The sequence below is a fragment of the Paenibacillus sp. 01T443 genome (assembly GCF_056398325.1).
Map to the genome: position 1 here is coordinate 1 of NZ_JBFTPE010000032.1, position 103,530 is coordinate 103,530.

76 protein-coding genes, 1 tRNA gene and 3 pseudogenes are annotated in these 103,530 nt (G+C 47.4%); 21 read left to right on the forward strand and 59 right to left on the reverse strand.

Annotation, left to right across the window (positions count from 1 at the left end):
• Positions 1 to 183: 183 nt before the first annotated feature.
• The 3 genes from AC1DLI_RS31135 to AC1DLI_RS31145 form a co-directional block, all read right to left on the reverse strand.
• Positions 184 to 381 carry a hypothetical protein gene (locus AC1DLI_RS31135; RefSeq protein WP_477609083.1) on the reverse strand — a complete coding sequence of 66 codons (198 nt, stop codon included), beginning with the start codon at positions 379 to 381 and terminating at the stop codon, positions 184 to 186.
• 54 nt (positions 382 to 435) lie between these two features.
• Positions 436 to 633, reverse strand: coding sequence for a hypothetical protein (locus AC1DLI_RS31140; protein ID WP_477609085.1), 198 nt, complete (start codon positions 631 to 633; stop codon positions 436 to 438).
• A gap of 146 nt (positions 634 to 779) precedes the next feature.
• Positions 780 to 1,406 carry a sterol desaturase family protein gene (locus AC1DLI_RS31145; RefSeq protein WP_477609087.1) on the reverse strand — a complete coding sequence of 209 codons (627 nt, stop codon included), beginning with the start codon at positions 1,404 to 1,406 and terminating at the stop codon, positions 780 to 782.
• A 179-nt stretch (positions 1,407 to 1,585) separates the two neighbouring features.
• Between AC1DLI_RS31145 and AC1DLI_RS31150 the strand changes: the two genes are divergently transcribed.
• Entirely contained in the window at positions 1,586 to 2,191 is a 606-nt protein-coding gene (locus AC1DLI_RS31150; RefSeq protein WP_477609089.1) for a TetR/AcrR family transcriptional regulator, read from the forward strand.
• Positions 2,192 to 2,805: 614 nt separating this feature from the next.
• Here the strand turns inward: AC1DLI_RS31150 and AC1DLI_RS31155 are convergent.
• Together AC1DLI_RS31155 and AC1DLI_RS31160 are read right to left on the reverse strand one after the other, a co-directional pair.
• Positions 2,806 to 3,924: a glycoside hydrolase family 5 protein gene (locus AC1DLI_RS31155; protein WP_477609091.1), complete on the reverse strand. Its 1,119-nt coding sequence runs from the start codon at positions 3,922 to 3,924 to the stop codon at positions 2,806 to 2,808.
• Positions 3,925 to 3,937: 13 nt separating this feature from the next.
• On the reverse strand, positions 3,938 to 5,707 hold the full coding sequence (locus AC1DLI_RS31160) for a DUF5605 domain-containing protein (protein WP_477609093.1): 1,770 nt from the start codon (positions 5,705 to 5,707) through the stop codon (positions 3,938 to 3,940).
• 263 nt (positions 5,708 to 5,970) lie between these two features.
• On the opposite strand from AC1DLI_RS31160, the gene AC1DLI_RS31165 reads away from it, so the two are divergent.
• Positions 5,971 to 8,346: an alpha-L-arabinofuranosidase C-terminal domain-containing protein gene (locus AC1DLI_RS31165; RefSeq protein WP_477609095.1), complete on the forward strand. Its 2,376-nt coding sequence runs from the start codon at positions 5,971 to 5,973 to the stop codon at positions 8,344 to 8,346.
• Positions 8,347 to 8,513: 167 nt separating this feature from the next.
• Here the strand turns inward: AC1DLI_RS31165 and AC1DLI_RS31170 are convergent.
• The 7 genes and pseudogenes from AC1DLI_RS31170 to AC1DLI_RS31200 all read right to left on the reverse strand — a co-directional run.
• Positions 8,514 to 8,707, reverse strand: a pseudogene (locus tag AC1DLI_RS31170) (alpha/beta hydrolase); the annotation flags it as partial.
• Positions 8,708 to 8,803: 96 nt separating this feature from the next.
• Complete coding sequence (locus AC1DLI_RS31175) at positions 8,804 to 10,342, reverse strand: ABC transporter substrate-binding protein (RefSeq protein ID WP_477609097.1); 1,539 nt, start codon at positions 10,340 to 10,342, stop codon at positions 8,804 to 8,806.
• Positions 10,343 to 10,427: 85 nt separating this feature from the next.
• A complete protein-coding gene (locus tag AC1DLI_RS31180) occupies positions 10,428 to 11,306 on the reverse strand; it encodes a carbohydrate ABC transporter permease (protein WP_477609213.1) in 879 nt (292 codons plus the stop codon).
• Between the two features lie 21 nt (positions 11,307 to 11,327).
• Entirely contained in the window at positions 11,328 to 12,260 is a 933-nt protein-coding gene (locus AC1DLI_RS31185; RefSeq protein WP_477609099.1) for an ABC transporter permease, read from the reverse strand.
• Positions 12,261 to 12,421: 161 nt separating this feature from the next.
• Entirely contained in the window at positions 12,422 to 14,029 is a 1,608-nt protein-coding gene (locus tag AC1DLI_RS31190) for a helix-turn-helix domain-containing protein (RefSeq protein ID WP_477609101.1), read from the reverse strand.
• 11 nt (positions 14,030 to 14,040) lie between these two features.
• Positions 14,041 to 15,780, reverse strand: coding sequence for a sensor histidine kinase (locus AC1DLI_RS31195; protein ID WP_477609103.1), 1,740 nt, complete (start codon positions 15,778 to 15,780; stop codon positions 14,041 to 14,043).
• A 98-nt stretch (positions 15,781 to 15,878) separates the two neighbouring features.
• Positions 15,879 to 18,764 carry a family 78 glycoside hydrolase catalytic domain gene (locus tag AC1DLI_RS31200; RefSeq protein WP_477609105.1) on the reverse strand — a complete coding sequence of 962 codons (2,886 nt, stop codon included), beginning with the start codon at positions 18,762 to 18,764 and terminating at the stop codon, positions 15,879 to 15,881.
• A 256-nt stretch (positions 18,765 to 19,020) separates the two neighbouring features.
• Here AC1DLI_RS31200 and AC1DLI_RS31205 point away from each other — a divergent pair, with 256 nt between their 5' ends.
• Positions 19,021 to 19,563 (forward strand): GNAT family N-acetyltransferase, encoded by a 543-nt coding sequence (locus tag AC1DLI_RS31205; RefSeq protein ID WP_477609107.1) that lies wholly within the window; start codon positions 19,021 to 19,023, stop codon positions 19,561 to 19,563.
• 126 nt (positions 19,564 to 19,689) lie between these two features.
• Here AC1DLI_RS31205 and AC1DLI_RS31210 read toward each other — a convergent pair whose 3' ends face one another.
• The 8 genes from AC1DLI_RS31210 to AC1DLI_RS31245 all read right to left on the reverse strand — a co-directional run bounded on the left by AC1DLI_RS31210 (position 19,690) and on the right by AC1DLI_RS31245 (position 26,620).
• Positions 19,690 to 20,259, reverse strand: coding sequence for an SF0329 family protein (locus tag AC1DLI_RS31210; protein ID WP_477609109.1), 570 nt, complete (start codon positions 20,257 to 20,259; stop codon positions 19,690 to 19,692).
• 532 nt (positions 20,260 to 20,791) lie between these two features.
• On the reverse strand, positions 20,792 to 21,532 hold the full coding sequence (locus tag AC1DLI_RS31215; protein WP_477609111.1) for an S-layer homology domain-containing protein: 741 nt from the start codon (positions 21,530 to 21,532) through the stop codon (positions 20,792 to 20,794).
• A gap of 368 nt (positions 21,533 to 21,900) precedes the next feature.
• Positions 21,901 to 22,035: a hypothetical protein gene (locus AC1DLI_RS31220; RefSeq protein WP_477609113.1), complete on the reverse strand. Its 135-nt coding sequence runs from the start codon at positions 22,033 to 22,035 to the stop codon at positions 21,901 to 21,903.
• A 233-nt stretch (positions 22,036 to 22,268) separates the two neighbouring features.
• The gene (locus AC1DLI_RS31225; protein ID WP_477609215.1) at positions 22,269 to 23,243 is read right to left on the reverse strand and encodes a formylglycine-generating enzyme family protein; all 975 of its coding nucleotides are present in this window, start codon (positions 23,241 to 23,243) and stop codon (positions 22,269 to 22,271) included.
• A 64-nt stretch (positions 23,244 to 23,307) separates the two neighbouring features.
• Positions 23,308 to 23,841, reverse strand: coding sequence for a chromate transporter (locus AC1DLI_RS31230; protein WP_477609115.1), 534 nt, complete (start codon positions 23,839 to 23,841; stop codon positions 23,308 to 23,310).
• 18 nt (positions 23,842 to 23,859) lie between these two features.
• The gene (locus tag AC1DLI_RS31235) at positions 23,860 to 24,489 is read right to left on the reverse strand and encodes a chromate transporter (RefSeq protein ID WP_477609117.1); all 630 of its coding nucleotides are present in this window, start codon (positions 24,487 to 24,489) and stop codon (positions 23,860 to 23,862) included.
• 467 nt (positions 24,490 to 24,956) lie between these two features.
• Positions 24,957 to 26,414, reverse strand: a complete 1,458-nt coding sequence (locus AC1DLI_RS31240; RefSeq protein ID WP_477609119.1) for a sulfatase family protein — start codon at positions 26,412 to 26,414, stop codon at positions 24,957 to 24,959.
• 68 nt (positions 26,415 to 26,482) lie between these two features.
• Positions 26,483 to 26,620 (reverse strand): hypothetical protein, encoded by a 138-nt coding sequence (locus AC1DLI_RS31245; RefSeq protein WP_477609121.1) that lies wholly within the window; start codon positions 26,618 to 26,620, stop codon positions 26,483 to 26,485.
• 306 nt (positions 26,621 to 26,926) lie between these two features.
• On the opposite strand from AC1DLI_RS31245, the gene AC1DLI_RS31250 reads away from it, so the two are divergent.
• Complete coding sequence (locus AC1DLI_RS31250) at positions 26,927 to 27,730, forward strand: helix-turn-helix domain-containing protein (protein ID WP_477609123.1); 804 nt, start codon at positions 26,927 to 26,929, stop codon at positions 27,728 to 27,730.
• 310 nt (positions 27,731 to 28,040) lie between these two features.
• On the opposite strand, the gene AC1DLI_RS31255 is transcribed toward AC1DLI_RS31250, so the two are convergent.
• From AC1DLI_RS31255 to AC1DLI_RS31275, 5 genes are all read right to left on the reverse strand, one after another.
• Positions 28,041 to 28,913, reverse strand: coding sequence for an NAD-dependent epimerase/dehydratase family protein (locus tag AC1DLI_RS31255; protein WP_477609125.1), 873 nt, complete (start codon positions 28,911 to 28,913; stop codon positions 28,041 to 28,043).
• 79 nt (positions 28,914 to 28,992) lie between these two features.
• The gene (locus tag AC1DLI_RS31260; RefSeq protein WP_477609127.1) at positions 28,993 to 31,722 is read right to left on the reverse strand and encodes an alpha-mannosidase; all 2,730 of its coding nucleotides are present in this window, start codon (positions 31,720 to 31,722) and stop codon (positions 28,993 to 28,995) included.
• Positions 31,723 to 31,856: 134 nt separating this feature from the next.
• Positions 31,857 to 33,395, reverse strand: coding sequence for an extracellular solute-binding protein (locus tag AC1DLI_RS31265; protein WP_477609129.1), 1,539 nt, complete (start codon positions 33,393 to 33,395; stop codon positions 31,857 to 31,859).
• 51 nt (positions 33,396 to 33,446) lie between these two features.
• On the reverse strand, positions 33,447 to 34,310 hold the full coding sequence (locus AC1DLI_RS31270) for a carbohydrate ABC transporter permease (RefSeq protein WP_477609131.1): 864 nt from the start codon (positions 34,308 to 34,310) through the stop codon (positions 33,447 to 33,449).
• A gap of 21 nt (positions 34,311 to 34,331) precedes the next feature.
• Positions 34,332 to 35,258, reverse strand: a complete 927-nt coding sequence (locus AC1DLI_RS31275; RefSeq protein WP_477609133.1) for an ABC transporter permease — start codon at positions 35,256 to 35,258, stop codon at positions 34,332 to 34,334.
• A gap of 352 nt (positions 35,259 to 35,610) precedes the next feature.
• Between AC1DLI_RS31275 and AC1DLI_RS31280 the strand changes: the two genes are divergently transcribed.
• Positions 35,611 to 37,428, forward strand: coding sequence for a cache domain-containing sensor histidine kinase (locus tag AC1DLI_RS31280; protein ID WP_477609135.1), 1,818 nt, complete (start codon positions 35,611 to 35,613; stop codon positions 37,426 to 37,428).
• A complete protein-coding gene (locus AC1DLI_RS31285) occupies positions 37,406 to 38,611 on the forward strand; it encodes a response regulator transcription factor (RefSeq protein ID WP_477609137.1) in 1,206 nt (401 codons plus the stop codon). Before AC1DLI_RS31280 ends, AC1DLI_RS31285 begins: the two co-directional genes overlap by 23 nt.
• A 199-nt stretch (positions 38,612 to 38,810) precedes the next feature.
• Here the strand turns inward: AC1DLI_RS31285 and AC1DLI_RS31290 are convergent, their stop codons facing one another.
• Positions 38,811 to 39,641: a phytanoyl-CoA dioxygenase family protein gene (locus AC1DLI_RS31290; RefSeq protein WP_477609139.1), complete on the reverse strand. Its 831-nt coding sequence runs from the start codon at positions 39,639 to 39,641 to the stop codon at positions 38,811 to 38,813.
• A 120-nt stretch (positions 39,642 to 39,761) separates the two neighbouring features.
• Here AC1DLI_RS31290 and AC1DLI_RS31295 point away from each other — a divergent pair, with 120 nt between their 5' ends.
• Complete coding sequence (locus tag AC1DLI_RS31295) at positions 39,762 to 40,574, forward strand: helix-turn-helix domain-containing protein (protein ID WP_477609141.1); 813 nt, start codon at positions 39,762 to 39,764, stop codon at positions 40,572 to 40,574.
• Positions 40,575 to 40,976: 402 nt separating this feature from the next.
• Here the strand turns inward: AC1DLI_RS31295 and AC1DLI_RS31300 are convergent.
• The 4 genes and pseudogenes from AC1DLI_RS31300 to AC1DLI_RS31315 all read right to left on the reverse strand — a co-directional run.
• Positions 40,977 to 41,147, reverse strand: a pseudogene (locus AC1DLI_RS31300) (SDR family oxidoreductase); the annotation flags it as partial.
• 37 nt (positions 41,148 to 41,184) lie between these two features.
• On the reverse strand, positions 41,185 to 42,168 hold the full coding sequence (locus AC1DLI_RS31305; protein ID WP_477609143.1) for a DMT family transporter: 984 nt from the start codon (positions 42,166 to 42,168) through the stop codon (positions 41,185 to 41,187).
• 203 nt (positions 42,169 to 42,371) lie between these two features.
• A complete protein-coding gene (locus tag AC1DLI_RS31310; protein ID WP_477609145.1) occupies positions 42,372 to 43,091 on the reverse strand; it encodes a hypothetical protein in 720 nt (239 codons plus the stop codon).
• Between the two features lie 14 nt (positions 43,092 to 43,105).
• A complete protein-coding gene (locus AC1DLI_RS31315) occupies positions 43,106 to 45,769 on the reverse strand; it encodes an Ig-like domain-containing protein (protein ID WP_477609147.1) in 2,664 nt (887 codons plus the stop codon).
• 249 nt (positions 45,770 to 46,018) lie between these two features.
• Here AC1DLI_RS31315 and AC1DLI_RS31320 point away from each other — a divergent pair, with 249 nt between their 5' ends.
• The gene (locus tag AC1DLI_RS31320) at positions 46,019 to 46,609 is read left to right on the forward strand and encodes a response regulator (protein WP_477609149.1); all 591 of its coding nucleotides are present in this window, start codon (positions 46,019 to 46,021) and stop codon (positions 46,607 to 46,609) included.
• Here the strand turns inward: AC1DLI_RS31320 and AC1DLI_RS31325 are convergent.
• The 21 genes and pseudogenes from AC1DLI_RS31325 to AC1DLI_RS31425 all read right to left on the reverse strand — a co-directional run bounded on the left by AC1DLI_RS31325 (position 46,606) and on the right by AC1DLI_RS31425 (position 80,002).
• Positions 46,606 to 48,075, reverse strand: coding sequence for a sensor histidine kinase (locus AC1DLI_RS31325; protein ID WP_477609151.1), 1,470 nt, complete (start codon positions 48,073 to 48,075; stop codon positions 46,606 to 46,608). The two genes, AC1DLI_RS31320 and AC1DLI_RS31325, sit on opposite strands and share 4 nt — an antisense overlap.
• 755 nt (positions 48,076 to 48,830) lie before the next feature.
• Entirely contained in the window at positions 48,831 to 49,355 is a 525-nt protein-coding gene (sigK, locus tag AC1DLI_RS31330) for an RNA polymerase sporulation sigma factor SigK (protein ID WP_477609153.1), read from the reverse strand.
• 250 nt (positions 49,356 to 49,605) lie between these two features.
• Positions 49,606 to 50,562 carry a cytochrome P450 gene (locus AC1DLI_RS31335; protein WP_477609155.1) on the reverse strand — a complete coding sequence of 319 codons (957 nt, stop codon included), beginning with the start codon at positions 50,560 to 50,562 and terminating at the stop codon, positions 49,606 to 49,608.
• Positions 50,563 to 50,807: 245 nt separating this feature from the next.
• Positions 50,808 to 51,386 (reverse strand): TetR/AcrR family transcriptional regulator, encoded by a 579-nt coding sequence (locus AC1DLI_RS31340; RefSeq protein WP_309000095.1) that lies wholly within the window; start codon positions 51,384 to 51,386, stop codon positions 50,808 to 50,810.
• Between the two features lie 102 nt (positions 51,387 to 51,488).
• Positions 51,489 to 52,028: an RNA polymerase sporulation sigma factor SigK gene (gene sigK, locus AC1DLI_RS31345; RefSeq protein WP_477609158.1), complete on the reverse strand. Its 540-nt coding sequence runs from the start codon at positions 52,026 to 52,028 to the stop codon at positions 51,489 to 51,491.
• Positions 52,029 to 52,478: 450 nt separating this feature from the next.
• Positions 52,479 to 60,665, reverse strand: coding sequence for an immunoglobulin-like domain-containing protein (locus tag AC1DLI_RS31350; protein ID WP_477609160.1), 8,187 nt, complete (start codon positions 60,663 to 60,665; stop codon positions 52,479 to 52,481).
• An 872-nt stretch (positions 60,666 to 61,537) separates the two neighbouring features.
• A tRNA-OTHER gene (locus AC1DLI_RS31355) sits at positions 61,538 to 61,641 on the reverse strand.
• Positions 61,642 to 61,967: 326 nt separating this feature from the next.
• On the reverse strand, positions 61,968 to 62,096 hold the full coding sequence (locus AC1DLI_RS31360) for a hypothetical protein (protein ID WP_477609162.1): 129 nt from the start codon (positions 62,094 to 62,096) through the stop codon (positions 61,968 to 61,970).
• 55 nt (positions 62,097 to 62,151) lie between these two features.
• Entirely contained in the window at positions 62,152 to 62,739 is a 588-nt protein-coding gene (gene sigK, locus AC1DLI_RS31365) for an RNA polymerase sporulation sigma factor SigK (protein ID WP_477609164.1), read from the reverse strand.
• Positions 62,657 to 63,826, reverse strand: a pseudogene (locus tag AC1DLI_RS31370) (alpha-L-fucosidase). Before AC1DLI_RS31370 ends, sigK (AC1DLI_RS31365) begins: the two are co-directional and overlap by 83 nt.
• A gap of 895 nt (positions 63,827 to 64,721) precedes the next feature.
• Positions 64,722 to 66,365 (reverse strand): response regulator, encoded by a 1,644-nt coding sequence (locus AC1DLI_RS31375; protein WP_477609165.1) that lies wholly within the window; start codon positions 66,363 to 66,365, stop codon positions 64,722 to 64,724.
• A 4-nt stretch (positions 66,366 to 66,369) separates the two neighbouring features.
• Positions 66,370 to 68,112 carry a sensor histidine kinase gene (locus AC1DLI_RS31380; protein WP_477609167.1) on the reverse strand — a complete coding sequence of 581 codons (1,743 nt, stop codon included), beginning with the start codon at positions 68,110 to 68,112 and terminating at the stop codon, positions 66,370 to 66,372.
• Between the two features lie 60 nt (positions 68,113 to 68,172).
• Positions 68,173 to 69,063, reverse strand: coding sequence for a carbohydrate ABC transporter permease (locus AC1DLI_RS31385; protein ID WP_477609217.1), 891 nt, complete (start codon positions 69,061 to 69,063; stop codon positions 68,173 to 68,175).
• Between the two features lie 47 nt (positions 69,064 to 69,110).
• Positions 69,111 to 70,013, reverse strand: coding sequence for an ABC transporter permease (locus AC1DLI_RS31390; RefSeq protein ID WP_477609169.1), 903 nt, complete (start codon positions 70,011 to 70,013; stop codon positions 69,111 to 69,113).
• 64 nt (positions 70,014 to 70,077) lie between these two features.
• Positions 70,078 to 71,685: an extracellular solute-binding protein gene (locus AC1DLI_RS31395; protein ID WP_477609219.1), complete on the reverse strand. Its 1,608-nt coding sequence runs from the start codon at positions 71,683 to 71,685 to the stop codon at positions 70,078 to 70,080.
• A gap of 409 nt (positions 71,686 to 72,094) precedes the next feature.
• Positions 72,095 to 73,714, reverse strand: a complete 1,620-nt coding sequence (locus AC1DLI_RS31400) for a glycoside hydrolase family 43 protein (protein ID WP_477609171.1) — start codon at positions 73,712 to 73,714, stop codon at positions 72,095 to 72,097.
• Positions 73,715 to 73,744: 30 nt separating this feature from the next.
• Positions 73,745 to 75,733 carry a YjhG/YagF family D-xylonate dehydratase gene (locus tag AC1DLI_RS31405; RefSeq protein WP_477609173.1) on the reverse strand — a complete coding sequence of 663 codons (1,989 nt, stop codon included), beginning with the start codon at positions 75,731 to 75,733 and terminating at the stop codon, positions 73,745 to 73,747.
• A 19-nt stretch (positions 75,734 to 75,752) separates the two neighbouring features.
• On the reverse strand, positions 75,753 to 77,234 hold the full coding sequence (gene gucD, locus AC1DLI_RS31410; protein WP_477609175.1) for an alpha-ketoglutaric semialdehyde dehydrogenase GucD: 1,482 nt from the start codon (positions 77,232 to 77,234) through the stop codon (positions 75,753 to 75,755).
• Between the two features lie 13 nt (positions 77,235 to 77,247).
• Entirely contained in the window at positions 77,248 to 78,153 is a 906-nt protein-coding gene (locus AC1DLI_RS31415; protein ID WP_477609221.1) for a fumarylacetoacetate hydrolase family protein, read from the reverse strand.
• A 97-nt stretch (positions 78,154 to 78,250) separates the two neighbouring features.
• Positions 78,251 to 79,009, reverse strand: coding sequence for an IclR family transcriptional regulator (locus tag AC1DLI_RS31420; protein ID WP_477609177.1), 759 nt, complete (start codon positions 79,007 to 79,009; stop codon positions 78,251 to 78,253).
• A 198-nt stretch (positions 79,010 to 79,207) separates the two neighbouring features.
• Entirely contained in the window at positions 79,208 to 80,002 is a 795-nt protein-coding gene (locus AC1DLI_RS31425) for an alpha/beta hydrolase (protein WP_477609179.1), read from the reverse strand.
• Positions 80,003 to 80,338: 336 nt separating this feature from the next.
• Between AC1DLI_RS31425 and AC1DLI_RS31430 the strand changes: the two genes are divergently transcribed.
• Complete coding sequence (locus AC1DLI_RS31430; RefSeq protein ID WP_477609181.1) at positions 80,339 to 82,045, forward strand: RICIN domain-containing protein; 1,707 nt, start codon at positions 80,339 to 80,341, stop codon at positions 82,043 to 82,045.
• 285 nt (positions 82,046 to 82,330) lie between these two features.
• Here the strand turns inward: AC1DLI_RS31430 and AC1DLI_RS31435 are convergent, their stop codons facing one another.
• Positions 82,331 to 82,465: a hypothetical protein gene (locus AC1DLI_RS31435; protein ID WP_477609183.1), complete on the reverse strand. Its 135-nt coding sequence runs from the start codon at positions 82,463 to 82,465 to the stop codon at positions 82,331 to 82,333.
• Positions 82,466 to 82,694: 229 nt separating this feature from the next.
• Between AC1DLI_RS31435 and AC1DLI_RS31440 the strand changes: the two genes are divergently transcribed.
• From AC1DLI_RS31440 to AC1DLI_RS31465, 6 genes are all read left to right on the forward strand, one after another.
• Positions 82,695 to 83,597, forward strand: a complete 903-nt coding sequence (locus AC1DLI_RS31440; RefSeq protein ID WP_477609185.1) for an AraC family transcriptional regulator — start codon at positions 82,695 to 82,697, stop codon at positions 83,595 to 83,597.
• 43 nt (positions 83,598 to 83,640) lie between these two features.
• On the forward strand, positions 83,641 to 85,206 hold the full coding sequence (locus AC1DLI_RS31445) for a response regulator transcription factor (RefSeq protein WP_477609187.1): 1,566 nt from the start codon (positions 83,641 to 83,643) through the stop codon (positions 85,204 to 85,206).
• A gap of 14 nt (positions 85,207 to 85,220) precedes the next feature.
• Entirely contained in the window at positions 85,221 to 86,966 is a 1,746-nt protein-coding gene (locus AC1DLI_RS31450) for a sensor histidine kinase (RefSeq protein ID WP_477609189.1), read from the forward strand.
• Between the two features lie 123 nt (positions 86,967 to 87,089).
• Positions 87,090 to 88,772, forward strand: coding sequence for an ABC transporter substrate-binding protein (locus AC1DLI_RS31455; protein WP_477609191.1), 1,683 nt, complete (start codon positions 87,090 to 87,092; stop codon positions 88,770 to 88,772).
• A 130-nt stretch (positions 88,773 to 88,902) separates the two neighbouring features.
• A complete protein-coding gene (locus AC1DLI_RS31460) occupies positions 88,903 to 89,841 on the forward strand; it encodes an ABC transporter permease (protein ID WP_054026898.1) in 939 nt (312 codons plus the stop codon).
• A 52-nt stretch (positions 89,842 to 89,893) separates the two neighbouring features.
• Positions 89,894 to 90,781, forward strand: coding sequence for a carbohydrate ABC transporter permease (locus AC1DLI_RS31465; RefSeq protein ID WP_477609223.1), 888 nt, complete (start codon positions 89,894 to 89,896; stop codon positions 90,779 to 90,781).
• Positions 90,782 to 91,027: 246 nt separating this feature from the next.
• Here the strand turns inward: AC1DLI_RS31465 and AC1DLI_RS31470 are convergent, their stop codons facing one another.
• The 5 genes from AC1DLI_RS31470 to AC1DLI_RS31490 form a co-directional block, all read right to left on the reverse strand.
• Positions 91,028 to 91,642 carry a response regulator gene (locus tag AC1DLI_RS31470; protein ID WP_477609193.1) on the reverse strand — a complete coding sequence of 205 codons (615 nt, stop codon included), beginning with the start codon at positions 91,640 to 91,642 and terminating at the stop codon, positions 91,028 to 91,030.
• Positions 91,643 to 92,098: 456 nt separating this feature from the next.
• The gene (locus AC1DLI_RS31475) at positions 92,099 to 92,278 is read right to left on the reverse strand and encodes an aspartyl-phosphate phosphatase Spo0E family protein (protein ID WP_477609225.1); all 180 of its coding nucleotides are present in this window, start codon (positions 92,276 to 92,278) and stop codon (positions 92,099 to 92,101) included.
• Between the two features lie 268 nt (positions 92,279 to 92,546).
• Positions 92,547 to 92,738 (reverse strand): hypothetical protein, encoded by a 192-nt coding sequence (locus AC1DLI_RS31480; protein ID WP_477609194.1) that lies wholly within the window; start codon positions 92,736 to 92,738, stop codon positions 92,547 to 92,549.
• Positions 92,716 to 93,474: a TIM-barrel domain-containing protein gene (locus tag AC1DLI_RS31485; RefSeq protein ID WP_477609195.1), complete on the reverse strand. Its 759-nt coding sequence runs from the start codon at positions 93,472 to 93,474 to the stop codon at positions 92,716 to 92,718. The genes AC1DLI_RS31480 and AC1DLI_RS31485 overlap by 23 nt, the downstream gene beginning before the upstream one ends.
• Positions 93,456 to 93,626 (reverse strand): hypothetical protein, encoded by a 171-nt coding sequence (locus tag AC1DLI_RS31490; RefSeq protein ID WP_477609197.1) that lies wholly within the window; start codon positions 93,624 to 93,626, stop codon positions 93,456 to 93,458. The genes AC1DLI_RS31485 and AC1DLI_RS31490 overlap by 19 nt, the downstream gene beginning before the upstream one ends.
• Before the next feature lie 413 nt (positions 93,627 to 94,039).
• Between AC1DLI_RS31490 and AC1DLI_RS31495 the strand changes: the two genes are divergently transcribed.
• The 4 genes from AC1DLI_RS31495 to AC1DLI_RS31510 are packed head-to-tail and all read left to right on the forward strand — an operon-like array spanning position 94,040 to position 98,029.
• A complete protein-coding gene (locus AC1DLI_RS31495; protein WP_477609199.1) occupies positions 94,040 to 95,473 on the forward strand; it encodes a spore germination protein in 1,434 nt (477 codons plus the stop codon).
• A 51-nt stretch (positions 95,474 to 95,524) separates the two neighbouring features.
• Entirely contained in the window at positions 95,525 to 96,697 is a 1,173-nt protein-coding gene (locus AC1DLI_RS31500; protein ID WP_477609227.1) for a Ger(x)C family spore germination protein, read from the forward strand.
• A gap of 1 nt (position 96,698) precedes the next feature.
• A complete protein-coding gene (locus AC1DLI_RS31505) occupies positions 96,699 to 96,944 on the forward strand; it encodes a hypothetical protein (RefSeq protein ID WP_477609201.1) in 246 nt (81 codons plus the stop codon).
• The gene (locus tag AC1DLI_RS31510) at positions 96,941 to 98,029 is read left to right on the forward strand and encodes a GerAB/ArcD/ProY family transporter (protein WP_477609203.1); all 1,089 of its coding nucleotides are present in this window, start codon (positions 96,941 to 96,943) and stop codon (positions 98,027 to 98,029) included. Before AC1DLI_RS31505 ends, AC1DLI_RS31510 begins: the two co-directional genes overlap by 4 nt.
• Positions 98,030 to 98,411: 382 nt before the next feature.
• Here AC1DLI_RS31510 and AC1DLI_RS31515 read toward each other — a convergent pair whose 3' ends face one another.
• A complete protein-coding gene (locus AC1DLI_RS31515; RefSeq protein ID WP_477609205.1) occupies positions 98,412 to 99,194 on the reverse strand; it encodes an alpha/beta hydrolase in 783 nt (260 codons plus the stop codon).
• A gap of 391 nt (positions 99,195 to 99,585) precedes the next feature.
• Here AC1DLI_RS31515 and AC1DLI_RS31520 point away from each other — a divergent pair, with 391 nt between their 5' ends.
• Positions 99,586 to 100,809, forward strand: a complete 1,224-nt coding sequence (locus AC1DLI_RS31520) for an SGNH/GDSL hydrolase family protein (protein WP_477609207.1) — start codon at positions 99,586 to 99,588, stop codon at positions 100,807 to 100,809.
• Between the two features lie 204 nt (positions 100,810 to 101,013).
• A complete protein-coding gene (locus AC1DLI_RS31525) occupies positions 101,014 to 102,180 on the forward strand; it encodes a glycoside hydrolase family 27 protein (protein ID WP_477609209.1) in 1,167 nt (388 codons plus the stop codon).
• Between the two features lie 157 nt (positions 102,181 to 102,337).
• Here AC1DLI_RS31525 and AC1DLI_RS31530 read toward each other — a convergent pair whose 3' ends face one another.
• A complete protein-coding gene (locus tag AC1DLI_RS31530) occupies positions 102,338 to 103,162 on the reverse strand; it encodes a helix-turn-helix domain-containing protein (protein ID WP_477609211.1) in 825 nt (274 codons plus the stop codon).
• Positions 103,163 to 103,530 lie beyond the last annotated feature (368 nt).

Genomic DNA, 103,530 nt, shown 5'->3' on the forward strand with positions numbered 1-103,530 from the left:
TCCGTCCGAAGATAACGGCAATGCTGCCCATCCATACGGGGGCGTAGAAAAAACCGATAATTGCTAACACGATGCCGATCCAACCCAGCCATTTTCCTGTCATTTCATTCATATTCAACATCTCCATCCATCAAATTAGTTTTGTATWATCAWGCGARTGCTTTYGAAAAATWCCGGKTTTAYTTATMYAAAGKAAGGAATGATAAACGCAATCACTCCAAGAMTGATCGACCACCACGCCAGTCCCTTTTGAGGGGTAGCAAAGCAAATGAGTCCGAGGAGAACGGCAATGCTGCACATCCATACGGGTGCATAGAAAAACCCGATAATAGCTAACACGATGCCGATCCAACCCAGCCATTTTCCTGTCATTTCATTCATATTCAACATCTCCATCCATCAAAATAGTGTTGTATAATCAAGAGAGTGATTTATTTATCCAAAGTAAGGAATGATAAATGCAATCACTCCAAGACCGATCGACCACCATGCCAGCCCCTTTTTAAGGGTAGCCAAGCCAATGAGTCCGAAGATAACGGCAATGCTGCCCATCCATACGGGGGCATAGAAAAGCCCGATAATAGCTAACACGATGCCGATCCAACCCAGCCATTTTCCTGTCATTTCTTTCATGTTCAACATCTCCATCCATCAAATTAGTGTTGTATAATCAAGAGAGTACTTTCGAAAAGAAAGTTAATCATTCTTTCTCTTCGCAAGATTGCTCAATGGGCTAGCCTAATGAGAAGCAAGCTGGAATTCAGATATTCTTATCTGTTTTATGATGAGGGCATCCCTTTATCTTTACGGGAAATTGAAGGCCGCGAATTGGACGCTCTGGGCCGGTTTGTTCTCATGACGATATCCAACACAGGGTTAGTTACGCTGTACAACGCGTTCTCATCCAAATGATGATGCAGCAGATGTCTTTTCTTCAGCCATTTGCCCCAAGGCGTCAAAGGTTTGATTGGGCGATGGGAAACATAGTGCTTCCATTGATAATAGATTTGAAAGCCGGATGCACCGAACACGACGGCAAAAGACAGATGCCAATCATACCCCGTCACAATAAACGCCGCCCCAAAAATGACCAAATACGCACACATATCGAAAGAGACTGGTCCGAACAAATATTTCACGTCATTGGGAGATTGATGATGGGCAACATGCCCCTTATAAGCAAAAGGAGCAATCCTCGGAAATTCATGAAGAATGTATCGGTGTACGATATATTCGATAATGACGACAAATACTGGGCCTACGCACATTGCTGCCGCCGTCCGAATACTGCCGAAAGTCGCAATGACACCGCAACAGCTAAAGAAACAAACAGTGAATAGAAACAAAATAAGACGCTGACCCATAAATTCTTTTACATAGTGCATAAACGGCGTTTCCGATCTCATAAAAGATCTCCTCCTATTTAATCAACTTAATGTAATGTTGAATAAAGGTCACACAGCTAATTATAATAAGATGAAGGTTATATTCAATGATCAAGATACCCGCAAAAGTCGCTTACCCGACACGCTGCATAAAGGTTGTTCATTAGTTCACTAAATAGTTACCGGAGGGGCGGAAGAAAATGCAGGTCAAGACAGATCCTAGAATCATTCGAACGAAGCTGTTGCTTAGGAATGCCTTAATCGACTTAATAGACGAAAAAGGCTTCGAAAGCACCACCATCCGGGATTTGATGCAGAAGGCCGGCTTGAATCGGGGGACATTTTATTTGCACTACCGCGATAAATACGATCTACTGGACCAGAGCAAAGAGGATATGCTCAAAGCAATTCTAGAAATAGTCAAGAACATCGAGCCTATTCAAATAATGAAGTATGCAGCACGTAACGAGCCTCATCCGGTTTTCCTGGAATTGTTCGATTTTTTCACATTGCATGCTGTATTTTTCAAAGTTCTCTTGGGACCTAAAGGTGATCCGGCTTATCCCATCCAAATTAGACAGATTATGCAAAAGCATATTATTAATAAGCTGTCCTTACTTCAGTCCGAGCATATACCGGTGCCGCGCGGGTTCATTATTGCTTATTTGACATCCGCAAATTTGGGTGTCATTCAGCACTGGTTGGAAAGCGGTATGCAGCTTTCTCCTCGAGAGATGGCCTTGCTGATAACCCGTAGTACCACCTTCGGTCCTTTACAGACCTTCGGTCTGAAGGGAGAGACATAAGTTATCAGCCAACCCTATGTAAATTCTAAGACCTCTCATACCTGGATTAATTTTAGGATCATCGGATGCTGTTTGGCCGCCTCCAGCAAGGCATACGGCTTTTTTCTTTGGAGCTGGCAAGCTCCAAAAACCTCGTATTTCTTCATAATAGGAATGCTGCCCGTTAGCTTAATAAAGAAATGGAGCAGCTGCCGCAGCAACTGCCCCTTGTATGTTCAACTATCGTTACCTGTTATTTTAATATTGGAGGGTCACACTGTATTTATTTTCAAGTTTCATTGTCTTTCCTTCATATAACCTTTTTAAACAAATCCAACCTTTGATGAGATATTTAATTTTTATCAACCAAAAGATTTGAACAAATGCTGAAATAAATAAAAGCCATGTCATGAAGACATGGCCATTGAATCTACAAATGAACTTATTCGAACAACATTAATAATGACCCGTCATCTCTTCGCCTTAAAAAACTCATGATAAAGCTTCATGAACGACCTATTCCATTCCATACAAGAAACCCCTCAGCATACTTCTTCCTAACCTATCACTGGTAGTGATAAAGTCATGATTGATTTCTACATCGGCATGCTAAATGGTTACCGGAATTCTACGCATCAATACCGATCAGGCATCCACCCCTGCTCAATGCTCTTGCCCATATCCCAGCTGTCCCAGCCTTCTGACGCTGAATCGCCGACCGTATCCAACAGTAATTTGTAGCTCCAGTAAAACCAACCCTGCCCCTTCTCCCAAGCTTGCAGTTGTGCATTAGCAATTTTCATATAGAGGAGTTTCCGCTCTTCTTCGCTCATTTCTTTCAGGCCCTCGGTATTGTTGAAGAGGCACCACTCTCCAACGATGACTGGGAAATATGCCTGCATCTCGACAACATCTTTAGCGAAGTTGTTATCGATGTATTGGATATAGGCATCCAAATTCTTCTCACAGCCCATTACTTCTGCTATCATCAGATAAAAATGCGTATCGAGAACAACATTTACAAACTCCTCTTGTCTCATGAAGTCCTTCCACTCGTGGAGCCGGAACCCGTCATGGAATACAATAACCTTATCTACCGGTAAATACTGCCTCATTCTTTGGTAGGCCTCAACATAGAAGTTTCGCAGAAACTCGCTTGGTACCGGACCGGAACCCTCCGCCTCTTCCTTATCGACTGCCGGATAGCGATCAGGTATATTGACAAGATTCCACACTTCTTCAGAAATAGGCTCATTGAGGATCTCAATGCCCCATAATCCTTCCCTAGTTCCATAGCGCTGCGCCAGACGCTCCAGCAGTGTCAGCACAAACTCCACTGCCTCCGGATTCTGGCTCCATTTGCACACTCCGCAAATTCCGCCGTTGTCAAAACCATTCTGGCTCCCCGGAACCGTATGCAGGTCGATCAGAATCTGAAGATGGTATTTCTCTGCCCAGTTGAATGCCTTGTCTAGATACTCTATGCAACCTACAAATGGTTCTACATCCCCGAAGATAAAATAGGGAACGGGGATACGTACAGTGTTTAATCCTTTGCTTGCAATATAAGCAAAGTCACGTTCCGTAATGTAGGCAGCTCTGTGTTGGGTATATCTGTCGACTTTTATATCATGGGGCAAGGTTCTGCATAGCCATGTCTCATCTTCGCATTCTGTTCCGGAGAACATAACGGGATTCATCCATTTTTCCAAAACAAGCCAATTCCCTAGGTTAACACCTTTGATTTGTTTCATTTTGGTTCTCCTTTCATTCGTGTTTCGTGTCAACCTTCGTTAGTCTCACTGCCATGTACGCTCTCCCCGGAAGCTCGATTCGGAAAGACCCCTCATAAGTACCCGGAAGCTTCTTTATGGACATCATCCAAGTATCGATCACTTCGACCTGGTACCGGATTCCCGGCTTGCGGTTGAATTTCCGGAAACGAGGCTGGTTGAATCCGAAATAATACAAGTAATATTCGTCCTTGATTCCCGCGCAAGGCACATCCCAGTCAGACGGCAGCGGATTGAGCACGCCTCCGGGGCTTTCTTCTGTAATTCCGCGAAGAAAAGCAATCCGATCCGGACTCGTTCCCGTCAGTTTACCGCCTTTGGACCACCATAGAATTTCTTCCGCATTGAGATAGGTTTCGCCATGGCCTACGTATCCCCCGCGAACCGCGCCTTCCCAGAAACGGCGGGTCATCTCTTCTCCGCTGATATTGCCCCAGCCTTGATCGATATCCCCCTCGTATGCACACTCGTCGATCACGATGGGCTTTTTCCACTTCTCGCGCCATTCGTTCGTTGCCTCCGAGGTTTTGTACACGTCGATGCGCTGGATACTGCAATGCGTAACCCAGGGCTTGCTATAATCGTAAAAGCTTAGGCAATTATGGTTCGAAATGAGATGGTCGGCCGGGTCGTTTTCTTTGATTAATTTTGCAAACCGCTCCCAATCATCCTCCTCCTTGGACCACATAAGATCATACTCATTTGCCAGCGACCACCACACGTTGCGGTATGCGGAAAGCCGGGCCGTGATATAGCGAAGATAACGGTCGTCCGCTGCCGGAGGCATTTCCGAATAGCCCCAGCGGTCGTAAGGATGAAACAGAATAAGGTCCGCCTCGATGCCCAGCCTGTCCAAATCGGCAATCCGTTTCTCGAGGTGCTCGAAGAATGCTGGATTGGGTCGGGTGTAATCCCAGCCTTCCGCCAAGGATCCTTCGAATGGATAATAGACCGGTTCGTTCTCGTTGAACAGGTACGATTTTGGAAACACGCACATCCTCATCTTATTGAACGGGGAAGCTTTTAACGTTTCGAGCGTCTGCTCCTCCAATTCGTCTCCTTGGTGAGTCCAGGCGTAACAGGTTGTCCCCACAGGAATGTAAGATGTTCCGTCTGCGTAGGCAAAATGGAAAGTATCCTTCACACGCAGAGGGCCGTGGTTGCCTGGTGAAGGCTCCACGCTCCGGAACGCTCCTTCAATACCGTCGAGCGACCGCGCATTGCTGGATGTACGGAACTTCCAGTCACCCTGGATATCCGGCATGAAGCGAATGCGGTAGATCCCATCTCCATCGTAGAATCCCCCCATTCGGACGGTCTTGTCGCCTGAGCTGAACTCGGCATGAATGGAAACTTCCGTGAAGGGATTGCCGTGGCTTGGGCCCTTAATTTCGATTTCATAAACGCCCCATTGTTCGGCCTGGGCAGGCGCCTGAACGACAGCGGAAGCGGACGGGACACCGGCAGGCTCGTAATCTGCAGACGGAATCATTTCGGGTTCCGGCTCTCCGTTTAACACTTCATAAGGTATATCAGCCAGCTCGGACAGCGTTTCAGCTATCCAATCCGGCTGCGACAGCTCTTCTTGATTAAATTGGTAGTATTGATCCAGGGACAGGCTCTTGAAGAGGGACGCGATATGCGGCGCAGCTGTGTGCAGCGCCGGTATCCGGCGCATGATAATCCCGCGGGCCGCTTCATTTTTGTAGATCGTGCCAATGCGGGTCTTCTCGGTAAAGGTCATGTTCATTGATCTCCCTACTGTTCTGGTTTTTTGCCTTGCTGTGTATAATCATTTTCTATACTATTGCTTTGATTCTCATTCTAAAGAACTATCCGGCAGAGCACCCACCAATAATACGACTTTCCGCTTTCGATAATCTGACTTCCGCAGCATTTCGGCATGTCATCAAAACACAAACGCAATGTCGCCATATTGAAAGCTTTGAAGAACGTACTGTTCTATAATGGTAGCAGTTTTAGATATCCGAAAAGGAGTGCCTGCTCATGCGCAAATCAGCAAATGTAACTATTCATGCGGATAAAATCCGGTTTCCGGTAAGCCCAACCTTGTACGGACTATTTTTCGAAGAAATCAGCCATGCCGGAGACGGAGGGATCTACGCGGAGCTGATCCGTAACCGATCTTTCGAAGATACGTTGGTTCCGGACAGATGCCATGTCGAAAATTGCAAGCTTCATTCTCCGGCCGGCTGGATCTCGCCTTTTGAACATACCGATCCCATTCCCGGCTGGTATACGCAGATTCCAGAAGGATGCGAAGCTGAAATCAAACTCGACGACGCGCTTCCGCTGAACGAAACGAATCCGATTTCCCTGAAGGTTGAGGCTGCGTCCGTTCCGCACGGCAGAGTGTCCGTCTGCAATACCGGTTTTTGGGGCATTCCCGTTCGGTCCGGGGAGACATACAACCTTTCGTTTTATGGGAAGAAAGCCGACGGATTCCAGGGAGATCTCGAGATCACCCTGGAAGACCGTTCGGGAAACATTTATGCCTCTGGTTCGGTTACCTTAATCTCCGGTGAATGGCTGAAGTATGAATTGACGCTGGAAAGCGACCGGGATGACGCCGAGGCGATACTCGCGTTCTCCACCCGGTCAGCGGGAACGTTCTGGCTGGAGCTCGTTTCCTTGTTCCCAGCGACCACCTTCCTTCATAGAAAGAACGGGCTGCGTCCCGATTTAGTCGGCATGCTTCAGCAGCTTAAACCTTCCTTCCTCCGCTTCCCCGGAGGCTGCTTCGTGGAAGGGTTCTCCGTCGAGACTGCATACAGGTGGAAGAAAACGATAGGAGACATATCCGAAAGGACCTCTCATTGGACGTTGTGGCAGTACCGCACGACAAACGGCCTCGGCTATCACGAGTATCTTCAAATGGCCGAAGATATGGGATTGGACATGATGTTCGTGGTGAATTGCGGGTTGACCTGCCAAGGCAGGCCCGGTGAAATGATCCCGATGGAGGATCTGTCCGAATGGGTGCAGGATATGCTCGACGCCATCGAATACGCGAACGGGCCGGTCGCCGGATATTGGGGTTCCTTGCGTGCCAAGAACGGCCATCCCGAACCTTTTGGACTGAAATACCTGGAGATCGGCAACGAAAATTTCGGACCTGAGTATAACCTCAGATACCGGGTTTTCTATGAAGCCGTAAAAGAGAAATATCCGGAAATCGTGACCATATGGAACACGCATTGGGAAGTGGGGACGGAGACGAAGGGGCTGCCGGTTGAGATCGTGGATGAGCACTTCTACGCGGATAACGATTTCTATCAGCAATACCATGACATGTATGACCATTATGACCGCAGCGGACCTAAGATTTATGTCGGGGAATATGCGATGATCGTCGACAATAAGAGCGGCACCCTGCTCGGGGCGCTCAGCGAAGCGGCTTTTATGACAGGCATGGAAAGAAATCAGGATCTGGTTACCATGTCGTCGTATGCCCCGCTATTCGCCAATATTCATCATACCGTATGGGATCCCAGCTTGATCTATTTTGACGGTACGAGAGTGTACGGCACGCCTTCCTTTCACATTCAGAAGATGTTCGGCGAGCATCGCGGAGAGTATGTGGTAGATAGCTATGTCGCTACAGAAAGCCGTCCGGCCGTCCTGTACGGAGGCTTGGGCGTCGAGGAGAAGGCGCTTGACCGGATTCAGGATCTCGTCGTAAGTAACGTCAGTGAAACATTGCTGCGCCTGAACCGCTTATCCGGCAGTCAGCCGCAGTGCAGGGAGTTCCATGGCACGTTGTTGATCGGCGATCCTTCTTGGAGCCAGTATGACGTTTCCGCCAAAGCGATACTAGGTTCAGAAGGGATTCGGCTTCGCCTGTTGGACCGGCATCTGCCATGGGACAAGCAGAATTATCTATTATGGGAATTAGATCCGGATGGAGAAAGCCGTCTGGTACGCATCGTCGGCTGGTCCCGTGTCAAATTGGCGCCCGACCAAAAGATCGCCGTCCAGGAAGCGGATTGGCAGCATATGCAGGTGACTATCGTCAACGACACGGTAAAGTGTTTCCTAAATGGCGAGCTCCTCCACGAGTACCAGTCGGCACCGATTCCGTATCTGACATCCGTTTCGACTTTGGACCGTACAGCTGGCGAACTGATTATCAAGCTGGTCAATCCGTCTCCTTATCTATTGGAGACGGAAATCCATATTCACGGCGCGGGAAACGTTCCGGTGCAAGGCATACAAACGGTACTGACCTCCGGGAATCCGAAGGACGCGAATACGATCGACCGGCCTGAATCGGTGTCGCCCAAGGAATCGGATTTCAGATGCGATGACGGCGTTTATCCGCTGCCGCCGTATGCAGCCGCGATCCTCCGCATCAAAATATAGACTATGTCCCCGAACAGGTGACGAAGGCCTTGCGTTCGTTATTACTTTTGGGGGACACCGGAGAGAATATTCTTCACAAAAAACACCCCGCGATCCTCTGATCGCGAGGTGTTTACACTTAGCCGTTCAAAAAAACCTCTCATGCCTTGGCAGCAATTCCATACGAATCAATTGCTCTTGAATGTTTCTCGAATACCTGCAGCGATTTCTTTCATGCAGTCCTCAGCCTGCGGATACAGCCCGATTTTATCCATGAAGGCATGATCCATACCTCTGTAGCGGATCATCCGCGCTGGGACGCCCGACCGGACAGCTTGCGGCCGTACGCCTCACCCTCCATGCGGAGATAGTCATATTCGGCTTCACATCACATTCATCCTCCCCGTTATAAAAGGCTCCCTTCCTCGAAACAGAGTTTCGAAGAAGGGAGCCTTCACTTGCTAATCCTTATATCCGGTTATTGCACGTTGTTTTCTACCGCCCACTGATCAAGCTGCTTCTGCTTCTCGGCAATGATCTTGTCGAGGCCGGCAGATTTCAGCTTGCTGATGAATTCATCCAGCTTGGCGGGATCAATCGTGCCCGACTCCAGACCAGCCTTGTATTGGTTGTTTACGTTGGCTACCGCAGCGATCTCGGTCTTCACAGGAGAAGAATCGAACGAGAAGCCGAGCGCTTTGGAGAAGGTCGACGAATTGTTGAACTCCTTCGTCTGCTCCCAAATATCGGGCGCCGTGCCTTCCCATACTTTAGCCAGCGCGTTGTTGCCGACTTGCCATTGGTTGAAGACGTAGTTGCTTCCGCCTTCCGGCGCTTTGATCTGTCCGTTGCCGGCATCTACGTAATGCTTTCCTTCGACGCCGTTGGCGATCAGATTAGCGATGTCTTTGTCGGTATAGAGCAGGTTCAGCAGCTGTGCAGCGCGATCCGGATCCTGTGTATTTTTTGGGATCGACATCATGAATCCCGTACCGGAGTCGGAAGTGGAAATCGGGGGCACGAATCGGGCAGCCACCATTTCATATCCGTTAATCGTTTTCTCCTGGGATTCGAAGCCTGGTTTCATGTTGGACAGGTAGCTGAAGCCTTTGCCCGCTTTCAACAGACTATTATTGCCTTCCTGCGTCGTTGCGGCATCCGGCATGGTGTATCCAGCCTGGTACCACTTGCGGGCAAGCTGCAGAGCGTCCTTATACATTTGCTGTTCGTAGAGGTTTACGACTTTCAGATCCTGATTCTCAACGATTAGGATACCTGGCGTATCACCGAGTGTATCGATGTAACCGCGCACGATTTCAGCCGCAATCCCCCCAAGTTGGGAACGCTGAACCAGCGGATACATCCCCGGCTCGTTCTCTTTGATCTTCTGGAAGATCGGATCAAGATCCGCATACGTTTTTACATTATCGAACGTCAGGCCATATTTGTCCATCAGGTCTTTTCTGGCCACGAAGCCGTGGTCGGCCGCCGTATCACGCACGCTCGGCACGCCATAGCTCTTGCCGCCGACTTTCGTTGCGTTGAAAATAGCCAATTCCATCGTATCTTTAATGGTCGGAGCGTGTTTCTCCACAAGCTCGTCAATCGGCAGCAGCTGTCCTTTGGCTACCTGCGAGCTGAAGTTGAAGAAAGAAGAAGTAACAAGGAGATCCAAAGGCTCATTGCCTGCGAGCAGCAGGTTGACTTGCTGTACCCACGCGCCAATGTCGATCGGCATCAATTTGACCGTTGCGTTAATTTTTTCTTTAGTAATTTTGCTGATTTGTTCCTCAACGAGAGCGACTTCATTCATATTCCCGAGTCCGATGAACGCTATCGTCATCTCCAGTTCTTTCTCGTTAGATGAGGAAGCGGCTGCTGCGCCGTCATTGCCAGCCGGATCGGAAGAACCGGCATTATTGCCCGAATTGTTCGATCCTGAGCAAGCGGAAACGAGCAGTGACAGGATTAGCAGAACGGAGAACAGAAGTGTTACGGCTTTTGACTTTCTTGGCATGTATTTTCCCCCTAGATTATGTTGGCACTGCAGCTGCAATCTATACCAACCGGGCGCAAAGACCCGGGATTGGCTTATCCTGGCATTAACCCTTGACCGCCCCGATGGTGAGGCCTTTGACGAAATATTTCTGGAAGAACGGATAAATTAGGATCAGCGGCAGGATTCCGATAACGGCCATTGCCATCCGCACGGAGTTCATCGGTGGGTTGACTGCCATCTGTTGTCCGCCCAGATTATTCTGCTGGAGGAACTGGATGTTAACCAACATCCGGTTGAGCAGGTTCTGGATACTGAACAGTTCCGGCTCCGTGATATAGATGAGGCCATTGAACCAGTCGTTCCAGTAGTTGATCGTCAGCATGAGGCCGATCGTCGCTAGAATCGGCAGCGACAGCGGCAGCACCATCCGGTAGAAAATCTTGAACTCCGTAGCTCCGTCGATATAAGCCGACTCGATAATCTGGACCGGAATCGAATTGGCGAAAAAAGTCCGAATCAGCAGAATGAAGAAACCGTTGGTGAGCAGACCGGGAATAATCAGGGCCATTAGCGTATTCTTCATGTGGAAAACTTCGGTATAAATCAGGTACGTTGGCACAAGGCCTCCGTTGAACAATAGCGTGAAGAAAACCAGAAAGCTTAGGATGCTGCGCATCGGCAGGTCCCGCCGGGATAACGGATACGCGAGCAAAGCGCTGATCAGCAGGCCTACGAAAGTGCCGATGATCGTGATCAGGATAGTGATCCCGTAGGAGTTGAACATTGCCGCCTTCTGTATCCAGAGGTACGAATAAGCATCCAGGCTGAACTCGCTTGGCCAGAACGAATATCCGTTACTTACGATCGCGCTTTCCTCCGTGAACGAGGACATGATGAGAAGTACGAATGGAAACAGGCACAGCACTACAAGAATGATGAATATCGCATGGACGACGGTCTGGTTCATATCGTTGGTTTTCATAGTCATTTTCCCTCTTTCCGCTTAGAACAAGGCGTTTTCTTTGTTGTGTCGGCTGACGATGTAGTTGGACAGCAGGACCAGGATAAATCCGACCAAGGATTGGTACAGACCGGCTGCGGATGACATTCCGATATCCCCGAGCGTCATTAGTCCGCGGTAAACGTAAGTATCGATAACGTCCGTAACCGGCTGCAGCGGACCGGAGTTGAGCGGCACTTGGTAGAACAAGCCGAAATCAGAGTAGAAAATGCGCCCAATCGCCAGCAGCGTCATGATCGTAATGGTAGGCGCTATGAGCGGTACCGTAATGGTGCGGATCTGCTGCCATTTCGTCGCGCCGTCGATCGTCGCCGCTTCGTAATACTCGTGGTCGATGCCGATGATCGCTGCCAGGAAGATAACGCACAGGTATCCGGTAGACTTCCAGACCTGAACGATGGTTAGGATGTAAGGCCAGTATTTCGGTTCGAAGTACCAGGATATCGGCTCGATTCCGAACATCGGAAGCAGATTCAGGTTCAGGTAACCGCTCTCAGCGCTTAGCATTGAGAGTACTAGATAACCTACGATAACCATAGAAATCAGAAACGGAAGAAGAATAACGCTTTGATAGAAACGGGCTGAGAGCTTGCTTCTTACCTCATTGAGCAGAATCGCAACCGCGATGGCCATTGCCGTATTAAGAATAATGAATGATACGTTATAAAGAATGGTGTTGCGGGTGATGATGAAAGCATCCGCCGTCTTGAACAGATACTCGAAGTTTTTGAACCCCACCCAATCGCTGCCGAGTATGCCCTTGGCATAGTTGATGTCCTTAAAGGCGATGACGACTCCGAACATTGGCAGGTAATTGTTAATAATGAGGTAAGCGATCCCTGGAACCATCATCAAAAACAATGCCCGGTAACGCTTGAGCTTCTTGAAAAACGGAGTCCATCCTGTTTGTACCATCTGCTGTCCCCTTCTTTCTTGCTGTTGTTATATTCTCATTCTAAGGGACAGGACATCGTGCCGCTTACCAAAAAAACGACTTCCCACTTTCAAAATTCCGACCATCYCCGGATCCATAAAAGATAAAAGCCGATTCCGCTACTACGGAATCGGCTCAAAGCTTAATTTTGCTGCGTCCGCTTGCGATAATCCACCGGGTTCACTCCTGTTGCTTTCTTGAAGATCGTCGAGAAGTAGGACAAATTCGAGTACCCGGAAGCGACCGCTATGTCGCTGACCGATTGACCGGTATTGGCGAGCAGTTCCTTCGCATATTCGATCCTGCTTTGCTGAAGGAAGTCCGAAAGCGACATTCCCGTCTCTTTCTTGAAGATTCGCGACAAGTAGTCCGGATTGAGATAAACATGTCTAGCGATGTCTTCCCGAGATAAGTCCTGCTGTCCGATCTGGTCCGCAATAAAACGTTTAGCTTTGTCCACGACGGATAAGTTTTCTTCTATGGCATGAATGTGGTTCATTGCGACTTCGATGACATACCTTACCCACTCCTGCAGGGATACCAGCGAGCGAAGCACGGTTTCCGGCTTGTCCGTCAGCAGATTTTGCGCGAATACCTGATTAGCCTGCAGACCTTTCGACTGAAGGACGAAAAATATCATCTGGAGGAAGTCCTGGTAGAAGGCATGCAGGGCTTGCGCATCGACAGAGCCGTCGAAAGCTTTCCATGACTCCAAATACTTCGATACCTGTTCCGACAGCTTATCCCGGGCACCCTGCTTCATCCATTCCGCCCATCCGGCGAGAGGTGCCGGATCCAGCCTTGACCCTTTTTTCTTAGACTCACTAAGCATGAACGTCCGGTTGATCTGGGTCACGTTATTCTCGTCGAGCTGTTGAAGGGAGCGCAGCATGCCGACCAATTCGTAAAGCGGCACGCGATCGCCGACGTAACAGCTGATATCGCAATACAAATACTGATTGCAATTGCGGATGAACGCATCGCAATGCTCACGTGTTTCCGCCTCGTTCACAGGCAATTCCAAAGGAATCACGGTCAGAAAAGAACCGTTAGCTGCCGGAATGACAGCCGCCCCGGGTGTTGTTTCCATGGCTTCCTGCAGCACGTTGCGAAGGGCATATTCCATGATTCGCTGATCCCGTTCGGACAGCTCTTTATGCCAGCGCTGGACGCGGGTGTAGACGGTCAGAAAACGGATGTTTTCGGAATACGCAAGTCCAGCTTTCCGCAAGTGCCCGCAGAGCGCTTCCGGATTTGAAGGGATTTTCCGCTGAATCAGGTCCTGCCAGAAAAGCTCTGCCACGACCGGCTGATGCGATTCCCAGAGCTGCCTGTAATGATGATGGGTTTCCTCGAAGGAACGCAGCTCCCTTGCTTTGGCCATCTTGTCGAACGCCCTGCCGATCACCGATTCAAGCTCCGAATAATCAACGGGCTTCAGTAAGTAATCGAAGCTGTCGAGTTGAATGGCTTGTTTGGCGAATTGAAAATCCGAATGGCAAGTCAGGAAAATGGTCTCGGTATCGGGATAATGCTCCTTGACCCAAGCGGCCAATTCCAATCCAGACCCTTGAGGCATTTCGATATCACAAACCATCAAATGCACGGACTGGGAACGGAAAACTTCCTGTGCCTGCTTCAAACTATGCGCCGTATACACAGATCCTACATTCAGGCGGTCCCAATGAACGCCTGCCTGCAGTCCTCTCACCGCGTGGACTTCATCGTCAACAAGCAACGTATGATACATGATTCATCACCTCAAGGATCTTTTGTCTTTATGGGAATGGAAATCCGCACAACGGCTCCCGATTCGTTCTCGTTATAAAAACCAATATCCGCCTGGTCTTCATACAGCAAGCGAAGCCTGCGCCTAGCGTTCCAAATCCCGATCTGTTCCCCTGTCTCGTTGACTGGTTCTCCCTCATACGCAAGCCGCTGAAGTACCTCCTTCGGAAACCCGGGACCCGTGTCCTTAATGTGAATGACAAGGCGCGAATCTCCACCGGTCTCTTCTATGCAGACTTCAACCGATATCAGGATCAGTTCCTCCATGTTGACCGCGTATTTGATTGTGTTCTCTACCATGGTCTGAACGATCAAAGGCGGCACCTCCGTATCGAGCAGATGATCGGGCATCTCGACATGGTATTGGAAGATATCCGGGAATCGAAGCTGCTGGATCCTCAGATAGTTTGCCGTGTGGGCAAGCTCGTCCCTAAGCGCCACAAAATAGGAATTGCTGCGGAACATGAACCGGAAGTAGGACACCAGACATTTGGTCATTTCCTGGATCAGGGCAAAATCCTTTACCGTCGCCAGATTATAAATGATATTGAGCGAATTCAAAAAAAAGTGAGGATTAATCTGAAGCTGCAGATGGCGCAGCTCCGCTCGTTGATGGTTTAATTTCTCCTCATACACGTTAATTTTAAGATCGTGAATCTCGGTGATCATTCGGTTGAACGTTTCGTTTACAATTTCGAACTCCGTTGAGGTCGGCACCTGCTCCATCCTGGAATCCCAGTTGCCGTCCCGAAGCTTCCGCATGGCAATGACTATCCGCTTGACCGGATTCAGGAATACTCTTCTCATCATAAAGACGAAGAGAAACAGAAACAGAACGGCAGTCAGCGAGATGAAGGATGAGATCCGCTGCAGATAAGGTAGCTTCTGAAGGATCGTGCTGTCGGGCACAGCAACCACTAAATTAAATTTGCCCTGCATGGAAGGCTCACCCATCACGAGATACTGATCCTTGCCTTCCCCTGTGATGGTATAGGATTCTTCTGGGAATTCCAAGTCGATTTCCTTGTCCTGAATCAGGTCCTTATGGCTGATAGGCTCGTCGTTGTCCGTCGTAATAAGTGCAACCCCGGATTTGCCCAGATCAATCAGATTGAGCGGCACCATCAATTTATCGCTGCTCATCCATGCCCCCATATACACATTGCCGGACTTCAATAGATGGAACAAGTAATAATCGTTCTTGCCTTCCCAGAGATGCCAGCGTGCGTAATCGATTGAATTGGCGTTAAGTTTAATCATTTCCAGYATTTCGTTCCGCGCCGACTCGCGTGCTTCAAAAGTATCTAACGAGTTTTGTATCACAATCAGGTCGCGGTTGATCTCGGAATAGACGAAAAATGAATCCAGAATCGGGTAGTAGCCGAGATCCTCGCGAATCATATTAAATAGTGTAATTTTTGCGATGTTATAGCGATCCTCGTCCATCTCTTTGGGAAATTCGAGATCAAGCACGTTCAAATCGCTCTCCAACGTATTAGCCAGGTACTTGTCCACTTCTTCGAGATTGCGGTCGATCTGGTCCTTATACAGGCTCAACATATTTTTGTTAGATTGCGCCACCTGGTTTCGGACTACGTCGACGGAATAGTAATTATTGACGATAAGAACGGTAACCAGAGGAATGAAAATAACGAGAACGGCKGCAAAAAATTTGAAGCGTAGTGAGTTGACTACCGGTTTGATTCTGCGCAATGCCGCCGTTCCTCCTTTGTTATGGTTGACTTTCTTTGTATTATATCTTTTCTATTTCATTTGCGATACACGCCAAAGGATGGGAGACGTCTTCGCCTTTACTCACGGATTTGGGAGAGCTCACGGCTGATGGCCTCATATTGCTCTTTAGAAATGGCAGTACCCATGGGGCTATTCGCTGCCGCTGCTAGAGGCATGTTGGCAAAATGATTCAAATTTCCGGAAAAACCCTGCGCATGTCGGTCCAGGATTTGTTTGGCCGTCTCCCATTGGACGACTTCGCTTAGCCGCATATTGGGTGTGTAAATCCGGTAAGTAGAATCCCTCCTGGCGTATGTGAACACGTAACGGCCCGACCCGGTTTCTACCCTGACTCCTTCTGCTTCTTGTGTGATGGACAAGATTCCTTCGTCCTTTATGCTGCCTTTCACCTCGTCCGTATGAGCTCCGCGCAGCAGGATCGACGCGGCTGCGTTGGCTGGAACGACGGCCTCGATACGAATATGCCCGTCATGAAACGTCCATCCCGCTTCCACAGTCCCGTACATCGATTCGTACGACGCCCGGGCATGGCTCAGCCTTCCGCCTGTGAAGTCTGGCTCGATCCGGACTTTTTTGTAGCCCGGCTGTTCCGCATCCGGCGAAAGACCAGCAATTTTGCGGTACATCCATTCGCCCACCGCCCCATAGGCGTAGTGGTTGAAGGAATTCATGTCATCGCTCCAGAACGAGCCGTCCGGCTTAATCCCGTCCCAGTGCTCCCAAATCGTGGTCGCTCCCTTGGAAACGGAATAGAGCCAGGAAGGATATGTTTTCTGTAGAAGAAGCTTAACCGCCGTTTCATGGTATCCGTTATCCGAGAGCGCGAAGCAAAGATAAGGCGTACCAACGAAACCGGTGGTCAGGTGATAGTTGTTTTCCACGATCATTTCGTTCAGGTCGCCCGCGATTCTTGCGCGGTCCTTCGACTCAGCAAGATCGAAGACAAGAGCCAGCACATGGGCGGTTTGCGTTCGAGCAGCGACCCTTCCGTTCGGCGTGATGAATTCATCGCGGTACGCCGCAGCGATCCGCTCGGCCAACGCCCCGTAATAAGCGGCGTCCTCCTCGAAGCCAAGCACTTTGGCGGCATCCCGTATAATTCGCGTGGAAAGTGCGAAATATGCCGCCGTTACCATGTGGCTCGGAGTGGCGCCCATATAGCTTCCTTCCTTGGCGTCCAAGGCCAACCAATCTCCGAAATGGAAGCCAGTGTTCCAGATATGCTCGGTTTCACCCTGGGAGCGGATGTAATCCACCCAACCCTTCATACTGTCGTATTGCTCGACGAGAATTTGTTCATCAGCCAGGCTCGTATACATCGCCCATGGAATCACTGTCGCGGCGTCGCCCCAAGCAGCTGACGAATACCCTTGAATAATGTTTGGCACGACGAATGGAACCTGGCCGTCGGCCAGTTGGTCTGCCTTCAGATCACGCAGCCATTTGGTGAAGAACGGTCCGCCGTTGTAGTTGAACAAAGCCGTACCGGCGAATACCTGCGCGTCACCTGTCCAGCCAAGACGTTCGTCGCGCTGCGGGCAGTCTGTAGGAACGTCGAGGAAGTTGCCCCGCTGGCCCCACACGATGTTCCGCTGCAGTTGATTCACCATTTCATCCGAACATTCGAATGCTCCCGTCTGATCCATATCGGAATGAATCACTTCGCCGGTAAATGCATCTGGCGGCAATCCCTTCTCTTGATCCGGGTAGCCTTCCACCTTGACATATCGGAATCCTTGGAATGTAAAATGCGGCGCATAGGTTTCGGTTCCTTCGCCTTTGGCAATGAATGTGACCAACTGTTTGGCGGTTCGAATGTTGCCCATGTAGAAGTTGCCTTCTTTGTCCAAAACTTCGGCATGGGTCAGCTTAATTACCGTACCCTCCGGCGCCGAGACGTTAAAGCGGATTCGACCCACCATGTTCTGGCCCATATCCAGCAGGGTATCGCCGGATGGCGTAAATATTACAGCCAGCGGCTTCAGTGTTTGCGTCACGCGTGTCGAAACATTCTCTTGCGCGACCAAATGCGTGAGCGGCAGCTCCAGACGTTCGGCAGCGCCCCAAGACAAATCGTCGAATCCCGGCTCGCTCCATCCATTTTGCTCCATGCAGGCGTCGTACGTTTCTCCATCATAAATCTCAGAGAAGCGTATCGCTCCCGTCGAGGCTTTCCAAGTTGGATCGGATCCCATCACCTCTTCGGTTCCGTCGTTGTATCTAACATGCAGCTGTACAAGAACAGCACGGCGATCGCCGTAATGATTGGCCTTGTTCTCCCAGCCCAGCCGTCCTTTGTACCAGCCGTTGGCTACCATGATTCCGATCGTGTTGTCGCCCTTCTGAAGCTGCGCCGACACATCGTAGGTCTGATAAGCTTGGCGGGAGCGATAGCTTGTCCATCCTGGCGCAAGCTCGTCGTCTCCGACCTTCTCCCCGTTGAGGTAAAGCTCGTACACGCCGGCAGCGGTTACATAAATGCGCGCCGAAGCGATTTCCGCGCCAATCAGCGAAAACGGCTTACGAAGCAAGAATGCCGGCTCTGCCTGCGGATCGATCGATTCGGAAGAAGGCGTAATCCACTGCGCCACCCATTCCTTCGAGTCGTAGAACGCCGTTTCCCACCACGCCGGCTCGCTCCATTCAGACTCACGCCCGAAATTGTCCCATGCCTTCACCCGGTACAGATACCGGGTACAGGATGAAAGTAAGGGCCCATCATACGGAACCAGAACGTTCTTGTCCGACTCGCAAAGGCCAGAATCCCACAGCGGTTCATCGAAATTCCCGTTCTCCCCGGCCGTCTGGATTCGATAGGCCTTTTGCGAGGTCCCCTGACGGTCGGATTCAATACGCCAGCTCATGCGCGGATGAGTAACATCCGTCCCGAGCAGTTGGCGGCGGTATTCCGCGGTTAGATGAGTTACCTTCAGTTCTGCCATATCAGCATTCTCCCTTTCATTTACCGTAATGAGTCTAATATCCCAATTTTATTTTACAGAATTCCATCCTCTGTCCGCTTTCGGTATAACGACTTTATATTTATGGTTTTCCGACCAAAATGGCCGCCTTCCAATTCGAATGGAGTATAGCAACTCCCCCTACGGCTAGCCTTGTTTGCTAGAAAAGGATTAATTAGGTCCTGACTAGAATTATATTTTGATAAAGATTTGATTAGAAATGAGGGGGCCAGGAATTGTGCCGATCTATAGAAAAGTTGAGTTTCCTTCATTAGAAACAGAAAGACTAAATCTTAGGCTTTTAACAATACAAGATTCCAAAGCAGTATTAAAACATTTCTCAGATGAAGAAATTACAAGATTTATGGATATTGAACCATGTAAGGATATAAAAGAAGCTGAGGAGATTATTAGATTTCATCTAGAGGATTCAGGCTGTCGGTGGGGGCTGTTTGACAAAAACAATAATAGTTTAATCGGTACATGTGGATACCACTATTTAAGAAAAACCAATGATGTCTTTATAGCAGAAGTCGGATTCGATTTATCTAAGCCATACTGGGGCAAAGGATTATTGTCTGAAGTAATGAAAGTAGTAATTGATTTTGGATATACAAAAATGGGACTAACGATTGTTGATGCAACTGTTGAACCAGAGAATGAAAGATCAATTAGTTTATTGAGGAAATTAGGATTCAAAAGGGAGATTGAACTTAGAGATAATTTAATTTATTTTTATTTGAATCGAAACAGTTTCGAAGATAGCAGTGAATTAATCTGATTTTTTGTTAAAAAAACATCATTGTACGATGAAATTTCTAAAACAAAAAGAGGGGTTTTTCACCCCTCTTTACTATTTCCGCCAATACATCTCAGCTACTAAACTTTTCTGGCCAACAATTTATTTTCAAAACGTACTTAGCCGTAGTTCATAAAAATACTGCACAATTGGATGCTTTAACTTCATCTTCTCGGTCATATTTAAAATTCGCTTTTTTCCAACTCGTCTGTCCACCAAAGCTAGAACATTCAATAAGATATCATTGCTCTCTATGCTTTCCTCTATAGAAATGGATAAAAACTTATTGGCTATAACGATAAAATTTGATTTACTTAATGATGACTGTGCCGACAAAAGCTCCTTTGCATATTCTGATTTTTTTCTACTTCTTGCAATTACTTTTAGACGATCCTCCGGTACTATCCCCTTGGTATCCTTTCTGACTGCTTCAATTTCTTCATTGTTGATAGGAATTTGGATATCTGGATCATTTTTAATTTCCAGCTCCGTCTGATACCATCTGATTAAGTTAGTTGTATCACTCATATTAAATACGTTTTTTTTATCTACTGCAATATAACAAAGCCCTGCTTTATCGGGTAAATAACGGTAGCTCGTTGCACGGTATTCGAACCTTCCATATAACGCAGGACAGAGAAAACTCTCCAGATTTTGTTTCAATTTGCTCCAGGCCATGTACTACTCCTTGTTCTATATTAATAACTACCTATGGAGGCAGTTGTTCTATTATCCATAATACTATAACCAACACACAATCTTCTATGTTCGTATGAAAATACCTTCACCGCTGAGGAGAACGCTCAACATAATGCTTGCTACAACGTGGTTACCATTCAACACTTTGCCCTATACTGGTGTTGTGAATAAATTCAACTTCTTTCATTTTATCTATTAACTCTTTAGGATAGTTCATAAAAAAAGGCTGTTTTCTCAGCAGACCTTGTTCAAGCAGTTACCTTTCAATGTCCCCCCGATATATCCTTACTACGCACTCAACATATGTGGAGTGTGTATACAAAAAAAAGACCAAACGGAATTTCAGCCATTTGGTTTCTTCGATATTGAAGGAGAAGCGTTCCATGAAGCGAGCTCCAAAGAGGAACACTCACTTTAAAAATAAGTTAATCCTCATTAAAGTCAAATTTAAGCGATCTCCCATGATTAGGGGGACCGCTTTATCATTTTGAGAAAACCGATTTTGTAGATCCTATTTTGTTCCTGGTATTTGTGGACTTGTTGACGAAGGTGATCTTTTTGAGTTTGTTTCTGATTCTAGATCTGGTTGTGGCGATGGTGCAGGATGTGCCTTAATGTATTCGAGTACATTGTAGATTTGTTCCGCTGCCTCAGCACGAGAGATTTCAGCTTTAGGATGGAAGTTCCCTTGTTCATCTAGTTTCACTACGTTATAAGCAAGCGCGCGCTGGATAGATCCATCATAATCAATGGTTAGATCCGTGCTATCGTTAATCTGGACAGGAACAAGATTAATCTTTGGAAGATTGCTGTGCGTTTCAATCGTGCTAATAAGCTGGTGAGTGAACTCTTCACGCGTCCATTTCTTGTTAAGATCCAGATCGGCTGGCAGTACGACTCCATTAACGCTTGCCGTAATTAAGGCATTCGCATACCAAGCATCGTTGTTTGCGTTTTTGAAATAATCCGTAGCTTTAGGTTCTACAAGGAATCTTACTAGATCTAGATTCAGATTCGCTGCATTAACAATAAGCTGAATACCTTGTGCCGCTGTGATGGTGTCATTCGGGGCAAATAAGTCGTCCGAAATACCATGGACTACGCCTTGTTCTTGTAAAGCAACAATTTTATCCTTTGCCGCGATATTCGTTATATCCGAGAAAGGGTTGGTAGCTGCATAGCTTTGACCTACAAAAGTTAATGATAATGCGGTAACAGTGGAAAGAGTTATCATTTTGAATTTTGTTTTCATTTCTTTCACCTCGTAAAGTTTTTGGTTTAAGATTCAAGCATTTTATTCGTTGTTCGGATTAATCAGACTTTCTCATGATTACCTGATGTCACCCTTACATTAGTAATACAATCGAAGAGCCTATTATTTTTCACACTGAAAAAAATTTTTAGATGATAGATTAAAAAGGGATCATTTCGCTTCCTATCCGTATGTTCGTCTACCAAAACGCAGCTGTCCACGGTTCTGAAGCAAACAACAAGCCCCTTGGTGGCCAAGGGGCTTGGTAGTACACGCTAAAGTTAAAGATGTTTTGATCCCTGTCTCATAATCGGGGGTCAATTTCATGGGATAGTGGGTTTTATGTCACTCGTGTTTTTGCAATTTTTTCATTGTAAACCTTCCTCGCTAACTCGCTTGCGATCCAAAGCAACACTGTATAATGCATAGCCTGCAACAGCTGTACCAATTCCAACCCTAACACCTTCAACGAAGTCGGCTGCGATTGTATCCGTCGATTCCAATGCAAAGTAGCACCTTACCGTCCACTTGCACAGTAAGGTGCTCTTTTCCAATACAAATGTAAATACTCACCTCTAACGCCTCGCCTTAAAAAACGAAAAAAACTTCAGCAAAAGAGTTGACGATAAAAAAACCTCCGGTTAACCGTGATTTTAAACTCCATGATCACATGGCGTAGTATTCACCGTTACCGTGAGGGTATTAAGATACTTCATTTATTCCATTTCGATAGCATTTAAGTTGCTTTAGGGATCAGGTCCGCGGCCACGCGGAAGCCCATGTTGCCCGTTGAGCTGTCCGGTGTATTGCCGCTTCTTGCCGCTACCCTGTAGCGGTTGCAGTAAGAGCGGTGGCACAGATACGAACCGCCTCTCATCGACCTTTTGCCTGTATCCTGTGTATATCGCGGATTAACTGACGACGTTTGGCGGTGATAGGCAGGACTAAACCAATCCGCACACCATTCCCACACATTGCCCGCCATATTATACAGTCCGTAACCGTTCGGCTCATACGACCGAGTAGGAGCCGTGCCTATATAGCCATCGCTTGCATTATTTTTAATCGGGAACTTTCCCTGCCAAATATTGCACATATGCCTGCCGTCCGGCTTGAGCAGGTCTCCCCAAGGATAGGTCCTGCCCTGTAAACCGCCTCGTGCCGCATATTCCCATTCCGCTTCCGTCGGCAATCTTGTCCCAGACCAGGAGCAGAACGCCGCGGCATCATTCCAAGAGACATGAACAACCGGATGATCCATACGACCCTCAATGCTCGAATCCGGCCCTTCCGGGTTATTCCAATTTGCTCCATCAACGACAAGCCACCAGGGGACTTGCCGCGGTACGTTCTTAACCCTGATGTTCGTTTCATCAGATACTAACAAATGGAAGACATATGACCATCCATAGCTCTCTGCTTCAGTTCGATATCCGGTTGCATCCACGAATGCCCGAAACTGTGCGTTCGTCACGGCGCAAGCCGAGATTTTGAAGGATTCGAGTTCTACCCTCCGAACCGGACCTTCCCCATCGCTTGGAAACCCTTCGCTAGTAATTGTTCCCATTTCGAAGGAACCGCCCGGTATGATAACCCAATCCAAGTCGATGTGATCCGGCGCCGGAACGGCAGTTTGTGACGGCCCTGGGACCGCTATAACACTGGGCTCAATGTTCGCTTGCTGCCTGCTTACCGCACAGCAGGATTTCATTTGTTCCACTCCTTCGCCTCCCTCCAAACATTTGATGCCTATTCATGATTCATTAATCATTCGATTAGAATAGAATAATTCCTGCCGCCCCTGCTGCAGCGATAACGGCGATAGGATGAAGTTTATACTTGATCATCAAAAACATACACCCGGAACATATCGCAAGCGTAACGAAAGTCTTCCATGTGAATCCCGCCTCACGCCCATTAAGGAAGCCAAAATAGATGGCCGCATAAATAATGAGCCCGGTAATGATAGGACGAAGACCATAAAAGGTTGATCGGAACCATTTGCTGCGGCTTTGGCGAAAAAATACCGCGGACAGCAAAATAACAGCGGCGAGTGAAGGCAGAATCATGCCTAACGTCGTCGCGATGGCCCCAGCCAATCCAGCCGACTTATACCCGATCAAGGTAGCGCTGTTCGTTGCGATCGGTCCTGGCGCCATACCGGCAAGTGAAACCGCTTCCTGAAATTCGCTGCTCGTCAGCCAGCCGTGGGCTTCAATTTCATATTGAATCAAAGGAATGACAGCATAGCCTCCGCCAAATGAAACGGAGCCAATCTTAAAGAAGGTAATGAATAATTCCCACAGCATGACTCGCGCCTCCGATCGTCAGATAAAGTATTCGGGCTCCCGCAATGACTTCGCATTGATACCCATTCTCTCGGTTCGAACCTCGAGACCGATCCACTCTTTACTCTTTACAATAACCAGCCCCACGACTAAGCCGAGGAGGATCACATAGAGTGGATTAATGCTGAGCAGCAGCAGCGACAAAAGCGCGGCCGTCGTCACGCAAGTAGTGGACACGTCAAACACCGATACTTTGGCCATTCGGTAGGCAGCCATCAAGATCAAAGCAATGACAGCGGCATGAATACCTCTAAGGGCCGCTTGGACTTTTGGTTCGTCACGTAAAAACAGGTAAGCGAAACTAAGCATGATCACAATCAGAAACGTTGGAAGTGTAACGCCCGCAATGGCCGCAACAGCCCCCATGACGCCTGCTTTCCGATAGCCTACGAATGCAGCCGCATTCACAGCGACTCCTCCGGGAGCCATGCCCGCCATAGACAGCATATCGGCCATCTCATCTTCTGTAAACCATTGACGCTTGACGACAACCTCCCGTTCGATAATCGGCATCATGGCAAAACCACCGCCGAAGCTGGATGGACCAATCTTGAAGAACGTCCAAAAAAGCTGGTTAAGGTTACCAAAGTGCGCAAAAAACCACTTCACTGGAACCGCCCCCTTTCATTACATCCATTTTATCATCTTTTTTTCATTTCGGGATAAAGTATTACTGATAAAACAAATAAAAAGAATTTATATCAAAATAAACATGGTATTTTTACTGAATTACCAAATATTCCGATGTTAAAACTTATCTTAATTTCATTTTGGTTTTAAGTGAGAGTGGTAGAAAGATGTGAACATGATCCGATGTAAAAAAATAAGAACGGGCATTATGATCCCGTTCCCTTTGATTTATCCGGCCGTGACACGAAACCCGCAGCTGCTCTCAACCGATCTTAAGTCAGGACTGGCAGTATAACCAAATATTTTTCTTGTCTCCTGCCAAAAAAAAGCCACCAGAAACCCTTTAAATCACTTTTTCACYGAAGAGAACAACCCTCTCCTGAAAATTGATTTAAAAGGACTGATGGCTTTTTCTTCAAACGTTTATTTTTTCAACATTTTCACTGCTAATTCTCTTGTGGATGCCTCTTTCTCAATTCCTCCACGTAACGTCCTCTGCCCGACTCGATAAGTCTTTCGGCATATTCGCTGAGATTGCCCTTGGCATGATAGGGCCCGCCTTCCCGCATGACGGTCCAGAGCGGGTCAGTATCGTGCTCCATCGACATCATCATCTGATCGTGCCAGTCGAGCAGACGGTATGCAGCCTCTCTGCATATGTCAGGGCGGACGGAAGCCAAGTTGTGCAGCTCATGAATGTCATCCTTGATATGAAACAGCATCTCTTTGTCGAACAAATGATAGCCATCGTGGTAGGTGCGGATGTAGAGCCATTCGTCGAACCTTACGCTGCGCTGGCACACATGTGCACATTGCGAAATAATGAGGCTGTCGCGTCCCGTATCTTCGCCCGTCAGGATCGAGCCGGCATAACTGCGGCCGTCCMAGCTCGGCGCCGGCTGAAGTCCCAACAGCTCCGCCATCGTCGGCGGCAAATCCAGATGGTAGTGCAGGCCTTTATCCACATGTCCGGCTATGCAGCCCGGCCAGCGGATGATCATCGGGATCCGGCATGTCGCTTGGTCTGCCGTACCATGTTCGCCGTAGATGCCAAGCTCGCCCATATTCTCTCCGTGATCAGCCGTTATAATAATTACGGTATCGTCCAGAATGCCTTTCTTCTCCATCGCGTTCAGAATCATGCCGATGTTATCGTCCATGTGGCGCACACCGCAATCGTACCCGTCGATCATGCGGCGGAGATCATTCCGGTCCATAAGCTCCCCGGGATAACGGGGATATTGGGGCGAGACACGGTTGTTATACATGTTGATCTCGTGTGCGCTGTGCGGTCCCACCTTTTCCCGGTGCGTTTCAAATATATCATCGGTAATCCATTCCGGGAGCGGATCGTCCTTGAACGGGTTCCCGAATTCCTCCGGCGCACGATATGGCGTATGCGGGTCCCAATAGTTTACGTAAAGCATCCAATCATCCTGCTCGGCATTGCGCTCAAGCCAATCGAGCACGACCGGCGTCACCTCCTCGGCCGACTCCATGCCGCCCTTGCCCGTATTGTAAATTTCATTGAAGCCGGCATAGAACGTCCAGGCGGTGTGCCGTTCTCCGAACGGGCTGACAAGTGAGGTTTTCATCCCCGCGCTGCGGAACAGGGAAGGGAAGCTTTCACTGGCCAGCCTGCTGCGGAACTCGCGGGATTCGCCTTCATGGCGCACATCCGCAGCTGTCCCTCCGTGACCAACAACCCCGTTATGAATGCCGAATCTCCCTGTCATAAGCGCGGTTCTAGAGGGGAAGCATGGCGCATCGGACGTGTAATAATTATCGAAGCGGACGCCTTCGGCGGCGATCCGGTCAATATGCGGTGAGGTATTCCTATGATACCCGTAACAGCCAAGATGGTCAGGTCTAGTGGAATCAAGATCAAGCAGCAATACTCGCATCGTTCAATCTCCTTTACTTCGATTATTAGTCGTTCGTCCCTGCAACTGCTGCAGCTCCCTGCAAGTAATTAGCCCTTGACTGCTCCGAGATTCCCATCGTTTTCGGATGGAAGCTGCGTGTATTTGATTTTTATATTCGGGTATTTCTCTATAAATTTCTCGATAAATTCTTCGCGGACCGTCTTGATGCTGTCGCTCCAGTCCATGATACGCAGTCACCTGCTTTGAGAATTCGCCTGAATCCCCCGCAGCGGTACCGCTTGCCGTGCTCTCGTTCTGCCCGGTGCCTTCCTTGGTTTCGTGTCGTTATCCCTTCCCCCCTAGAATGATAACGCCTTGTTCCTGCGTTATGTTCAGTATAAGAGTTAGGCCTTTTCTTTGTCGATGTACATAATCTCCGGAAGATGTACATTTCAACACTAACTTGAAGATTTCAGCACGTTTTCGTTTACATTGTGATAACCATCAATGCTATAATAAAGGCAACCATTTTCATTAAACAGGTGATGCTCATGCTGAAAATTAAATCTGTACATTTTGACGATTTCATCCCGAATTGGCGTACGCATTCCGAGGTTATCAATTACAATGTGCTTGTTCTTGTCATGGAGGGCAAAGTTTCTTACAGGATTGAAAACGAGGATTATACCGGTGAACGGGGAGACTTTATGTTTATTCCGCATGGCTCGCGTCGCGCCGGAGAAAATCATCTCTCCGGCCCACACCAAAAATTTACGATCATCTTCAACTATGAAGTTGATTCCATGCCATTCATTCCTTTTCTTCACGATAAGAAATTTGTACAATTCAAGCTGTGGAGGCTTCAGTACGTGCAGCGAAGATTTGAACGCTTGTATGAGGAACTGCGGCAGGGGGAGAACTTTAGAACCTTCATTTGCCACGGCATCCTGCAAGAGCTGATCGGCATCATCGCAAGAGAACTGGAGAAGCCCGAGGTTACACCGATCAAAACGAAATATGCCGATATGATAAAACACTATTTGCTTGACCACTACCGCGAACAGATTGAGATCAAGGATCTGGCAAGATTGATTCAGCGGTCGCCGAACTATACGATCGCCGTATTCCGAGAGGCTATCGGACAATCGCCGATCAAATACATCCATCAATTGCGCATGATAGAAGCATGTAACCTGTTGCTGAACTCCGACATGTCCATCTCCAATATCTCAAACTATTTAGGCTACTATGACACCTCTTACTTTTTCCGGATATTCAAGAAATACACCTCGATGTCACCTACAGAATTCATGACCCACGGGAACCAGCAGGACGCGGCCCAGTTGTTCACCTGAGCTCGGTACCATACCAAAACAGCCCGCAGGTATCTGCGGGCCTGGTTATAAAGAAGGAAGCTCAATATTTATTCAATATCTTCAGCCGCAGTCGCAAAGTTCGGCAATGCAAAAAAAAGCTGACTTCAGGTTTTCCCCCAAGATCAGCTTTTTCTTCAACAACTACCGCTTCGCCTTATAAAATTCATGATAAAGCTTCATGAGCGCCCTCAATGCTAATCAGGTCTTCGAGATCTTCCCCTGTATTGTCGAATTTTTTGATGTTGTGGACACAACCCAAAAAATCTAAGCATGTAATTCTGTGTCCTTATCACATCGCCGGGATTTCAGAAGGTACTATTAAGAGTTTTACATCGATTCCTTTTTCATCGCGCGCTTTTAAGTCTTTTAAAAACTCAAGGAAGCCATAACGAGGTTTCCAACCAATTGTCTTTTCAGCCTCAGTAAGGTCATGTTGTTCCACTTGGTCAGGCAATTCGATTTCGTATTTTTTTAACAAATGAATTGCACCCGGAACATGTGTCTCACACCACTCTGGACCATATTTTTTGAAGTTTTGGATTGTTTCTATAGGCATACCGTGATTAGTGTGAACAATTGTACGAAAAAGACCCACTCTCTTCTCCAAAACTGCCTTGACCGAGGCAACTGTAGCATCAGCAACGTCCCTTCTATCCACACCATTACGAAGCAACCGTGCTCCGAACTCTAAGTAGGGGCGAGGTAAAAACTCATGGTAACGCAGCATGGCTATCGATGCACCTGTCATTTCATGATAAGACTTACACAGATCTTCCCCGATAACTTTAGTAACGCCATAGACGGATGACCATCCGTAGGCCATTGAAGAAGCATATACAATAGATTGAATCCCAGCTTGCCTGCATGCTTCAAGAACGTGGAATGTTCCATCTACATTTACAGCAAAAATCGTTTCATCGCTTACCGGTGGATTATGGGCAGAATGCCATGCTGCTAGGTGAACAACCGCATCCATTCCTTTTACAGCTAGTCGTATATCACCAGGGGTTCTCGTGTCGCACCTAACAAAATCGATTTCTCTCAAATCGTCCGTATTTGGAGGCATAACATCAGCCATCCTAACCGATAAGCCCGCTTGAATTAATGCTCTACAGACAGCTTGACCACCATTGCCGGCAGCACCGGTTACAACTACTTTCATGATCTCACACCACCAAACTTATTATTTAAGTTATCTATTCGTCATCCTATTGATACACCCTTTTTCCAAGTGCGCTGAATTAACGATTAATCCCGATCGTCACAATTTCACAAGAACCAATCGCTAGAGATATTTGGCCGTCCGTGTCAGATTCAATATGATGCCTATTATCTTCCAATATTGAACTTTTGTAGAAATAATAGCATGGAAGGTTAGAACGAAGTGTCAATTCAGCATCTTGGAAGTCCATGTTGTACCAACGAAGCAGCAGATCGTCCGTTCCTTCATTTATTTTCATTGAGGAGAAAGCCAGCTTATTGCCTTTCCACTGGAACGGCGCAAACGTTGGAGCAATGCTTCCTTGATGAATATCTGTCTGGCATGAAGTCCACGGAATTTGGAACTGATAGGCCTTCGCATAGGCGCCTGACTGTACACCGTCTCCGTTATGTGGAAAGATGGCCATACGAACGGTATGCTCACCCTGACATTGMGCTTCAGGCGTCGGAAAGAAGCCCCAGTCGCCAAGCTCGCCAACCGCTCGAAGCAGCGTAACTGCAATTGTATTACGACCATCGCGCAGCACTTCGTATTCATTTAAACCTAAGTTGGCTACAACAAGACCTGCCCCTGCCTCGTTCATATCAACGAATGCCTGCTGATGCTGTGTATTGCTTGGGTTTTCCCAATTAGATGCCGGCAAAATGTCCCGCTGAGGGATCTCAAACATGGAATCGACGCGATGAACTTGCGTGCTTAGATCGGTTGGGAACAACATCCGCAAACGATGGTCTTTGGCTTGGTTGTTAAAAGTAGCGGAGATCTCCACCCCTTTGCCGTTGCTGCTCAGGCTTACAACCGTACGAATCTGAATCGGTACCATGCGCTCCGACCGCTGTGCTTTCCGGTGTTGAAAAGGAATCAATGCGCGCTGTTCTTCTTCGAGCACTTCGTCAGCAGACGCAGGAATTTCCCATTCGATCAAAATTTCAATAGAAGCCTGGTATGGATGATCCTCTAACACCCGAATTTGTGCATCCACCCCATAGGTGGTGCGCGGCGTTTCGCCGGCAGGCTGTTTATATATATATTCGTTGCCGATATCCCCTGTATTTTCATAAATGCCTAGATCCCGGTAGATACAGCCGTTTACTTTGTCTGTCAAGCTGAATGAACCGTTATCGGCGATTTCAATCTTTAGCGATTCATTTTCCAGCACACGGTCTCCCGCTAGAACCCTGGAAGCCTGAATCTCCGCTTCACGTTTAACCCAAGCATACGCCTTCAGCCCTAATGCCGGAACATTCTCTGCTTCAAAGGTAAGTTTCACCTTGCGGCACATATACGGTTGGCGGAATTTATCCTCCGGCAGATCGTAACCGAATTGAATTCCGAGATCTTGGGACATGCATGGAATGGCACGCCCATTCTCATCCACGAGCATCATGCCTGAAAGATCCGCCGACTTCACGATATCGCTGGCTTCCTCTTGCGTGTATTCGTCATACAAATATACACGCAAGGCATCTAGCTCCATACTCACGACACCTGTTCGCTCCCAACCGGATGTATTCATAACTATGACCGGCAGGGCGTTGTCTCCCATTCTGGCAAAGCTCGACGTATCTACAATTCCAGCAATGGCTCGTATGCTCTCATCAACGATCGCTTCAGCCACATGTTTGCTTTTATCGAAGCGCGTCACCATTTCTCGATGCACTTCATCTATAGAACAACCGCATATGCTGTCATGCGGATGGTTTTGCATCAGTGTTTTCCAAGCATACGTGAACAGATGATGCGGGTATCTCTCTTGTGCTTCAAGAACATAAGCTAAAGCGGCCAGAGGTTCAGCTACCTTTTCCAGCATTGCTTGTCCTAACTGATTCATTTGCTTCAAATATACGCGGGCGGAAGCGGTGTTCACGAGCGTATTCCAGCCGTCTGTACGCTGACTGCGAAGCTCGCCTTTTACAATAGATAGCTCATGACTCAAGGAGTGCTCAACAGCCTGCAAGTAATCTGTAAAATTGGAATGAATAAAGATTGTATCCGGATAAAGCTCACGCGCGACTTGAACCGCTTCGGGCAAATCCAACTGAATCGGCTGATGGTCGCAGCCATTCATAAAGAGCAGCTCGCCCATTGATGCGTATTTCTCAGCATCCGCCAGCTTCTTCTCCCAGTAAACCTTCGCTTCTTCGCGGTCAACAGGAATTTCAGTTCCATTATTATACCAATTGGCAAAAAGGATACCGAGTATCTGGGAACCATCTGGTCCTTCCCAGATCAGCTCTGAGAACGAAGATTCGTAATCGCCATCAGAAACGGCATTGTTAAAGCCCGTCGGCTTAACGCCTCGACCAAACAAAGCATTCGTAATCCCAGACTGCTCCATCAATTGCGGTATTTGACCTACCAGTCCGAACGTATCGGGAAAATAGCCGATCTTCGCCACAGTGCCGTATTTCTTCGCATCTTGGTGCCCGATCTGCATATTCCTTACGTTGGCCTCGCCGCTGGTCAAAAATGCATCCTGCAGGATATACCAAGGACCGATCAAAATACGGCCGTCTTGAACAAATTTGGCCAATCTATCCTTTTGATCAGGTCTGACTTGAAGATAGTCCTCAAGAATGATCGTTTGTCCGTCTAAAAAGAAGCTGCGATAATTCTGATCTTGATCCAGTTTATCCAGCAGCGTATCCACGAGCTTTACGAGACGAACATGATGCTTTTCATATGGCAAATACCATTCCCGATCCCAGTGTGTATGTGAAATGATATGCGCTGTTCTCTTTGTACTCATCGTTTGACTCCTCTTAATATGAATAAATTTAGAATATTTTTGATGTTGGTGTAAGTAAGGCCAACCGATTCGAATCGATTGGCCTTTGTCGCTTATTTACTTACAGTGGAGTTGAAGCTGGATGGCCCATGCAGTTACTTTTGTTGCGCTATGAAGGCATCTAACTGCTTCTGGTATTCCGCAAGAACCTTATCGATTCCCRCATCATTTAAGCGGCTTAGGAATTTATCTTTCACAGATGAAAAATCGACGACCCCATTCATAAGCGGACCTTGAGCTGAATACTCAGATGCAATTGCTGAGACTTTAGCCAATTCTGCTTTTACTGGCTCAGTGTTAATAGAGAAACCAATAAGTGGTGTTTGTACGGCACCATTATCCCAGGTTTTAATGACATCAAGTTGCTCTGGAGTAATGTATTTACTGAATTTGTTATACCTTAAATCTGTCCAGGCCCAGCTAATCGGGAAATATTGTTTATCGGGTGAGATTCCTTCATAGGTAGCACTATTACCGTCGGCCTTGAAGTTTACATCTTTAACGCCCAAGGAGAATAAATCATAGTTTTCCTGACTGCTGTGTAGCCAATTGACGAACGCTACTGCTTCTTTCGGATGTTTGCTTGTCGCTAATACCGATAACAGATTATCTGCACTAGTGAAGATATATTTAGGCTTATCCGATTCAAATTGTACAAATTCAAGCTCAGCATCCGGAATGTTTGTTTTTAAAGCATCAATAATTTCAGTAGGACGCAGGATATTAGAAGGCATCGCAGCCATTCTTCCTTTGGCAAAATCACCATTTATGTCTTTGAACATATTAGGATCACTCGGCAGATACCCTTTTTTGTACCATTCTCTTGTTTTATTTACATACTGCTCATAAGCTTCTGAAGCATATAAATTTTTAACCTTAAGCGGTGTTTCATTCACATCAATATAGAAGAAGCTTCCAGTAAAATCTCCATTGGCAAAATAACTTGGCGCTATTTCTCTGACAAGTCCTCCCGCTCCCCCTGCTAGTGGAGTGATCGTCGGATCATTGGTCTTAACAGCTTCCAGATACTTCTCGAAATCAGCCGAGCTTTTAATTTCCGGTAACCCGTATTTTTTACGCAAGTCACCACGAATTTGGAAGGTATCATTGCTTTGAGCAACAGGAACGACACGTGGAATTGCATATGTTTTTCCGTCAATCCTAACTGCCTTCCATACAAAGTCCGAAATATCTTTTAGTAACCCGGGACCGTCGCTTTGGAGAAGGTCATCAAGAGGCATTAACACATTCTTGCTTACACCTTGAGATAAATTGGAAATGTGAGTCCAAGTTAAGTCATATTTTTCTCCTGCCGCCACAACTAGACTTTGTTTGTTCGTGTACGTTTCCCATGGTACAAAAGTATAGTTCAACTTCATATTTAAACCGTCTGCCTTAAGTTTCTCTGCAATAGCTGTATTAACGGCGTCCAGATCCTTTGGCGGATCTCCCGGGAATAAGATATTTAGTGTAACTTCTTCACCAGTTGCTGTCGTTTCAGTGCTCGTATCACCCTGCGTTTCCGGCTTATTAGAAGGCGTATTCGCATTATTTGACGTGCCGCAGCCTACTAATAGCGTTGATATTAAAACAGTTGCAATTATGCTTCCCATAAAGAACTTGCTTTTGAACATGTTATTCGCTCCCTTGTTATAATGTTGTATACGTTGCCCGCTCTTCCGGAATCAACCCTTGATTGAACCGACCATAATACCTTTGACAAAATATTTCTGAACATACGGATAAACGAGAATAATCGGTCCAATCGTAATTAAGAACATCGCGAATACGATCGTTTCTGAAGGCATCTGTCCTGATGCAACATTCGTATGCTGACTCATATAGGCAATCATCGAATTAATCCGATACAATAAGAACTGAACGGAGAACAGCTTCCGATCATCAATTAACCACAGGGACATCGTGAAATCATTCCAATAGCTTAAAGAAGAGAATAGACCTATAGTGGCTAATATCGGCATAGACAACGGAGTAATGATCTTATAGAAAATATACCAAGGGCCGGCTCCATCGATTTCTGCTGATTCTGAAAGCGCAGGTGAAATCGATTTGTAATAATTCCTAAGCAGAAAAATATTAAATGGATTTATCGCAATCGGCAGGATAAGGGCCCAAATCGTATTTTTCAAATGGAGGTAATTAGTGACTACAATGTACCAAGGAACCAGTCCTGCGCTGAATACAATGGGTATAAAGATAAGCAGGGCAATGATGTTGCGATATTTCACTTTTTGCACGGACATCATATAGCCGAGCAGCGATGATAAGATTAACGAGATGAATGTACCTACAATGGTTACGATGATAGTGATTTTATAGGCATTAGTCACAATGTTGTCTTGGAAGACGATCTTATACGCATCTAATGAAAATAAATCAGGGATGAACTTGTGCCCATTCAGAACGATAGAGCTTTCATCCGATATGGAGACCATTATCGCTAGGATGAATGGGACCAGTGTAACCAAGGAAAAGATGATGAACACCAAATAAATGAAAATATCCAGCCAGCCAAACTTGTTCTTCAATTCAGTCACCTCTCTAGCTGTTTAAAATAAGGAATAGTCCTTATCATAACGTTTGACAAGCCAATTGCTGCCTACAACTACTAGGAAGCCAAGGACAGATTGGCAAATTCCAATTGCAGTGATCATACCGTATTCCTGTCCGCCATTGATTAAAGCACGGTAGATATAGGTGTCGATCACATCCGTCGTTGAAAACAACAGCCCATTGTTCTCTACAATTGCATAGATGAGTGCAAAATCCCCAAAAAATATTCTCCCTATGGACAGCAGTGTCAAAATAATAATAGTAGGAACTAAGTTTGGCAGCAAAATGTACCGAATCTTTTGTACCCGAGAAGCACCGTCTAGAGAAGCCGCTTCCATCATCTCTTCATCAATGGATGTAATAACAGCGAGATATATAATAACGGAATACCCCACATTTTTCCATATGCTTGCCGAAGCAATGATTTTCACCCAATATTGAGGTGAGGTATACCAATCAATTGGCACACCATGGAACATTTCAATCAATTCGTTCGCAAGACCGTTCTCACTTTTGAAAATTAAAAGGACTAATTTCCCAACAATGACGAAGGAGAAGAAATAAGGCAAAAACAGGATACTCTGAAACCATTTCTTCGTTACATTACTCTTTATTTCATTCAATAGAACTGCGAACACTACGGCGAGAATTGTTCCCCATAAAATTTGATTGAAATTGATCCAGAACGTATTAAATGTTATTCGCAGAAAGTCACCATTGGATAGAAAAAATTTGAAGTTATCAAACCCGCTCCATGGACTTCCAAAAATCCCCTTCACCGGATTAAAGTTTTTAAACGCGATAATGATTCCCGGGTAAGGCAAGTAAGAGAAAGCAAATAAGATCAAGAGGCCCGGAAGAGCCATCAGATAATAAGCTCTGTTCATCCACAACTCCCTTATAATACTGTTGCCAATTTTCATTTCCATATCTCCTTCCTCTCGTTGTAACCGCTTACCACATGTTAAGTGATGTTCAATTATTTGAAAATAGTCAAATGTTTTGAACCTGTTCTAATCTTGGGAAACGCTTACTTCGCTTAAAATCACGATAAAAAACGAATTTTATGTTCTAATATTTTGTTAATGTTCTAATATTGGGATCATTTCTAGATATATTGTTTTTCAATATTTTAAGCACTATACTTGTTTGAAGAAAAAGCTTATTCAGTCAACTTTCGCTACAAACAAATCACCGATCAACGGATACTCTGACATCATCACAAAAGCAGGACAGAGAATTTCTCAAAGGGATCGATTTCGAGAAGGTGAATTCATGAAATTAAAATCATTCAAGTCAAGTATCATCTTCTATTTCGCCCTATTAATATGTGTTTCTCTCAGCGTACTCGGTGTTATCAGCTATCAAACCTTCTCTAATTTTACGAAAAAAGAGATGATTAAGAGCACCACATCGATCACGAGCCAAGTGAATCAGAGTCTAGACCTGTACTTAAATGAAGTCAAGGACTCCCTCCACTTTYTCGCTATCGATCAGAATTTAATATCCATTCTCGAAGACTCTATAACAGAAGGCGAAGTGTATGAATCTCAACAAGACCGCGAGCGAATTTCCATTCTGCTCAATAATATCTTCTCGGAGAAGTCCGATATACGCGGTTACTTTATTTACAATTACGATCATCGCAAGCAATATATCAACAGCGCCCAGTCCATTAATATTGAGTCCCCTTTTTTAAAAAAGGTGTGGCTCGATTTTAAGGACACCAAATATGCCCTGCAGATCAAATTCTACGGGGCTCATAAGCCTGAATATTATGATAACTACAGTAGTACATCCGATCTTAATAACGTAATTACGATTGCTGCCAACATTAAGGATGCCTATGATCCGTCCAATCCGAATCTGTATGGTGTTGCTGTATTCGATTACAACATTAATAAGCTCAAAAATATTTTTGAATCGATCCAAACAGAGCTTGGCATACAATCTTTTGTTGTAGATGACGGAAAACAGGTGATTTACCAATCAGCCCCCTCTCTGATCCTTACCGATTCAGATATGGAAAGCTTATTTCAAGATACTTCGGGGTATTGGACACGTATGGTTAACGGAAAAAATATGCTTATCGCCTATTCAACCTCCTCGGTAACCGGCTGGAAAACCGTAAGTATGCTTCCCTTCACCCAGTTCAACAAGAAACTGTCTGTTATTCGCGATACAACCTTGTTTCTACTGACAATCATGATTGTCATTACGATTGTCCTTGCATCCGTCATCACCATTCGTACGACGCAGCCCATCTTAAAATTGGTTGCCTTTATGAAAGAAGTCGGTAAAGGTAAGTTAGACATCCGGATTGATCGTCAAACCGAATACGAGGAAATTATGGTCCTCAATAGAGGCGTTAACAATATGCTTGATAGGATGAAGGAGCTCATTGCAAATTCTATTAAACAGCAGCTTCTACAGAAGGAAGCCGAGTACAGTGCTTTACAAGCCAAGATGAATCCTCATTTCCTTTACAATACACTGCAGTCTATCTCGTCATTGTCCATACTTGGCAGGAATCAGGATATCGAGCTTGTTACGCATTCCCTTAGAGAAATGCTGCATTATTCGTTATACCAAATGAACGAAATGGTTAAAATTAAAGATGAAATACGTTCAGTTGAAAATTATTTGCGCATACAGAATATCCGTTATGACGGTCGTCTTCAATTCGTTTTCCAAGCCGATGACGATGTACTGGAATACCCTATTAACAAGTTTATTTTTCAACCTATCATAGAAAACTCCATTTATCATGGGTTGGAAAGCAAAGATGGGATTTGGATCATCAGCCTCCTTATTCAGAATGAGACTGATCATATCCGCGTAATCATTAAGGATAACGGGATTGGGATAACAGAGCAAAGGTTAAGCATAATCAATGAGGAGCTTTGCTCTACAACAGCGAGTACAAGCAGAATAGGACTAATGAGTATTGCAAATCGTATGGCATTGAGGTTCTCATCTCAAGCCAAATTAATGATCGAAAGCGAATGGGGACAAGGAACGACAATCACCCTGATTATTCCTAAAACTAAGTCATTGGGAGATGTACGGGATGCTAACGACTTTATTAATTGATGACGAACCACTGACGACGCAAGCGCTACGCAAAATTCTAGAAAACCATTTTCCTAATATTGAAATATTGGGGGAAGCGACAAATGGACTTAAAGGTTGGGAGATCATCCAAGACCGGGTACCCGACTTCATTATCACTGACATCCGAATGCCGAACTTGGATGGTTTGGAGCTCTTAGAAAAAGTACGTGATGCAGAGCTGCCAATCAAAGTTATCCTGCTAACCGCCTACGGAGAATTTGAATATGCGCRCCAAGCACTCAAGCTTGGTGCATCCGGTTATTTGCTTAAACCTTATATCCAAAGCGAACTCATCAAGGAAGTATTTCGTGTCACCAAAGAGATTGAAGCTGAGAACGGATATAAGAGCATCTTGTCCAAAGCCATCCCACTCTTTGAAGAGAACGCCTTGAAAAAGCTGCTAGTAGGTAAACTGGATTCAAATGGCTTAAATGAATTTTTAGAATTGGCAGAAAGCCGGTGGGAACAATGTGTGGTCAGTGTCTTTCAGCTAGGAGGGTCAAATTTAAAAGCAGAGGAAATCGAGGAAGTCATTAAAATTAGCATTACAGAGGAAATGAACAGCCATTTGCTTTATTCCGGTTATCACGGAATCAGTTTTTTTCGCAAACTTAACGAAATTATTATGATTCATGCTTCTAAGGACACCGACACGGATGCTGGGCTCATTCAAGGCTGTATTCGAATCTTGATGAATTATTTCCATAAACCTTTTAAGGTGGGGTCCAGCCAAAGCAAATACCCCCCTCAGCAATTGCCAGAAGCCTATGAGGATGGTCTTCAGCATTCTACTGCTATTCAAGATATCATTGTTGCAAAAAACACAATGGATCACCAAGGTGTCTTAATTGATAAAGCAGTAGAGTTTTGTAAACGCTATTATACGACAGACATTAATCTGCAGAAAATAGCTGACCATTTGGATATAAATAAATTTCATTTCTGCAATCTGTTTAAGGATCAATTACATGTAACCTTCTGGGATTACGTGACCAATCTGCGTATAGACCACGCCAAGAATTTACTTCAAACCAGTGAGGAACGAGTCTCTAGTATAGCTATTCAAAGCGGGTATATTAACTCTAGTCACTTTGGACGAGTCTTCAAAGAGATCACCGGGGTTACGCCAGCTGAATATCGCAGACAGGCTAAGACGTCTTAACTATGCCACTCTATCAAATATTGTATTTAAGTTTTAATAATCTGATTTCTGCTTATGACATTAAAAAAACTCAAAACCCTTGATTTTCAAGGGTTTTGAGTTTTTATTTGGTGGAGCTTAGGGGATCGAACCCTCGATATACTCCATATAGTGATTGACTTTTTCCGGCATGGTTTCCGCCATCCAGCTCTCTTACTGTTTACGTATGATGACCGCGCGGTTTTTTGCCGCTCCAACGTTCGTCGACCTCATCCAAGGAAGACTGGTATCTCGTGTCCACACTAAGCCGGTACTGGTTCGATGTGTTTTCCAACGAGCAGTGCATCAAGAACATACCGAAAATCAGCACATCTCCCGCTTCGAATTCGGTCGTCGCCCATTTGCCACCAAACTTCTCCGTAATGACGAGTGGATCATCCGTATAGTGACCGATGCCGATGTCGTCGCGATCCGCGTCTTTGGAACCGTATGACTTCTTCAACACCTCAAAGTTATGTGAATCGAGACATATCGCGAGACCACCCATCGCATAGTTCACGTCTCCGATCGGTGACCATACGGTATACAGTTTATGTGTACCGCGGCCCATATACACGATGTCGTAATGTGCTCCAGTGAAATCGCCTCTCCCGACGGCGCGAAGCCACTTGTAATGATAAGTAAGTGATTTCTTTCCAAGCAGCTTGTCGAAAAATCCCATGATGTGATTCCCGTTCAGCACACTGAGCAGCTCAGGCAAGTCTTCATTCGAGCCTCCCATGAAGATCGTTCTGCTGCCGTCCGCCATGACACCGTCTTCAAGCAGCGTATCTCTATCCAGCTTACCCATCTTATCTATCTTCTCCAAGATGCTTCGACGTGCCTTGAGCACTTGCTCCCTATCATGAAACCCACGAATAAGCAAGTAGCCATCTTCCGCAATCCGATTCTTCAGGGCATCAAAATCATGCAGAATATTGTTTGAATCCCTTAATTCCGTTAAATGCGGTCCTCCGAGCTCCAATTCGCGGTTGCCTACTTTGAGCAGCATCTAAAACACTCCTTTATACGGTGATAGTTCCATTGTATAAGCAGTCTCTTCTCCAATCCATGGAGGACATTCACCAAAACATGTATAATCGTACTGAATACAAAGAAAGGATTGTGAGTCATGTCCTATATGGATATTCCATATGAGCTGGATGAGCATCAATCGAGTCCTCCATGCCTCTTCAAGTCGATTTGGAAAGTACAAGCGAACGATACCTATCAGGTCGCCAAACCGAATGGTTTTACTGCTCCTGGAATGTTCGTTACTTTTGAGGGAAAAGGTGCGATTTCGCTGGCTGGGAGCAGGTATGAGCTTGATGCCGGAACCTATATGATCGTCCCACAAAACATGCCTAGCGCTTACCAGTGCCTAGGCGGAGATTGGAAATTCTACTTTGTGGACTTCGACACGCTAGGCATGGCACATCAGCTAGAATTGCCAGTGGGTCAACCGGTATCCACCGCTAAAATACCAAAAGCCGCCCGCTTATGCGAACGGCTAATCGACAGTCTTATTGTCCATCCCAAAGGTTACGAATACACAGCCCATCTCGTTATCCAAGAGCTGCTGCTGCTCTTCGCAAGAGAACAACTTGCCAGCGGCCCAAGCCGCCACCCCGAACTAGACGATATTTTATATCACATGCACAAAAACATCGGCCAGACGATCCCGATCGACGATTGGGTTCGGCAAAGCGAGTTGTCGCGGACCGTTTTTTTCAACCGCTTCCGATCGAGGACCGGTATGTCACCTAGCCGCTATATGCAAGAGCTTAAGCTGGCTTCCGCCAAAGTTGCTCTTGAGACGACAAATTCTTCAGTGAAAGAAATCGCCGCCGCCCTGCAATTTTACGACGAATTCCATTTCTCCAAAATATTTAAACAACGATATGGAGTTGCTCCCCGTGCTTACCGACAAAGTATCGTTCTATAAAGGCAAACCACTGATACTTGTACAAATGTCGTGCTAAAGGTATCCAAATACCGGGTTTATGAATCGTCTCTCGTTTCGTTCAACGTCTCTTAACGTACTCGAAGGAGGAAATGCCCGACCTAAATCCTTACAACTATTAAATAGAGGAGCCGCATGACCGCCATACAGGCAGCATATTTATAATTCGGCAAGGCAATATCGTATACCGACTTTTTATATAATCCAGCCAGTAAATTATTATCTGGCTATAAGGATTATAAATACTTCTCCGCTTATTTCGGCAAGCTATGCGGAATCAGCGCCAAGGAATATAAAATGAAAAGCCTGTTCTCCTCCGTCGAAGTAATCTTATGATTTTAAACACACTTTAACGGAGGTCTTCTAATGCAATTACCGAAAAATCTAAGAATTTGTCGATTCTCCACCGTCCACATGGAGCACTTGCCCCGTAAAGAAACACGAATCGTCGGAAGTGAAATAAACATTAGTAGACGCAAGCTCGAAAAGCTGAGCAACGCGTTGCATCGGATTAAATGCTCCATAGACGGCGATTTCATCCGAAGAAAAGCTTGCAGTTGTTCTATTATACGCACATCTTAAATAGGAAGCATCATGTCGCCTGCGCCTCGGCTGCCTTCGGTTTTCCGAGTCTCTGCCTGTCCCTCTGCAACAAATACATGGCGAATAGAACACCAATTCCTCCGAGCACCTGATACACCGTCAGCGATTCATGCAGCAAGAAATACCCCGAGGCGGCCGCCGTGATCGGAAGCGTGTACCCGTAAACAGATGCTTTGAATGGGCCCAGACGGGCTAGGCTCCAATTGTGCAGCGTAAAGCCGACCATGGTAGCCAGAATGGCCGTATATGCGAGGCTGATCCAACCGTGAGACGAAATGCCGGCGAAATAGGCGGCGTCCGCCTTCCACAGTACATACGGTAGCAGCGAAATGGCGCCGACCGTCATCTCCCAGGAAATCAGCAGCATAAGCGGATAGCGCGACGTCAATCTGCTCATCAATATGAGATAGAAGGCGCCAAAGAGGCTTCGCAGCAGCAGCAGGCCATCCCCGCGAAGCCTATCCAGCCCGAAATGCAAGCCCTGCTCGCCACCTGCCACAATCACGATAACGCTTACGAAAGCAAAGGGAAGGCCGATCAGAACCCGGTACGACAACCGGATTTCCTTGAGAGTAAGCGAGATGATGACAGTCAGTACGGGCATGAAGCCGCGGCCCAATACGGAACCGTTAGCCGCGTTCGAATACTGCAGCGCGTAGGACAGCAGCACCTCCATCCCGATCGCTGACAGGATGCCGAGGAACAAAATGCGGCCCAGATCGCGGCTTTCCATGCGGAGGCTGATGCCCTTTTGGCGGAAATGGAAATAGGTAACAAGCCAAAGCAGCGGGGCTATTAGAGCATAGCGAAGCCCGTTGAACATGACGGGATCCCATTCGTGGCCTCCAATTTTCATCGAGCTGATATTGATGCCCCATAACAGGTATACAACCAAGAAACCGAGATGCGGGAGAAGGAGCTTTTGGGACATTTTTGAAAAATCCGCCTTTCCATAGCCATAGTTATCCCCCACTATACGCCTCCTTCACCATTTGATCAAAAAGCGCATTATGGAGCTTTCACAAGAAAAACCCGGAAAAACGTCGGCTGACGATGATTAGTCGGGTTAAATGCGTGCGCCGCATAAATCTGGGCTCAAGATATTTCCCAAAAGCACCCGGCAAAAAAAAGGCAGCCGCATTCGCTCGTCGGCGAAGAGACTACCTTGTTTTGCTTTTATCCGGCTATTTTCACGAACTGATCCGCGAATTCCGCCATGCGCTGCGCCTTCGGCACGGCGGCATCGGCCTTCTGGTAAACCATCCTAATCTTGTCGAGCGACAAAATGAGCCACTTCAAATCCCGTTTGTTCGCTTCGATGATGAGCTTCTCCATATCGGACTGCGGCTGCACCTTCATCAAATCGTCCAGCAGCTTCTTCGCTTCCGTATTCGTGCTTGTGTAAATGTCCCGCCCCTGCTTCGCGCAATGCGTAATATTGGTCAAATTCTCGCGGGCAACCGTCCGGTAATCCTCGATAATCCGGTCATGGGCCTCCACAAATTCCGGATCGCGCGACAGATACAGATGGTCGAGCGGATTGAGTCCCGGCAGCGGATCCTCCGGCAGCTCTTCGATCTTGCGCAGCACCTGCTCCGTCATAGACACGTAGCTGTCCAGATTCATCTTCATGCCGGCGATTGCTTCCGTCGCCTGGCTCGTATTTTTTACGGCGACGAGCACGATGGTCAAATATTCGAAATGCACCTTATGAAAGTTCAATGCATAGGCGGCAATCGGCAAATCGATCAGCTTCACGATTTTTTTATAAATGAATTTGTAAGCACTGACGACCGTCTTCTGATTGACGACAGCCGCCTTATCCTTGTTGGCAAGCGCCTTGTCATGCTCGAGCCGATCCTTGTTCCGGTCGCTGAGCGTAAAGGTGAAATCCATCTCCCTGCCCCCTCCTATACGGTTACAGCCGCTGGTTCTTCCTCTTCGTCCGCAACCGGCTGAGGATTAAGCAGCGCGTACAGCTGGGCTGCCGCCTGATCCTTCGATTCGAGAATTTGCAGCGCCAGCTCCCTCATCCGGACCTCCGTCTGCAGCAGGTCGTTTTTCAGCTCCTTCTCCCTGACCGATTGCAATTGCAGGTTGCTCGAGTATTCGTCAAGCGCCTCGCCCTGGCCGAGCACCGCATCGACAACGATGCCGTCCGTCCTAAGGACATGGTTGTTCGCGGCCATAATGATGCCTGGAACCTTGATTATCGATCCGGTTGATTCATCGGCGTATGCGGAATAGTAGTCCTTCTTGACGCGCAAGTAATTTGACGCCGGAATGACGCTTCCGTTCGCATCCTTCAGCACCGCTTCTTCAACGAAGGAGTGGTGAATATCCTGATAATCGAAAATGTTCATGAGCTGGTACATGATCGTATTGCGTATTTCATCACGCTTCTCCGGCACGATAATTTCCGAAAGCAGCTTACCCAGCTCAGGCAGCGTAACCTCTTGATAATAGCTGTTGCCCTCCCCTTCGATTTTCTCGTCGCGGTAGAAGCCGATCCGCACGTCGACCAGATGGAGCAGCGTAATAAATTCCTGGTTCATTTGGCGGAAAACAAAATTCAGCGTTCTGCTCATATTAATATTCTCGATCTCGCGGACAATCGAGGTCTCGTCGGTCGTCGTCATCTTCACCTCATAGGTCGTATCGATCTGCATGTCGCGGCGGGCGGACGCTTTGGACACATGCTTCTGCGTCGAATTGACGATGTTCTTCGTCAGTTGCTCCCTCGCCGCATTCGTCGCGCCGCTCGTCGAAGCGCTTGCCGACGCGTTCAGCCAGCCGCCCCAGCTTACTCCTACGCTTGCTTCCAGCTTGTAATCGTTGCTGGATTCGTAGCCGGTTTTGTTTGAGGTCTCGTCCCCGATCGACAGCTCGAATTCGCTTGCGATATCGTCGGTCACGGAATCGAGAATAGTCGATGCGCTCTTCATCGTCTCTTCCTTCTGGGTATAGGTACGAATGCTGATCTTGCTTTTCTCACCCGGAAGCAGGGAGAAGGTTTTCAGTGTGCGCCCCGCGCCGTAATTGGCCAGGAAGGAGGATAAGCGGTACGATTCGATTAGGATGATACGGTTTTTCCGCGAGCTGACTTCCGGCAAAATCGTCACGTTCACCTGGGTAGCCGCCTGCATCGTATTGCCGGACATATCGGTAGCGCGCGCTTTGATGACGCATAATCCCGGCAGGTCAACCTTCACCGTCGCTTTCCATTGTGACCAGTCGCCTGGCGCCTTCTCAACCGCACGCACATAAACCGGACTGTTGCCGAGCGAAACCTCCACGACCTTCACGCCGCCGCTGTCAGCCGCGGTGCCGAACACTTCAATGACCGCTCCTTTCGTATAAGTGCCGGCGATCGCCGCGTTCAGCGCCGGCGACGTAATGCTGATCGTAGGCGCGGTCGTATCCACGCTCACGTTTAGGCTCGTTTCTCCTTTCAAGCCTGCCGCATCGTAGCAGCGCGCAATAATCGAATGGTTGCCTGCCGGAATCGACAGCCCTTTGCTCCAAGTGGCATAGTTGTTCGGCGTATCGACCGCGATCGGATTTTGCCCGTCAAGAAGCAGCTCAACCTTTGTAACTCCCCGGTTATCCCCCGCCGTTCCTTGAACGGTAATATTTGCGGCCGGGCCGTTGTTGGTCGAAAGAACTGCGCCAGCTGCAGGCGATGTGATCGCAATCGTCGGCGGCGTCACGTCCGGAGCCTGCTGCAGCGTCACGTTGATTTTTCTCGTGGTGATGTAAGAGAGTTGCTCGTTTGAGTGGTACGCGTCCGCCTGTAAAGTAACCTGGCCTTGATCCGTTATCACGACGCCCGAAAGCACCCAATTATCTCCGGAAAGCTGAGCTTGCTTCCATGCGCCCGAGCCTGCCTTGACCATCACCCTTGAAACCGTCCCCAGCACGGCCGTTGCCGTTCCTTTAATATCGATCACTGCGCCTGTATGCGGACCCGTGATATTCGTGCCTGCTGCAGGAGCGGTGAAGGAAGCCGACACGGATTCTTCAATCGGATCCTCCTCCGGCGGCCAGTCATCGTCATCACGCATCTGGTCGTCAATAGGAGGTGTTTGGTACGGATCTCCGCCGTCCGTCGTCGGCAGCGGAGCGAGAGCGGCCCTGAGCGCTTTCGGCTCGGAATACTCAGACGCAGCAGGAACGGAAAGCGCATAATCGGACACGAACCGGTGCGACCATGCGCCCATCATCGTACGGAACAGGCTGAGCTTCTTCCCTTCCCTCGCCTGAAGCTCCACTTCCTCCTCCGTCAGCTCGGTGAGGTGCGTCGTCATCCGGTCGCCGGAGCGCTTCACCTTACGCAGTTCCTCTACCGGCAGCTGCGGGGAACTTGCCGTCCCGAAGCTCAGCGACGCCGCCCCGAAAGCGGCCTTCGTCTGAATGCCTGCTTGCGGCGGCAGGAAGCAGTTATCCGCAATGTCGAGCTCGATATACGTTCGGCCGCTGTAGGTTGTCGGCTCCGGCACATTATAATTAAGTACGGGCGCTGTATTCTCTGATGCCATATTTACTGCTGAATCGTTCGTTTTTTTCTGAACCATATTCACCGTCTCCTTTGTTTTCAACTCGATTCGTTGATGGCGACTTCCGCATTCCTCTATCCGGCCCGCCGTTCACAATTCGGAGTATACATTGGCGCCGGCTTGGTTGAGGAGGATGAATTTTTATCACCCCTGCCGTTAGGCCGGGTGATAAAAATTCACCCTACCGGACAGGATGCGTGCTTGCTATACTATCTTTAACTAATAAGAATACTGACTTACCGGTATATGCGGATGGGGGGAAGACAGATGGGCAGCATACGCGTCATGCTCGTGGAGGACGATCCGTTCTGGCAGCAGAACTTAAGCGCGGATTTGGCGGAGGAGCCGGATATTGAGGTTGTTGCCGTAGCCGGCACAAAGGAGGAAGCGTTACTTGCGGCTTCGCGCCATCCGATAGACATTATCCTGATGGACATTAATCTAACCGGCAACAATCTCGACGGGCTGGAAGCCATGAAGGAAATTATGTCGGAGCTTGACAAGGAAGAAGATATTAAAGTCATTATGCTTACTTCCCTCACCGAAAGGGAGGTCATTATGAAGTCGTTCAGGCTAGGCGCGCTCAATTACATTACGAAGCAAAGCTACAAAGACATCGTCCGCGCGATCAGGGAGGCTTACGAAGACCGCTCGACGATTCACGCGGACGCGGCCCGCATCATGCGCAGTGAAATAAAGCTTATGGAGCTCTCACCCATGGAACGGGAAGTATTCGATCTGCGCAAGGAGGGGCTGAGCAAGCAGCAAATTTCGGAAAAGCTGCATAAGTCTACGAATACGATCAAATCGCAGCTGAAAAGCATAAAAAACAAACTGATGCATTTCAAGGGCGATTAAGTCGGCTGTTCTTGGACGGCAGCTGCCGGAGAAGCCATGACAGAAGCGGCGGTGCCTGTCTGCATGTAGCGCCAAATCGGGAAATGAAGCATGACTGACGTCCCTTTCCCCGTCTCGGTATCCGCGATGGCCAGGCTGCCTCCGTGCTTCCTCATGACCAATACGCAATAAGGCAAGCCGAGGCCGTGATTGCTCGAGTTTTTCTTGGTCGTATAGAACGGTTCGAAAATTTTGCCGAGCTGCTCCTTCGGAATGCCGCAGCCGCTGTCTTTTACCTCTATGGTGAAATGCCGCTTGGATCTCATGGCCCGGAGAGTAATCGTGCCGCCCGTCTCTTCCATGGCGTCTACAGCATTATGGACCAGATTGGACAGCGTCTCCTTCAGATGCAGCAAATCACAGGTCAGCTCGCCGCCTTCATCCTGGATCTGCACGACCTCGACCGAGCGTCTCTCCAGCAGCGGCTGCATCGGATGCAGGACGGCGTCGAATAGCTCCTTCACCCAGATGCGTCCTTCGTTAATCACGATATCGTCTGCTTTCTCTTTGATTCTCCCCACCATATCGAGCAGATGCGCCGTCACCGAATGAATCTGGTCGATCGACTGCAATGACTTTTCGGACTGGCCGGAATGAATGAAGCCCTGCGTCTTCTCCGTCAAATAATTGATTTTCTGGATTTCGTTCTTGATGGAATGGTTCAAAATGGATACGCCCATCGTCAACGCCCGCATTGAATAATCCAGCCGCTCGCGCTCGATTCTGAGCTTAATGCCGAGGAAGCCGTACTTAACCGTGTAATAAATAATGACCGCAACGAGGCCCAAAATAATAACCGCGTTAAGTTTCCATGTTCCGTTGCTCACCAGATCGAACTTCCACTCCCCCATCGACAGCCAGACAAAGCCAAGATAATCGGACACGAATGCCCACAGCGTGCCGAAGGAGAACAGAATGGCCACCCGTTTCTTGTTCCTTCTCTCGTAATATTCCTTCTCGCGCGCGAATGCGATATGGTAGAAGGCATATCCCAATAGGAAATAAAAGCCGCTCCACCAGCGGAAGGTGCTGACATCGAAGGTGCTCCACGGCTCGCGTAGAAGATGAACCGTAAACAGCATGGCCGCGGGAATCGCAAGCAGAAGCGATAGCAGCAGCCGTTTTTTGTCCGACGGGACAGCCCCGATCCACAGCCCGCCCATGCATGCCGCAAATGGAAAAAAGTAAAAGTAAACGTTCATAGCCGCCGCGCTGAGTTGGAAGATCGCGGTGCTCACGAAAGGCGACAGCCATCCGTAAGGCTGGAGGAAGGGAATGATGACCAGATGGACGGAGAAGGCAAAGCTCGACATCCCTCCAATGATTAGCGTCATGCCGATCCAGAAGTTGCTCTTAAAGCTGTAAACCAGAAATACGATACCCATGGACCAAAGCGAGAGGAACATGAGAATGTACAATAAGCCCACGAACAACCCCCTACCTTTATCAGTACGATACTGGTACTGCAGAATACTTCCATTTTATCACAAATTTTAAAACTGGCATATTTTGAGATTTCACAAGCGTTGCATTAATGTTCTCTGAATATTCATAATATTCAATTTTCTTTGTGTCTGAGCATAAAAAAATCCTTTACAATGGAATGGAAGGTAGTACCTGTCCAAAATCCAGTGAAAAGGATCAGCTTATGGACAAGAATACCCTATTTTCTTCATTTGGTAAATGACTTTCTCCAATTTACACGAAGACGTTCACGATCGAATTGCTCAGACCGGCCAAGATAAATACGTTAATAAGCTCACCACGCCAGCTTATCTTAAATTGTTTCTTCATGCCCAATTGCAAGGACGTGATGGGCTTCAAGATATTGCTGACGACGTGTTATGCAAGGAATTTCAGCAGGAACTCGTGCTTGAATCAATCAATGCTGCGCAACTTTGTCGGAAGCATAATCAGGTTGATCCTGACCTGCTTCAGTTGGTCTTCGAGCGATTGGTCACGCAAATTCTAGCACAGAGAAATCCCGCAGCCTTCCGCAAAGACATGAAAATCATCGATTCCACCACATTTCGCACTGTTTACAGAAATATAAATGGGCTGTGTTTCGCCAGTCGAAGGCGGGAATTAAGAAAATAAAATACACGTCGAATTTGACGTGTATTTTATTTATATTATTCGTTGAACAACACTATTAAGCTAGTGCGTCCTGTAGATGACATTTTCATCTCTTCGCCTTATAAAACTCATGATAAAGCTTCATCAACGCCCTCTTCTCAATCCGCGACACATAACTCCGACTAATCCCAAGCTCCTTCGCAATCTCCCGCTGCGTCCGCTCATCCCCGCCATGCTCCAGCCCAAATCGACCGATAACGACTTCCTTCTCCCGGTCATCGAGTATATCCAAATTCTTATATATTTTACTTTTCTCAATTTTGAGCTGCACCTTATCCACGATATCATCAGCCTCAGTACCGAGGATATCGATCAACGTAATCTCGTTGCCTTCCTTGTCCGTGCCAATCGGATCATGAAGAGACACGTCCTTCCGAGTCTTCTTCAAAGACCGCAGATGCATAAGTATTTCATTCTCGATACCACGAGCCGCAAAAGTCGCGAGCTTCGTGCCTTTTCCAGTCTGGAAACTTTCGATGGCCTTGATAAGTCCAATCGTACCGATCGAGATTAGATCCTCGAGATCCTCACCTGTATTGTCAAATTTTTTGACGTTGTGGACACGAAGCAACGTAAAATCCCCTTTATTTCAATAAAACAAAAAAGAGATGCCGTCAGTCCCATGACCTTCCAGGTAGAGTGTCATCTCTTTTWGATGAATTATACTCTCCGCACCGAATAACCACTATTTGTAATACAGTTCACTATTGTTATCCTCGCTCCTTTACCCAAGATACATAGTTAAGAACCAAAACAGAYCCAGGTTTCGAAGGTTCTATGTGTCTGCTTTGGGAAAACAAGTGCTGTGAATACAACTTCTATTATTTCCGCAAAATAATAGGCATTTGTTTGATWCCAAACATCAACCAGCTGTCGATTCTCTCCAATGAATGGGAGCGATCGAGGTGRAACTCAGGAAATCGATTAAGCAGCGTTTGAATGGCAATTTTACTTTCCAAACGAGCTAATTGCGCTCCTAAGCAGAAGTGAATTCCGTGACCAAAAGCAAGATGGGGAATAGGACTCCGGTGGATGTCGAAGATGTCCGGACGCTCGAATAGGTCTTCGTCATGGTTGGCCGAGCCAATCCAGATATTGACCATTTGTCCGGGAGTTAGTGTTTGTCCGCGTAGAACTGTAGTCTTTTTTACCGTTCGAATCATCGTTTGAACAGGGGAACAATAACGAAGAACTTCTTCAAGAGCCTGAGGAACCAAAGAACGATTCTCCAAAAGCTGCTCTTTAGCATCAGCATTGCTATCGATCATAAATAGTGCCGAGGAAATTAGGTTGGTTGTAGTTTCATTTCCCGCAACAAGCAGCAGGATGCAAAAGCCGATCACTTCCAGATCGMTTAATTGTTCGCCATCTGTTTTCGCACGGACTAGACGACTAATCAGATCATCCTGCGGTTCAAGCCGTCTCTGATCCGCTATTGCGGTAAAATAAACACTCATCTCTTGTTGGCATTGATAAAATCGCTCGGAGTTGTTTCCGACCAGCGCATCCGACCATTCTTTGAAACGCTTTCGATCTTCCAGAGGAATACCTAGCATTTCGGCAATGACGATAATCGGTAACGGACTTGCAAAATTATGAAGCCCATCCATCTTACCGCTCGCTTCCATTTGGTCACATAACTCATTCGCTATCGCTTCAATCTTTGGCGTCAGTCCTTCAATAACCCGAGGAACAAAAGCTTGAGAAACGAGCATCCGCAATTGCCGATGTTTAGGCGGATCTTGTCTTAGAAYACTCGCTTMAATCGGATCTTTCATCGTTTCGACACCTTGCGAAGAAAAATGCTCGTGATCGGAAAAAATCGTTTTGACGTCCTCGTATTTGAAAACGTCCCAGGAATYAGTCTCCTTTTTAAACAATAAGGGGGAGGAGGCWCGCATTTCTTTAAAATAAGACAAAGGTATCAATTCATTAGCCATTCTCCAATCCATATGTTACACCATCGCTTCCATCTAATWTTAYTATACTGACTAGTCAGTRTAATAACCCCAAAAAAGGGCGGTTACTCACCGCTAGTCAAAAACAAACCTGATGTAATGATCGTATAAAAGAATTGTTCAATATGATCACGGGACAATTCTTTGTTGTTATTCAAAAAATAATTACATGCGCTGTCGAGCATCCCAACGATCCCAGCCGCGGCCAAATTGCAGTTAACATCACGAAGCACGCCTTCTTGCTTTCCTTCTTCTAAAACGTTTGCAAGAAAATGAATGTAGTCAATTCTTAGTTTCTTCAGTTCTTCGAGCACTTCCTGATCGATACCGTTGGATAGTTCATTGAAAACGATATGCGCTAAACTGCTTGATTCCAAAAACAGATCGAGGTTATGCCTGATGATCCTTTTGATTTGTTCTTCCAAAGTRAAAGTRGATTTAAGATCGGCCTGAACTTTATTAATAATCTCCTGAAAACCATCCTTAACAAGCGTCTTAAACAATTGGGCTTTACCTGGAAAGTGATAGTAAAGTGTTCCTTTGGCGACATTGGCTCTCAAAGCAATTTCATCCATACTTGCCCGATGGTAACCGTTTTCTGAAAATACTTCAACCGCTGTTTGGATAATTTTCTCTTTACTCAAGGTGATCCGCCTCTCGTTAATTTAGAAAAAAGAACAACTGTTCGTTCAAATCCATGGGAGGCTATTTACGCTGTGGAGTGCGACTTCTCCGACTGACCGACCTTACCTCTTCGCCTTATAAAACTCATGATAAAGCTTCATCAACGCCCTCTTCTCAATCCGCGACACATAACTCCGCGAGATCCCGAGCTCCTTCGCAATTTCACGCTGCGTCCGTTCATCCCCACCATGCTCCAGTCCAAAGTGGCCTATAACAACTTCCTTCTCGCGGTCATCGAGTATATCTAAATTCTTATAGATCTTCGATTTCTCAATCTTCAACTGCACCTTATCCACGATATCATCAGCCTCAGTGCCGAGGATATCAATCAGTGTAATCTCATTGCCTTCCTTGTCCGTGCCAATCGGATCATGAAGAGACACGTCCTTCCGAGTCTTCTTCAAAGACCGGAGGTGCATAAGTATTTCATTCTCGATACAACGAGCCGCGAACGTCGCGAGCTTCGTACCCTTACCAGTCTGAAAGCTCTCAATTGCTTTGATCAATCCAATCGTCCCGATCGAGATCAAATCCTCGAGATCCTCACCTGTATTGTCGAATTTATTGACGTTGTGGACACAACCCGATGTAAAATTAAACATGACCTCATCGCTGCCAGCGATGCGCTCTCCCACCGTTGGGGATTACACTGCCCAAAACGGCTGGTTTAGAACTTTTCTTATTCCCCATTACAATCATTGCAAATCGACGATAAAAAGTTCAACCATAATTAAAAAAGCCCTAATTGGATTAGGGAGAAAACATGAATCATACTGGTTGATAACAACTTTAATAGAAGCATTTAAACATGATTACTCCTTTTTTGCTAACATATTTAGCAAAACTGTTACGACCTCCGCTCTTGTCGCTCTAACTTGTGCCGCGAACCGGTTATTGCCTTTTCCATGTACGCGCAGCCATTGCAATGGCGCTTCAATGCCAAACAATACAAAAGCAAATAAAAAGGATGCCAGCCTCGGCTAATCGCAGCTGACATCCTCACTGATTAAGACTCTACGATCCGCTGGCAACAATTCTGCTGACTGATCTTCTTAATTCTTATCCATCTCCAAAATACGGAGCAGAATTGTAATTACTTCCGCTCTGGTTGCCACTGCATTGAAGTCAAACTTGCCGCCTGCCTTGCCCTGCATAATCCTTTTTGCAGCTACTGCGCCAATCGCGCCCTTTGCCCACTCTGGCAGTTTAGCATGGTCAGTAAAGTTTGCTGCTTTGTCCTTTTGGTCTTCCAGCTTCAAAAAACGAGCAATCATAACCGCAAGCTCAGCGCGCGTCAAACCGCTATTTGGACGCAGCGTCCCATCCGCATAGCCGCTTAAAATTCCCGCTGTTACTGCCTGTTCAAGCGCTTCTTTTGCCCATGGAGCAATGTCAGCTTCATCTTTAAAGGCATGCTGCTTTCCATCGCCCTGTACAGTCAATGCGCGGGATAACATCACTGCAAATTCCGCACGGGTTACCGCCGCATTTGGCTTGAAGGTTTGATCCTTGTAGCCAACCACAAAGCCTTTTGTCACTGCCTTACGAATCGCAGTTTCTGCCCAGTGTCCGGCAATATCCTTCAATTCTATCTGGTTCTCTTGATTTCCGCCGGTGTTGCCTCCGTTGTTACCGCCGTTGTTGTTTTCAGGCGTTGTATCAACTAATATAATCGTCAACACCTGCGGCTGTCCTGCGCTAAACTCAAACGTTAGCTTCACTGTACCTTTTTGTAATTTCGCCAAGTAAGCCGTCGTAATCGTTATCTGATCGCTATTCACAACATAATCAGTCCCAGCCTGCAGCAGTGCACTGCCGTTCTTAATGGCTGTCAGTGTATTGCCTTTAAGCTCCAGCTTTATTGTAGCTGCTTGCTGCTTGCTAGGGTTCAAATCAAATTCAGCAGCAGCTGGGCTGATTTCGCTATCCTGATCGGTATCTTTGATTTTGTTAAGAAGATCCGTCTTAACTTCGCCGTCTGCCATAATAGTGACAAAGTTGCGAGCAATAGCGATATCGGCAGCTGATCCAGACGCGAGAGCCTTTGAAACGGCAGCCCTTGCCGATGCTTCAAGCATTTCATTGTATTTGCCTGCGCCTAACAGATATACGTCTGTAAATGAATTTGAATTTTTTAATTGTCCACTTTCAACTTCAAAGGTGGATCTGGTGCTGTCTGATTCACGCGAGCCGTCAGATTCATTGAGCATAATTGATATTCCGATTCTTCCGTTCGCGAGCTCCGATGTAGGATTATTATGAACAGTATTAAACGGAATCTTTAAATCGTAAATAGTCGTTTTCATATCTTCATCTCTCGTAATCTTTGCCACGATATCAGTTGTCGGAGCAGTCGGTGCATTGGCGCCTGTGGGACGAGTCCAAGCCCATATTACATCTTTGTTGTCATTGGTGAGCGCGAATCCCAATTCATTCCGCGTAGTACTGTTGGTTGCAGGATTGTGTAAATCAATGCCTAACTGCAAATTATCCTCTCTCCATATATTGCCGCCAGTCTGGCTATTGAATTGCACGTCATCTGTAACGACAATATACGCATATAAACTGCTGTCGTCCCATGCGAAATGCGATTCTACGCTGAGGTCTTGAGGACCATCCCATGTTCCCGAAGTTACATAATCTTTTGTGTCCAATACAAATGCCGGAGTTGCGGCACTCTTTGCCGGATTTTCCGCGTCGGCAGAACTTACCTTTTCAGCGTAAGCCGCGTCAATTTTTGCCGTATAGGTGTATGATTTTCCGTCTTCGAGATGAAGCTCGAATGTAACCAGACCTGCAACATAATACGGTAAATCAACGGTTACGGATTCGCCTGCCGCAAGCGCGTTAAATCTAATGGGAGTAAAATCTTTAGCATAGGCAGCCGGGGAAAAAATTGTCAATGTCCCGGGTGCAGAGGCTCTTCCTCCGACATTATACTTAACGTTGAATTGTTGTTTATCTCCGTTTTTGGTTAGGTTAAATACAAATGGTTCCGCAATTAAATCCGAGCCGTAAATGCCGTACGGATTGCCCACTGGGGTGCTGTTTCTCAAACCGGATGCGTAATAATTGTTGCTAAGTTCTACCGATGTGCCACCCTCGCGCAGCATAGCATACACATTATTATTCTGTCCGTTCTTGGACGGCTGGAAGTAAGAAGTGTATACATGCGCCTTACCGCCGTGGACATCTATACCCGGATTGCTGCCGGGCAGCTGAGTGAAGTTTGCTTGCTGTAAACGAACGATACCGTTATTTACGATCGCTCCCGCTACGGTCGGGCTTCCCCAGAACGCGCTGTTGTACAGAACAAGTTCGGCGCCTTGGTGGATTTTTGCGGTATTAGCTGCCTCGCCCATTCTGACATACGCTCTGCTTGGCTCCGTCGTGATGTTCGTATTAACCAATTCCGAGTTGATCGCGATTATTTTGGTGTGTTCGTCCGCGTCTTCCACATAGAGAGCGTACGTGGTTCCGTCCGAACCGTGACCAATCATCGTCATTTTTCCGGGGTATGCGAATTCGCCGTTCCCCAGGTCTCTTTTCAGGAAGTGTATGCCGTATACCGAACCGAAAACGAAATTGTTGAAAATCGTCTGGTCTTCCACATCGGCGAATTTGAGCGCACTCATGTATCTTTGTACGAATCCGTACAAATCGCCGGTAGGTGCCGAATATCCTTGACCTCCCGGAAGTCTCAAAGCGTAATGCGGATTGAATTGCATGTTTCTGATAAATCCGCCTTCCGCACCTCCTCCGACCCAAATGCCTGCTCTGAGGAGCGTGCCTCCTAAATAATCAACATAGTGACCATCGGTTTTATATGAAGCCAGGTCTATTCCTTTATCCCCTATCGGGATCGTTAAGTTGATTGCATATASGCCTGCACCTTGTCCCTGTACCAAAAACGGTGTTTTTAAAGTTTGGTTGGGGTTGTCGAGATTGACGCTGGTTATATTTGTTTGCGCAATGTTAAGTCCTCTGAGACCTGCATTGGCCTTAAGCTGAATAAGAGAACTTCCGTTTTCTCCCTGAGCGCCACCGGTGTAAGCTGTAAATATCGCCGTGCCGCCGCCTTGTGTATGGTGCTGTACGTCCCATGTTCCTCTGAGTTCAACACCCTCTGGAACGATGACAGGACTATTCAGTCTATATCTTCCACCCGGCAAATATATCGTGCCGCCGCCGTGATTATCTTTAATATAGTCAAGAGCTTCCTGCAATTTTGCAGATATATCCACGGTCGGCGCGTTGCCTGTTAACGAGCGCGGGAAGTCAAGTCTAAGCACTGCGCTTGATGTCGGTCTCGGGTGTACGTCAATATCTGTTTTTACGTCTTTCGGAATAGGTTCAAATAGATAATCAACATCATTAACGATTTGTACTGTGGTGTTATTACCGTCAGCCTTAACGTCAAGTTCAAGGTTATCGATGTGAGCGGCAAGGTTAGCGCTCTCGATGTTAAGGTTATAACCGGAATTTACCGATTTGAATGTTCCGAAGTTTGTTCCGAAATGTGCATGTTTGTCTGCCTGTTTGAATTTGCTCTGACTGACTAATGCGTTGCCTCGGCCCAGTAAGTTCAGCGCGTAATTGTCATATTCGTCGAACGTACTATCCTCAAAGGATATAACTCCGCCTCTGGCGTTGCTTACAATCGGACCTTTGAATGCAACTCCGTTGAATTGAACAGAAGTGTCGAAACGTTCGTTGAAATAGACTGCCGTGTCGCCTCCGAATTCCGAGTTCGAGAGAAGCAGACCGAAACCGTTAACGTTGTCAATGTATATACCCGTTTGACTGTCTTCGATTTTCAATCCGTAGAACTGTGCGTTCGGAGCTTCGTCGCCGCCAGGTTCTCTTCCGATCCACATCCCCGTCTTATAGCCGGAAATATTCAATCCAGAGACATATTCCCAATCTGATCGGTGCATCATGAATCCGGTAGCGTTCGCTCTTGTGTACGCTCTCGCGTCCGAAAGAGACGGTGCGCCGTCAAGACCTGAATTCGCCCAGTATTTCGGGTCAATGTCAACGTTCTCGATACGTCCGATGTCTGTACATGTGTGAACCACGATGCCCTTGTAGAGAGCCGTCATATTGCTGTTTACAACATAATGCATTTCGCTCGGCAGGGAAATGAATCCTCCCCAAGCGTTTACGAGAGTAACGTTATCAAGCGTCACGCTGTTTCCGGTTCTCTGATAGAACGTCCACGGATACGGAATTCCTTTTATGTCCTCAAATTCCCCTGTCTTCTGACCATCTGCGTTTCTCTTTTCAACAGTGGTTGTAGCATTAATATCTTGATTCGGATACCATACTGAAAGGTTCGTTACACCTGTGCCTTGTTCCATGTCTATGAATCTATCGGACACGTTAGCTACTTTTTTGCCGCCTGTCTGATTTTCTCTCTCGTCAGAGTCAACATACGTGTCATAATTGGCGGAATTATGTCCGGCATAGACTGCGAGAATGGTTCCGTCGATTTTACCGTCGTAATCGTCCGCATCCGGGTTATCCCATTCGCCACGGAGCTGTACGCCTGCCCGCAAATTTAAAACTTGTTTATATTCGTAGGTTGTACTGCCTGTTGTGCTTTGAACGCTTATTGTGCCGGTAGTTTCCGTATGGAACGCATAGGTTCCCGCCGGAATATAGACTACGCCGCCGCCGTCATTATAAGCCGCATCAATCGCCGCCTGGAAAGCCTCTCTGTTATCGAAATTAACTAAGCCTTCCGCTTCTGCCATCTCTGCCGTTTTCGCACCGAATGCGAGTACGTTAAAATCCGATATCGCCCAATCTTTCGCATCGTGTTCCTGAACGATTGCCGTTCTCATGTGTTTTGCGTAATCATATCTATCCGGAACTGTGAGCACAAATGTTTTAGTCTTGGTTACAGGAGCGGCTACCGGACCTCTTTTTACCGTCGCCGTGAGCGTTACCTCACCGCCGCCGTCCGGACGGTTTGTCGGTATCGCGCCTGCAGCGGTTATGAGGGTAGCAGCGGATGTCGTCCATGTAATATCCGTCATGTTTTCACCCACTGATGGAAGAACTAAGTTCGTCGTCACATTAGCCTCAGAAGCATTCACGCCTTTGATTAAATCCCATGTCAGTTTATTCAACATATCGTTTACCGCATCCTCGTCCGTTCCGGTACCTGTTCCGCGAACGACTATATTAAATGTTTTAACAACCGGTGTTGCCGTACCTTTGCTTACTGTCGCCGTGAGGGTTAAGGCTGTATTGGCTTCTTGACGGTCCACTGCGCCGGTGTAGCTGTTTATTACCGTGTTATTGGTAGATGTCCACACAATGTTCGTACTCGCCGAACCCGACTTAGCAAGAGTCAAATCTGTTTCAACCAGATCCTGTCTAGTATTCGTGCCCTTGATAGCGTCCCAAGTCAGCGCGTCCGAAACAAGTTTTACCGCTTCTTCATCCGTTGGAGGAATCTCGGTTATTCGTATGCCCTGTATGATTGCTCCGGTTGTACCGATACGGAAGTGCGCTCCTTGATTTTGTGCTCCTATCGCAAAATTAGCTCCGTTAAGCACAACTTTTGAAGTCACCCAAGTGTTTCCGCTTCCTATCGCTGGAATGCTCGCTGATCTATACGCTTCAAACCCAGAGAAACTGCCGGGATATATGGTGTTATACTGTAACGAAATACCGCCTGTTGCGCTCGGTCTCCAGTATGTGACCGCTAATTCGACCTTGTTTGCTTGCTTGAGTTTAAGGTCGTCTACAATTACGTACATAAAGTTGCCAACCTTCACAGCGCCTACACCGCTTTGAGTGACTACATCCACTGCTGTACCGCCGTCTCCGATGAGGCTGATGCCTATGCCGTTGCCTTGAAGTCCTTGATACGGTCCCGCCGGATCTCCACCGTCGCCGAATCCGCTTCCAATTGTATCAACTGCATCAAATGTTTCAGGATCGTTGAAGTCAATGAACACTTCAGCAAGTTCGTTAGTCGTACTGGCTACTGTCAAATTAAAAATTACATGAACAGGTGCTGCATTACCTTTGGTTATTGTCGCCGTAAGGGTTACGGCTTTTCCTACGTCAGGGTCGCGAGTTACACTGCCAGTTGCGGTATCTATGATACCTGACGGTTCAGCCGACCATACTATAGCAGTATCATTCGCACCCGTTGCCTTAAGAGTCAACCCCGTTCTTACTTCGGATTGAATAGTATTCGAATTCCTAATCGTGTCCCATGTGAGCTTATTTGCTGCGTCCGATATTGCTTGATTGTCGTCAAGATGCTCCACTTTAACTCTTGTATGTGTTCCTGCGAAAGGATATTGCGTATTTTGAGCCGTGCGTGCGAATGTATAATATATGTTGCCTGTTGGTTTTGTAAATGCCGCAGTATAAACGCCTGTATCCAGAGTACCCGTCGTCCAATCGCCGACCGCAGGAGCGTTACCGGTAGTGTTGATCGCGAACTGCACAGCCTGACCGTTTGTCGGCGCTGCTGAAGATAACGTAATGTTGTCGGTTGTCTCAACAGCCGTGGGAATGGGTTTCGGCGAATCCACGGTATTCTGGAAACGCGGGTTCTTGATATAGATGTCGCCTTGGGGCACGGATGACCATTGCATTTGCAATCTCCCTGCCTGTACCGTGTCCAAATTAACGGGATTGAAACCATTCGGAGAATTGGCTGCTGATAATTGCGCATAAACAGTAATCCATTCATTAACATGACCATTTTTGATTTCGTTAACATTAAGGTTAAGACGCGAATTGGTGTCAAGATTGTTACCGCCACTTGCCATGGCGATCCAGTTATTGCCACTGAGCTTCAAAAGGTCCGTATGCGTAACATACATATCAAAAACAAAATATTGATTCGCGTAAGCTGATAAATCCTGATTGCCGCCGCTATTGACAAAACGGGCATCCCAAAGCCGTTCAGCGCCGGCGCCTATTTTTCCAGCACCCAACTTAACCGCGTTATTTCCGTCCGGCGCAATAGCGTTGTTCGTCCCCTCTTCTATATTAGGAAAATACGTCGCAGCCCGAGCGTTTACCTCCGCTGGCACGGCTCTCACCGTCACGGTAAAAGTTAGCGCAGCACTTGCATTGCCCTTGGTTATTGTCGCCGTGAGTACTACGGTTTTGTCTATCTCTCTATTCAATAAACGATTTACGCTTCCGGTGTTGCTTATTGCCGCATTGTCCGAAGACCATACTACGTTAGTTGTTCCTATTGTTGTCGGTAGACTAAGTTGTGATTTTACATCGTTATTCGAAGTATTACTGCCTTTAATCGTATCCCATGTCAGGGACGCCGCCGCCTCGTTTACCAATGTTTGTTCGTCAATAGACGTTACAGTAATTCTTGAAGACGCGCCGATGAAGTTGTAACTACTTTCTGCTTTCGCGCGCGCGAATACATAGTAGGTGTCTGCTGAAGGTAATGTGGCAAATTGATGAGTATAAACATTATCGTTTTTACTTCCGTCCACCCAACCGGATGCGGGAGCGATACCCTCTTCGCTTATTGCGAATTCCACAGCTTGCCCGCTAGCCGGTGCGTTCGCAGTTACTGTTTTTGTTGCCACGTCAAGTGCGGGAGTCGTTGACGGTGAAACCGGAACGCCTAACGTACTTTTCTGGAAACGCGGGTTTTTTATGAAAACGTCGGCGCTAGGGACATTAGTATCCCATTGTAGATGCATGGCCAGTCTGGTTACTTTGTCTAGCCAGGCGTCATTGAAATTCCCGGCTACGGCACTTGACGTCGATAACTTCGTATATATCGTCGCCCATGTGCCCACCGCTGCATTTGTAACCCCGCTCAAATCAAGTTGGAGACGAGAATCGACGTTAAACTTTTCCGCAGCGGGATTACTGTCGCTTACTATGACGAGCCAGTTATTTCCTTGCATATTTTTAAAGCTCGCATTGGGAATATACATCTCGAAAACGAAGTAGCCGTCCTTGTAAGCGGATACATCTCTTAGAGGCGCCACGCTCGGCGTGAAGAGGTTATCCCAAGGACCCCCGCCCTTTGAGGTTCCGGTGTTTAAACTCCACGCTTTCTGTCCGTCCGGCGCATCGGCGTATGTCGCCGTATTACCATCTGCACCTGCATTTACGGTCAAAAGAGATACGGCATCTCCCCATGCCGCGCTGACTGACATAGGCGGAGAAGCCAAAGTAAATAGCATCGACGTCACAAGTAAAAATGCTAATAGCCGTCTTTTCATCATTCTCAAATTTCCTCCATATATAATATTTTCAGGTTTTGAAGAGATCCCCTAAATCTTTAAAACCTTCTTCACTTAAATACCAAACCTCTAGCGTTGTATAAAAGTTATCTGTATTTTCAAAACTTTCTATGATTTTATGTAGTGCACAAAAAAGTGATCCTTTATAAAGGAATGCAACGCGGAAGCGAAGTTAAACATGCACTGTTGCAAATCTATCGGTGGCTCAAGGTATTTCTTTGGCAAAGCTATGACGCATGGTTTGAACAGATGAGACGGAGACCTAGCCGACCCTCAGCTATGCTGCTTTCATCTTGATATGAACCTCTCATGTGTGGCCTGACAACACATTCCCGCTTTTATGCTCGCCGCCGCATCACCTCTACTATTCCATATGTCCAATCTTGTAAAAGCGCATCCGTCCACAATCGACTCGATGTTAGCGTTTTCACAAGTTCAAAAAAATAACAGGATTCAAAGAGCGATAAGCGTACGTGCAAATAACGTAATCTCACTACTTCTTTTAACCCTGTAATAATTTCCCGGAATACAATCTGTATATTGTGGACTTATCTTATCATACGAGTGTTGCAATAAAGTTCCAATGAGGTAGTCTTATCCTTTACGGGGGCAATATTAATTTAATGAAAACGCAACGCTGTCTCGCTATACTGGCAGTTAACACATATCGACTACGACGAGCAGGACGTGGCATGGCACTTATTTCGTTCTAATGAACTGGCTCAACCGAAGTTTAAATTCAATCTTGATTCCAAGCCTATAGATTTCAATTCCTCCAATAATCTTCCGAAGCAGAGAGGCTCCACCAAACAATAAAAAAACCACTTCGAATGAAGTGGTTTGAATTTATTGTTTGGTGGAGCCTAGGGGGATCGAACCCCTGACCTCATCGCTGCCAGTAATGAAGTCTAACACACAATATCAATGTTTCGCCTTATGAAACTCATAATAAAGCTTCATCAACGCCAATTTCTCAATGCGCAACACATAACTCCACGAAATCTCTAGCTCTTATGCAATAACCTGCTGCCTCCACTCATCACACCATGTTCCAGCCCAAAGAGACCGAGAACTACTTCCTTCTCACGGTCATCCAATATTCAGCTCCGCTCCAATGGTTTACGGATGCGTCGGGCGTTCCCCATTACCCCCTCAAGTTAGTCTTTCCCCCAAAAATTAAATAGGACAATGAAAGTCCCAATTTTCGTTGTCCTAAAAAATATACAAACGCATGAACCAGCTTAATTTTTAACCACTCAATAACTAATACTACTTCTTTAATATTTAGCCTTTCTTTTCAAACGTTCCTTCAAGTGTCCGCAGCAATATTCCTTTAGCATCGGCATAGCTTAAGGACTCTAATTCCTTTAATACTTCCTGAATATATGGCTTATCCATCAAATGTTTAACCATTTAGCTACCTCTATCTTCAAAAGTGAATGTCCCAATAAAAACAGATACAACCAGCTTATCTCTTCGCCTTATAAAACTCATGATACAGCTTCATGAGTGCCCGCTTCTCTATCCGCGAGACATAACTCCGCGAGATCCCTAATTCCTTAGCAATCTCCCGCTGCGTCCGCTCATCCCCGCCATGCTCCAGCCCAAAGCGGCCGATAACGACTTCCTTCTCCCGGTCATCGAGTATATCTAAATTCTTATAGATCTTCGATTTCTCAATCTTCAGCTGCACCTTATCCACGATATCATCAGCCTCAGTACCGAGGATATCGATCAAGGTAATTTCATTACCTTCCTTATCCGTGCCAATCGGATCATGCAAAGAAACGTCTTTCCGCGTCTTCATTAAAGAACGCAGATGCATAAGTATTTCATTCTCGATACAACGAGCCGCGAACGTCGCAAGCTTCGTGCCTTTTCCAGTTTGGAAGCTCTCGATTGCTTTAATCAATCCGATCGTGCCGATCGAGATCAAATCCTCGAGAGCTTTCGCCTTCACGACTAAATTTGATTTAGCTTTCCACAACCAACTTGATGACAGTATCGAGCGGCTCCCATTTTTCTTTAGGAACTTGGATCGAAACCCCATGTTCATTTTGTTCGAATGGAACCGAAGTACCGTCAAGCAATTGGCACTGTATGATTTTCTGCTGAAGCGCCGGTAACACCATGTTTTCAAAAGCCGTCATATCCTGAACATGCAAATAAAGATGATTGCCTTTGCATGTCATGCCATATACATTGTCTACCGGCTCGAGCGGCCCCGCCTGAGTTCCATAAATCGATTCCCCGTTCTTCTTCATGAACGCTCCAATTTGCTTTAACCGCTCCACTTGATTTGCAGGTATTTCCCCTTCTGGATTAGGAGCAACGTTAAGCAGCACATTGCCGCCGCGGACAAAACAGTCAATCATTAGCTTGATGATGCTTTCCAGCGGCATGACTCTTTCTTCATATTCATAAGACCAATGAAAAGCGATCGTGAAGTTTTTCTCCCAGTCGATGGGCATGATGTTTCCGGTAACTTCATGAGGACCTTCGTCGCATTGAAAATCGCCGATCCATCCGGATCGCGGATTGATTACGCATTTGGGCTGGTTGCTTCTTACCAATTCGTTTAGCCGGACCGGATCCCAGAACCAAGCCGCGGTTGCATCCGTTCCGCTATGAGCCAGCCAGCCTCCGTCATACCACATAATATCGATCTGCCCATACCGCGTATTCAACTCCCGGATTTGCTCATAGCATTGCTCCTTCATCAACGCCGCATTATCGGGCAGTTCCTTCGGCTGGAAGTATCCTGGAAAACGCCAATCCATTGGCGAATAATACAATCCGACCCGTAGTCCAGCGTTGCGGAAGGCGTCCGAATAATCTTTCACAAAATCGCGTTTCGCGGCGGCATGCATGCTGTCGAATTGTCCGTAGCTGCCCGGGCTATCCCAGAGCGCAAAGCCGTCATGATGGCGGGTTACCATAACCGAATACTGCATGCCGGCTTCCTTGGCCAGACTGGCCCATTACTCCGGATTCCATTTTTGAGGATTAAAATCATCGGCCAGCTTCGCATATTCGTCTGTGGGAATATTCTCGTTGAACATAACCCATTCGCCGCGCCCAAGTTTGGAGTAGAGTCCCCAATGGAAGAAAAAACCGAGCTTCGCATCCCGCCACCATTGCATGTCCTCATCGCTCAGGTTCAGCCAAGTGCCTCCACACCATCCTTGCTTTTCAACACAATACTGCTTTTTAACATGGAGGCGAGCTCGGCGTCTAGCAATTTTTTATTGGACATATTCTATCAAACCCCTTCATTCAATAAAATTTCGTTGTTTGTCATTATAATAAAGCAACTTAACTTCAAATAAAATCACATTATTTTAATGTCTATGAAACAAAAATACGATTTTTATCACATCACGTTTTTGAATCACTTAAGGTATTCTTTGACGCTGTGATCTAATTTTCGGGCATTCCACGTCTTTTGTACACTTTTGTCTTGTTATGAGAGATGGATAATCCGAAGTATTTTATGAATTTCACAGAGCCGTATCCTTGCAGTTCATTATTCGTTTCTATACACGGTAGCCTATCGATGGGGGAATTATCGAATTTTTTAAAAATATAAGAATTTATAAGTTTCAGTCTTATAAACAGCCTTAATCGCCGAACAAGTTGGATACAATAATCCGGCCTATTTTATCCGCGTGTTTAAAAACCATTTAACGTTGAAAATTCCTAATCGGGTGGCGGCTTCATGGACCTTTAGACCGTTCTCACGGTACAGTTGGAAAACGAACCAATGGTTGAGATCCTGGACGGGTTCTTGGCGAGGCATATAGAAGGAGGCACTCATAGTGCTATTTAGTGTATAACACCAAATACAAAAACTTGGTATATAAGGACTTAACCGCTTATTATACATATGTACAAAAACTATCATTTTGTGAAGATGTAAAAGGAGCTGCTGCAGCAGCTCTTTCTTCGTTTGTAAAGGGGCCTTCATTGAACTAAAGTCCTGCTGATTATATCATAAGCAGCTAACAAATTTAGCGCGGGATATTCAATAAAATATGGCTAAAGCTCGTCCCTAGCAGTGTCCCTGTATTCTTGAGGGGTCATTCCGGTTGCTTTCTTAAAGAAACGAGTAAAGGATTGCGGCGAATCATAGCCGACCCGAGTCCCGATCTCCTGGATCTTCTGCACTTCTGATGCAAACAGCTCCTTCGCTTTCCTGATTCTTGCGTCTTCAATGTATTCCGACACGTTCAGACCTTTCTCCTGTTTAAAAAGGCGGGATAGATAAGACGGATTAAAATGGACGCACTTAGCCAATCGAACAAGCGAAAGCTCTTCAGCGATATGCTTATCAATATAATGGCAGACTGCTGCTATGGCTTCAGCAGCCCTGCTGTTCTCGACGTTTCGTCTAAGCGTGAATAGCAGCCCTGCTGTCCTGGAGAGGTAATCAAAGCCTTCCTGCCACGAGCAATGCGCATCAAAGCGCAGCAATGCCGCTGTCGGAACTTGTTCGTGAAGCTGTCTGCGGTTAATGTAGGATATAAGCACCAAAGCCAAAGAATAATATAACTCCGCAGCTTGGGCACCTTCCGCCAGCCGTCCGGTGTCGATGGGCATAAAAAGTTCTTGCAGGAGTTCCATGAAAGCATCCTTCCGCCCGCCTTCCAAATGACCGGCAAGCTGTTCGAACTTCTCACTGCGCACTCGCTCTTTCGTCTGCCCGGCCGGATCGTTCTCTTCGATTTGTACGGTCATCACCATGTTTGCGCCGTCACCAGCTCGGTTGTACTGCAATTGCCTGATTCTCTCATAGGCATCCGGTAAAGCTTCCCAGTCGATAAGCGTCCTGCAGACGGTAAAAGACGATTCTAATTGGAGGGAGTCGCAGCAGACGGCTTGGATATGCTCTAATGTACCTTCAAGGAACCGCACGATTGTTTCATACGTCTGAGCCGATTCGGCCGGCGAAGTACTGTCTTCCGGCTGGATCAACCAAAGCAGGTCGCCATATCTGTCAATCAGCCCAACGGATCGTGTTTTTTCTCTGAGATAGCCGTCTCCAAGAAGCTTGACGGCTAACGCCGCTTCCTGTCTCTCGGTAAACAATGGCAGTGATCTTGTCCGAATCAAACTGCCTAGAACCAGCAGGACCGGTTTGTGAGGATCGAGCAGAATATCCAGCTTCCGGAAGTCTTCCGCTCTAACTGTCGACATGCCTCCTTCTGTACCGAACAGCAGATGACGGAAATAATCGCCATGCGCCAGTGTCTCTAGTGTGTTTCGCTGTTCCGTCGCCTGCTGCAGAAGATGATCCTTCTGCAGCTCTCCGTCCAGCTCCCGTAAAACATCACGCACCTCGGCAATCACTTTGGCATTGCCTTCCGTCTTCAGCAAATATCGCACGCCACTTGCCTGAATCGCTTTGTAAATGGATTCAAAATCATTATAGCCCGTCAAGAAAATAATCCGGCATCTCGGCCAGTTCCGGCGAATGATCTCCATCAGCTCTAATCCGCCGATTTCAGGCATTCTTATATCTGAGAGAACAATGTCGATCCGGGTGTCATTTAACCAATCCAGCGCTTCGCTCCCGGAATAAGCTTTGTAAATGTCCAGTCCCGGTATGCGCAGATCACTCAAAATTTCGGCTAATCCATCCGTAATAATCTCTTCATCGTCCACAACGAGCAGTTTATACAATTGATTAACCCTCCCCCAGCGGTACTCGGATCGTTACCCGGATTCCTCCAAGCTCTCCTCGAGTTAAGTGCAGGCCGCTACCCTCGCCGAAAGTGATGACAAGCCGGCGATGAATATTCACCATTCCTGTCGTTTCAGTCTTGTCATCCTGATGTACTATTGCAAGGGAAATTCGCTCAAGCTCCTCGTTGCTCAAGCTGTTCCCGTTGTCTTCAACGATAATGCATGCCCAATCTTCGAAGCGTTCAAATTGAACCGAAATGACGCCATTTCGCGCCATTTTTTCGAGACTATGTTCGAACGCGTTCTCAATAATGGGTTGCACAATAAGCCGAGGAACCAGTATCTCCTCAAACGCTGCAGGCAAATCGTCGAACCGGACCTGAATTCGTCGTGAAAACCGCAGCTTTTGAATTTCGGTATACATCTTTGCATGATGAATCTCTTGCTTCAACGTCACCTCATCCGATGCATTACGGGTCACAAACTGGAAGTACTCGCCTAGCTGAACAGAGAACTGTTCGATCCGCACATTGTCCCCTCTTTTGGCCATCGTGTTTATTATAAAGAAGCTGTTGTACAGAAAGTGCGGATTAATCTGCGATTGAAGCTGCTTCAATTCCGAGCGCTGCGCCAAAATTTTCTGTTTGTACACTTGATCGATAAGCGTCCTCAAATTGGCCACCATCTGATTGAAACGAGCATAGATATAACGAAACTCATCGTTTGCATCGTGCGCGATGGCCAACTCGAGATCACCGCTTTCCAGACGACGGAATCCTTTGACCAGCTTAAGCAGAGGTTTGTGGATAAACTTGTATGTCGATAAGGCATAAACCATAATGATGATGAGAGAGACTAACGCGAAAAGCCAAGCCCAAATATAAAACTTGTCTAGCGGCCTTCTTACGATCTGCTCCGGGATATACCGGTAAATGGACATATCCAGATGACTGGAGTAGGCATGGGAAACGAAATAGGAGCGGCCTGCAAGCTCAAGCGATTCAGAATTGCCGTCAGCTATTTTCGAGAGATCATTCTTAAGCTCTTCCACGTCCTTTGTCCGACTGACTCCTTGTCCGCTTACGAGAATTAATCCGGCTTGGCCGCTGATAAGGACGGCAGAGCTATCCGGATACACATTGAATTGCTGCAGTGCTTCCTGGAGCTTCAGATTGTCAAGCCCGATTTCAACGATGAAGAGCGGCTCTCTTTCTATCGTTCCGGCAGGCTTGGCTGCAATAAGGAGAAGATGACCCTTCCATTCCGTCAATTGGGTTTGCTTACCTAACAGCGCGCGCATAGCTTCATAACGCTTTTCGTCAAAATCTTTTACACCGTTAATGGCTGAAATAGTTTTGCCGATCGCCCGAATATGAACGTTGACATCCAAGATGTAGTCACTGCTGTTCTGCATTGTAATGGCACGTCCTAGAACCGAATTGATGCTTTCCATCCGTTCAATGTCGCCCATCGATTCCCAAATGATAGCAAGATTGTTCAGATCGGTGTCTTCCACAAAGCCGTACTGAAGGAGCTTCATTCGCTCAATTTCATTCTCCAGATCGTTCAGATAGAACGAGATTTGGGAGACGGCCGTCTTCGAGATGTCTTCGCTCGCGGTTCGGATGCCCCAGTGATAAATATAAATGCCGAGCAGAGCGACAGGCACCATGATCAGCAGAAAGGTGACGATCAACCGGATGAAGATTGTATTTCGTAATGAGAATTCGGGACGTCTAACCAAAACAGTTTCCCCCAGATCTTTTCCTCTAGTATACATCACCCTTCTCCGGTACCTGCTGCGCTATCCTTTTACGCTTCCAAGCACGATCCCCTTAACAAAGTATTTTTGCAAGAAAGGGTAAGCGGCGATAATCGGGAGTGATCCGAGAAAAATTTGTGACGCTTTTAACGTTCTGTCCGAAATAAGAGCCAGATTCATCAAATCTTCGCGCGACATCGAACCAAAATTCATCTGGATGACAATCGTTTGAATGTAGCTCTGCAGCGGATAACGAATAGGGTCCCCCATCAATATGAGACCGTCGAACCAGCTGTTCCAGTGCTCCACCATCGAGAACAGCGCAAGCGTGGCAATTGCCGGCTTGGAAATCGGTACATAGATTCGCCATAAGGTCGTCCATTGTCCCGCTCCGTCGATAATAGCGGACTCCTCCAGCTCTTTGGGCACCTCACGGAAAAAATTAAGCAATAGCACGATGCTGAACACCGGAACCGCACCGGGTAGAACCAGAGCCCAGATGGAATCCAGCAGACCAAGTTGTTTAATCGTAACGTACCACGGGATAAGGCCGCCGTTGAACAGCATGGTCACGAAGAAAATCCAGGCATACACGAGCCGGTAACGGAAATGCTGCGTCTCTTTGGATAACGGATAGGCAACCAGAATCGTAAGCAAAAGATTCAGCGGGGTACCAATGGCGATTCGCTCCAGAGAGATCAGCATAGATCGCCAGAAGCCTTCCCTTCCTGCCGTAAATTCATAGGAAGCCAAAGTGAAATCCACCGGCCAAAGCTTCACATAACCTGCTGATGCAGCGGCGTTGGAACTGAACGATAAGGCGATAATATGAAGAAGCGGGAGCACGCACAGGAGAGCAACCGCTATCAGAAATACAGCGTTCACGACAGCGAACCAGTCGAAGCGCTTGCCGGTTTTCGGTGAACGGTTCATGATGGATGAATCCGATTTGGCAGAGTTACCTGACATGGTGGAACCTCCTAAAAAATTCTATATTTAGCGAACCGGTAAGCAAGGAAATACGAGCCAGATATCAGGATGAGAGATACGATTGATTTGAAAAATCCGACAGCAGTAGCCACGCCGTATTGCGCATCGAGAAGTCCGATCCGGTACACAAACGTATCCAGTATATCGCCGCTCTCATATACTTGAGGGCTGTACAAGTTGAACACCTGATCAAATCCCGCATTCAATAACTGACCGAGACTAAGCACCGACAACAGCACGATGACCATTCGCATCCCGGGCAGCGTAATATACCATGCTTTCTTCCAGCGATTCGCGCCGTCGATCGTCGCAGCCTCATACAAGCCCGGATCGATGCCGGTAATAGCCGCCAAATATACAATAGTTCCGTAACCGAAGCTTTTCCAAATATCTGAGACGATCAGAGTAGCCGGAAACCACTTGTTGTCCCCCAAAAAAAAGATGGGCTCGATGGAAAAAGACTTCAGCAATGCGTTAACAATGCCGCCCGAGGGGGACAACAGATCGATCAGAATGCCGCCAAGCACAACCCATGACAAAAAATAGGGTAGATAAATCGTCGTTTGGATCGACCTCTTAATCTTCTCATTCTTCAGCTCATTTAATAGAATTGCGAAGATGATCGGTATAAGCAGACCGAGCACAAGCTTAAAGCTGGAAATGTAAAGCGTGTTCCAAAGCACCTGTCCAAAGCTCGGCAGCTCCAAAACATAGCTGAAGTTCTCCCACCCCACCCATTTCTGCTCACCGAAAAGCCCTCTGGCTGGAATGAATTTTTGGAAAGCGATCGTGATCCCGGCCATTGGAATATATGAAAAAATCACGATTAACAGCAAACCCGGTAAAATCATCAAGTGAAAAGGTAGCTCTCTCCTCGTCCTTGCGCTCTTCATTGTATTTTCCTCCGATGCATAGGCGGGGAGAGCCGCCATGAATGCGCGCTCCCCCTGTTAGCCTCTACTTATTGGATGCGTACCAATCATTGACTTCCTGCGTGATTTGATCGCCGCCAAGCTTCTTCCAATCTGCGACGAACTTGTCGAACTCCTCGATCGGTTGGCCAAGGATAATCTTGATGAACACCTCGTTTTGCATTTTCTCCAGTGTCGTTTTACGCTCGACCATTGTTGCTGTTGGTGCGCCTACAAATTTGTCAAGGAGGAACAACTTGTTCTTGTCGTACTGATCGGTAATTCCCATCGAGCCTTCTGGACCGTAAATACGTTCCCAGCCCCATACGGCAAAGCCTTCGGTAGCGCCGGAATTGTAAAGATCGATCTTCTCCTGAATCGTCTGCGCTTCGCCCTTAAGTGTCGACATATCGCCGGCTTTGCGGGCCGCATCGATCTGACGGAACGCCTCGAGATTTTTCTTAGGCGGAGCCGGGGTTACCGGCGATAATTGCCATACGCTTTCAGCTTCCTTCGGCGCATAATACTTATCAAATTCAGCCGTTTCACCCCAGTTTTTCTCCACGTGCATATTGAAGAGCTTGATTATCGCTTCCGGATTTTCGGCGCCTTTTCTGACCGCGAAAAATTTCGTGGTACTGAACTTCAGCGGCACCTTCGGCGTTTCACTCGTCTCCGATACGATCGGGAACGCCCGCCATTTCGCGTTTTTGTCGTTATCCTTGCTCAGCTGGAGCGGCCAGATGGAGTTCCATTGCTCGCCATACTCCATGCCGATTTTCCCCGCCGAAATCTGCTCGGCCACCTTGCCGCCGTCCTTCGTTCCGAATTCCTTATCGAGCTGTCCCTGCTTCACCATGTCCTGCAGTACTTGCAGAGCTTTTTTCACCTCAGGCTGAATGCTGCCAAACTCAAGCTGTCCGGATTCGTTCTCAACCCAAATATTCGGATATGCTTTAAAGCCGGCCATAAAACCTTCGAGGCCCATAGCTCCTCCCCAGAGACCTTTGGTCATGCCGAGACCGTACGTGTCCTTCTTTCCGTTGCCATCCGGATCGTTCTCGGTGAATGCTTTTGAAATCGCCAGTACATCATCCATCGTCTTCGGAGGCTGGAGCCCGAGCTTCTCCAGCCAATCCGTGCGTACCCAGATAAACATGGAACGTTCGATCGACGGATCCACCTGCGGAATGGCCATCAGCGTGCCGTCGTAAGTCGCAGCGTCAAAAGGGCTAGTCCCTTCCTGCGATAAAATATCCTTCAGCAGCGGAGAAGCATATTTCTCATATAATTGTGTCATGTCCTCGATCTGATCTGAATCCGTAAGCTGCTTCAGCTGAATCGCATTGACCTGAATAATGTCGGGCAGATCCCCGGATGCGAGCGTAACGTTCATCTTCTGCAAATATTGATCCGAGGTGTCCGAGCCTTTGACAACCCATTTGTATTTGATTTTGATGCCTAGCTGCTCCTCGTAGATGCGGGACCATCTGTTGTCTTCCAGCGTTTCGTCCTTCAACACGCCAAGCACGTTGTTCTCGACGACATCGCTCAGGCTTCGGACGGTCGTCACTTCAATAGGCGGATCAAACTTTCCAAGCGGCTCCGCGACCGTCTCGTTTCCAACAACCGATCCATTGCCGGTGTCAGTCATATTTTGCTCTGCCGACCCATTGTTGTTCCCTCCGGTATTGGCGCTGCATGCCGAAGTCAGCATGACCGCCGCCAGCAGCAGCGTCATTCCTTTGGTATAGGAGTTTTTTCGTTTATTTTGTTTCATTTCCGAATCCCCCATTTCAATATTTGTGATATGCCGTTTATGATGGCTACGCTTTCATTATAATGTTCCACAATTGCGCCTAACAATTTTCATCTTTTTACTTTGTTAACCCGCGTTTACTAATTGCAAGCGCTTACCAAAAATACTGCCATTTCGAATATTCGTCATTATACGAAGTTCCTTCGCCACAGCAAATACCCGACCTTTTCGATTGAGAAAGGGTCGGGCTGCGTACGTTGTCGCTTGCATACCGATCATATGGAATTACAAATCTTTGATGCGGTTATTCTTCCATTTCACGATAAACAAAATAATTGAAATCCGCATGCTTTCGGGCACCGCTTAAATCCTGGACGCACACGCCGACGAACGCTCCGGTAAAGCCTTGGTCGAGCAAAAATCCGCCGCGCTTCGCCTCCGCATTCTCGTCGGACATCCGCCCGGCCTCCAGTTCGGGCCCGATCGCCGTCCATTCGTGCCCGTCAGCCGAATAGTGAAATTGGGCCGTTTCGTAGTTCAGCGTCAGCTTCAAATAAACCCGCTCCCAGCCGTCGACGGAAATGTCCCGCTCCAGCGGCTCGTCGTATTGCCCCTGATTACTTGTCAGGATGGTGATGCTTTTGCCCAGCTCTTCGTCACGGCTGATTCGCAAATAAAACCAGTTTTTCGCGTTGTAGTAGTAAACCAAGCCCGCCATCTGCTGATACGTGTCAGGCTCGAATTCGACTACTGTCTCGGCTTCGACCGCGAACGACTGCTGCCGGCGCGCGACGAGGCTCTGACAGTGGGCCGAAGAGAATGATTCCCGGCCGCGCAGGCGCAGGAAGCCGGGCCGTTCACGCAGCGACAGCCAAGCATCGTCCGCTGGCTCCCGAAGCGTGTTCAGATGGATGCCGAGCGTCTTTCCGTCAAAATGGTCCGTTCCGGTGCCATGCGCCGATTCGTCAAACGGGTGCTCCGGCAGCCCTGCAGGCGCAGCTGTCTCCAGCAGCGGTTCATTCCCTCCGCCTGCCAGCCGCAGCCACCCCTCCTCCGTCCACTCGACCTTCTGAATCGCGGTTTCCCGCCCCAGATTGCACATCCGGGAAGTCTCTAGCGGCCGGCCGCAAAGGTGAACCATATACCATTCGCCGGACGGCGTTTCCACGAGATCGGCATGCCCCGCCCGCTGAAGCGGCAGCTCGGGATTGTTCCGTGAAGTCAGCATCGGATTCGCAGGATCGACCTCGTAAGGACCGAAAAGCGATTCAGAGCGAGCGACCGTAACCGCATGATTCCAGCGGGTGCCTCCTTCCGCGGTAATCAAGTAATAGAAGCCGCCCTTGCGGTAAATATGCGGTCCTTCTGTCAGCCCCAGCTCCGTTCCCTCGAAAATATTGCGGATCGGACCGACCAGCTTCCGTTCCCGTTCGTCGTACTGCTGCATCAGAATGCCGCCGAAACGATTCCGCCCCTTGCGATGGTCCCACACCATGTTAAGCAGCCATTTGCGTCCGTCCTCGTCATGAAACAGCGACGGATCGAAGCCGCTGCTGTTCAAGTATACGGGCTCCGACCACGGCCCCTTTATATCGGATGCGGTTATGAGGTAATTGTGCGTGTCCTTGAACGGACCCAGATGGCTCTTCACATCGGTATAAATGAGGTAATACGTCCCGTCGCTGTAGCTCAGGCACGGCGCCCAGATGCCGCCGGAGCTCGGGTTGCCAAGCATGTCGAGCTGGCTTCTCCTCGTAAGCGGATGCGCCAGCAAGCGCCAGTTCCGTAAATCACGGGAGTGATGAAACTGGACACCGGGAAACCATTCGAAGGTCGACGTGGCGATATAATAATCTTCCCCGACGCGAAGAATCGACGGATCTGGATTAAAGCCCCTCAGAATCGGATTAGCTATCGTGCTCATAGTTGGCGTTTCTCCTTTTCGTTTTTTGGACTATTTACCGGCACCTTCCGCCGCTAGCGCGCGCATGCCGGCTTCCAGAGTCCGGATGATACGATTCGTGTCGTAGACGCAGCCCTGCCAGGTTCCGCCGCTGGCTGATTGCAGCGCGGCCCACAGACGAGTATCGTCCGGGAGCCCGGGGTCCTCCGACAATCCGGGATGAGGCGCTCTCGCAGCGAGAACAGCCGAGCCGGCTTCCGGCGTGCCAGGCTGCGGGCCGCAGCCGACCATATGGATCGAGCCCTCCAGCTTGCGAGTGTCGATACGGATGTCCACCCAATCGCCGTCTCGAAGCAGTCCGACGGGACCCCCGGCTAGCGCCTCCGGCCCAATATGGCCGATGCAAGCGCCGGTCGACACGCCGGAGAATCGGGCATCGGTCAGAAGTGATACCTGCCGGCCGAAGGTCAAATGCTTCAGCGCGGACGTCAGTTGGTACGTCTCCTCCATCCCGGTGCCCGACGGGCCGCGTCCGATCAATGCCAGAATGTCGCCCGCTGAGATGCCGCCGGTCTTAATCGCACGGATCGCGTCGCGTTCGGTCGTGAACACTTTGACCCGGCCTACATGTCGGAATACACCTTCTGCATCCAGAACCGAAGGGTCAATCGCCGTCGACTTGATCACCGATCCTTCCGGCGCGATATTGCCGGTAGGGAACGTGATGGTTGGTGTCAGGCCTGCAATCCGCGCCTGGTCCGGGCTGTAGATGACCGTGTCCGGGTCGATGCCTTCCCGCTCAGCGAGATAAGCGCGCATGCGCCGACGCCGCTCGGAAGTCTCCCACCAGTTCAGCGTCTCGTCAAGCGTGACGCCTGCCGCAGTGAGCACGCTTACATCCAGAAGGCCGAGGCGTCGAAGATGCAGCATGACCTCAGGCACGCCGCCGGCCAGAAACACGCGAACTGTTGGATGCGGTACGGGTCCGTTCGGCAGCACGCTGACGAGCCGCGGAACGCTCCGGTTAACCTCCGCCCAGTCCCCGGCGTTCGGCACCGCGAGTCCCGCCGCATGCGCGATCGCTGGGATGTGCAGCAGCAGGTTGGTGGAGCCGCCAAAGGCCGCATGAACCGCCATTGCGTTTCGGATGGACGCGTCCGTCAGCAGGTCGCCAAGTGTCAGGCCACGGCTTGCTAGCGCCATGGCTGCCCGGGCGGATTGACGCGCCATCTCCGTCCAGACCGGCTGGCCAGACGGGGCCAGCGCGGCATGCGGCACAGTCAAACCCAATGCCTCCGCCACCACCTGCGCGGTTCCCGCCGTGCCGAGGAACTGACAGCCGCCGCCCGGCGTCGCGCAGGCTCGGCAGCCGAGATCCGCAGCCTCTTCCAGCGAAAGCTCGCCGTTCGCGTAACGGGCGCCGATCGTCTGGATTTTGCCGGCGTCCTCTCCATTCGTCGGCGGCAGCGTAACGCCGCCCGGCACGATAACGCCGGGAAGCTTCTTCATGCCGGCAAGCGCCAGCATCATGGCCGGCAGCCCCTTGTCGCACGTTGCGACGCCTATAACGGCAGCTCTCGTAGGAAGTGAGCGGATTAGCCGCCGCATTACCATAGCCGCGTCATTGCGATACGGCAGCGAATCGAACATCCCTGTCGTGCCCTGCGAGCGGCCGTCGCATGGATCGCTGACATGGGCGGCGAACGGGATGCCTCCCGCCCCGGCGATCTCTTCAGCAGCCGCCTTCATCAACAGGCCGATCTCCCAATGTCCGGTATGAAAGCCGAGCGCGACCGGCGTGCCGTCCTCGCCACGGATACCGCCAAGCGTGCCCAGAATGAGCACCTCCCTGCCCTGCAATCGGTCCGCCCGCCAACCCATGCCGACATTCTGGCTCCAACCGAACAGGTCGCCGCTCGGCGCGTTAAGCAGCAGCTCCGGTGTAAGTGGCAGCTTGCCGGATGGTCCCGGCGCATGCGTGGCCACCTCGAAATAATGCTCGTCTTCCCTGCCCATCACAGCTTTTAACAGATCCTCCATCGTGCGTTCCCCCTCCCGGTTAAGGCTTCACGAACACCGTTTTCACCGACGTATAAAACTCGATCGCCGCCTGTCCCTGCTCGCGCGAATGGGAGCTGGAGCCTTTCATGCCGCCAAACGGAGCCTGCAGTTCTACGCCTGCCGTTTCGGCGTTGACGCGGACGAGCCCTGCATCCGTTTCCTGAACGAACTTCAGAGCATTACCGATGTTACGGGTATACAGCGAAGCACTGAGGCCGTATTCCGTATCGTTCGCGAGCTCAATCGCCTCATCCAGGTCGCGCGCCTCGATCAGCGCCAGCACCGGCCCGAAAATTTCCTCCCGAGCAATGGACATCTTCGGGGTCACCCGGTCGAATACGGCAGGTGTCACGAAAAAGCCGTCCGCGAGCGCCGAATCAGCCGGCCGATCGCCGCCGATGAGCAGCTCCGCGCCCTCCTCCTTGCCCTTGCGAATGTAGTGCAGCACTGTATCATACTGCTTCCGGTTGGCGCAAGGGCCAAGCCACGTATCCGCGTTCAGGCCGTCACCGACCTGGAGCGTCTTCACTTTCTCGAGCAATTTCGTCCGGAAAGCATCATAAACGTCGCGCACGACGATCACCCGACTCGTTGCCGTACATTTCTGGCCGGTGGAGCGCAGCCCTCCGCTGATCGTCGCATCAACCGCAAGATCAAGATCGGCGTCGGCGGCGATGATGATCGGATTTTTTCCGCCCATTTCCAGCTGATACTTGGCCCCGCGGGCCAGTGCGAGCTGGCCGACACGCTTGCCGACGGCGCCCGAGCCCGTGAACGTGACACCATGAATGTCCGGGTGCTCTGCGATCCCCTGCCCGATGACGGCGCCGTCGCCGATGACCATGTTCACCACGCCCGCCGGAAAGCCGGCTTCATGGAAGCAAGCCATAACCAGCGAAGCGGTAACAGCCGTCTCGGCTGCCGGCTTCCAAACGACGGTGTTGCCGTAGATCAGGGCAGGCGCCATTTTCCAAACTGGAATCGCTACAGGAAAATTCCATGGCGTAATAATGCCGACAACGCCGAGCGGCGCACGTGTTGTGAACATTAATGCTTCCGCATCCGTCGCCGGAATGACCTCACCGACTGGTCGCATTCCCTCGCCTGCGTAATAGCGCAAAATAGCCGCGCCGCGAGCTGTCTCGCCCTTCGCCTCGCCGAGCGTCTTGCCCATCTCGAGGGTCATCGCCCGCCCGACTTCCTCCATTCGGCTTTCCAGCAGATCTGCAGCCTTGAACAGCAATGCGCCGCGCTGGGCGCCGGTCAGCTTGCGCCAGGCGTGCCGGGCCGCTTCGGCGGATGCTACCGCAACGCCTAGATCCTCGCGGTCAGAGTCGGGCGCTTGCCCGACGATTTCGCTGCTGCGGGCCGGATTAAATCCGGGCTTGCGCCTGCCGGAGATGGGGGTTTTCCATTCCCCGCCGATATAGTTGTCGATTGTCGCAATTTCCGTGTTCATCGAATGTTGGCTGTTTGCCATTGCTTTATCCCCCTTAGGCGTGAATAGGAGCCGTTTCCAGCTCATGAGTGCAGAGTACTGTGTTCACCAATGTCCCGATGCCTTCGATTTCAATCTCGATCCGATCGCCGGATGCCAGCGTGAACTGGTTCGGCGGAACAAGACAGGTGCCTGTCAGCAGTACCGTACCGTCGAACAGGTCGTTATCCCGCTTCAGGAAGTCGGCCAGATCCTCTAGCCTGCGCTTCAATTGCCCGGTACCAGCCGATTCTTCAACGACCAGGGCTTCATCCCGGTAAATGCGGCAGGCAATCGAAAGCGCGTACGGGTCAGCCACTGTTTCCGCCAGCCGGACGAACGGTCCGATTGAGCATGATCGCTTCCAAATTTTCGCCTGCGGCAGGTAAAGAGGATTTTCGCCTTCGATGTCGCGGCAGCTCATATCATTACCGGCCGTGTAACCGACGATTGCGCCGGTGCTGTCCAGAACAAGCCCCAGCTCCGCCTCCGGAACCTGCCACGAGGAATCGCTGCGCAGGCATACCGCATCGCCAGGACCAACGGTACGGGCCGCGGTCGATTTCATGAACAGCTCCGGGCGCTCGGCCTCGTATACTTTGTCGTAAAACGTGTCCGCGTCAAGCCGCCCTTCCGTCGCCTCGTAATTCCGTGCCTCGCGGCTGCGCAGATAGGTCACGCCGGCCGCCCATACCTCCGGCGCGTCCAGTGGCGTCGTCAGATCCAGCGTTTCCGCCGGCACTCCGAGCGGCGAGAGGCTGCCGAGCAGCGTCTCAATATAGGCCGCGGTTGTCTGTCCGGCTGTACGAGCCTCTGCGACAAGCGCCATCAGGTCCGGCGCATCCAGCCGGTAAGCTGCTCCTTCTTCCGTCCTCACTCCTAAATAGATTCTTGAAGCTTCCCGATAACGAAAAATACGCATAATGACATGGCCTCCCGTTTTTTGTTTTATAATATAAAACCACGTTCTGATATAATGAAAAACGAAGACCCGGCCAGGATCTTTGCGCCTCCAAGCATTATCTTGGGCGGTGGCCGAGTCCGCGGGAAATCTGTTCTGACGTTTCCTGCAAATACAGGACGAACTGCGCCAATTCCTCATCGCCGACCGTAGACGTCATAGTTGAAATGCTGACCGCCGCCGCAACGTGCCCGCCGTGGTCGTATACCGGCGCCGCGGCGCAGCGGACGCCCGGCTCATTCTCTTCTCGGTCATAAGCGATGCCTGTAAGCCGCACAGAGCTCAGTTCCTTCTGGAAAGCCGGCTCATTCGATATCGTATGAGGCGTATGAATAGAATAATCGTATCCCTCCAGCAGTCGCGAAAGCTCGGCCTCCGGCAGGAACGCCGCCAGCATTTTGCCGACTGCGCTGCTGTGCAGCGGAACGCGCCGACCGATCCGGGAATACCGGATCGCAGCTTTGCTCCCCTCGACCTTATCGATATAGACGCCTTCCGCTCCGTCCCGGATGACCAGATGAACGGTCTGTCCCGTCTTCACGGACAGCGCTTCCATCGGTCCTCTCGCGATCTCCCGGATATCAAAGCCCTGCAATAGCAGCTGCCCCTTCTCCAGCAGACGCATGCCGAGCCGATAGAGACCGTTCTCGTCCTGTTCAATGTAGCGATGAAGCTGAAGCGTCTTGAGCAGAGAATGCACGGTACTCTTATGCAGTCCAACCCTGGCGCTGATCTCGGTAATTTTCAGCTCGCGGTTCTGCTCGTCGAAAAGATCAAGAATAGTAAGCGCCCGGTCGAGCGATTGTATGATCGGCATGGAATATACCCCTCCTTTCGTTCTATAATATAAAACAATGTTCTTAAATATTGTACCAAACTATCGACAATGTCGTCTAGCTGCTTATCTCTTTTGAAGTCCACGCAAGTGCACGTATAGGTAGTCGAGAAACCAAAGTTCCATGATACCATGGTTTTTTTCACCATTGTACCTATAAGGAATCAGTCGCTAGACAAGTTATCTAAAAATGAGTTGGGAAAAATGGTATAAATCGTTCTTCCAAACCGGCCAATCGTGACCGCCGCTCTCCTCGTACCAAATGTGTGGCACATTATTCAGTTTCAAATAAGTATGCGTCCGATCGCTGACATGCTTAAGATTATCCAAAAGCCCGCATGACAACCAGAGAAGTCTGAGCTTAGACGACGCTTCATCCGGTTCCGGGACAAGCAACTCGGGCTCCTTCGTGTTAGGCGCGGAAGAAAAACCCCCAATCCAAGAAAATCGATCGAGATTGCCTAAACCGATGTTGAGCGATTGACCTCCTCCCATCGATAAACCGGCAATTGCACGGTTCTCTCGCCCCACTAGAACTGGATAGTTCGATTCTATATAAGGTATAAGATCATGAAGCAAATCGGATTCGAAATCTTCGAACGCCTTTAATTTGTTTGCTTCAAATAGGTTCCCCTCCGCCCGGTCGTTCTGCATTGCACGACCGTTGGGCAAGACCACGATCATAGGCGCAAGCTTGCGGTCTGCATACATATTATCAAGAATCACTTGCGGCCCCGCATGATTGTACCATTCCGCTTCGTCACCGCCGATACCGTGCAATAAATAGAGAACGTTATACCTTTGATATTCGGAATAACCGGGAGGGATGTAAATCATCGCTTTGCGCTTACTTCCCACTGTCATTGAGAAATACTCAACCGTTGTTATTTTTCCGCGGGCAATGTTTTCCCTGTACTGGTCATACCCTGGCTGAGCGGCGTGACTTATAGATTCATCGTGATCCGGATTCATCATATTCCCTTCCCCTTTCTGATTGCACTTGTTTCATATCCAAAAATTATAAACTTTGCAAACTGCACTAACAACCTGTCAATTGATACTTCTCACTCGTACGTCAAAGTTAGAGTTAGAAGGGTCGTAGAACCATTATTTGACAGGTTGTCGACCTTAACCCCCGAATAGTACACTCGTTCTTGCAAACGCATACATATTACTCCTAATAAATAACTACACCGCTTTTTCTTTCTCTTCCTTATAGGCTTTAGGCGCTCCATCTACCATCCGCTTCGCCCAATCCAAGTACTACCATGAATTTACATATATCAAACAAATAAAAGGAGATGAGTATTAATGATTAAAAAGAAAGTCAGATTGGCAGTAAAGCTTCTGCTGCTTATGGCGCTAGTGATGTCGCCAGTGCTGCTGAACGGCAAGAAGGCAGAAGCGTGGGTTGGGATGCCGATGTCCAAGCTTCATGTAAGCGGCAACCAATTGGTGAACAGCAGCGGACAACCGGTGTTGTTAAGCGGATGGCATCAGCCTTCGGGCGCTTACTGGACGTACCAAAACAGCAATTACTACCTGAATCAGAATGGCGGGAATCGACATGCGGCGATCTTGGCGTATTTGAAGGATATCACCGACACCTTTACGAGCACCTCGGCCAAATACGGTAACAACCATGGATGGTATATGAATCAGGTACGTCTATTCATTGACCGGGAAGACATGGGCGACGTTGCAGCGGGCACTTACAATTTTGCCGGCCTGCAGGCCGTTACTCAGAACGTCATCATTCCGTATATCAACTATGCCAAGACCAAGGGCCTCTATGTCACCCTCGGCCTCGATTTCACTTTAAGCAATAACCAAGCGACAACTCCTGCCAATCTCGCTAAGTTTAATCAGATTTGGGGATACCTCGCTGATCAACCAGAAATCAAAAGTGCGGATAATGTTATGTTCGAGCTCATTAACGAGCCAGTGCTATCTGATGTCAATGGTGTTTGGGGCGGACATCCTTCTCAATCCAATTTCGTTGATTACTGGAACTCGCTCAAAAATTTCCAAAATTCCATGATCTCCACGATTCGCGGTAAAGGCGCGGATAACGTCATCTGGGCATCGGGACTTGGTTGGGATCAATACTATCAACTATGCGCAGCCTATCCGCTGACGGATCCACTGAACAATATAGGTTATTCCGTACACTGGTATCCGGGCTATGGCGCCTATGATGATTACAATCCTTTGCAACAGCAATGGGACACCAATATTAAGCCCTGCGCCGATAATTATCCAATTAATATTACGGAAACAACCTGGTTCAAGACCCAACCGGGAGACTCCTCCTACTGGGATCTGTTCAACGGCTCGAACGCGGGCTTCGGCAAAAACACCAAGGCGATCTTCACGGCAGCAGGCAATGTGAGCATTGCCGTCCATATGAACGGATTTTTATTGAATCCCGGCACGAGAAGCTCATTCGCAGACCCGACAGGCGGTTTGATGTATGATGGCAATACTGCCCGGGACGGCATGGCCCGTTTTATTTTCGAATGGTACTATGAACGCGCGCAGTTTAATCCTTGGAACGGCGTATGGAATGGAGTCACTAATGGCGCGACTTATAAGATTGTAAACCGTGCTTCAGGTAAAATACTTGAGGTTCCAGGCGGTCAGAACACGAACGCGCTACAGCTTCAACAGTGGACGGACAACAATACGACAGCACAGCGCTGGGTCGTCACGGATCAAGGCACCTACAATAACTATTACGAATTGCGAAGCGTAAGCTCGTCCGACAACAAAGTCATGGATGTTCGTAACGGAACAAAAAACAACGGGGAAGCGATTCAGCTTATGCAGGATCTCTCCAATACCGCACAGCAGTTCCGATTGATAAGAATGAGTAACGGGTATTGGAACATCCTCAACGTGAACAGCAATAAAGCGGTTGAGGTCGTCGGTTCCTCCACCGCCGATGGAGCGAAGATTCAACAAAATCTATACCGCGGCGATCTCAATCAGCAATGGCAACTGGTACAAATTAATTAGCAGGAAGATATTTAAAAGAAGGTATCCTAAAAGCCTTGGCTTCTAGGACACCTTCTTTAGATTCCTTCATTATCGCCTCCTTTAAGCTCCAAAATCTGATCTTTTTATACACTCCCGTCGTTCTCCCCGCTTAACGGATTGTTTATGTAAAAAGTAGGGCGCTCCTGGCTGGATCGCTGCTCGAAATATTAGCGACCGGTCTTGTCCTCCCCTTCGTACGGATACAGCTAGTCATCCGGCTCCGGCAAGCCGACAACGACTCCTCCTTCTCCCCTGATCACGGCTTTATACCATGGCTTCGTTCGCAGTCATATCCTCCTTCGTGTAATTCAGCAAAGCCCCTGTAGAGATCCGGTTTCCATCGAAGTCGTAGATCGTCAATTCCCTAATGGTTTGGGTCGGTCCTATGGCTGCTACCATAATCTCGCTAAGCTACTTGATATTCGCAATCTGATCGGTCGAATAAGATGCAGCAACCTTCGTCCGTCTCGATCAGCAGAGCCTCCGGTAGCTGCTTGTAATTCACGATTGGCATTCATTACCTTCCGCTATGCAATCCCCTTCAATTATAATGATATTGATTATATAAATTAACTTCTAACTCAATTTTGCTTATAATTAACTCAATATTGATAGAGGGTGAATATCTTTGCTGGAATACCGTCTCCTAGAAAAAGTAACGCACGGTTCCTCTGACTTTCCGTTCGCCGTCTACAACGTAGATTACCTTTCGGGAAATCAGTCTATCCTTCCGTTGCATTGGCACGAGGAAATCGAGTTGATCTATATCCGAGCGGGACAGGCCGTATTCTCCGTGAGCCATGTGGAGATCCCCGTGCAGGCTGGCGATTGTCTGATCGTCAATTCGGGTGAGCCCCACAGCGGCTATAGTGATTCCGCATACGGTTGCTCTTACTCCGCTATCGTATTCAAGCTGTCGTGGCTATCCGCCCTGCATCCCGATTTCTGTCAGGAGCAGTACTTGAATCCGCTTCTTCGTGGAGAATTTATGTTCCCTTCCCTGTTGACGCGACGTCGAGTGCAGGATCAGCTAGGGATTGGCCGAATCGAGGATCTGCTCGCGGAATACCGAAACGAACATGGCGGATTTCAGCTTGGCGTCAAGGGACGGCTTTATATGCTTCTCGCGGCTCTCTACTCACATTTGATTCCAAAGCAGCTATACGAACGCGCCAATCCATTAAACACGCACAAATGGAAGAACCTGCTTCAAGTGCTGGAGTACATCGACGAAAACTACAAGTCTCCGCTCACGCTTGACGATTTGGCGTCCATCGGCTCTATTTCGCCGTCCCATCTGTGCCGGCTATTTAAGGAGCTGACGGACATGAGGCCGCTGGAATATATTAATCTGCTCCGAGTTAACAGCGCCGCACTCATGATTCAATTCGGCTCATGCAGCATGCTGGAAGCGGCGCTTGAGAACGGCTTTCAGCATCTAAGCTACTTCTCAAAGCAATTCAAGAAATACAAGGGGATGTCGCCTTCGGCTTTCAAACGCCTGCAAGGGAGAGCTTCATTCCCAAACTGACCGAAATAAATGTCTTAGTAGATTTCTCGAAGGAGGAAAAACCATGTATAAGGTGCTTATCGTGGATGACGAAATTTTTGTCCGCAAGGGGTTGATCAGTCTAATGGATTGGTCGTCACAACAATTTGAAATCTGTGGCGAAGCGGAAAACGGGGAGCAAGCACTGGAGCTTATTGAACTACTGACCCCGGACCTAGTCATTGTGGATATACGCATGCCCGTGCTAGACGGTCTGGAGCTGATCCAAAAGGTGAAAGCGGAGGGCGACCATCAACCGCTGTTTATCATATTAAGCGGGTACCCCGACTTCTCTTATGCTCAGCAAGCTTTTCGTTTCAATGTGTCGGATTATATCCTCAAGCCGGTTGATGAACAGGAGCTTACATCTACCTTAAAAAAAATAGCCAATACGCTGAATCAAAAACAGCTCTTATCGATAACGAGAGAAAAGCCGCTTGTCGAAACCGTCATCGAAAGCTTGCTGCAGACCGAGCCCAGCGAGCAAGTGATGGCACGGATTGCCCATGCGCTGGAGCTTCCACTCACCTCTTCCTATACGTATATCATTGCAGAAATACAGGATAGGCTGCCTCAAGGGGAAATCGACTATTTGCCCGCACTGCAAACATCGCTCCAGCAATATTTTCATCATGAGGGACAACCTCTGCTCATTCATGTACGCGCGTACAATCAATATGGCTTTATTGTGCCTCAGTTGTGGCTGGACGAGCAAAGCGAGGCAGAGCGGACGAACTACGGCAAGCTGCTTGATATGCTGGAGGCGGAGCTTGCAACGACAATAGCTTTGTTTATAGGCTATACGGCAAGCCATTTAAAAAATATCGCTCATTCCGGAATCAGTGCCGCGGAATGCTTGAATTATCGTTTTGCCGCCGGCTTTAACGGTATCTTTATGGCATCGGACCTGCTGGAGCTGCCCTTATATTATTTTGATGTGGATGAAGACCTGCACAGCAAGCTCATTTATGAGATTGAAGCGGATCAAAAGGAAGGTTATAACTCCGCTATTGATGCCATTTTTATTGCCTTTCAGGAGAGGCATTTCGCTTCAGGTGCAGTTACGAATACGATAAGGCGAATTATGATTGCTATCATCAATATCATCCGGCAGCTGGAAGGAAACGAAAAAGATCTGCAATGGTTGAACGAGTTGCTCAATTGGCAGATGAAATACCGCAATTTGAAGCAGCTAAGGCATGTTTTTTTGCAATTTATAGAAGAAGCGGCTAAATATATCGCGGAAAAGCGAGGCGAAAAGAACGAGGGCAGTATTGAAAAAGTAAAAAAATATATCGACAGCCACTACAAAGAAAACATCTATCTGAAAGGGATTGCTGCCGAATTTCACATGAATCCGGTCTATCTCGGACAGCTGTTTCGCAAAAATTACGGCGTTTATTTCAATGAGTATGTGCTTTCGCTTCGCATCGAGGAGGCAAAGCGGCTGCTGCGGCAAACGAAAAAACGCATGTATGAAGTCGCGGATCTCGTAGGCTTTCAAAATGCCGATTATTTTGCTGCCCAGTTTGAAAAGCTGGAGAACATGACGCCAACGGATTATCGCAATAAGATGATCGGTAAAAAATAAGGAGGCTCCCCCTCGTGCTCAACTTTCATTTTCATCATTTGAAGCTCCGAAACAAGCTGGTCTTCATCTATATTGTATGCGTATTCGTACCGATCGTACTAACTAACGTGATGTTCTATCATGTGACAACCATTAACATAAAAAATCAGAAAACGGCAGATGCGGAACAAGCAATAAATCAATTGAAAGCAGAATTAGGGGCAGTCATTGAAGATGCAGCAGGTATTTCCTATCTGTATTCTATTAACAAGCAGCTCAACGATCATTTAAACATCGTTCATGCGTCTCATGATCGCTATGTGGAGTCACTGAATGCCATTTCGAATCTGTTCAACCGAGCCGACAAGGAGTACAAAACCATCAGCTCCGTTGTCATTATGAGTGACAATCCGACGATACTGGCCTCGAGCCATATCATCAGACTCGAGGACGAGATGCGGAACACGGATTGGTATCATCAAATCAAAAATTTTAATAATACGTATCCCTATTTGTACGTAACGTCCGACAGTATCAGCGTTATTCAAAAGCTATCCGATCGCCGGACCGAGACGTATGAGCATGTGATGAAAATAGACTTGAATATGGATTATATTACTCAAATTCTTGATTTATCCAGCTTTAAGGGGGACTTTTACTTTCTGGATCCGTCTAATCAAGCTCGTTACGGCAGACTGTCCAGCGGTCAACCAAGTGTTCAGATCACAACAGGGCAGCCACTAAGCCTCAAAGATATACCCAGACCCAATAAAGCAATCGTCATCAGCAAGCAATATCATAATAATCGCTATTTGGGAGACTGGACGGTATACGGGGTCTTGGATGAAGAGAAAATTTTGTATGATGTCAGACAATCAGGGCAATTTATCCTTTGGTTTGCAGCGATTAATTTTCTTGTGCCTACGATCGTAATCGTGCTTGTTTCCCGCTCGATCCATACACGCATTCAAAAAATCCTGAAACACATGAAGTCCATAAAAGGCAAAAACTTTGAACGTATTCCTTATCATCGGGAAAGGGACGAGGTAGGCGAGCTTGCAGTGGAGTTCAACCGAATGAGCGAGCGGATCGAAAACCTGATTAATGATGTGTATGAAACGGAGATACAGAAGAAAGAGCTGGAGCTGAGCCAAAGACAAGCCCAATTACATGCGCTACACAGTCAGATCAACCCTCACTTTTTATTTAATGCGCTGGAGACGATCCGAATGCGAAGCCAGATGAAGGGCGAGATACAAACGGCCAAGACAATTCAAAACATGGCAAAAATCTTTCGTAAATCGATTCTTTGGAAACGGAGCTTCGTTACGATTCGCGAGGAGCTTGAGTTGATGGAAAGCTTCCTGGAAATTCAGAAGTACCGTTTTGACAGTAAACTGGAGTATCATATCGAAGTGGATCAATCCCTTCTGGATATTGAAATTCCGAAGATGACCTTTTTGCCGTTTGTGGAAAATGCAAGCATTCATGGCATCGAGAATGTGCCGGGCATTGGGTATATTACGATTCAGATCGCGCAAGAACATGGTCAGATTGTCTTCCTCATTGCGGACAATGGGGTGGGCATGGATCAGGAGAAGATACGGGAGCTTCATCATTACCTCCATGAGGAGGCTATCATGGGCGATTCCATCGGAATGAAAAATGTCATTACTCGCCTGAAAATATGCTATGGTGAATCGTTCACCTTCACAATTGACAGTCATCCGGGAGGAGGATCACGGATCATGCTGCGTCTGCCACTGGACAAAAAAGATTGAACCTGCATAAGAAAACCTTAATTATTCAAAGACCGATCTAAGGTTTGCTATATAACAATAGTATGCGTTTTCTTCTATACTGAAAGTGCTTACAATACTTTGATAGAGAAAGGGGATACAACAATGCGCAAGAAAAAATGGCTGCAGTACAGCCTGGCCGTTCTAACGGCTACGACAATCCTCCTTGCTGGCTGCTCAAATAATAATTCAGCAGGAAGCAACACAGAAGCAGGCGGAACGAACGGAGAGGTCAGTACAGACCCGGTAAGATACGATTACTTCGCCTTCGGTACGAATAAAGACGTGATTGCCAGCAACACAACCATCGGCAAGATTCTCCAGAAGCAGACAGGTGTCGATTGGAAGATGGAGTATGTTGTAGGGGATGCTAGCACAAAGTCCGGTGTCATGATTGCCGGCGGCGATTATCCCGATGTCATCTCTCCGGTAGGCGAGCTTTCTAAGCTCTTGGATGCAGGCGCGTTCATCCCGCTCAACGATCTAATTGAGAAGTACGGTCCTAACATCAAGCGTGTCTACGGCGACTATATGGACAAGATGAAGGATGAGGAYGGCAACATCTATATTCTTCCTTTCACTGCCAATGTAAACGGCTATTTGATGGAGCCGGACGCGTCCAGTACTTTTTGGATGCAGCGCCGCGTGCTGAAAGAATTCGGGTATCCGGAAGTGAAAACGCTTGATCAATATTTTGATCTTATCGAGCAGTATCAAGCCAAATACCCTTCTGTTGACGGAAAAGGCACGATTGGCTTCCTTACGTTCGCCGGCACCCCTGGTGAGTTTTTCACCATAACCAATCAGCCGATGCATCTTGCCGGATATCCGAACGACGGCAACGTCATGGTTGACATGGAGACCCATGAAGCCAAGCTTTATATGGGCACCGAATATGAGAAACGCTGGCTTGCCTCATTAAACGAGATGAACCGGAAAAGCTTGCTTGATCCGGAGACCTTTACCGCTAACAAAGATCAGTACCTGGCTAAGCTTACGTCCGGCCGCGTGCTGGGATATGCCAACTATTCCTGGCAGATTGGAGATGCGACCAACAATCTGAAAGCGGCTGGCAATGACGACCTTCGTTATGTGGCGCTTCCCATTGTCTTTGATGAAAGCATCACAGATGCCTATATTGATCCACCTTCCTTCGTCAACAACCGCGGGCTCGGAATTACCGTGAGCGCTGAGGATCCGGTACGCATCATTAAATATTGGGATAACATGTTGACAGATGAAAATCAGAAGCTCCTTCAATGGGGTGAGAAAGATGTCACCTACTCGGTAAATGAAGAAGGCCGTTTCGTCATGAGCAAGGAGCAATTAGCCAACCGCAACGACAATGAATTTAAACGTACTTACGGCTGGGCGTATTTCGATTATGAGTGGCCGCGTTACGGCAACAACTCGGTGTACGAGGACGGCAACGCTCATGTGCCCACCAGTCAGCCGGAAGTAGCGGCGGTCAATTACACAGAGGGTGATCTAGCCTTGCTAAAAGCCTACGGTCTGAAGACCTTCTCCGGCTTCTATTCCAAACCAGTTGAGCGCCCATGGTACCCTGCCTGGAGCATCGAGAAAGTACAAGGCTCTCCTGAACAGATCTTCAATCAGAAAGCAGGAGATCTCCAGCAGAAATACTATCCAAAAATGGTGTTTGCTTCTGAAGCAGCCTTTGAATCCACTTGGAATGAGTATATTGCAGAGTTCAACAAGCTGGGTGCTGCCGGTTTCGAGAAATTCATGACCACTAAGGTGAAGGAGCGTATCGCAGGAAATTGGTAGGCGGCAGCTTCTGAATCATAATAATGAACCGGGAAAGGTGAAGTCACTTCACTTTTCCCTTCTACACTTGTTAGAGAGATACAGTTTTAGCCGGAAGGGAGACGGATCGGTGGAGAAACATGCAGTACAGATGGCAAGATCGACTTCTGAAGATTCGCGCCTGAGAACCTTATTCAAAACATTGTCTAAACAGAAAATGCTGATGCTGATGTCGTTGCCTTTTCTCATCTGGGTCATCATATTTAAGTATCTTCCGCTCTGGGGATGGACGATTGCTTTTCAAAAATTCAGATTGGCAAGGGATCTATTCGACCAGACCTGGATCGGATTGGATAACTTCAGGTCTTTGTTCAAAGAACAACAGTTTTATCTAGTCCTGCGCAATACGCTCGTTATGAGCTCTATCAATCTGGTGCTGGGGTTTGTAACGGCCATCGTGCTGGCACTACTGCTGAATGAACTGCGTAAGGTCTACTTTAAGCGGGCGGTGCAGACGATCAGCTACTTGCCGCATTTTATTTCATGGGTAGTAGCTGCAAATATCGTGCAAACAGCGCTGGCGCCCGAAGGTATAGTCAATGTGTTGCTGCTCCGAATGCAGCTCATCGATCATCCTATTCTGTGGTTGGGGATAGGCGAATATTTCTGGGGTATCCTCGGAGTAACGGAAGTGTGGAAGAATGTCGGCTGGAACACCATCATTTACTTGGCCGCCATTACGACGATTGACCCTACTCAGTATGAAGCAGCAGAGATGGATGGCGCTTCACGCCTTCAACGGATGTGGCATGTTACGCTTCCAGGCATGAAGCCAGTCATAATCATTTTGCTGATTATGAATCTGGGTCATATTCTGGAGTCCGGGTTCGAAGCGCAATACTTGCTCGGCAACGGTATTAATGTTGAATTCTCGGAAAATCTGGATATATTCGTCTTGAAATACGGCATGCAAATGAATAACTTTGGCTTGGCGACCGCAGCCGGAATGTTTAAAACCGTGGTCAGCTTCATCTTCCTCATCGCCGCCAACAACCTCGCCAAACGGATGGGCGAAAGTAGATTGTACTAAATGAAAGGAGGCTAAGGCTGTGGAACAAGCCAAATCAGCACGAAATTCTTCAATGGGCGATAAAATTTTCGATGTGTGTAACATCATTTTTATGATTATCCTAATCATTTTGACCCTGTACCCCTTCTTGAATATGTTTGCCTTGTCGTTTAACGATGCGAATGATTCGATTCGAGGCAGCATTTATATTTGGCCACGCGAATGGACTCTGAGAAATTTTGAATATGTGTTTAACGAGTCTAATGTGTTTTATGCGACCTTTATCTCCGCGGCACGGACAATCATCGGGACGATCATCTCCGTGTTTTGTACGGCGATGCTGGCTTATACGATCAGCCGTCCTGAATATGCATTGAAAAAGTTTGTAGCTATTACCTTCATTTTTACGATGTATTTCAGCGGTGGCTTGATTCCGAGCTACCTGCTGACCAAAGAGCTTGGAATGTTGAACAGCTTCTGGGTATACATTATCCCGGGCATTATCGGCGTGTTCAATATGATTGTTATTCGTTCCTTCATTGAAGGTTTGCCGGAGGGCATCATGGAATCGGCTAAAATCGATGGCGCCGGAGACTTTACCACATTTGTGCGTATTGTGCTTCCGCTTACTGTTCCTGCTCTTGCTACGGTGTCTTTGTTCGTAGCGGTATCCCAGTGGAACTCCTGGTTTGACGTATTCTTATACAACTCTTCACGGCCTAATCTAAGTACCTTGCAGTACGAACTGATGAAGGTGTTGTCCACATCAAGCGCTACGACAAGTTCAGGCGGCTCGGCGGCTGATGCCTTTGCTAATGCGCAGGGAAATGTAACGGCGGTTACGCCAACATCGGTTCGCGCAACGATGACGATCGTAGCCAGTGTGCCGATTATTATGGTCTATCCGTTTCTACAGAAGTATTTTGTCAAAGGGATGGTCGTTGGCGGGGTAAAAGGCTAAAGCAAAACGGCTATTCAAAGAGGCTCAATCTTTCGAGATTGGGCCTTTTTATATAGCTAGCGAGCACTAGTATCGCACGACGCCTTTTTTCAGGATCACATAGCAAAACCATGTTTTTAAAGGCTGGCTTTTCCTGTATATGCATAAATAGATAATTCCCCTTGCAAGTAATGCCACAAATATGGTCTACCGGCTCGAGCGGCCTGCGTTCTTTAGATGGCTTCGCCGTTCTTCTTCATGAAAGCTCTATAGTGCTGACGTGCACGTCTGAAAATTGGGCTGCTTGAAAATGTCAGAAGTCAAAATTCTCGTTTCCCCTCGGTACAGAAACTCATTCTTTAATAAATTTACAGCCTCGTAGTAAGATTTCCCGATATCGACGGTCGATTCGACAGCTTCTCCCACGACCGCAATAAATTGTACATTTTCAAATGCAAGCGTTTTCAAAAATTCACAATACAAGCCTGTAGCATCGAAATTATTTAACCTCGTTTCACGTAAAACTACTCCTACTGTTGAGTCATGAATGAATACAACACCCTGTTCACGATCTTCAATATGTCTCATTAGTTTCAGCATCGCAGTCTTGGCGTATGAGAAATCTGCATAACCGCTTACGATGATAAATTGACAATCCGAATCAAGCTTGCGAATTTCTTCAATCAACTGAAAGCCATTTATATCAGGCAAACAAATATTAATGACCATAAGATCAGGCCGTAAATCCGTATACAACAATAAAGCCTCTCTTCCATTGCTTGCTTCACCAATTACTTCAAAGCTGTGACTTTTCCAATCGACCATCACTAGCAATTCCTGACGTATTAGCTTTTCATCATCAACGAGAATGACCTTACTCATGGGACCTCACCTTGAATTAGTAATATTTGCTAGGGTTGGGATAAAATCCGGGAATAACCGGGGGATTTGCGCCTAAACCATCAATGAAAGTAGCGCCATCGAATATGTAAACGCTTACTTTTTTTAAAGCCGAATTTATTGTCTTGTAGTCGGCCTTCATACTAACCCTCATTTTCGCTATGCTGACAATTCTACTCACACTCCCGATTTCTTGAATTTCTCTTCCAATACGGATTATATACGATGTTATAACACTAAACCTTGAATTTCAGGACAAGAAGTAGCATGATATAGACTTCCATCTACTCATCGACTTGGGGGGATACGAATGAGCATTAAAACAATATCCTTGATTTTCAATCCATGGATAAGCACAAAACCACCCCCTGCACTAGAGTACAGGGGGCGCACGGAAATGCCCGCTTGCTAAAGCAAATTGAAGCCAATGACTGAAACTCACTCTTTCGATAACTCTGATGCGCTACGACATCCCAGCTTTACTTGAATCGTTTCATTTATCAGAAGATCCAGCTCTTGACTCTTACTTATTTCATCGGGATTAAGGAGATTATATTGATGTAATAAAGCTAATTGATATAATGCATCACGCAAGATTTCAATATCATTCTTACTCAGTCCCCCCTCCTCCTTTCCGAAGAGATGAGAGAGTGATAGTCCTCATCCTTGTACCACATCCGGAAGCCGCCGTTCGGCAACGGCAGCACAAGCATCAACAGGCTTGAAGGGCCGATCATGCATCCGTCAAGCGACGTCCAGCATGTGGCGCCAAGACATTCGGGGTTGCCCGCAGCGTTCAATACAGCTTAATCGATCTCGCTAGAAGCAAGAGCTCTGGTACAAATGTGGAAGCAGTCCTTAAGGACGACCGATCCGAGATAGAGTATTATATTTTTCCGATGAGATATTTCTGTTTTCCGTCCCGTAAAAATACCGGAATCGTGCTTAGAGGTGCTTCAACATGAATGGTTTGTCCGCCTGCGAAGATACTTCCTGTACGTGCATCAGTCCATTTTGAACCTTCAGGCAAATATACCTCTCTTGATTCAGCGCCTTCATAAAGGATTGGGGCAACCAACAGATCCGGACCATACAGGTATTCGTTCGTCTTTTATATCCCAGACCTTATCGTCATTCTGGAATTCATAGAAGAGCGGCCTCATAACCGGCGCACCTTTCTCATGGGCTTCCTTCATCAACTCACGGGTATAATCCCTTAAGGCTTCCCGCAATTCCATATATTTAACTAATATATCGTAGGCCTCGTCCCCAAAGCTCCATACCTCGTTGTTTCCGCCTGTATTAAATGCTTTGCTGCCGTCTTTTCTGAATACTTCCTTGCCACCCCTGCGATCGCCATGCAATCTCATAACAGGGCAGAAAGCCCCCCATTGGAACCATCTGATTAGCAGTTCACGGAATTTGGGATCGTCCGGGTTACCTCCTGCAAACCCTCCGATATCCGTCGTCCACCAAGGGATCCCCGCCATCCCCATATGAAGGCCTGCAACGATTTGTTTTCTGAAATCCTCAAAAGAAGAGTGAATATCTCCCGACCACACTAATGCGCCGTATCGTTGGCTGCCTGCCCAAGCGCAGCGAACCGTGTTTACGATTTTGTCCTGTCCTTCCGCCTGCATTCCGTCAAAAAAGGTTTTGGAATAGCGCTGCGGATATATATTTCCGATTTGAACATTAGGTCCCATAGCGTAGCGATAATTATCAAAATCATACACATCGTATTCAGGTTCTGCTTCATCCAGCCAGAAGATGTTGATTCCATAATCATAATAATTCACTTGCAATTTGCCCATACATACTCCCTGGCTTTAGGGTTTGTAGCATCAAAATAAATACTGGAAGGGAACCAATCCATCATGGCAACTTGGACTCCCCTTTCAGCTTTAATCAAATAACCCTTTTGGCGCATTTCTTCAAAATTATTAGCATAAAGAGCTGTTTTCATGGCTGTCTGCTTCTTTTCTAAATAAAATAGTTTCAGATTAACACAGCCCCCTTTGCTAAAAGGGGGTTTAATGCATTAACATAGTTCCCGCTCACCACATGTCCGAACTGTACTTAGCAAGAGATAATAATATTATTGTTCAAATTCATTTCTTAAAATGGACTCATATCTATCTAAATCAATTTCCCTGATTTTCCGACCTTTTTTCGACCATCTGAAAGGTAACTTTACTATATTGACTTTAGACAGTTAAAGGATTGCGATTAAGCGTTGTGGTTGGCGTCACCTTGAAATATTCAAAACAATTATATTCGTATAGTTGAATATTCCTGAATTATTTAAGCCAATAATATCAATGAGAACGAATACGTTGGAAATTACATTATCTTCATGTACTTTTGGGGGACATAGCAATGGAGTTGAAATCAGAACATATTAGTACATCTATTGCCCCGAATCTAGAAAAGTTGTTACAACAATTTGCAGATAATGATTTTATAATTGTCCGTAACTTTAGTAAATCTGACGATTCACTGTTAGCTTCTATTGTTTACTTAAATATCCTTGTGGATGAAAAAACATTAAACCAACAAATCATTCGTAAAATGACTGAAGATATTTTCGTTCAGCAGGGACAAGCAGATGAGGTAATTATTGAGTCGTTTCATTCTCTAGGCGAGGTTAAATCGATACAGGAACTGGATGGAATTGTGAGCCTGATAGCAAATGCGGGTATTGTTATATTTGTTGAAGGCCGCTCCGAAGCGTATGGCATGATGTTGCCCGGATACAACACACGTCAGATAGATGAGCCGAAGATTGAAATTAATGTTCGGGGGCCGCGCGAGGGATTAACTGAAGATTTGCAAACTAATCTTGGCATGGTTTATAGGAGACTGAAAACACCTGAATTAAAATCAAAATCGTATATAATCGGGAGCCAAAGTCAAACAAAAGCTATCATTTTATATCTTGAAAATCAAGTGGATCCAGAAGTTCTAAAGGAATTTCAAAGTAGAATCGAATCCATCGACTTGAATGTTGTGGTGGATAGCGCTCAAATAGAGGAATGGGTTCAGGATAGCACCTATTCACCTTTTCCCCAGATCCTATATACGGAAAGGCCTGATCGAATCGTTAGTGCGTTAAATAGAGGGAAAATTGCAATGATAGTTGACGGAACGCCGAATGCCTTGATTGCCCCTACCTCGTTTTTCGAAATGCTRCACCCAAGCGATGATCTATATGAAAGATTTTATTTTGCTAATTTTTTGCGTTTCTTACGCTTGATCACACTATTTATTTCATTGTTTGGACCTTCGTTATATATCGCTTTGACTACGTTCCATCTGGAAATGATCCCAACGCCGTTAATAATGGCTTTTCTTTCCGCAAAAGCGGGGATCCCCTTTCCTACTTTTGTAGAAGCAATTATCATGGAGGTTGCTTTCGAGATCTTGCGGGAAGCTAGCCTGAGACTGCCTCGAGCAGTGGGTCAATCCGTCAGCATCGTGGGCGCATTAATTATCGGGGAAGCCGCTGTACAATCGGGAATCGTGTCCCGTCCGATGGTAATAGTGGTGGCGATGACGGGTATTGCATCTTTTACCATTCCTTCTTTCAGCACCGCTATCGCTTTTCGTTTGCTGCGATTTCCAATTATTTTTCTTTCGGCTTTTGCTGGTGTATTTGGGATCTCCATAGGCTTGTTCGTTATCATTTTACATTTGTGCTCCTTACAATCCAACGGGGCCTTGTTTTTGGAGCCGGTTGAATCTGAACGTTTGATTCAGACTCTGAAAAAATATGTGCTATTCCCGGTCCGATATAGAAACAATTCGAAGTAAGGCATAATGAATGGAGATATGCACCAAAACTAGGGACGTTATTGATTGGAAGTGAACCAGAAAAGAATGAAGAATGTTAAATGGTTCCTCATTGTGTGTATGCTTGTGTCTTTTATGACAGGTTGTTCGCCGGATGTTATTGAAATTAGCGATATCACATTGGTAATGGCAGTAGGTATCGATTATGACATGGAAAAGAATAAGTATGTACTTACTGCGTATTGTGTTTTACCTTCATCCGCAAGTACGGAAAAATCAGGAAAGCTCTCTGCATGGGTTGCAAGTGCAACAGGTACCTCGATTTATGATGCTGCAAAAAATTTGCGGAATCAGGCTAGCAAAAAAATGATATGGCAACACAACAAATTCATTATTGTCGGAGAGAGTGCAGCGCGTCATTCTTTTTACGATATCGTGGATTTTTTAACTAGGAATCGTCAAGTACGTATTACCAGTAATCTGATGGTAAGTGACGGAAAAGCGGCAGATAAACTGAAAGTGAAATCCGAAACGGGAGATTTACTCTCGAATGAATTGTTGGGAAAAACACGGAATGAAATGGATTGGGGTAAAAGTATCAACCAGACGGTAAAAAATATTGCGAATTGGAACTCCAATCCATATAGAGGCTTTGTTGCGGGAAGGCTGAAAAAGTCGAAGCTGTCCAATAATTCCCATGAAGTGCTTGTTTCGGGTGGCGGTTCCGTGTTTGATAAGGGAAGGTTTATTGACTGGTTGGAGGGGGAAGAGGTACTTGTCGTTCATTTATTGTCGCAGAAACGTCAATGGAAAGACCTTGAATTTATCGAAACTGTGGACTTCAAGTCTACGAAAGTGACATTACTTTTTCAGGTTGCCAAGCAAGCCATATCCAGCAGTTTATCTGACGGAAGTCCAAAATTGGATATTTATTTGAATTTTAAAGCAAATTTGAGTGAAACGAATCATCGGCTAACGATCAACAAACAGCACAATCTTGTGGAACTTGAGCAAGCGGCTTCCACGCACATGGAAAACATCATACGCAACAGCTTGAATCGTTTCCAAAAGGAATTAAAAGTGGATCTTACTGGTTTCTCTGATTACTTCATCCAGTTTCATCCCATTGAGTGGAAAAAAATGAAAAATGAATGGATGGACATATACCCTACGATTCCAATCAACGTCCATGTCGATGTAAAAATTGATACTTTGGGAATGATCCAAAGTATAGGGGGGAAATAACATGCTTGTTTATGCAGTAGGATTCATTTCCATTTGTTATGGAATCAAAGAGTTTACCCGCTTATGGAGAAAAAGTGCTAAATTCAATGCCTTGGTGATGCTGTTATTATGTGTAGTGACGGCAGGCTATTGTCTCCCAGTCATCAGCAATGCTTTGCCTACAGTCGAATCTTTGTATAGCTTCGTTTTTTATCCAGTTTCTCATTATTTTTTAAACCTTTTGCATATTCATTTGGAGAATTTATGACAGTATATCAAGATAGAATAAACCACGCCCAACTCGCATGCCTCTGTTTCAGTTTTTTGTCGGGCTTCTCGACATTGTATTTGCTCGAAGCGAAAGTGGTAAAACATGATGTATGGATATCAAACCTTTTGGCCACTTTCGTTGCTATTGGGGTTCTGCGGCTTTTATGCTATGTACAATGGCAGTATCCAAATTCATCTATGATGGAAATATGCGAAAAGTTGTGTGGAAAATGGGTTGCGAAGCTAGTGCTCGTCATTTATCTTATTTATTTTCTTGAATTAGGGGGATTGGCGTATCGAGGGTTAGCTTCCTTCTTTACAACAGCGATCCTTCCTAATACATCTTCGCATGTATTAATTTTTTGCATGGTACTGGCAATTTCTTATGCCGTTTATCTCGAACTAGGTGCGATAGCTCGCGCTAACCAATTGATCCTTCCCTTATTTGTATTGGCCATTTGTGTAATTAGTATTTTTATTTTACGGGAAGTGGAGACGAATCCCTTCCTTCCGCAATTTCAAAGCGGATTATCGGAAATAGTCTATGGAGGGATCCTTTCTTTCGCATTTCCTTTCGGAAAGATCGTTGTCTTGGGTTTTCTTTTATCACGGGTGAAAAACACAAAAAAAATATTCACAAGTTCCATCATAGGATTATCGTTGTCCAGCATTTATTTGATTGCATCAAGTTATTTGACGTTCGGATCGCTGGGAATGACTTTGACGAAATCGGCAACGTTTCCCTTTTTTTCAGTAATTCAATTGGTTAAATTCGGCGAATACATGGAAAGAATCGAAATCGTAATCATCGCAATTTGGACCATTACCACTTTGTTTGAACTTGTTGTGATTCAATATGTGTTTGTAAAGGTCATGGGACATATTTTCCGGTTTAAGGAGTCGAAACCGCTTGTTTTGCCCGTAGGTTTGTTATTTTTTGCTATTACGCAGAATAGTTATACGCGTTTGTCGGATGTAACGTTCTATAACTATGAAATTTTACCGTTTTCTAGTCTGGTTCCGACAGCATTCATACCTGTCCTACTAGCCATTATGGCTATGATAAGGAAACGACATGTTTGAATTGCGGATTGAAGGTTCAAGCTGCTAAGTAGAGCGACTAGATGTACCTGCTCGAGCGACCCCCGCAAATTCCCGAACCGAAGGATCCCGAAGCGTTGGACAACTTGCTACCTTGGTCGCTTACCGTTGACTTGTCGTGTGTATTTAAATCCTGATTACAGCTCTCTGAGCCCTCATCTTCATGACAAGGTGGGGGCTATTTGACGCTTACGAATAAACATTCCTAATATTGGATCGCTCACTTTTCTCCATTTCACCCAGAATTCGGGTGTTGCTTATGCATTTTGATTATTTTTACGATATTGTTTTGGTGTTACATAATACCTATCCATAAAGATCTTATAGAAATTTGTATTAACTAAAAACAACATTCAATTGAACATTAGGCTAAAGCCCATTCCAAAGCACCGCCGATCTTATCATTCCAGAACTCCCAAGTATGGGCTCCAGCCGTTTCCTCGTATATGTGTTCAATCTTCTCGCTAATCAGGAACTGATGGAACCTCTGATTGACATCGAGCAGAAAGTCTTCGGTCCCGCAAGCCATGTAAATTCGCGGAATACTTAAATCATCTTTCTTCAAACGGAGAACCAGCTCCTCAGGATCTTTATCGCTTCCCAACACCTGTTCGAGGTCTCCGAAAACGCTCTTATAATAGCCGTACCCTGCGATTCCGTTATGATGACCGGGCTGCATCCGCGCGATATTGTAAGGGATCAGCGCCGAAGACAACGCAATGATCTGGCCGAACGTCTCCGCGTATTTCAGGCCGTTCCGAAGAGCCCCGTAGCCCCCCATCGATAAACCGCCGATGAAGGTATCTTCTCGTTCCAGCGATACCGGGAATGTCCGCCGTGTAAACTCCACCAGCTCCCGGCCAATAAATTGGCCGAGCAGCGTTTCACCTTCTTCGTCGTCCAGATAAAACCGGTTTTCCCCAGCTGGCATAAATACTGCAATGCGGTACCGGTCCGACAGCTCTCGTATACGCGAGAAGCTGATCCAGTCCGTGTGGCTGCCGCAATAGCCATGAAGCAGGTACAAGGACTTCAGCGGTTTGCCGCCCTCGCCTTCCGTTTCCGGTCTATCGAGCGGTAGCAGCGCGTTGAACGTGACTTCCCTCTTCATGCATGATGAAAAAAAACTTATTTGCATCATGGCCATATATGCATCGCTCCATCATTTATTTATTTATTGTTATCCAAAACCGAGAGAAGAGCTTCCTGCCGATTAACCGGCAGAAAGCTTCCACAATGTCGTGAGATCATAGTCTGGCTTCTGCTTTGCCATCAATTAATAATTAAACAATCTTAACCAATTGGCATTGCTGATTCAGATCGCCGCTTGCCTCCACTTCATGGTTCCAAGTATACTGCGCAAGAAGAATCCCGGCGTTTTCTCCTTCAAAGTATAGCTGTCGGTTATTGCCAGGGGCAACCTGCCGATCACTCAAAGTTTGCGGTTTCGCGTGCCAAAAACCATTCTTTAACAGGTTTTACGCCAGAACGCTTCGTAATATGATAAGTTGATTAACTATTATGGAAGGAGCTTTTTAATGACAGACCGATTGCCCCCGCAGGAAAGAGAGACTCCCATGGCAGTGCATTCTTGGGCCTATCGCGAGATGATCGCCAAATCGTTACTTAGAACAGGCAACAACAAACGATTAAAAGCCGCTATCGATAAGGCGAAGAGAGGCGAAAAAGTGACGCTCGCCTTTATCGGCGGGTCCATTACTCACGGCGCGGGAGCCGATCCGCTCCATACGGCCTGTTACGCCTACCTGACATATGCCAACTTTAAGAAGACCTTTGGCCAAACCGGAGGCGAGGCCATCCGTTTGATCAAAGCAGGCGTAGGCGGCACGCCTTCCGAATTGGGCATGATTCGTTACGATCGGGATATCCTGCGAGACGGAGCCGTTCAACCGGACATCGTCGTCGTGGAGTTTGCCGTTAACGACGCCGACGACGAGACGGAGGGCGTCTGCTACGAAAGCCTCGTCCTGAAAGCGTTGTCCGCCGAAAACTCTCCAGCCGTTATCCTGCTATTCAGCGTGTTCGAAAGCGATTGGAATTTGCAGGATCGGCTGTCCCCTATCGGTCGGCAATACGGGCTTCCCATGGTGAGCATCAAGGATGCGGTGACGGAGCAATTCCGCAAAATCCAAGCCGAGGGGCGCGTTATTTCCAAGCAGGATTTCTTCAGTGATATTTATCATCCTACGAACACGGGACACGCGATTATGGCTGACTGCCTGAGCTGGCTGTTCACGGAGACCGATCGTTCCGTAATGGTTTCCGAGGATACGGTCATTGATTTACCTTCTGTAATCGGTAACGATTTCTCAGGCGTTCGCTTGCTGGACCGCCGCAATGGACCAGACATGGTCAAGATTGATGAAGGCGGCTTTCGCGCAACCGATTCTGATCTGCAATTCGCGGAGATGGACGACCATTCTTTCGGCACGCCGCAGTTCCCTAATAACTGGATGCATACAGCCGAATCCGACAGCGAGAGCTTCATCATGACTCTTCGCTGCAAGAGTCTTCTTCTCGTTTACAAAAATACCGGTAGGGACGACTTCGGAGATGCCGACATATGGTTCGACGGTCAGCATGTGAAGATGGCCATGTCTCATACTGTGAAGTGGACGCGCTGCCACGCCGTCATCTTACACCGTTCGGAGCTATCTGAGGAGCATAGGGTCGAGATTCGAATGGCCGCCGGACAAGAAAGCAAGCGGTTTACGATTCTGGGCTTCGGTTTCGTGAATTAGAAGAAAGATAGCTTAAAGATAGGGAGTTGCTCGCCTCGAGCTACCCCCTTTTCGTTTATAAAATTCTCAAGCAACATCATTCCATATACAAGCAACGTCAAGCTATAGGCTGGAAAGAGTAGACATGATTTAATACGAAAAGAACACAACATGAACCTAATCCCTTGGTACAGTGACAGGGGTATGAAAGGATGGAAAATGAGAGTGAATCCTAACAAAACGTTTGGTCTAACACCCTCCATGGGGTGGAATTCATGGAACACCTTCACCTGGGATATTAACGAGCAGCTGGTTCGGGATGTCGCGGATCTTTTTATCTCGGAAGGCTACAAAGATGCAGGCTACGAATATATCGTGATCGACGACTGCTGGAGCTTGAAGGAGAGAGACGAGAACGGAAAATTGAAAGCCGATCCTATCAAATTCCCCAGCGGCATGCGGGCGCTTGCCGACTATATTCATGCGAAGGGCTTGAAGTTCGGCATGTATTCGTGCGTAGGCACCCATACTTGCGCCGGTTATCCGGGCAGCTTCGAGCACGAATTCCAGGACGCCCGGTTATTCGCCGAATGGGGAGTAGATTTTTTAAAATACGACTTTTGCTTTAAGCCCCGCCATATCTCAGGCGAGCTGATGTATAAACGCATGAGCCTCGCGCTCAAAAACTGCGGCAGGGACATCCTGTTCTCCGCATGCAATTGGGGGGAAGACAATGTGTATCAATGGATACGCGAATCAGGCGCCCATATGTACCGGTCCACTGGAGATATCCAGGATCACTGGGACTCCATTAAAAACTTGACATTATCCCAGCTAGATAAGGAATGCTATACCGGCTCCTTCTGCCATAACGATATGGATATGCTCGTAGTCGGCATGTACGGCGGAAGCAACAATGATTTTATTGGCAGCAAGATTGGCGGTTGTAGCGACAACGAATATAAAACCCATTTCTCGTTATGGAGCATCATGGGGTCTCCGCTTATGATCGGCTGCGATATCCGGAACACGAATCAGGCCACAAAGGACATTTTGCTGAACCATGATCTCATTGCAATCAATCAGGACATTGAAGGCCGCGGTGCATACCGAATCAAACCGGAACCGCAATGGTTCCATTCGGACGATGTTTTTATGCTGGTAAAAGTACTGACGAATGGGGATCTGGCTATAGGCTTCTTCAACCTAAGCGACAGTCAGAGAGAGCTTTCGCTGCAGTTCTGGGACATTGGGCTTCCTTATGCTTCGGGAATATCGTTGTCCCTGTATGACTGCTGGGAGCACAAGGAGCTCGGCGTGTATAAGGAACGATTCTCTCCCGTCGTGCCCGCTCATGACTGTCTGGTCGTACGGGCTAAGTTGGTCAACTAAATGGGGAGCAGAACGTGCAGAGAATGCCGTGTTCCGCTCCTGACGGATGACGTGGCTATCTATCTGAAGCTTGTCTCCCGAATGACGCAAGACTTTTTATGCATCAATTGCCTTGGCGAAAAACTGGGCTGTGGACGCGAACCCATCGATAAATTGATTAGGTATTATAGAGCTTCCGGAAAGTGTATGCTGTTTCGTTAGCCGGATAAGCGCCATGCAGCGTCAAATATTCCGTTGGAGTAAGTGACGTTGCTTTTTTGAATACCTTGGAGAAATACAATTGGTCCCCATAACCAACTGAGAAAGCAATCGATTTGATAGACAATTCGGACGTTTTCATCAACTCGCAGGCGCGCCGGACACGGAATGCGATCAAATAGCTAGAGATAGGCATTCCCGTTGCATTCTTGAACAAGCGGAATAAGTAGCTGCGCTCCAGTCTCACGGCGTTAACAATATCCGAGACGGTCAATGTGGTTTTCCAATAGTTCGTTTCGATATATGCTTTCGCCAGCTCTACATAATCCGTAGTTCGGATCGAATACTCCGCAGGAAAATATTCCATATAGTAAGATAGCAGCAGACGCAGCCTGGCTTCGGCACGTATTTTTTCAAAGGGTGCACCCCCTGCGATCTCTACGATTGGAAAATGCGGCAACAGATTGACTGGGGACACAGGAACAACCGGCTTATCTGGAACGAAGCCCGTCTTGTCCAATAAGTGCCGGGCTTCGTCCCCAGTAAATTCGATCCATACATATACCCACGGGTCCTGTGGGTCGGGGTAATAGTAGACTTCCGTATGCGGATAGAGGATAAAGCTTTCACCCGCTTTTAATGGGAAAACGCCATGCCGTGTTTCCAGAACGCCTTTTCCGCCAGCTATGTAATGCAATGCATAAATATCCCGTACGCCCGGTCCCCATTTGTGCAGATTGAGAGGCTTATAGCCGCTGCAGGTACAGATTATTGGATGGCTCATGTATGCAAAACCTTTCATTTTGTCCGTTGGAGCAAAAATTGTTTAATTTCCTCCGAAAGCTTTTTCATTTCGATACACATCCCACAACGAAATATTTCCAAAACCATATAGTTGATCGTATTGTCAAATTTTTTGACGTTGTGGACACGAAGCAACGTAAAATCCCCTTTATTTCAATAAAACAAAAAAGAGATGCCGTCAGTCCCATGACCTTCCAGGTAGAGTGTCATCTCTTTTAGATGAATTATACTCTCCGCACCGAATAACCACTATTTGTAATACAGTTCACTATTGTTATCCTCGCTCCTTTACCCAAGATACATAGTTAAGAACCAAAACAGACCCAGGTTTCGAAGGTTCTATGTGTC

What these genes read in the sequence shown, in the direction of transcription:
- AC1DLI_RS31275 (WP_477609133.1), bottom strand. Translation starts at nt 35,258, where the DNA reads ATGAAAATTGGCAACAGTATTATAAGGGAGTTGTGGATGAACAGAGCT.
- AC1DLI_RS31255 (WP_477609125.1), bottom strand. Translation starts at nt 28,913, where the DNA reads ATGAAAGTAGTTGTAACCGGTGCTGCCGGCAATGGTGGTCAAGCTGTC.
- gucD (WP_477609175.1), bottom strand. Translation starts at nt 77,234, where the DNA reads ATGGCAAACAGCCAACATTCGATGAACACGGAAATTGCGACAATCGAC.
- AC1DLI_RS31435 (WP_477609183.1), bottom strand. Translation starts at nt 82,465, where the DNA reads ATGGTAGCAGCCATAGGACCGACCCAAACCATTAGGGAATTGACGATC.
- AC1DLI_RS31515 (WP_477609205.1), bottom strand. Translation starts at nt 99,194, where the DNA reads ATGGCCATGATGCAAATAAGTTTTTTTTCATCATGCATGAAGAGGGAA.
- AC1DLI_RS31180 (WP_477609213.1), bottom strand. Translation starts at nt 11,306, where the DNA reads ATGAAAACCAACGATATGAACCAGACCGTCGTCCATGCGATATTCATC.
- AC1DLI_RS31360 (WP_477609162.1), bottom strand. Translation starts at nt 62,096, where the DNA reads ATGGTTAAACATTTGATGGATAAGCCATATATTCAGGAAGTATTAAAG.
- AC1DLI_RS31295 (WP_477609141.1), top strand. Translation starts at nt 39,762, where the DNA reads ATGTCCTATATGGATATTCCATATGAGCTGGATGAGCATCAATCGAGT.
- AC1DLI_RS31185 (WP_477609099.1), bottom strand. Translation starts at nt 12,260, where the DNA reads ATGGTACAAACAGGATGGACTCCGTTTTTCAAGAAGCTCAAGCGTTAC.
- AC1DLI_RS31160 (WP_477609093.1), bottom strand. Translation starts at nt 5,707, where the DNA reads ATGACCTTTACCGAGAAGACCCGCATTGGCACGATCTACAAAAATGAA.
- AC1DLI_RS31200 (WP_477609105.1), bottom strand. Translation starts at nt 18,764, where the DNA reads ATGGCAGAACTGAAGGTAACTCATCTAACCGCGGAATACCGCCGCCAA.
- AC1DLI_RS31520 (WP_477609207.1), top strand. Translation starts at nt 99,586, where the DNA reads ATGACAGACCGATTGCCCCCGCAGGAAAGAGAGACTCCCATGGCAGTG.
- AC1DLI_RS31210 (WP_477609109.1), bottom strand. Translation starts at nt 20,259, where the DNA reads ATGGCCTGGAGCAAATTGAAACAAAATCTGGAGAGTTTTCTCTGTCCT.
- AC1DLI_RS31505 (WP_477609201.1), top strand. Translation starts at nt 96,699, where the DNA reads ATGCTTGTTTATGCAGTAGGATTCATTTCCATTTGTTATGGAATCAAA.
- AC1DLI_RS31490 (WP_477609197.1), bottom strand. Translation starts at nt 93,626, where the DNA reads ATGAAAACAGCTCTTTATGCTAATAATTTTGAAGAAATGCGCCAAAAG.
- AC1DLI_RS31215 (WP_477609111.1), bottom strand. Translation starts at nt 21,532, where the DNA reads ATGAAAACAAAATTCAAAATGATAACTCTTTCCACTGTTACCGCATTA.
- AC1DLI_RS31415 (WP_477609221.1), bottom strand. Translation starts at nt 78,153, where the DNA reads ATGCGTATTTTTCGTTATCGGGAAGCTTCAAGAATCTATTTAGGAGTG.
- AC1DLI_RS31390 (WP_477609169.1), bottom strand. Translation starts at nt 70,013, where the DNA reads ATGAAGAGCGCAAGGACGAGGAGAGAGCTACCTTTTCACTTGATGATT.
- AC1DLI_RS31290 (WP_477609139.1), bottom strand. Translation starts at nt 39,641, where the DNA reads ATGCTGCTCAAAGTAGGCAACCGCGAATTGGAGCTCGGAGGACCGCAT.
- AC1DLI_RS31465 (WP_477609223.1), top strand. Translation starts at nt 89,894, where the DNA reads ATGGGCGATAAAATTTTCGATGTGTGTAACATCATTTTTATGATTATC.
- AC1DLI_RS31460 (WP_054026898.1), top strand. Translation starts at nt 88,903, where the DNA reads ATGGCAAGATCGACTTCTGAAGATTCGCGCCTGAGAACCTTATTCAAA.
- AC1DLI_RS31140 (WP_477609085.1), bottom strand. Translation starts at nt 633, where the DNA reads ATGAAAGAAATGACAGGAAAATGGCTGGGTTGGATCGGCATCGTGTTA.
- AC1DLI_RS31225 (WP_477609215.1), bottom strand. Translation starts at nt 23,243, where the DNA reads ATGAAATCCTGCTGTGCGGTAAGCAGGCAGCAAGCGAACATTGAGCCC.
- AC1DLI_RS31405 (WP_477609173.1), bottom strand. Translation starts at nt 75,733, where the DNA reads ATGGAGGATCTGTTAAAAGCTGTGATGGGCAGGGAAGACGAGCATTAT.
- AC1DLI_RS31430 (WP_477609181.1), top strand. Translation starts at nt 80,339, where the DNA reads ATGATTAAAAAGAAAGTCAGATTGGCAGTAAAGCTTCTGCTGCTTATG.
- AC1DLI_RS31400 (WP_477609171.1), bottom strand. Translation starts at nt 73,714, where the DNA reads ATGAGCACGATAGCTAATCCGATTCTGAGGGGCTTTAATCCAGATCCG.
- AC1DLI_RS31150 (WP_477609089.1), top strand. Translation starts at nt 1,586, where the DNA reads ATGCAGGTCAAGACAGATCCTAGAATCATTCGAACGAAGCTGTTGCTT.
- AC1DLI_RS31315 (WP_477609147.1), bottom strand. Translation starts at nt 45,769, where the DNA reads ATGGTTCAGAAAAAAACGAACGATTCAGCAGTAAATATGGCATCAGAG.
- AC1DLI_RS31510 (WP_477609203.1), top strand. Translation starts at nt 96,941, where the DNA reads ATGACAGTATATCAAGATAGAATAAACCACGCCCAACTCGCATGCCTC.
- AC1DLI_RS31425 (WP_477609179.1), bottom strand. Translation starts at nt 80,002, where the DNA reads ATGATGAATCCGGATCACGATGAATCTATAAGTCACGCCGCTCAGCCA.
- sigK (WP_477609158.1), bottom strand. Translation starts at nt 52,028, where the DNA reads ATGTTTAATTTTACATCGGGTTGTGTCCACAACGTCAATAAATTCGAC.
- AC1DLI_RS31530 (WP_477609211.1), bottom strand. Translation starts at nt 103,162, where the DNA reads ATGAGCCATCCAATAATCTGTACCTGCAGCGGCTATAAGCCTCTCAAT.
- AC1DLI_RS31420 (WP_477609177.1), bottom strand. Translation starts at nt 79,009, where the DNA reads ATGCCGATCATACAATCGCTCGACCGGGCGCTTACTATTCTTGATCTT.
- AC1DLI_RS31145 (WP_477609087.1), bottom strand. Translation starts at nt 1,406, where the DNA reads ATGAGATCGGAAACGCCGTTTATGCACTATGTAAAAGAATTTATGGGT.
- AC1DLI_RS31250 (WP_477609123.1), top strand. Translation starts at nt 26,927, where the DNA reads ATGCTGAAAATTAAATCTGTACATTTTGACGATTTCATCCCGAATTGG.
- AC1DLI_RS31485 (WP_477609195.1), bottom strand. Translation starts at nt 93,474, where the DNA reads ATGGGCAAATTGCAAGTGAATTATTATGATTATGGAATCAACATCTTC.
- AC1DLI_RS31385 (WP_477609217.1), bottom strand. Translation starts at nt 69,063, where the DNA reads ATGAACCGTTCACCGAAAACCGGCAAGCGCTTCGACTGGTTCGCTGTC.
- AC1DLI_RS31175 (WP_477609097.1), bottom strand. Translation starts at nt 10,342, where the DNA reads ATGCCAAGAAAGTCAAAAGCCGTAACACTTCTGTTCTCCGTTCTGCTA.
- AC1DLI_RS31155 (WP_477609091.1), bottom strand. Translation starts at nt 3,924, where the DNA reads ATGAAACAAATCAAAGGTGTTAACCTAGGGAATTGGCTTGTTTTGGAA.
- AC1DLI_RS31445 (WP_477609187.1), top strand. Translation starts at nt 83,641, where the DNA reads ATGTATAAGGTGCTTATCGTGGATGACGAAATTTTTGTCCGCAAGGGG.
- AC1DLI_RS31190 (WP_477609101.1), bottom strand. Translation starts at nt 14,029, where the DNA reads ATGTATCATACGTTGCTTGTTGACGATGAAGTCCACGCGGTGAGAGGA.
- AC1DLI_RS31245 (WP_477609121.1), bottom strand. Translation starts at nt 26,620, where the DNA reads ATGGACTGGAGCGACAGCATCAAGACGGTCCGCGAAGAATTTATCGAG.
- AC1DLI_RS31395 (WP_477609219.1), bottom strand. Translation starts at nt 71,685, where the DNA reads ATGACTGACACCGGCAATGGATCGGTTGTTGGAAACGAGACGGTCGCG.
- AC1DLI_RS31230 (WP_477609115.1), bottom strand. Translation starts at nt 23,841, where the DNA reads ATGCTGTGGGAATTATTCATTACCTTCTTTAAGATTGGCTCCGTTTCA.
- AC1DLI_RS31165 (WP_477609095.1), top strand. Translation starts at nt 5,971, where the DNA reads ATGCGCAAATCAGCAAATGTAACTATTCATGCGGATAAAATCCGGTTT.
- sigK (WP_477609164.1), bottom strand. Translation starts at nt 62,739, where the DNA reads ATGAACATGGGGTTTCGATCCAAGTTCCTAAAGAAAAATGGGAGCCGC.
- AC1DLI_RS31320 (WP_477609149.1), top strand. Translation starts at nt 46,019, where the DNA reads ATGGGCAGCATACGCGTCATGCTCGTGGAGGACGATCCGTTCTGGCAG.
- AC1DLI_RS31470 (WP_477609193.1), bottom strand. Translation starts at nt 91,642, where the DNA reads ATGAGTAAGGTCATTCTCGTTGATGATGAAAAGCTAATACGTCAGGAA.
- AC1DLI_RS31310 (WP_477609145.1), bottom strand. Translation starts at nt 43,091, where the DNA reads ATGGATTTCACCTTTACGCTCAGCGACCGGAACAAGGATCGGCTCGAG.